Here is a 115,013-nt window from a genome sequence, read left to right as displayed (position 1 = left end):
ATACCGGCCGGCACGGCGCGGCGGCTGCTGAGCCAGGCCAGGACGGCATTGCGCGACGCGCCGGGAGTGTCCGCGCTTCTGAAGGACCGCAACAGCGCGAAGGAGAGACACCGATGACCGACGAGCTCGATCTGGTCGGTGCGTTGGGCAGCGCAGAACCACTACGCCCGGAGGCGTATCAGCGGGCGCGGGCGGTGCTGCGGGCGGCCATGGCCGACCCCGGAGCCGTGCGGCTCGGCGCGATATCAGCGGAGGACACGACTGTGGAGGCACCTTCAACCATGCAAACGACGACAACCACGCGGGACCACGCGTCCAGCCCGGCGCTTCAGCGCCGCCGTCGGATCGGTCTCGCGGGCCGATTGGGTATCGGCGCCGGGGTGGGGGTTGCCGCCGCGGCGGCGGTCGTCGCTGTGGTGCTCAACTCGTCGGCGACCGGGGGCACGGAGGCCAGCAAGGATTCGCCGGCCGCCACCACGGGCTCGACCACCGTCGACAAGTCCGCTGAGCGCGCGCCATTGATGACCCTGGCCGGTTCCATCAAGACGGTCACCCCGCCGGCCGGCGACGCGTGGCTGGTGAAGGCGACACAGGTCAACGGCGCCAAGACCATGCAGGTCGTCTACACGCTGTACACCGACGGTCACGAGATCTATACGGGCAACAGCGTGCGGGACATCAAGCGTGCGATCGCCCGTCATCAGGACCAGATGACGGACGGCGGCTACGCACCGCTGCTCAAGGCAGCCGTCGCCGCGGCGGACAGCAGCCCGGCCGACGGCCGGACCCAGATGCTCAAGGCAGCCGAGGATCCGCTGGTGGGCCTCGACCCCGCGGCGCAGAAGGCGGCGTGGGACAAGCAGCAGGCCCGCGCCCAGGTGATCGTCAAGCAGAAGGGCGGCAACTACAAGCCGAAGCCGTACAGCCCGCAGGCCGTTGAGCGGCACTTCGACAACGCCCTGTGGACGTACAGCACCCAGGCGCTGTCCGCCGGCGACGGCAACACGCAGGTCCGGGCCGGTGTGCTGCGTCTGCTGTCCACCATCCCCGCGGTCAGCGTCGAGAACTCGACCACCCACGGCAAGGCCACGTTGACGATCACCGCCGGCCCCGAGGTGTTCGGCGGCGAGGGCAGCGAGGTGCTGACCATCGACGCCACGACCGGCATGCTGGTCAAGGACGTATCCACCGTGCCGGGTCTACCCCGGGCCTCCACGACGTACGAATCCTCCCGGGTGACGAAGGCCGGCCTGTAGGCCGGGAACTCGCACCCACCAGCATTCCGGCAGACGGGCGTGACGCGTCCAGCGTTCGGTAACGGTGCGGGTCGCCTTCAGGCGGCCCGCACCATCGTTCCGTTGTCGGCACCCGAGTTGGCCACGGCCAGATCTGGATTGCCGTCCTTGTTGTAGTCGGCAACAGCGACCTGACAGGGGCCGAACCCGCGCCCATCGCGAGGTTCGTCGCGGCCCCGAACGAGCCGCCGACGTATGCCACAAAAGACACCAGAGCGCAGTCGGGGCAGCGCGGCGCAGGCGGACCAGCTTTCCCGCCAAACGCGAATATCTGGGTGACCGGGCGGACGAGGACCTGGCGGGGTCAGGCGGGCTGGGCGCGGGCGTAGACGTCGCCCGAGTTGGCTTCGTGGGGGAGCGCCCGCAGGTACGCCGCCACCTCGTGCGCGGGAAGCCAGCCGTTGAGTGCGAACGTCATCTCGTCGCCGAGCGCGACGGTGAACCTGGTGAAGCCCCGGCGGGTGAGCCGGTCCAAGCAGTGCGCGGCCAGGTCCCGTTCGATGGTGGTGAACTCGAAGGAGAGCGCCGGCAGGGGGCGTTTCAGCCCGGCCAGCACGGCGTCCTCGAATCCCTCCACGTCGATCTTGACGAAGTGGGGTACGCCGTGCGCCGCGACCAGGGCGTCGAGTGTGGTGCCGGCCACCTCGATCTCGACGTCCCAGATCTCGTCTTCCCAGCCGGCGGCCCCCTGTGCATATCCCTAATACTTGTAGGCAAATCGGCCGTGAGGTTGACGCTGACGCAACGTTTCGCCTGGTCGTGCGCGCGCTGGCGCTCGGAGACGAGGTTCTCGACTGCCAGAAGGGGGCAGGTGCCGCGCCCTGCCGGCCCTCTGGGCGCTCTGGCTGATCTGGGTCGCAACCGCCTGGAGCGCCAGCCGCAACCAGAGGTGCCGTTTCCGGCTAGCCGGCGGATTCGGTCGACTGGCGCTCGGCGGTGATCCGGAGAAGTCCTTCGACGCCGCGGAGGAAGGTCTCGGACACCAACGCGGGGTCGAAGAGGCATCCGGCTGCCATGGCACCGTCGCGGAGCATGACGAAGTGACGCGCGGCGGACTCTGCCGTCTCCTCCTGGACCTGCGCCATCAGCGTGGTGAGCGTGTCCAGGAACCATTGCCGGTGGGCGATGATCTCCTGACGTACGGGATGTTCCGTGTTCGGATACTCCGCCGCTGCGTTCAGAAACGCGCATCCCCGGAACCCCGGGGACTGGATGCTCTCTGCGATGAAGTTGGCGATGGCCAGGAGTGGGGCGACCGGCCGTGCGTTGGCCGTGATGACCGTGTCGACCGCGCCGCGATCCATCTCATGGATCTCACGCAGGTAGGCGAGGATGAGATCGTCCTTGCTGGGGAAGTGCCGGTAGAAGGTGGCCCGGGTCACCTTCGCCTCGGCGATGATCCGATCTACGCCGACGGAATGGATGCCCTCCGAGTAGAAGATCCTGGTTGCCGTGGCAAGGAGCCGTTGGCGCGCCTCGGAGGGCCGGGCACCGGGTGCGGTGGGCGTCATCTCGTCATCGTACCGGATAGAACGTTCGGTCTAATGGTTTCGGGCGCCCTCCGGCGCGACGGCGCGCTGGTCGATCGCCATGGGTGGCGAGCGCCAGGGCAGTGGATAGAACGTTCGGTCTTGACGATGCGGGTTGAGCATGTCATGCTCGACAAGACAGAACGATCGGTCTCCCAAGCCCCTCCGCTGAAAGGGTCACCCGTGACCACCATTGCTGCATCGCCCGGTATCTCCCAGACGGCCTCCGCCCTGCGGCGGCTGTACTTCGTCCGGTTCGCGTTCGCCATCGTGTGGGCGCTCGTGACGATCGCCACCGCCAAGGAGATCGGTCCGCTCGCGGTGACGCTGTTCGTGCTCTACCCGCTCTTCGACGTGGGCGCCGCCATCTACGACCTCCGTTCGTCGCGGACCACCGGCTCGCCGACCCTGCTGTATGTGAACATCGCGGTAAGCCTGATCGCGGCCGTGGGCCTGGGTGTCGCGGGCGCGTCCGGCATCCCCGCCATGCTGCGGGTGTGGGGTGCCTGGGCGATCGTCGCCGGTCTGGTCCAGTTGATCGTCGGCGTCACCCGTCGGAAGATGGGCGGCCAGTGGCCGATGATCATCAGCGGCGGCATCTCGATCCTGGCTGGTGGGTCCTTCATCGCCGGCGCTGCCGCGGACAACCCGTCGCTGACCAACGCTGCCGGCTACGCCATTCCCGGTGCCATCTTCTTCCTCATCGCGGCCATCCGTCTCGGCCGTACCGCGAAGGGCAACTGACATGACCACCATCGAGTACGACGTCATTGTGATCGGTGCCGGTCCGGTCGGGGAGAACGTGGCCGATCGGGTCGTGCGGGGCGGGCTGACCGCCGCGATCGTCGAGCGGGAGTTGGTCGGCGGTGAATGCTCGTACTGGGCCTGCATGCCGACCAAGGCGTTGCTGCGCAGCGCGTCCGCGTTGCGCGCGGCTCGCCAACTGCCGGGTGCGCGGGAGGCGGTGACGGGAGACCTGGACGCGGCCGCGGTGCTGGGCCGGCGGGACTCCTTCGCGTCGCATTGGCAGGACGACGGTCAGGTTTCCTGGCTGGCGTCGGCGGGCATCGCGCTGCACCGCGGCCAGGGGCGCATCAGCTCCGCCCGCGTCGTCGAGGTGACCGGCGTCGACGGTGCCACGACGACGCTGACCGCGCGGCACGCCGTGGTCGTCGCGACCGGCAGCAGCGCCCTGTTGCCGGACATCCCGGGGCTGCGCGAGGCGACGCCGTGGTCCAGCCGCGAGGCAGCTTCGGCCAGCTCGGTTCCCGGTCGGCTCGCCATCATCGGTGGTGGCGTCGTGGCCGCCGAGATGGCGACCGCGTTCGCCGCCCTGGGGTCTGCGGTGACGATGCTGGCCCGCGACGGCCTGTTGCCGTCGGCGGAGCCGTTCGCCAGCGAACTGGTCACCGAGTCGTTGCGCGAGGCCGGCGTGTCCGTACGCCTCGGCGCGGAGGCCGTCGCCGTCAACCGCGACGACAGCGGAGCCGTCCACATCACGACCGCCTCCGGCGAGCGGATCGAAGCTGACGAGGTGCTGGTGGCGGTCGGTCGTACGCCGAACACTCAGGACATCGGCCTCGACCGGGTCGGGCTGGCGCCGGGCGCCTGGCTGGCGGTCGACGACACCCTGCGTGTCGTCGGCGGCGGTGAGTGGCTCTATGCGGCGGGCGATGTGAACCGGCGGGTGCTGCTGACCCATCAGGGCAAGTACCAGGCGCGGGCGGTGGGCGACGTGATCGTGGCCCGGGCGAAGGGCGAGAAGGTCGACGACGGCCGGTGGGGCCGGCACGTGGCGACGGCTGACGAGCGGGCGGTGCCGCAGGTGGTCTTCACCGACCCGGAGATCGCGTCGGTGGGTCTTACCGCAGCTGCGGCCGAGGCAGCTGGGCTACGGATCCGGGTCGTGGACTACGACCTGGGGGCCGTCGCCGGAGCTTCCCTGCACGCCGATGGCTACCGGGGACACGCCCGCATGGTCGTCGACGAGGACCGGAAGGTGATCGTCGGCTTCACTCTCGCCGGTCCGGACGTCGCGGAACTGATTCACGCCGCGACCATCGCCATCGTCGGCGAGGTCCCGTTGGACCGGCTGTGGCACGCGGTTCCGGCCTACCCGACCGTCAGTGAGGTGTGGCTGCGGCTGTTGGAGACCTACGGCCGCTGAATTCAGATCTGCGGCGTTAGTTATGTCCGAAATAGAACAAACTGAGGAGAGTCCCGTGCCTACCAAGATCACAATCATCATCGACAACCCGGCGAGCCCCGACGACTTCGAGCGGGCCTACGCGGACGTGAAGGCTGCCGCAGCGAAGTTCCCGAAGCTGCGGCGACTCGAGTCCGCGAAGGTGTGGCCGAAGGAGGATGGCACCGCTACCCCCGCGTACCGGACGCTCGACCTTTACTTCGACAGCTACGAAGACGCCTCCGCGGCGGTCGCGACAACCGTTGCCGCTGATGTCTTCGGCACCCTCGTGGGGACGCAGGTCCCGTTCAAGGGGCTGTTCTCGGACATCGAACAGGCCTGAGGATCAGAGCTCACCGGGCGTAGGCGGAAAGACGCCTACGCCCGGTTTCTGCTTCGGGCTGCGGAATTTCAGGGTTGAAGCGTGCGCAGCATCAGTGCGAGATAGCGCTGGGAAGCCGTCGCGGCGTCGGGCCCACCGGCCAGGACGACGCCGTGGTGGGCGGCGATCAGCAGCCGGAAATCGGCGACGGTCAGGTCGGCGCGGACGGTTCCCATCGCCTGTGCCTGCTGCAGCAGCCGGGCGATGACCCGTTCGGTCTCCTGCCGCTCGTGGTCGAGCCCGCGTCCGGTGACCACCGCCTCGACGTAGGCCCTGGTGAAGCCTCTGTCCTGTAACTGGTAGGCGCAGAGCGTGCGAATCAGTTCCCGCAGCGCACGCGCCGGGTCCGGATCGCTGAGGGCTTCGGCGTGCATGGCTGCGCAATCGTTCCACTGATCGCCGTAAGCGTCGGTGACGAGGCTGTCCCGGGTGGGGAAGCGCCGATAGACGGTGGCGACGGACACACCGGCGCTGCGGGCGATCCGAGCCACCGTGACGTCCTCGCCCTTCTCGGCGAATGCGCGCCGTGCCGCGGCCAGGATTCGGCGTCGCTTCTCCTCGGCGTCCCAGCGCATCAAACGAGCGTACGCGCGGACGATTCTCCGGATGAGGAAGTGCGACAACCGTACGCCGCGACACCTCAGTCCGTTGCCGGGCGCACGACGAGGGTCGGACCGTGGGACCTGCTTCGATACGCGACACGAAGGGGAGATCATGGAAACGATGGACGGCGCGACAAGCCTCGTCACCGGCGCGAGCCGGGGCATCGGCGGCGCGATTGCCAAGCGGCTCGCCGCCGCTGGGTCGCTGGTGGTGCTGCACTACGGCACGAGCGAGTCAGCCGCGCAGGAGACCGTCGCGCAGATCACCGAGGCGGGTGGCGCCGCGTTCGCGGTGGGCGCGCAGCTCGGCGTGGCGGGTGACGCCGATCGGCTCTGGGCTGGCGTGGAGGCCGGGCTGGCCGAACGCGGCGCGCCGCGCGGCATCGACGTTCTGGTGAACAACGCGGCGATCGGCGGGGCCACGCCGACGCTGGCCACCGCACGGCCGAATGACTTCGACGAGTTGTTCGCGATCAACGTGAAAGCGCCGTTCTTCGTGGTCCAGCGTGGCCTGGACCTGCTTCGCGACGGTGGCCGGATCGTCAATGTCTCGTCCGTCGCCACCCGCGTCGCGATACCCGGCACTCTTGCGTATGCCATGACGAAGGGCGCGATCAACACGTTCAGCGTCACGCTGGCACAGGAACTGGGCCCTCGGGGTATCACGGTGAACGCGGTGATGCCCGGGACCACCGCCACCGAGAACAACGTGGCCTGGTTCGACGCCCAACCGGCGCTCCGCGAGGTCGTCACCGGGCTCTCGGCCCTCCGTCGGGTCGGCGAGCCGGCGGATGTCGCGGACGTGGTCGCCTTCCTTGCCTCCCCAGCGGGGCGATGGGTGACCGGCCAGGTGATCGACGCCTCCGGTGGGACGTATCTCGGTCTCTCCGTCGACCAGGGGCCGCCGGAGTAGAGGCGACCGGGTTGTGTTTCGGTCCCTGCGGCCCTCAGCGGGCCCGTATCCCGTTCAGCACAATGTCGAGGTAGTGGCGGCCGGCGGCGGCTTGCTGTTGCGCGTCGGTGGCTGGATGCATCTTTGCCGAGAAAGCGACTCCACACATCAGTGGCGTCATGTCGGCGAGCGTGATGCCGGGCGCCAGCAGCCCTGCGGCCCTGACCCGTACGAACAGTGTGTTGAACAGCGAGGACAACTGATCGAGCAGGTCCGCGGTGCCCGGCAGGCTGGCCGGGGGCGTGGACAGGACCGAGGACAGGGCGGCGTCGAGTAGTTGCGCGTCCACGACCCTGACCAGGAGATCACGGAAAGCCGTCCAGGGGTCATCCTGCTGCGCGGCCCGTTCGGCGGCCTGGATCAGCGTCTCAAGTCCGTCCACCGACACCGCCTCGATCAGTGCCTGAGGCGTCGGGAAGTGCCGGTACACCGTGGCGACACCGACGCCGGCCGCGCGGGCCACCTCGTTCAGCTGAATCGGGGTGCCGTCCGCGACCAGCTTCCGGCCAACTTCGATGATCCGCTGGCGGTTGCGTACTGCGTCCTTACGGGGCGGCGAGGCAGTCACTCCTCCAGCATAAGCGGATAACAGCTCCGCTTGCCCCCACCTGGAGCCGTGGCCCCCAACGGGCGGCTCAGACCGGTGAAACGGATGACCCATCCGGTTCGTGCTACCGTTGGCAAACGGATGGTCCATCCGTTTCATCACTCGCTCGGCTCTGGAGAGAACATGCAGATCCTCATCACCGGCGGCACCGGCTACCTGGGCTCGGTGCTCGTCGAACACTTCGTCGCGGCCGGCCACGACGTAGTGGCGCTGACCCGGTCCCCGGAATCGGCAGCCAAGGCGGCCGAGGCGGGTGCGTCTCCTCTGCTCGGCACCCTGACCGACACCGCGCTCCTTGAGCAGGCTTCCGCGGAAGCCGATGCGGTGGTGCACACCGCAGTGGACTATTTCGGTGGCCAGGACGCGATCAGGGCAGAGGCCGCTGCCGTGGAGGCGCTGACCCGTGGGGCGGGCAAGGCCGGCACTGGCAAGCCGTTCCTCTACACCAGCACGAACCTGGTCTACGGGCTCGACCCCAACCATTCCCGCGACGAAGACGCGGAACTGCCGGAGCCGGGCCCGCAGCCCTTCAAGCTCGTCGGCGAGCGACTGGTGCGCGAGGCGGCGGGCCTGAACAGCATCATCATTCGCGCGGGTCTGGTCTACGGCCGGGGCGGATCCCTGCTGTTGACCAGTCTGATCGACGCCGCCACCCGCTCGGGCGCGGCCACCTACATCGACGCCGGCAACAACGAGTGGACCCCGGTGCATGTGGACGATCTCGCCCGCCTGTACCTGACTGCCCTGGAGCGCCCGGTAGCGGGCACCTACAACGCGGCCGGACCGCGACAGTTCACCTTCCGCGAACTCGCCGAGGCGATCGCGGACCTGACCGGAGCCACCGCGACCTCGATCACCGCCGAACAGGCGGAGAGCGCCATGGGGCCGATGGCCGCGTTGCTCCGATCCTCGGCGCGAATCACCTCCGACAAAGCACGCAACACGTTCGGCTGGAGCACCAGCGGTCCCGCCCTGCCGGAGGACGCGCGCTCTGGCTCCTACCAGGTCGCGAACACCTGAGCCCAAGCCTGGACAGCCGAGCCGTTGTCGGTGTGCTGCGCGTGGCAGGCGAGGCGAGGCCTCAGCGAGCGAATTTCTCGATGGCGGCCGGGGTGACCGGAGTGAACAAGTTGACGAGGTTGCCGTCGGGGTCACGGAACAGCAGCGACCGGTTGCCCCAGGGCAGTGTGGTGGGCTCGTTGACGAAGTCTTCGACGACGCTGGTCAGGTTCTGGTGCACGCTGTCCACGTCGTCGACGAGGAACTCGATGATCAGGCTGCGGTTGTCCGCCGGTTGAGCGGACCCAGGCGCGAACAGTGAGACGGTGCGAGTGCTGCCGATCGCGAGAGTGCCGGAGGTGGTTCGCAGCTCAGCGAAGTCCTCGGTGGCCCAGTCCGCCTGCACTCCCGTGACCCGTTCGTAGAAGTTGACGAGGCGTGCGACATCACCAGTGATGATCCGGACTGAGACGAGGTTCATGTGATCTCCAAGCTTGGGTGGAGCCAGGTGGCATGGCCACGCTAGAACCAATACCGGACAGAATCGGTCCAGTATTCGCGGTAAATTCGGCAGGTGGTTCGACCTACCGCTCAGGTCCTTACCCTGTTGGAACTCCTGCAGTCAGGCGGCATCCGGACGGTGGCCGAACTCGCCCACCGTCTGGGCGTCGACGGGCGCACCGTGCGGCGGTACGTCGGTCACCTGATTGACCTCGACGTGCCGGTCGAGTCGGTACGCGGTCGTCACGGCGGGTACCGACTCGGTCCGGGGTACCGCATGCCGCCGCTCATGCTCAGCGACGACGAAGCTCTCGCCGTGCTGCTCGGCCTGGTCGCCGGTCCCCGAACAGGGTTGGCGACGACGTCCGACACGGCGGTTGAGACGGCAGCGGCCAAGATCCGCCGTGTACTGCCCGAGCGCCTCGCCCGCCGACTCGGCACCGTGCTCGACGCCCTCGCCTTCACGGCTCCGCCCGGCGAATCCCACGCCCCGCAGACGGGGGTTTTACTCGCTGTCGCCGATGCGGTGCGCCATCACCAGCCGTTGTCGATCAGATACACCACCGCCGACGGCCGGCGCAGTGCACGGACGCTGCACCCGTACGGGCTCGTCGCCCATTCGGGCCGGTGGTACGTCACAGGTGCGGACCCTGAGATCGCTGAGGACCGGACGTTGCGGCTTGATCGGATCACTGACGCGAGGACCCTTCCTGGCTCCTTCGAGCCACCGGTCGGACTCGATCCGGCGCAGCGCGTTCTTTCGGCGCTCGCCAAGGCGCCGTACCGGTATGAGGTCACCCTGCTGATCCAGGCGACGGTGGAGCAGCTCCGTACCCGGCTTCCCGCCAGCATCGCGATCGTGGAGGAGTTGTCGTCGCCGGCAGACGCCGATCTCAACAGTGAGGGTTGGCTGCGCGTTGAACTGCGGGCGGAGCGGCTCGACTGGCTGCCCCCGGTGCTCGCGTCGCTCGACCGGCCGTTCGTCATCGAGCGGCCGGACGAACTCCGCGGGCTCGTCACCGCGCTCGCCGACCGGCTCACGGCCAGCGCCCGCAGAGTCCGTCCGGTACCTGACCGCGACTCGTGAAGCGGGAGGCTTCCGCTGACCCGGTCGGCACTGGTCTCAGTGCGACTCGGGCAGCGGGAGCATGGCCAGGGGCACATGGTGCTGTCCGGCGTGGATGTCGCGGTCGCGCAGGCTGCCCTGCGCCACCGGGCGCGGGAACGAAATCTTGACGACGTTCAGCGCCGGTATCCGGAAGATGCGGATGGCGTCGGCCGGTACGCCGTAGAGGCGGGCGACCAGCGGCGCGTCCAGGAAGCCCGGGTCGGCTACCAGGGCGTACCCGGCGGTGTCGCGCATGAACAGCTCCATCGTCACCCAGAACGGGCCGGCGTTCTTCGACCGAACCTCCAGCGCGAGGCCGGCGACGGTGCGGGGGTGGGCGTTATCGGACAACGCTGTCCTCCGGGAGGTGGATGCGGAAGAGGCTGGTGGGCGAGTCCACGTCGACGACGTGGTTGAGGACGAACTCGTACGCTGCCCCGCGCTCGGTCTCGGCGGGGGAGTAGGGGAAAGCGAGGCTGGGCAGGTAGTCCATATCGGGCGTGGGCAGGTGCAGCATGAGCGGATTGGCGATCTTCGCGACGGCGGTGGCCGTCTGCTGATCGACGGCGCGGACCAGGAGCATCACGCCGACCTCGCGCGGTGTCCGGGTGTCCGGGTCCGTTGCCTCCAGCACGGCGTCGTAGCCGTACAGGCGAATGTCGAAGGCGTAGTCGTCGGTGCTGAGCCCGAGCGTCTGGGCGACCCGATCCGTGGTGACCTGGCGCAGCAGCTGTGCCCAGGTGGTGATCTGGCCGAGGATGTGCGGGTCGCGGATGGCGGTGAACGACATCGTCTCGTACCCGGTGATCCGGGCCCCCTCAAGCTTGTTCGTGTAGGGGGCCGGCTCGAACCGGGAACCCTCCACCCGTACCCGCCGCTCGTCCAGGGCCCGGTAGGTGGCGTCGGCGACCATCAGCGTGCCGGCCGGTTCCCGCATCGAGAACGGGTCGGCGGTCTCGTAGAGCATGTGCGCCGCGACCGAGGTGGGAGTGCAGGCGACGGTCGGGTCGAGCGGCTCGATGGTGAAGCCGGTGGCGTCGATGGTGGCGAAGACCCCGCTGGAGCGCGGGTTCGTGGTGCACTGCGCGCCGCACTCGATGATCTTGGCGGCGTGCCAGGTCGGGCCGGCCGGCATGCCGGCCATCAGCGGGAAGGCGGCGGCCACGGCGGTGTCGGTGGCACGCCCGGCCAGTACCACGTCGGCTCCGCCCGCCAGCGCCTCAGCGATCGGCTCATGGCCCATCATCGCGACGATGTGCTGGCAGCTGTCCAACGTCGCCGGGTCGAGGTCGCCGGCCGGCGGGAGCGGGTGGATCCGGCCCTTGTCGAGATGGCCCCTGAGGTCGGTGGCCCGCTGCTCGCTGTAGATGGTGGCGACCCGCAGGTCCAGCCCTTCCTCAGCCAGGATGCCGTGGGCGATCCCGGCGACCCAGTCCACACCGGAGTCGGTGCCGCTGGTACCGCACGAGCCGACGATCAGCGGAATACGCGCCTTCGCCGCCGCCCGGAGCAGCAGGCGCAGGTCGCGGGCCACGGCCGCCGCGGTGGTCTTGGCCGTGCCGGTGCCCAGATAGTACGGGCCGGAGTCGGTCGACCCTCCGTCCACGGCGATGACGTCGGCACCGAGTTCCAGCCCACGGTCAACGATCTCGGGCGGGAATCCCGAGCCGAGCATGCCCGAGGGCACGAGAATGCGTACGCGGTCGCGGGTCACGGTTTCCTCATTTCGCGGGTATGAGCCGGTCATCCGACGGTGGCGGCCACGGCGCGGCCGGCCTGGCGGCCGGAGAAGAGACAGCCGCCCAGGAATGTGCCTTCCAGCGCGCGGTAGCCGTGCATGCCACCACCGCCGAACCCACTGGCCTCGCCGGCGGCGTAGAGCCCGGGCACCGGCTGGCCGGTGCCGTCCAGCACCCGACCGTCGAGGTCGGTGTGCAGGCCGCCCAGCGTCTTGCGGGTGAGCACGTGCAGGCGTACGGCGATCAGCGGCCCGGCCTTCGGGTCGAGGAGTCGGTGCGGCGCCGCGGTTCGCATGAGCCGGTCGCCCCGGTAGTTTCGGAAGTTGCGGATGGCGGCAATCTGCATGTCCTTGGTGAAGCTGTTGGCCAACTCCCGGTCGCGCGCCTCGATCGTGCGCTGGATGTCGAGCGGGTCCAGCAGAGGCTCGTCGGTGAGCGCGTTCATGCCCTTCACCAGCTCGTCCAGCCGGTTGGCCACGACGAAGTCGGCGCCCTTCTGTTTGAATGCCTCCACCGGCGCCGGTGCGCCGGCACGGAGGCGGCCGAGTACCTGTTTGACGCTGCGACCGGTCAGGTCCGGGTTCTGCTCGGAGCCGGAGAGCGCGAACTCCTTCTCGATGATCTTCTGCGTGAGGATGAACCAGCTGTGGTCGTGGCCGGTGGTGCGCAGGTGGGCGAGCGTGCCGAGGGTGTCGAACCCGGGATAGAGCGGCACCGGCAGCCGTCGTCCGCGCGCGTCGAGCCAGACGGAGGACGGCCCGGGCAGGATCCGGATGCCGTGCTTGTCCCAGATCGGGTCCCAGTTCTGGATGCCCTCGACGTAGTGCCACATCCGATCCGGGTTGATCACGGCGCCGCCGGCGTCCTGCGTGATGGTCAGCATGCGGCCGTCCACGTGGGCGGGAACGCCGCTGATCATGTGGGTGGGCGGCGTACCGAGCCGTGCCGGCCAGTTGCGGCGGACCAGGTCGTGGTTGCCGCCGATACCGCCGGAGGTGACGATGACGGCCTGCGCGGTGTAGGCGAAGTCGCCGATCTCCTCCCGCGAGCTGGCGGCGCCGCGGGCGGCCTCGCTGGGCTCCAGGACCCGGCCCGTGGCACCCACCACCGCGCCGTCGCTGATGGTCAGCGCGTCGACCCGGTGCCGGAAGGCGAACCGGACGAGGCCGCGTCCGGCCGCCTCCCGCACGATCGCGATGAAGGGTTCGAGCAGGCCCGGTCCGGTACCCCAGGTGACGTGGAAGCGGGGCACCGAGTTGCCGTGCCCGGTGGCGTCGTAGCCCCCGCGTTCGGCCCAGCCGACGATGGGGAACATCTTGACGCCGAGGCCCCGCAGCCACGCGCGTTTCTCACCGGCGGCAAAGTTGACGTACGCCTCGGCCCAGCGCCGTGGCCAGGCGTCCTCGGGGCGGTCGAAACCGGCACTGCCCTGCCAGTCCTGCCAGGCGAGTTCGGTCGAGTCGCGGATGCCCATCCGGCGCTGCTCGGGCGAGTCGACCAGAAACAGCCCGCCGAACGACCAGAACGCCTGGCCGCCGAGGCTCTGCTCGGGCTCCTGGTCGAGCAGCAGGACGGATCGGCCAGCGGCGACGAGTTCGGCGGTGGCCACCAGTCCGGCGAGGCCCGCGCCGATCACCATCACGTCCGCGTCCGCTGTTGTGGTGGTCATGCCGGCTCCTTCGGTTCGGTGAGCGAGTGGGCGGGCCGGCCGTCGAGGGCGGCGACGAGCTCCTTGGCACCCTCCATCCCCGCGGCCAGCCGGGCCTCGGCAGTCTGCCCGGCCATGTGCGAGAAGACAGTGATGCCGGCCACGCCGCGCAGGATGCTGTCGGCGGGCAGCGGCTCCACGTCCACCACGTCGAGGGCTGCGCCCGCCAGCCGGCCGGACCGGACCGCCTCGACCAGGGCGGCCTCGTCGACGAGCGGCCCGCGTGCGGTGTTGATCAGGTGCGCGCCCGGCTTCATCCGGGCCAACGCCGCGCTGTCGATGAGGTGGCGCGTGAGCGGGGTCAGTGCGGTGTGGACCGACACGAAGTCGGCGTCGCGCAGCAACTCGTCGAGCGTGATCCGGGTGACCGGCGCGGGGAGGCTGCCCGTGCACAGCACTGTCATGCCGAAGACGGCGGCCAGCGGCGCCACCCGCTGGGCCACCGCGCCCCGCCCGATCAGGCCGAGCGTCTTGCCGCGCAGCTCGTGGCCGTCGGTGCGGGGCCAGCCGCCGGCGGCCACGCCCGCGGCCATCGGCACCAGGCACCGGGCCTGGGCGAGCAGCAACCCCATGGTGTACTCGGCCACCGCGTTGGCGTTGATCCCGGGCAGGTTGCTCACGCTGATCCCGAGCCGGCCGGCGGCGGCCACGTCGACGGAGTCGTACCCGACTCCGGTACGCACGACCGCGCGCAGGTCCGATGCCTGGCGCAGCACCTCCGCGGTCATCGGCTCGTTGGCGATCAGCGCCCCCTCGACGCCGGCCAGGGCCGCGATCAGCTGCTCCGGCCGGCGTGGTCCGCGCATCGGGTCGTGCCGCGTCGTGAAGCCGAGCCCGGTCAGGTAGGTGTCCACCTCATCACCGGGGGCGAGGTAGTCAGTGGTGATGAGGATGGTCGACATCATTCGCTTCCCGTGAGGGTGTCGGCCCGGTTGGCGCGGTGCACACGCTGCAGGCGTTCGAGGCGTACGACGACGAGCACGGCGAGTAGGGCGAGCACGGCGATGTAGAGCAGCATCCCGTCCCAGCCGACCAGGTCGATCACCACGCCGATCAGGGCGGGGCCGCCGAAGCCGCCCAGGTACCAGGTGACCGCGTACAGGCCGGTGTAGGCGCCGAACACCCGGCTGGACGGCGCCAGGTTCCACAGCGCCACCGCCGCGTTGATCGTGAAGGCGGCGGCGCCGGCCGAGGCCACGCAGAACGCCACGACCGTACCGGTGGCGGTCTGCACGACGGCGCCCGCCGCCAGCGCGACGGCGAAGACGGTCATGCCGAGGGCGATGATCCGCAGCCGTCCGAAGCGCTCGGCCAGCAGCGCGGCCGGATAGGCGGCGGCCACGTAAACGATGCCGCTGGGCAGGGTGAGTCCGCCCGCGTCGCCGCGGCTCAGGCCCAGCGCCTCCATGCCGTACGGGGTGATCAACGACCGGGAGGCGAACCATGCCCCGCCGAAGAGCAGGACGGTCAGCAGCAGCAGGAGCCGGCGGCGGTCCTGGTCGGTGAACAGGCCGGAGACGATCTGCCGCAGCGGTTGGCTGACCGCGGCGGGACCGGCGGAGGCCTCCTCGGCCACCGCGGCCTGGTAGGCCGCCGACCGGCTGTCGCGCACGTTGGCCAGCAGCACGAACGTGGCGGTCAGCATGATCACCGAGGGGATGACGAAGGCCGCCCTCAGATGGTCGTCCACCACGAGAAGGCTGACCAGCGACGCGACGATGATGGTCAGTGCGGTCGCGATCTTCACGGCGGCGTTCGCCCGGCCGCGCCGTTGCGGGGGCAGGAAGTCCGGCACCAACGACTCCGCCAACGGTCGCGTGGTGTTGGCGATCAGCGCGTAACAGAACATCACCACGACCAGCGTGGCCAGCGACGTGGTCCACGGCAGGAGTACGAAGACCAGCGCGGCCAGGGGCATGCCCACCGCGAGGTACGGGATCCGCCGCCCCCACCGGGTCCGGGTGTTGTCGGACCGGTTGCCGATCCAGGGCTGGATGAAGATCCCCAGCAGGTTGTCCATCCCCATCAGCGCGCCCACGAGCGCCGCGCTCGCCACGTGCTCGCGCAGCAGCACGGGCACCTGATTGTCATAGAAGTTCCAGGTCGACTCCTGCGCGAAGAGCGCGAGGGCTATGAAGAACGTGATCCGCCGGTTGGACACACGTCCACCTCCTTGTGTCCCGGGTCACGGTAAGTTGCTGTAGCAAACTCGTCAACAGTTGCAAACAAATTTGCTGTGTCATGCGCTAGAGTGCGGTCATGACGACAGCCGGGACGCTCGCCGATCAGGCGTACCGACACGTTCGCACCGCGATCGCCACCGGCGAGCTCGCGCCGGGAGAGAAGGTCACCGAGCGGGGCATGGCCGAGCGGCTCGCGGTCAGCCCGACACCGGTCCGCGAGGCCCTGCGCCGGCTGGAGCTCGACGGGCTGATCGAGCGGATCGGGCCGCGTACCGTGCTGGTCGCCGCCATCCGCGACGCCGCCATCGACGACCTCGCGGAGGTGGAGGTCGGCCTGCGGGGCCTCGTCGCCCGCTTCGCCGCCCGACACGCCACCGCCGAGCAGCTCGACGCGCTCGACGCCCTTCTCGACCGCGCCGACGACCTGCTGATCCTTCTCAAGGAGCGGTCCGCGCAGGGCGGGCCGGTCGAGCGGCACCTCACCGAGCTGCTCGACACCATGCAGCGGTTCAACGACACGGTGAGCGCCTGCGCGCACAACCCGGTGCTGATCCGGATGCTCGAGCAGAGCCGCGTGTTCTCCCGCCCGCAGCGCCGCGAGCTGCTTCTGCAACGCGTGGCGGAGGACGACACGTTCGGCCTGGAGCGATACAGCAGCCACCGGGCCCTGGTCCGGGCGCTCCGTGCGGGCGACTCCGCCGCCGCCGAACGCATCGCACTGGAGGACTCGCAGGGCGGCCTGGCAGCGCTTCGGGAGACGCCGTGACCACCCACCGGATCGCCGTCATTCCCGGTGACGGCATCGGCAAGGAGGTCGTCCCGGCCGGCCTCGACGCGCTGGACGCCACGGCACGTCGTTTCGGCCTGACGCTCGACTTCGAGAGCTTCGATTTCGCCAGTGCCGACTACTGGCAGCGGCACGGCGCAATGCTGCCGCCCGACTGGGAACAGACGCTGCGTGGCTACGACGCCATCTACTTCGGCGCGGTGGGCTGGCCGGAGGTCGTACCCGACCATGTCTCGCTCTGGGGCAGCCTCCTGCAGTTCCGGCGGGTCTTCGACCAGTACGTGAACCTGCGCCCCTGTCGGCTCATGCCCGGCGTCCGCAGTCCCCTGGCCGGCCGGCTCCCGGGCGACATCGACTTCGTCGTCGTGCGGGAGAACACCGAGGGCGAGTACTCCAGCGTGGGTGGGCGGATCTTCGAGGGCACCGACCGGGAAACCGTCCTACAGGAGACGATCATGACGCGCGTCGGCGTCGACCGTGTCCTGCGCTTCGCCTTCGAGCTGGCCAACCGTCGCCCCAAGCGGCACCTGACGTCCGCCACCAAGAGCAACGGCATCTCCATCTCCATGCCGTACTGGGACGAGCGGGTGGCCGCGATGGGCGAGCGGTTCCCCGACGTTCGCCTCGACAAGTTCCACATCGACGCGCTCGCGGCGCAGTTCGTGCTCCACCCGGAGTGGTTCGACGTGGTTGTGGCCAGCAACCTGTTCGGCGACATCCTCTCCGACCTCGGCCCGGCCTGCACCGGCACCCTCGGCATCGCCCCGAGCGCCAACATCAACCCTGGTGGTGAGCACCCGAGCCTGTTCGAGCCCGTGCACGGCTCCGCACCCGACATCGCAGGCAAGGGCATCGCCAACCCGATCGGCCAGATCTGGTGCGGCTCGATGATGCTGGAGCACCTCGGCCACCCCGAGGCCGCCGCCCACCTGCTCGGCGCGATCGAGGACGTCCTGGCGTACGGGCCCGGACAGGCGCCCTTGACCCCCGACCTACACGGCACCGGCACGACGGCGGAGCTGGGCCGGGCGATCGCCGAGAGGGTCAGCGAACGCCCGTCCGGCACCGCCTGAGGCGGCGGCGGGTCGTCGCCCCGCGCGACTGGCTGAACGTAGTGGCCGGTGGCGTCCGCGCTGGCCGGTCGCCGGGTCCTGAGAGGTCCCTTGAGTTGGCGGTGACGCCGCCGCCAAAGAGGGCGGACGCGCAGAGGCGGCTTCTGCTGAGATGGGCGGCGTGTTCCCGAAACGGATGTGGCAGGAGCTGCGACGGCAGCCTCGGTGGTCCGGTGTTGTACGTCGCCGTGCTGTGTGGGTCCGGTGCGATGCTCGTGTTGTCGGTGGTTCTGATGCTGTTGCGGGGGCGGGGCCGGCGGCGGTAACCGTTGGGGCGCCATCGCAGCCGTGCTCGCAGCCCTGGTCGGCGCCGCGCGTCGACGGCCATCGCGTCGCGCTGACCGAGACGGGCCAGATCACCGCCCGCTACCAGATCCGCAACGACACGATCGCCTACTACGACGCGGCGCCCAACGGCACGAAGGTCTGGAGCATCGACGTTTCCGCCCGGGGCTCGGGATCACGCCAATCCTCGGTGTCGCTGTCATCCGACCGGTACCACTGCGCGGGCGACACTCGTGCAGCAGTACGTCAAATCGCATGAAGTCCCGCAGCCGGGCCGCTTCGTGTACCGGTTGTTCGTAGAGAAGGATCTCGCCCGGTGTTCTGGTCCTGCCGTACAGAACCGATCGGAGGTCGAAGTCCTCGGTCTGCCGCAACTCGATGACGCGTAGCCCGTACCAGGCGAAGGGCCCGACGACCTCCAGCACCTCACGAACGTCACGTCGGCTTGCCGGATGCGCGAATCCCGGTCGCGCCGTTTGTACGTGGATCCGGATCCGGTCCAACCCCGGAGCGCGACGGAGCGCCTGGCGCGCCCGGGGATCTGTACGCAGGCTTCGGCTCACACCGCCCATGCTCGGCGACCCCACGGTGTGCCACAACGGATTTCACCGCGGAACTCACGGCCGCGCGGGCTCAGTATGGCTGGCCGCACACCTTCCAGGCGCCATCCTCCTTCACCAACGTGAAGAGGTGCCGGTCGGTGAAGCCGCTGTCCAGTGTCAGGGCCATGTTCACCGTCGCGGACGTGCGGCCGTTGACGCTCGACACGTTGACGCCGTTGACCTTATGGCCGCGGATCTTCGGCTGCTTGGCGACGCCCTGGACGAAGGCCTCTCTCGTGTACCTGACGCGCGTGTCGCCGCACAACAAGCCGTACGCCGCGTCCGCATCGTCCGCCTCCAGGTCGCTGACGAACGACTCGGCAGCCTGCCGCGCCGGATCCGTTGCCCCCTTGACTTCCTTGTACAGGAAGAAGCCGCCGATGCCGGCGCCACCGCAGCACAGCACGACGACCACGCCAACGACGATCAACACGGTTCGCAACGTCCGCCGCTTCGGCGGTTGGGGCATCTGGTACGGGTGGGTCATAGGTAGGGACGGTAGGGGATGCGAGAAATCCTCGACGCCCCACCCATGCTGCGCGGGAATCGCGTTTCCCGGCCTGATGGCCGTGCCATAGACTCCGCCGGTGCTTGCGGTGTCGGGGGACTTCGAGATCCACATCACGGCTTACGCTCATCACGCCGAGAAGCTGTCGGCGTTCGCCGCCCAACATGGGCTGAAGTTCGTCCATATCGTGCTCGATCGTGGCGCCAACGTCTCTCAACCGATGCTCACCCTGACCGGCCGAGGCACCCTGACCGAGCAGGTTGCCGCGGTGCGGCACTGGCGACGCGAACTGCGCGAGGCAGGGATCCACCCGTGCCGTTCGAAGATCGAGGCGGCGCCGTGGTGCGTCGGCGTACCGCAGTCGGATGAGCAGGCGGCAGTCGAACCCGCTGACCGGTACTTCGAGCACCACGTCAAACTGCTGCTCCCCAGTACGGCGGTGGCGGATCTGATGGCGCTCACCGACCTGGTCGCCCCGCACGGGGCACGGTTGTCCCGTAACGCCCGCCGGGAGCTGGTGGACGGCGCGCAGGAACGGTTCGTCAACCAGCGATGTCACGGTGTCGGGCTCGCCACGGCCGGGCGGCGGCTGGACGAGCTGGTCGCGACCCTCCGGGCCGCCGGCCACGAGCCTATGGCCGTGGAGCAGGAGTACGTCGTCTCCGACAGCGACCTGCACCACGACCACGGTTGGCTGGACTCGCCCGCGCCGAGGGCGGGCGGTTGGGCGCGGGAGCGTGAGAACAGGATGAGGTCGGCGCCGGCTGGTTCACCCGACTACCCCCCGACCTACCGGCCGCTGCCCATCAGCCCGACCGTGCGTCAGAAGGCGGCGTTCGACCCTGCTCTCCGGCAGTACCCGAACGCCTACCACGCCGGAGAGCCCGACTTCGTCGTGGAGGCCACCGGCCAACTGTGGACCACCGCCCGGCGTGCCGCCATGAATCACGTCCTGGCGGCCATCGCCACCACAACCTGGGTTCGGCACCTGGTCCTGCGTGGCAGCGTCACCATGGCGACCTGGGTCGGCGACGCCGCCCGCGAGCCGGGCGACCTCGACTTCGTCGTCACCCCGCACACCATCGCCAGCGACAGCACCGACGCTCGCACGCTGCTCGATGACATCAAGACCGCCGTGCGAACCGCGCCCGGCGCCGGCCTGCAACCGGACCGGATAACCGAGGCCGCCATCTGGACGTACGAACGAGCCGACGGACGCCGCCTCGTGATCCCGTTCCACACACCGGGGGCGCCGGACGGCCACGTACAGGTCGACGTCGTCTTCGGTGAGAAGCTTCCCCTCCCACCAGAGGCGCTGATACTGCCGGACATCGACGAGCCGGTACTCGCCGCGCCCGCCTCGCTGGCGCTGGCGTGGAAGCTGCTGTGGCTGGCCACCGACGGGTACCCGCAGGGCAAGGACCTCTATGACGCGGTCCTACTCGCCGAACACACCACCGTCGACCGAGCCCTCGTCCGCCAGCTCATGCGCCCCGAGCTCGGTGCCGAAGCGGACGACTTCACTGCCGAGACCGCCTTGTCTTGGCAGGTCGACTGGACCAACTTCACCGACGAGTGTCCCGGAATCACGGGCACCGCCGATCAGTGGACCAGGCGGCTGGCGCTGGCCCTCGATCGCGCCTGGACCTGACAACCGTGCCCGGCGTGTAGAACCGGCCTTCCTGGCCGTTGAGAACCCCCTTCGCGCGGTCGTCCGGCTCCCCATGGCGAGGTGCGCGGCTGGTATGGCCACCCCGTCGTCCGCCGGGCGGTGACGCGCGCCATGCCCGGCCGGAGTGCCGGCGTGCTGCCGGTCCGGCCGGACGGGGCGCGGGCCGAACCGCCGCGAACCGCGTGCGTCCGCCCACGCGGGGTCTGATGTGAACGTTCACTACGACCGAAACGGAAGATCCGAGCCGGAGTCGGGAACTTCGCGGAACGGGTTGATTGCACATCGAACACCACCGAGTGTGCCTCCCCGTGATTCTACAGTTGCATTCGGTGAGTGTGCGGGTGAGTGTGCGGGTGCGGGTGCGGGTGCGGGTGCTGGAAGTATCCAGTTCCGCGCGCGATGCGCCAGCCGCCGCGGGAAGCGGTCGAGCTCGATGTTCTCCCTGATCAGCATGGCCACGTGGACGGGCGTGCAGCCGGCGGCGGGCCGCCCGTCGGTCGGCGGCGTCGTCGGGAAATGGCGGAGAATTGACCTGCGGCGGTGCTCTTCGGTTGTCGGCACGGTTGCGTCGACGTCATTTCTGGCAGACGATCGAGTCGTCATCGGCCAACCGTTTAATCGAGATCGAGCGGGTAATTTTCTCGGGGCAATAAATGGCAATCGGGTGGACCTGCCGATCGGCCGGCCTGTTCTGCGTGCGAGGCGTCCAAAACGATTAACATTTTCGAAACAAGTGCGCGGGCTGGGTGCCGTCGGGAGGAGATTCGCGCGGTTTATCCCTTTTCTGGGTGGGATACGCAGCAGATGACCTTCCCATAATGCCAGGGCTGGGACGATATGTCGGGAGGCAAAGGCGGCCCGTTCGGCGCTTTCCCACTTTGCCGTCGTTGATGTGACGGGAACCCGGCGGCGCTGGTCCGTACGCGCTCTTCCAGTGGTATTCGAGCAACGTTCCAGGTCTTGTCGCGACGCTCCTGTCCTAGCTAATCTGGCGAACGGCGCTGACTTCGCTGATCGATTAGTTTGCCGGACAGATGATTGTCCGGGGGAACAAGTGAGTGGCATGCGGAAATCGGGGGAGCGCGCATGATCGAGATCAAGCTGCTCGGTCCGTTGATGGTGCAACGGTCCGGGGTGGACGTCACCCCGTCGGCCCCGAAGCTCAGACGGGTGCTCGCCGCGCTCGTCCTCAACGCGAACATGCTGGTCAGCGTCGATCAACTCTTCGAGGAACTCTGGGAGAACCGGCCGCCGCCGAGTGCGCTGACCACCATGCAGACCTACATCTACCAGTTGCGGCGCCGGCTCGACCTGGGCACCGAACCTCCTCCGGAGCAGCCCACCGAACCGATTCTGATGACCCGGGTCGGCGGGTACGAGCTCCGGCTCGACGACCTACAGGCGGTCGACGTGCACCGGTTCGATCGACTGGTCACCCAGGGGCGCGCCGAGATGGACGGCGGAGAACTGGAGAAGGCCGCTCAGACGCTCGGGGACGCCCTCGCCACCTGGCGGGGACCGGCGCTCGTGGACGTTACCCAAGGACGCCGGCTCTCGGTGTGGACCACCCAGCTCGAGGAACGGCGCAAGGCCGCGCTGGAGCGCCGGTTCAGTGCCCTGCTGCAACTCGGCCACCATCACGGAGTCGTCGACGAACTCGGCGGCGCGATGCACGACTACCCCACCCACGAAGGGTTCGCCGGTCAGCTCATGCTCGCGCTGCACCGGTGTGGACGGCGACCGGAGGCACTCGACGTGTTCCGCCGAATCCGCCGGCAACTCGTCGAGGAACTCGGGCTGGAACCGTCCGCCGCCGTGCAACGGCTGCATCAGGCCATCCTCGCCGACGACCCCCAACTCATCGGGCTGCCCCGGCAACGCGTGACCGCCTCGGTCAGCCGGTCGGTGGCGCCGGCCCAGCTTCCACCGGGCATCCCCGACTTCGTCGGCCGCGACGTACGTCTGAAACAGGTCGCCGACCTACTGCGCGGCGGGCAGTCGCGTACGGGTGCGTCCCCCGTCGTCGAGGTGCACGGGCCGCCAGGCATCGGCAAGAGCACGTTCGCGCTCCAGGCTGCCCACCAGGCCCGGGCCCGGTTCCCCGATGGGCAGTTCTACGTGGACATGTCCGGCTCCGCATCCGGCGACATCCGGCTGGACGAGGTGCTGACCGCGAGCCTGCGCTCCTGCGGGCTGCCGCGGGACGACCTGCCGACCAGCGTCGACGAACTCAGCCGGACCTTCCGAACCTGGACCGCGGACCGTCGCGTGCTGATGGTCGTCGACGACGTCATCGACTCGGAGTGGCTGCAACCGCTCCTGCCCGGCGGTTCGGGGTGCGCGGTCGTCTCCACCAACCGTTACCGGCACTACGGGCTGCCCGGCGCGCACCACATCTCGCTGCCCGCGATGACGATGGACGAGGCGCTGACCTTGCTGGGCAACATCGCCGGCGAGTGGCGGGTCGAGGACGAGGGCGAGGCGGTCAAGGCACTGATCCGCATGTGCGACATGCTGCCCCTGGCCGTACGGGGGGTGGCGGCCCGACTCGCGAGCCGGCCCGGCTGGCCCGCCTCGCGTCTGCTCGACCGGGTATGCCGTGACGAGTCGATGCTCCTCGACCTGACCGCCGGGCCGAGCGACCTGATCGGCACCGTCGACGTGGGCTACCGGAGCCTGCCGGAGCCGTACCGGCGGGCGTTGCGGATCATCGTCACCGAGCACTGGCAGCGGTGGGGGGCGAGTGAGCTGGCGACGCTGCTCGGTGCCCGGGTCCAGGACGCCGAGGTGCTGATCGAGAACCTCGTCGACATGCACCTGCTGGAGGAGGTGCCGTCGGCGCATCCCCGCGGACACCCTCCGTCGGCTCGCCGGCCTGTCGAACCGCGGTACACGGTCCCCCGCCTGAACGCGCTGGCGCTCCGCTCCATAATCGGCGCGGAGGACGACGAGGATTCGTCGGAATCGTCGCTGCCGCACTCCGCGGCGTGGTACTTCCGCCGTCCAATCTCCCCGCTGAGCGCCCACTCGGCCTGACCGCCCGCACGTCACAGTGGCCCACCCGCCCACCCGGGCAGGTGGGCCACTGACGTGCGGGTTGGGCACGGCGCGTCCACCCACCTTCGAGACGGGTTCGAGAACGATTCGAGACCCGGCGACGACGGTGGTCGCACCGACGAAGCCGGGAGGAACCGTGCACCAGACGTTGATCGTGGCGAAGATGCATGTCGCCGACGCAGAGGGGGTCGCGAACGTCTTCGCCGAGTCCGACCGCACCGACCTGCCGGCGATGGTGGGTGTGTCGCGGCGGACCCTCTTCGCATTCCATGACCTCTACTTCCACCTGGTCCAGGCGGACGGGGACATCACCCCGAACCTGTACCGGGCCCGCAGTCACCCGCTCTACCAGGACATCAACACCAAGTTGGGCGCGTTCATCTCGCCGTACGACCCGCAGTGGCGCGAGCCGCGGGACGCGATGGCGGAGGCGTTCTACACCTGGACCCCGGAGACGGGCCCGCGGTTCACCGCCCCGGCCGGGACCGCCCGCCGGACCGCCCCATGACGGCCACCACGCGGCTGAAGGTCGCCGCGTCCGAGGTCGGCGCCAACGTCCGGCGGGGCGGGGACATCCGCGTCACGCTCAGCCCTCGCACGGTCGGTTGCACCTCCGGCTTCGGCGGGGTGCTGACGCTGCAGCCCGGCGAGTACGTGACCGAGCACCAGCACCCGTACTCCGAGGAGTTCCTGCACGTCATCGATGGCACGCTCGACATCACCCTGGACGACGTGCCGGTCTCCCTCGAACCGGGTGACTCGCTGCTGGTTCCGATCGGCGTGCGGCACCGGCTGCGCAACGTGGGTACGTGCGGGGCGCGACTGGTGTTCCACCTGTCACCCCTGGCCCCCCGCCCGGAGCTGGGCCACATCGACACCGAGGCTCCACTGGCGGCGGACGCCGCCGACCCGGACGTCGGCGGTGGGCGGTGAGCCGGCGCGCCGTGATCACCGGCATCGGTGCCGTCGCCCCCGGCGGTATCGGTCGGGAGGCGCTGTGGGAGCTGCTGGCCGCGGGCCGCACCGCCACCCGGACCATCACGCTCTTCGACCCGGCCGGCTTCCGGTCGCGGATCGCGGCGGAGTGCGACTTCGACCCGGTGGCCGCCGGGCTGAGCGCGCAGGAGGTCCGTCGCATGGACCGCGCGGCCCAGTTCGCGGTGGTGTCGATGCGGGAGGCGGTCGCGGACAGCGGCCTCGACGTCGGCCGCCTCGATCCCGCCCGGATCACGGTCAGCATCGGCAGCGCCGTCGGCTGCACGATGAGCCTGGAGGACGAGTACCGGGTCCTCTCGGACGGCGGGCGACGCTGGCTGGTCGACCACACCTACGGTGTGCCGCACCTGTACGGGTACATGGTCCCCAGCACGATCGCCGCGGAGGTGGCCTGGCAGGTGGGCGCCGAGGGACCGGTGGCTCTCGTGTCGACCGGGTGCACCTCCGGGCTGGACGCGGTCGGGCACGCCGTCCAGATCATCGAGGAGGGCGCTGCGGACCTGGCCATCACGGGCGCGACCGACGCGCCGTTGTCTCCGATCACCTCGGCCTGCTTCGACGCGATCAGGGCCACCTCACCCAACAACGACGATCCGGCGCACGCGTCGCGTCCGTTCGACGGGCGTCGGGACGGGTTCGTGCTCGGCGAGGGCGCGGCCGTCCTCGTCCTGGAGGAGGAGTCGGCCGCGCGTCGGCGCGGGGCGCGCATCTACGCCGAGGTGGCCGGGTTCGCCAACCGCAGCAACGCCCACCACATGACGGGTCTCAAGCCCGACGGTCGGGAGATGGCGGAGGCGATCCGTGTCTCTCTGGACCGGGCGCGGCTGGACCCGGGCGCCGTGGACTACGTCAACGCGCACGGCTCCGGCACCAAGCAGAACGACCGCCACGAGACGGCCGCGTTCAAGCGGACGCTCGGGCACCGCGCGTACCAGGTGCCGGTCAGCTCCATCAAGTCGATGATCGGTCACTCGCTCGGCGCGATCGGCTCGCTGGAGGTGGCGGCGTCCGCGCTGGCGCTGCACCACCAGGTCGTGCCGCCGACCGCGAACCTGGCGGTCGCCGACCCGGAGTGCGACCTCGACTACGTCCCGAACGATGCCCGTGACCACCGCATGGACGCCGTGCTGACGGTCGGCAGCGGGTTCGGCGGCTTCCAGAGCGCCATGGTCCTGCGCCGGGCGGACGCCCGGGCGAGGAGGTGACCGCATGACCGCACCCACCGCGGTGGTGACCGGCATCGGTGTTGTCGCACCGACCGGCATCGGTGTCGAGGAGCACTGGGAGTCCGTGCGTGCCGGCAAGAGCGGGCTGGGCCGGATCACCCGGTTCGACCCGACGTCGTACCCGACCCGCATCGCCGGTGAGGTGCCGGCGTTCAACGCGCGGGACCGGGTGCCCGGCAGGCTGGTGCCGCAGACCGACCGCTGGACCCAGTTCGGCCTGGCCGCCGCGGACGCGGCACTCGCGGACGCCCGGGTCGATCCGACGGTCCTGCCCGAGTACGAGATGGCCGTGGTGACGGCCAGCTCCTCCGGCGGCACCGAGTTCGGCCAGCACGAGATGGAGCGGCTCTACACCAAGGGGCCGTCCTGGGTGGGCGCCTACCAGTCAATCGCCTGGTTCTACGCGGCCACCACCGGCCAGGTCTCCATCCGGCACGGCATGCGCGGACCGTGCGGCGTGCTCTGCACCGAGCAGGCCGGCGGTCTCGACGTCCTCGGCCAGGCCCGGCGGTTGCTGGCCACCGGCTCGCGCGTGGTGCTCAGCGGCGGCACCGACGCCTCGCTGTGCCCGTACGGCCTGGTCGCGCAGATGGCCAATGGACAGTTGTCCACCAGCGACGACGCGACCCGGGCCTACCTGCCGTTCGCCGGCGACGCGGCGGGCTACGTGCCCGGCGAGGGCGGCGCGATGTTGGTGGTGGAGAGCGCCGAGAGCGCACGGCGTCGCGGGGTGCGCTCCTACGGCACGGTCGCCGGTTACGCGGCCGGCTTCGATCCTCGGCCCGGATCGTCCCGGCCGCCGGCACTGGCCCGGACGATCCGGGCCGCCCTCGCCGACGCCGGCGTGGCGCCGGCGCAGGTGGGTGTCGTGTTCGCCGACGCGGTGGCGGTACCGGATCGGGACGCCGCCGAGGCGGACGCCCTGGTCGAGGTCTTCGGGCCACGCGGAGTGCCGGTCACCGCCCCGAAGACCCTCACCGGGCGGCTCTACGCGGGCGGCGCGCCGCTGGACGTCGCCACCGCGCTGCTCGCCATGCGGGACGGCGTGCTGCCCGCCACGGCCGGCGGGGGCCGGCCGGCGCCCGGTATCCACCTCGACCTGGTGACCGAACCGCGGGAGGGCCGGGTCCCGACCGCGCTGGTGGTCGCCCGCGGCCACGGCGGCTTCACCGCCGCGCTGGTGCTGACCGCCGGCGACCGCACGCCCCACTGATCGAACCACCGGAAGGGATCTTCGTGAACCACTTCACCGTGCACGACCTCACCCGCATCCTGCGTTCCTGCGGGGACAGCGGAACCGTCGACGATCTCGCCGAAACAGACCTCGACACCCCGGTCGCGGAACTCGGCTTCGACTCCCTGGCGATGCTCGAGGTCGCCAGCGTCGTGCAGCGCGAGTACGGCGTGCCGATGCCGGACGAGGCGCTCGATCACATGATCACGGCCCGCTCCACCGTCGCCTACGTCAACGCCCGGATGACCGAGGCGGGTGTGGCATGACGGCGCGCACCGACAACGCGATCGTCATCGACGCTCCGCTGGACCTGGTCTGGTCGATGACCAACGACGTGGCGTCCTGGCCCCGCCTGTTCAGCGAGTACGCCTCCGCGGAGATCATCGAGGAGCGCGGCGACACGGTTCGGTTCCGGCTCACCCTGCACCCCGACGAGCAGGGGCGGGTGTGGAGCTGGGTGTCCGAGCGCACCACCGACCGCGACGACCTGTCCGTCTCGGCGCACCGGGTAGAAACGGGCGTCTTCGAGTTCATGAACATCCGCTGGACCTACGAACCGGTCGAGGGCGGCGTGCGGATGCGCTGGCAGCAGGAGTTCCGGATGCGGCCGGACGCGCCGCTGGACGACGCCGCGATGACCGCGCGCCTCAACCGCAACACTGCCGAGCAGCAGCGTCTCATCAAGGAGCGGGTCGAGGCGGCCGCCGAGGGGGCCGCCGACGAGCGAGACGTGGCGGCTCGATGACCGGCCTGAGGTACGAAAGAGCGGACGCCCGGTCCGCCGGCCTCGACGGCCGTCGGGTCCTGGTCACCGGTGGCAGCCGGGGTGTGGGCCGGGCCGTCGTGCTGTCGATGGCACGGGCCGGCGCGCACGTGGTCAGCTGCCACCGGCAACCCGGCCCCGCCGTCGACAGCCTGCGCAAGGAGCTCGGGGCCACGCCCGGAGACCACTGCCTCGTCCGTGCCGACGTGCGCCAGGACGATGACGTACGGGACCTGATCGACGAGTGCCGTGGCCGGCTCGGCGGTCTCGACGTGGTGGTGAACAACGTCGGCGCGTTCGCGCCGGCACCGTACGCGGAGCTCAGCCGCGCGGAGTGGGACGCGACCGTCGACGGCAACCTGACGTCCGCCCACCTGGTCACGCAGGGGGCGTTGCCGCTGCTGTCCGCGGGCTCGTCGGTGATCAACGTGGGGTCGACGGTGGCCTCGATCGGCATGAGTGGAGGGGCCCACTACACCGCGGCCAAGGCGGCGCTGGTCGGCTTCACCCGTTCGCTGGCCCGCGAGCTGGGGCCGGCCGGGATCCGGGTCAACGTGATCTCGCCGGGCCGCATCGACACCGAGGCGATGGACGACCTGCCGCCCGAGATCGCGGCGCGCCAGCGCGCGCTCTTCGCGTCGTTCAGCGCGCTCGGGCGGTTGGGCGGCGCCGACGAGGTGGCCCGGGTGGCGCTGTTCCTCGCCAGCCCGGCCGCCGGCTACGTCACCGGCCAGAACATCCACGTGGACGGCTGCGTGTAACCGACACAACTTGGAGGAGGAACTCGTGGAGTTCGGATTGCAAGGCAAGAAGATTCTGGTCACCGGGGGCTCCCGGGGCATCGGCCGGGGCATCGTCCTGGCCGCCGCACGGTCCGGCGCCGACGTCGTCACCTGCTATCGGCAGGAGAGCGCGGCTGTCGACAGCCTCGCCGCGGCGCTCAAGGAGACCGGCGGTGACCACCACGTCGTCCGGGCCGACCTCGCCGTCACGGCGGAGGCGGACCGGCTCGCCGACGAGTGCGCGCAACGGTTCGGTCGCCTCGACGGCGTCATCAACAGCGCCGGCGTGATCAGCCACATCCCGTTCGAGCAGCTGGCCGTCGACGAGTGGCACCGGGTGCTGGACACCAATTTGACGGCGGTCTACCGGCTCGTGCAGCGCACTCTGCCGCTGCTCGGCGAAGGGTCGTCGATTGTCAACGTGGGGTCGCGGGGAGCGGCCGCCGGTATCCCGCTGCGCGCGCACTACACCGCGACGAAGGCCGCGCTGATCGGCCTCACCCGGTCGCTGGCCAAGGAGCTGGGCGGCCGGGGGGTCCGGGTCAACGTGCTGGCCCCGGGCGTGATCGAGACCGAGGCGATGGACGCGATGCCGCCGGAGAGGGCGCAGGGGCTGCGGGACATGTACGCCGGCAAGACCGCGCTGGGGCGCCTCGGCACTGTCGACGAGGTCGCTGCCGTCGCGCTCTTCCTGGTCAGTGACCTGAGCAGCTACGTCACCGGCGAGACGATCAACGTGGACGGGGGGATCTGAGATGGCGGACTCCGGGCCGGAGCGCAGCTTCCGCGTGATGCTGCGCATGGAGATCAGGCCGGGGATGGCCGCCGACTTCGAGCGGGTGTGGCGTGAGGTCGGCGACTCGGTCACCAGCCACCCGGCCAACCTCGGGCAGTGGCTGTCGCGCGGTGCCGAGGAGGAGGACATCTACTACATCGTCAGCGACTGGGTGGGCGAGCGGGAGTTCCGCGAGTTCGAGACGAGCGACCGGCACCTGCGGCACCGGGAGAAGCTGCACCCCTACCGCAGCGGGGGGTCGATGACGACGATGCACGTGGTCGCGCATCTCGACGGTTCCAGGGCGTTGCGGTGATCGGCCAGGTGCAGGTCGTCGTCCACCACCTGACCGACGACGCGGTGGCGGTGCGGGCGGCGTACGAGGAGTCGAGCGCCCGGATGGCGGGCACGCCCGGGTTGCTCTCGAACGAGCTGCACCAGGGGATCTCCGATCCGCGCAGCTTCGCCGTGGTCAGCCGGTGGGCCGGCTGGCCGGACTTCGCGGCGTGGGAGTCCAGCCCCGGGCACCGGGACCAGACCGCCCCGCTCCGGCCGTTCCGCGACCACACCCGGCCGCGCCCGTTCGAGGTGTTCCGGGTGACCGCGAGGCACGGGACGCCCGCGCTGACCGAGGCCGGGTGAGGATATGACGACCATGCTGCTGCGGTCTCCGGTGGAGACCGTCCCATGGGTGCGGTGCGAGCAGTGCCGCACCCTGACCTACGCCAAACGGTTCGTCCGGGAGTTGCGCGTCTGCCCCGAGTGCGGCCGGCACAGTCGGCTCACCGCCGCCGAGCGGATCGCCCAACTGCTGGACGAGGAGAGTGCCCGGCCGGTTGCAGTGTCGCGGGCGGTGCGGGACCCGCTCCGCTTCGTTGACGACCGACCCTACCGGGAGCGGCACCAGGAGGCGGTCGCTCGCACCGGTATGGAGTGCGGGGTCCTGGTGGTGCGCGGACGCATCGAGGGCCACCCGGTCGTGCTGGCCGTGATGGACTTCCGTTTCATGGGCGGCAGTCTCGGCGCCGCCGAGGGGGAGGCCGTGACCACGGCCGCCGAGACGGCGCTCGCCGACCGGGTGCCGCTGGTGGTGGTGACCGCCTCCGGTGGGGCCCGGATGCAGGAGGGCGCGGTGTCGCTGATGCAGATGGCGAAGACCAGCAACGCGTACGCGGCGCTGGACCGGGCCGGCCTGCTGACCGTCACCGTGATCACCGACCCGACGTACGGGGGAGTGGCGGCCTCGTTCGCCACTCTCGGGGACGTGGTGCTGGCCGAACGGGGCGCGCGGATGGGGTTCGCCGGCCGTCGGGTCATCGAGCAGACCATCCGCGAGGAACTTCCGGAGGGCTTCCAGACGGCCGAGCACCTGCTGGCCCGTGGCCTGGTCGACGACGTGCAACCACGGGTCGAACTGCGGCCGGCGCTGCGGCGGCTGCTCGCCGCGACCGGTGGTGTGCGGGCCGGCTGGGACGGGGGCCGGACCGACCCGGTGGAGCGGGACGTGACGCGGCTGGCGGAGCGGCCCGCGTGGGACGTCGTCCAAACGGCCCGTGACGTCGGTCGGCCCACCACCACCGACCATCTGGGGCATCTGCTGGATGGCTTCTGCGAGCTGCGCGGCGACCGCAGCGGCGCGGACTGCCGGGCGGTCGTGGCGGGGATCGGGCTGCTCGACGGGCTCCCGGTGATGGGGATCGGGCACCAGAAGGGGCACACGACCCGGGATCTCGTCGCGCACCAGTTCGGCATGCCGTCACCGGCCGGGTTCCGCAAGGCGGCCCGGGCCATGCGACTCGCCGAGAAGCTCGGCATTCCGGTGGTGACCCTGGTGGACACACCCGGCGCGTATCCCGGCGTGGAGGCCGAGGAGAACGGGCAGGCGGTAGCCATCGCCGAAAACCTCCGGCTGATGGGCGGTCTCCGTACGCCGATCGTCGCGGTGGTCACCGGCGAGGGTGGCAGCGGGGGCGCGCTCGCGCTGGCGGTGGCCGACGTGGTGCTGATGTCGGCGAACGCGGTGTACTCGGTGATCAGCCCGGAGGGGTGCGCGTCGATCCTGTGGCGGGACGCCGCGGCGGCGCCACGAGCCGCCCAGTCCCTGGCGATCGATGCCCGATCGTTGCTCGCCCAGGGGGTGGTCGACGGCGTGGTACCGGAGCCACCGGGCGGCAGCCAACAGGATCCGGTCGCCGCCTCGGAGTTGCTGCACGACGCCGTCACCGCGGCCCTCGCCGGCCTGCTGGGCCGGGACGCCGACGACCTGGTGCGGCAGCGGGTGCGCCGGTTCCGCGGATTCGGCCGCGCCGACGGGGAGGTAACGGCGTCATGACCACCGAACCCGCGCCTGGATCCGTCGGTGCGGTCCCCGGTGACCGCGCGGTCGCGCCGGACGACCTTGAGGTGCTGCAGGAGGTCAGCCGGACCGTCGCCGGGCTGTTGCGGCAGGCGCACCAGCCGCCACGGCGGGTCGCCGCGACCGTCGGCGCGATCAGCATCGAGATGGAGTGGCCGGCCGCCGGGGCCCCGCCGCCCGCCGCAGGCGCGACCGCGCCGCCGGTCGTCAACGGAGTGGCCGCCCCCGCCACGACTCTCAACGGCAGCGCGGCCGAGCAGCCGGCGAACCTCGACGCGGCGGTGCGGTCCCCGCTCGTCGGCACCTTCTACCGGGCGCCCGAGGTGGGGGCCGCGCCGTTCGTATCGGTCGGTGACGTCATCGAGGTCGGCCAACAGGTGGGCATCGTGGAGGCGATGAAGCTGATGAACCCGGTCGAGGCGGACCGCCGCGGCCGGGTGTTGGAAATCCTGGTCGCCGACGCCGAGCCCGTCGAGTACGACCAGCCGCTCATCGTGCTGGGCCCAACCGACAGGGAGAGGTGACGGCGTGTTCGACACCGTACTGGTCGCCAACCGCGGGGAGATCGCGCTGCGGGTGGTCCGGACCTGCCGGGAGATGGGCATCCGCACGGTGGTCGTGCACTCGACCGCCGACCGGGACTCCGCCGCCGTACGGGCCGCCGACGACGCGGTGCAGATCGGGCCGTCGGCGCCGCGGCGCAGCTACCTCTCGGTGCCGGCGATTGTGGAGGCCGCCCTGGCCAAGGGTGCGGACGCCGTGCACCCCGGGTACGGGTTCCTCTCCGAGGACCCGGACTTCGCGGAGGTGTGTACCGAGAACGGGCTGGTCTTCATCGGGCCGCCGGCGGAGGTGATGGCACGGGTCGGCGAGAAGGCCGCCGCCCGGGCCGAGATGGCCGCGTGCGGGCTGCCGATGCTTCCGGGCAGCGCCGGCACGGTCGACTCGGTCGCGGACGCCGTCGACCTGGCGGACCGGATCGGGTATCCGCTGATCATCAAGGCGGTCGCCGGGGGCGGGGGGCGCGGCATGACGGTGGTCCGGGAACGCCGGGACCTCGTCGGGGCGTACCGCGCCACCCGGTCCACCGCACAGGCCGTCTTCGGCGACGGGCGGGTCTACCTGGAGCGGTACTGCGACCAGGCCCGTCATGTCGAGGTACAGATCGTGGCCGACGGTTTCGGCAACGTCCAGCACCTCGGTGAGCGGGACTGTTCGGTGCAGCGCCGCCACCAGAAGCTGGTCGAGGAGGCCCCGGCGCCCAACCTCCCCGAGTCCCTGCGTGCCGAGATGGCGGCCGCGGCGGTCACCGGGGCCCGGCACGTCGGGTACGTCGGCGCCGGCACGTTCGAGTTCGTGGTGTCGGACGGCCGGTTCTACTTCATGGAGATCAACTGCCGGATCCAGGTCGAGCATCCGGTCACCGAGATGGTGACCGGGGTGGACCTCGTCCGGGAACAGATCCGGGTCGCCGCCGGCCTGCCCCTGTCCCACCGGCAGACCGATCTGGCGACCCGGGGCGTCTCGCTCGAGTGTCGGGTCAACGCGGAGGACCCGGAACGGGGATTCGTGCCGACGGCGGGGCTGCTCGACGAGTTCCTGCCGCCGGCGGGTCCGTTCACCCGCGTCGACACACACGCCTTCCCCGGCTGGCGGGTGACCTCGGACTACGACTCGCTGCTGGCGAAGGTCGTCGTCTGGGCGCCCGACCGGGAGCAGGCGATCGCCCGAATGGACCGGGCGTTGGCGGAGTTCCGGGTCGGCGGACGCGGCATCCGCACCACCGTGCCGGTCCTGCGTCGGGTGCTCGCCGAACCACGGTTCGTCGCCGGCGAGCACGACACCGCCCTCATCGCCAATCTCCGCCAACCGTCCGCGGCCGTCTGAGCCGCCCGTCCCGACGAGGAGACGACATGACCATCCCCACCGCAACCCGGCCGCTGTTCGACCCGGCCTTCCTCCGCGATCCGTACCCGATCCTTGCCGCCCTGCGCCGGGACGCCGCCGTCCATCCGGTGGAAACACCGAACGGTCTGCGGACCTGGCTTGTGGTGCGCTACGACGACGCGCGAACGCTGCTGAACGACCCCCGGCTGAGCAAGGACATGAGCGTCGGCCACGGACTCATCCCCGGCAACTTCGTCGACGAGGAGAAGCGGGCGGAGTTCCTTCGAGAGTCGGGCACTCGGCGGCAGTTCGCCGCCGAGCTGAGCCGGCACATGCTGGACAGCGACCCGCCGGACCACACCCGGCTGCGCGGGCTGGTGGGCCGGGCCTTCACCGCCCGGCGGGTGGCGGCGCTGCGCCCACGCGTGGTCGAGCTGGTGGACCAGCTGCTCGACGCGGAGCCCGGACCGGAGGTGGAGCTGATGGCGGCGCTGGCGTTCCCGGTGCCGTTCACGGTCATCTGCTGGCTGCTCGGCGTGCCGCCGGCCGACCGGGAGAACTTCCGTACCTGGTCCAACCTGCTGGTCTCCGGGACCGGCGGGGACGACGTCCTCGACGCCAGCCAGGCCATGGTGGACTATCTGCGCCATCTGATCGCCGCGAAGCGCCGGGAGCACGCCGACGACCTGCTGGGCGCGCTGGTCGAGGCGAGCGACGGCGGCGATCGGCTCACCGAGGACGAGCTGATGGCGATGGCGTTCCTCCTGCTGGTCGCCGGCCACGAGACGACCGTCAACCTGATCGGCAACGGCACGCTCGCCCTGCTGACCCACCCGGAGCAGCGCGCCCGCGTCGTCGCGGACCCGTCGCTCTGGCCGGCGGCGATCGAGGAGTTCCTCCGCTTCGACGGCCCGGTGACCAACGCCACCTGGCGCTTCACCACCACGGACGTCCGGGTCGGCGACGTCACCATCCCGGCGGGCGAGTTCGTCACCATCTGCCTCGGCGCAGCCGGCCGGGACCCGGAGCGGTACAAAGCGCCCGACGTCCTGGACGTCACCCGGCCCCAGTCGGCGAACCTGGCCTTCGGTCATGGCATTCACCACTGTCTCGGCGCGCCGCTCGCCCGGATGGAGGCGGAGATCGTGCTGAGCCGGCTCTTCGAGCGTCATCCGGACCTCCGGCTGGCGGTGCCGGTGGAGAACCTGCGGTGGCGGTTCAGCCTGATGCTTCGGGGCCTGGAGCAGCTTCCCGTGCTGCTGGGCTGAGATCGACGAGGGGAAGGGGCCGCCGGTGGGTGGCCCCTTCCCCTCGTCCACGTGCCGATTGCTGGTGGGTCAGGACGCCGGGACGGCGCCCACGTCGATCACCTGGCCGGACACGGCTGCGGCCGCCGGGCCGACGAGGAGCGTGACCAGCGCCGCCACCCGTTCCGGGTCGCCCGGGTCGCCGGGCGCCGACGTGACGAGGTTCGTGGTGACGCCGAACGGTGCCAGCTCCAGCGCTGCCGTGCGGGTGAAGCCACCCAGCGCCGCGCGGACGGCGCCCTCCGCGCGGGTCACGGTGACCACACGGCCCGCTCCGGCGCGGGTCATCGGTTCCATCGTGGCCCTGGTCATCAGGAACAGGCCTCGCAACTGTCGCTCGACCGACTCGTCCCAGGCTGCGTCCGACAGCTCGCAGAGTGGCCCCGGCGCGGCCGGCCGGACGACGGTGACGAGCACACCGGGGTCACCCAGCGCTGAGCACACCCGCTCCATCGCCGCGGCCACCGCGTCGGGATCGTCGACGTCCGCGTCGATCGCCAGTGACCGCACCGGCAGTTCGGAGAGCCGGCGCATGGCGTCCGCGCACGCTGGCGAGGCGGGGCAGATCAGCGCGACGTCCGATCCGCTCTCCGCCAGCCGCACGGCCACGGCGGCGCCGAGGTCGTCGAGGTCGGTTCCGGACACGATCGTCGTACCCGGCACGTCCGGCCCCCTCACCGCGGTCACGGGTGACCACCGTCGACATGGATGGTCTGGCCGGTGATGTACGACGCGTCGGGCCCAGCCAGGAAGGCGACGACGCCGGCGATGTCGTCCGGGGAACCGACCCTCCGCAGCGGCACCCGCGCCGCCGTGTCGTGGCGGAACGCGTCCGGTTCGAGGCCCATCCGCCGGGCGGTCTCGTCGGTCATGGGGGTGGAGATGAAACCCGGCGCGATGGCGTTGACGGTGATGCCGTGCGGACCGAGTTCGGCGGCGAAGGTGCTGGTCAGCCCCTGCACTGCGGCTTTGGCCGTCGAGTAGTTGGCCTGGCCGAGGTTGCCCCGGGCCGCGATGGAACTCAGGTTGACGATCCGGCCGCCGCCCTCCGGCACCATGTGCCGCTGGGCCGCCCGGGTGCACAGGAACGCGCCCCGCAGATGGACGCGCAGCACCGTGTCCCAGTCCTGTTCGGTCATCATGAAGAGCAGGTTGTCCCGGATCACCCCGGCGTTGTTCACCAGCACGTCGACCCGGCCGAACGCGTCCACCACGCGGGCGAACGCCGCCTCCACCTGGTCGGCGGCGGCGACGTCGCAGGCGATCCCCACCGCGCGCCCGCCCGCCGCCCCGATCGCGTGGACCGTGGCGTGGGTGTCGGAGGCGCTGCGGTCGAGCACCGCCACCGCGGCGCCGTCCGTTGCCAGACGGCGCGCGGTGGCGGCGCCGATGCCTCGTCCCGCGCCGGTGACGACGGCGACGAGGGGTGGTTTCCGGTTCATCTAGCCGGCCGCCGCGTCGACCAGGCTCTTCGGACGCATGTCGGTCCAGTGTCGCTCGATGTGGTCGAGACAGGCAGCCCGCGTCGTCGGGCCCTCGGCAACCCGCCAACCGCCCGGCACCGGGGCTGAGCTGGGCCAGAGTGAGTACTGGTGCTCGTCGTTGAGCAGCACGAGGTAGGTGCCGTCCTCGTTCTCGAAGGGGTGGGGCACAGCGCTCCTTCCTTGCCGCGGTGGGTCCGTCACCCGAGGCGCCGGTCGGCGGCGGCGCCGGCGGTGGCCACGGCCGCGCGGTCGGGTTGCAGGGACACCGGCAGCGAATGCATGCCGTGCAGGATGGTGGAGTAGATCCACTGCTCGGGGCCCGTCTGCGTCATGTCGCCGACCATCCGACGGAGACCGTCCAGGACGGCCTCAACCTCGATCTTGGCAAGGTGGGCGCCGAGGCAGTAGTGCGAGCCGAAGGCGAAGGTCAGGTGCTTGTTCGGCTTGCGGGCCAGGTCGAAGCGGTCCGGGTCGGCGAATATCCGCTCGTCCCGGTTCGCGGAGTAGATCCAGACGCTGACCGGCTCACCGGACCGGATCGGTTGCCCGTTCACCACGACGTCGCCGGTTGTCATGCGACCGCCGTGCAGCGACGGCACCGTCCACCGCAGGACCTCGTCGGCGGCAGTGCCGAGGTCGACCTCGCCGCGCTTGAGTGCCTGCCACTGGTCGGGGTGCTCCATGAGCGCGAGCACGCTGCCGGTGATCGCGTGTCGACCGGTCTCGTCGCCACCGATCATGAGTCCGTAGCAGTTGGCCATCAACTCCGCGTCGTCGAGCCGCTCGCCGTCGACCTGGCTGTTGGCCAGCAGACTGACCACGTCGTTGTGGGCGCTGTCGCGGCGGCTGCGGGCGAGGTCCGAGAAGTACAGCAGGATCTCGTTCTTCGCCGCCCAGCTATCCGCCGGCGGCGCGTCGGCGTAGTCGGAACTCCACGCGTGCGCTGTCAGGCTGAGCAGGTACCGGCGGTCCGAGTGGGGGACGGCGAGAAGGTCGCAGATGGCGCCGAGCGGGATGCTGCCGGCGACGTCGTGCGCGAAGTCGCACTCGTCCCGGCTGAGCGCCTCGGTGAGCAGCTTCTCCACCGTCTGCCGGACGGACTCGCCGATGTCACGCAGCATGCGCGGTGAGAACGCCCTCATCAGGATGTTGCGGATCTGCGCGTGCCGTGCGCCGTCGGTCACGGCGAGCATCGTCCCGGCGGCGGAGTCGCCGTTGGTCAGCAGGCTGCTCAGAGCATTGCCGTCCTCCGTGGTGAAGTGCTCCTTGTCCTTGTAGACGGCCATCGCGTCCTCGTGGCGGGTGATCACCCAGAAGCCCGGCTGGCTGCCACGCTCCGACTGCCAGTAGAACGGCCGTTCGGCGCGCAGGTAGCGCCAGACCTCGTCGAGTTCGTTTTCGGCGTGCAGTCGCGGGTCGGCGAGGTCGATCTCCTCGAGTTCGTCGGGGGAGACCATGCGTCTTCTGGTCACGTCGTTCCTCCTACTGGCCGAGGGGGCGGGCGACCGCCGCCAGCTTCTCGATGGTCGGGTTCTCGATGAGTTGCCTCGGGGTGATCGCCAGGCCGAACTCCCGGGCCTTCTGGATGACCGGAATGGCGAGCAGGCTGTTGCCGCCCAGCTCGAAGAAGTTCCCTTCCACGGGCACCTGCGGGACCTGCAGAATGTCGGCGAAGATCGTGCGGAACGCCTCCTCGGCCGGCGTGCTCGGCTCGCGTCCGGAGGCCGGACCGCGATCCGGCGCGGGCAGCGCCCGGCGGTCGAGCTTGCCGTTCGGCGTCACCGGGAACGAGTCGACCACGGCGTACGCGGTGGGGACCATGTGGTCGGGGAGGAAGCGGCCGGCGAACTCCCGGAGCTCGGCGGCCGCCGGCGCCGCGTGGTCGTTCGTGATCACGTACGCCACGATCTGCTGGGCGCCCGGCTGGTCCTCGCGCACCACGGCGACGGCCCGGTCCACCGCCGGATGCCCGGCCAGCACCGCTTCGATCTCACCTAGCTCGACCCGGAAGCCGCGCACCTTCACCTGGTCGTCGACCCGGCCGTGGAACACCAGGTCGCCGTCCGGCTTCCGGGAGACCAGGTCGCCGGTCCGGTACATCCTCGAGCCGTCGGCGGCGAACGGGTCCGCCACGAACCGCTCGGCGGTCAGCGCGGGTCGCCGCAGGTAACCGCGGGCCAGCAGGGCGCCGCTGACGTACAGCTCACCCGGCGTTCCCGGGGCGACCGGGCGGAGCGCGTCGTCCAGGACGTGCACGGTGGCACCGGGGATGGGGTGGCCGATCGGCGGAGCCACCGCTCCGGACAGCGGTCCGGTCATGGTGGCGCAGACGGTCGTTTCGGTCGGCCCGTAGGCATTGATCATGCGACGGCCGGGGGACCACCGGGCCACCAGGTCACCCGAGCAGGCCTCACCCGCCACGAGCAGGCTACGCAGTCCGGGCAGGCCGCTCGGGGACACGCTGCCCGCGGCCACCGGCGGAAGGACGGCGTGGGTGACCCGGTGTTCGGTGACGACCGTGGCCAGCGCCTCGCCGGCCAGCGTGCCCGGTGGCGGGATCACCAGCGCGGCCCCGGCCGCGAACGTGGCGAGCAACTCGAACACGATCGCGTCGAAGCTGGGCGACGAGAACTGCAGGACGCGGCTCTCCTCGCCGACGGCCATGCGCTCGCTGTTCGCCGCCGCCAACGTCCCCACGCCGCCGTGGGTGACCGCCACGCCCTTCGGTGTGCCGGTCGAGCCCGAGGTGTAGATGACGTAGGCCAGACCGGCGGGGGACGGTGGAGCGAAGGCGTCGGCGAGGCCGGTCCCGGGCAGGTCGTTCAGCGTGGCCGTGGTGTCCGGGTCGTCCAGCATGACGAGCTGTGGCCCGGTGGGCAGCCGAGTCGCCGCCGCCGAGGTGCCGCACACCAGGCTCGGACCGGCGTCCCGGATCATGAACGCGATGCGGTCGGCCGGGTAGTCCGGGTCCACCGGGAGGAACGCGGCGCCAGCCTTGGTGACCGCCAGCATCGCGACGACCATGTCGGCGGAACGGGGCAGGGCGAGCGCGACCAGCCGCTCGGGGCCGGCGCCGAGGCCGACGAGCAGCCGGGCGAGGCGGTTGGCGCGGCGGTCGACCTCGGCATAGGTGAGGAGCGCGTCCGGGAGGACGAGCGCGGTGCCGCCGGGCCGCCGGCGCGCCTGTCGTTCGAAGACGGTCGCCAGCGTCTCCGTTGGCGCCGGCGTCCCGTCCCGTCCGGCGGGTTCCGGCTCGTCCGGGCGCAGGGCGAGGCGGGCGAGTGGGTCGTCGGTGAGACCGCGGCGGAGTTCGGTGTCAGGGGTCATGACGGTTGCTCACTTCCTGATCGAGGGTGAAGGAGGCCGAGCCGGCGCACCTGCCGGCGGTCGACCTTGCCCGAAGCGGCGACGGGGAGCCGGTCGCAGCGCACGAACACCACCGGCGCGTGCTTCGCGGTCATCGCCGTGGCCACGTGCCGGCGGAGGGCGTCGGCGTCCCAGGTGTCGCCCGCGCGCGGTACCACGGCGGCGTGGACCTGCTCGAGGCCGTTGTCGTCGCGGTACGCGTAGACGCAGGCGTCCACCACGTCCGGGTGGTTGGTGAGGACGTGCTCCACCTCAGCCGGGTAGACCTTGACGTCCCCGGCCTTGATCACGTCACCGATCCGGCCGGACAGCCGCAGGTAGCCGTCGGCGTCCAGTCGTCCCAGGTCACCGGTGCGCAGCCAGCCGTCCCGGAGGACCTGCGCGGTGAGGTCCGGATCGTCCAGGTAGCCGGTCATCATGTTGGTGGAGCGCACGCAGACCTCGCCCAGCTCGCCGGGACCGAGCACCTGGGCGGACTCCGGGTCGCAGATCCGGATCGCCACGTCGGGGCTCGGCCGCCCGACGGTGTCGAGGAGGTCCGGCCGGTGGTGATCCGCCGGACTCAGGACCGTGATCCGGCCGGCCTCGGTGGTGCCGTAGTTCTGCGTGAGCGCGTGACCCAGGAACGGCAGCGCCCGGGCGAGTCGGGCCGGTGACGCGGGGCAGCCCACGTACAACAACTGCCGCAGCGACGTCAGGTCGGTGTGCGGCAGGTCCGGGTGGTCGAGTAGGGCATAGAGATTCGGTACGCCGATCATGGTGCCGGTGACCCGGTGCCGCGCGATCTCCCGCAGCACGGTGCCGGCGTCGAAGCCGTCGTGGAGCAGCACCGTCCCGCCGGCCGCGAGCATGATGTCGACGACCAGGCCGACGGAGTGGCTGAGCGGACTCACCGCGAGGAAGGTGATCGCGGCGTCGGTCGGGACGGCGGAGGCCGCCCAGAGGACGGTGGCGTTCCATCCCTCGAAGGGCATGCACACCCCCTTCGGCTGGCCGGTGCTGCCGCTGGTGTAGGTCACGTTCACCGTCCGCGGCCGCCCCGGTGCGACGGCGGGTGCCGGGGCGTCACCGGTCGGCGTCGGGACGTCGGGAACGGTCAGGAGACGCAGCCCGGGCCGCGCCGCACCGAGCCGGGCCGAGTTTTCGGCGTGCTCCCCGTCCGACACCAGCACGGACGCGTTCGTCTCGCGCAGCATCCGGGCCTGCGCCTCGGGGGACAGGCCGGGGCCGCTGGTGCCGGGCGTGACGCCGCTGACGTGGACCACCGACGCGCCGAGGAGATGGGCCGCGTACCGGGTGGTCAACGTCGCCGGCCGGTTGCCACCGATCAGGATCCCGACCATGGCGCCGGGTCCGGTCCCGAGGTCGCGTAGGGCCACCGCGGTGGCGTGCACGGAGGCCGCGAACGACGTCCCGGAGAGGGCCTGGTCCCGCCACCGCAGGACGGGCGCGTCGGCACGGCGGCGGACGACGTCGACTATCCGGGTGACGTAGTGCTCCGCTGAACGGGGTAGGTCGAGATCCGCGTCGGGTTCGGGCACTGTCGCCGACTCCTATCGGGCTGGTGACTCTCTGCGGTGCCGCGCCTCGGCGGCTCGCAGCGAGCATGCGGATCCGGCCTCGACGTTCGCTCGATTACCGCTGGCCTCCCCGGCGGCGGCGGTTTCGAGTCGGGCTCGAGCGGGGTGCGCCACTGTGGGGCACCCCGCGGGGATGCCGCGCGGATGTCGGCGGGTGCCGGCTCGGCCATGTCTGGGAAGGACTTCGCCATGCATCGTCTCCGTGCGGCCCTCGTCGCCGCTCTCGTCGCCGCCCTCGTCATCGACCAGGCTCTCGCCGGCGCGGTGCCGGCACACGCCGGGATCCGGACGACCGCGACACCGGCCCCCGCGCCGGTCACACTCGACGCGGCGCAGATCGAGTTGCGGGCGAGCCGGACCGCAGCGCCGACGGCCACCCGGTGCGCCGACTCGCCGGGCATCATCCAGATCAAGGTTGACCTGGCCGGGCAGGCGGTCAGCCCGGATCCGCGCCTCTCCGGCGCGCTCACCATGCGGACGTCGGTGATCTTCTCGGTGCGGACCGGGATCGGCCGCTCGACGGGTGACGTGGTGATCAAGGATCCGACGTCCGGGCGGGTGAAGGTGCGGGCCACGCTCGTCCAGCTTGAGACGGAGGGCGCGGCGAAGTTCGACGGCGTCCTGGTCGGCGTGGCGCTCGACCAGGACGACACAATCTCGCAGCTGACGGCGCTCTACGCCGGCCGGGTGGACGTCGACGCGGGCACCCTGATCGGCAACGTCGGCGCGGACGCGCCGGTCGCGCCGGTCGCGCCGCACGATTCCGGCGTCTGCTCACCGGGACCTGCCGACCGGTGAGCTGAGCGGCGCGGATCTCAGCCACCGGTGCCCGCCGGCCCGACGGCCGGCGGGCACCGCTGTCGTTTCGTCAACGACCCGGGAGGTACGAGGCACCATGACAACGCAGCACGACATCGACCCGGCCCGGCGCAATCGGAGATCGGAATCGTCGGAGCAGGCGGTGCGCGGGCTCGTCGCGGAGATCCACAATGGTCACCGCCTCGATCGGCTCGACGCCTACTACGACCCTGCCGGCCCGGACCACGATCCGCGGCTGGCCCCGGTGCCCGACGGCCGCCGGGCGTTCTGGCGCGACCTGGTTACCGGCTTTCCCGACCTGAGCGTGACGGTCGAGACGTTGGTTGCCGACCACGACCGGGTGATGGCCTTCCTGACCTGGCGCGGTCGGCAGCACGGTGAGTTCGCCGGGCGTCCCGCCGACGGGCGGCCGCTGGAGCTGCACACCAGCGAGTTGTTCCGCCTCGGAGCGGACGGGCGGGTCGTGGAGCACGCCGCCGTGGTCGACTATTCGATCCTGCGGATGTTCGGCGTGCGGCCGATGCGTGAACCAGGGCCACCGCGACCGGGCCTGTCCGGGCCGCACACCCCGGTGGAGCGCGCCAACGCGGCGCAGATCCTCGCGGCCTACCGCGAGGTGCTCACCGAGCACCGGCTGGACCGCGCCGACACCTACTACGAGGACGACTACCGCCACCACAACGCGCAGGTGCCGGCGGTGCCCAACGGCGTCGAGGCGTTCCGCGCCTACTTCGCCGGCAACTTCGCCGCGTTTCCCGACCTGACCGCGACGGTCGACCACATCCTGGCCGTGGGCGACCGCGTGATGGTGTTCGCGACCTGGCGCGGCCATTTCACCGGACTGTCACGGGGCCGGCAGCCGACCGGCAAGCGGCTGCTGATGTACACCTCGGACGTGTTCCGGATGGTGTCGGGCCGGGTCGCCGAGCACTGGGAGGTCGTCGACTACTCCGGCCTGGAGAACGTCGGCATGACCGTCCGGCGGCCCGCCGGCGGATGACCACGGCACCACCCGCCGACGGGCGGCCCCCGCCGGGGGCCGCCCGTCGGGCGACGGCGGATCAGTCGACGGGGGACGGCGTCTCCGCGAACTGGGCGGCGTACAGGCGGGCGTACGTCCCGCCCGCGTCGAGCAGCTCGTCGTGCGACCCGCGCTCGACGATGCGGCCGCCGTCCATCACCAGGATGATGTCGGCGTCGCGGATCGTCGACAGGCGGTGGGCGATGACGAAGCTGGTCCGTCCCTGCCGCAGCGAGTGCATGGCCTTCTGGATGAGCACCTCGGTACGGGTGTCCACCGAACTGGTGGCCTCGTCGAGGACGAGGATGGAGCGGTCGGCGAGGAATGCCCGGGCGATGGTGATGAGCTGCCGTTCGCCGACGCTGACCGTCCCGTTCTCCTCGTCCAGCACGGTGTCGTACCCCTGCGGCAGCGTCCGGACGAACCGGTCGACGTGGGTCGCGCGGGCGGCCTCGACGATCTGCTCGCGGGACGCTCCCGGCGCGCCGTAGGCGATGTTCTGCGCGATCGTGCCGCCGAGGAGCGTGGACTCCTGCAGGACCATGCCGATGTGGGACCGCAGCTCGTCGCGCCGCATCCGGGCGATGTCCACGCCATCGAGCAGGATCCGGCCCTGGTCCACCTCGTAGAAGCGCATCAGGAGATTGACCAGCGTCGTCTTGCCGGCGCCGGTCGGACCGACGATGGCGATGGACTGCCCGGGATCGACCGGCAGCGTCAACCGCTCGATCAATGGGGCGTCCGGGGTGTAGCTGAACGAGACCTCCTCGAACTCGACCCGGCCACGGACGCGTTGCGGGCGGAGCGGCGGGGTCGGGTCGGGCGCCTGCTCCGGCTCGTCGAGGAGGGCGAAGACGCGTTCGGCGGAGGCGATCCCCGACTGGATCACGTTCGCCATGCTCGACATCTGCCCGAGCGGCGCGCTGAACTGGCGCGAGTACTGCATGAATGCCTGGACGTCGCCGATGGAGAGCGCCCCGGCGGAGACGCGCAACGCGCCAACGACCGCGACCAGGACGTAGTTGAGGTTCCCGACGAACAGCATCACCGGCTGGATCGCACCGGAGACGAACTGTGCCCGGAAGCTGGAACTGGTCAACGCGTCGTTGTGCCGCCGGAACGTCTCCGCCGCCTCCCGCTGCCGACCGAACACGGTGACCAACGCGTGGCCGGTGTACATGTCCTCGATGTGTCCGTTGAGCCGTCCGGTGACCGCCCACTGGCTGCGGAAGTGCGCCTGGGCGCGCCGGCCCACGACGGCGGCGAGGTAGATGGAGGCGGGCAGCGAGACCAGGGCGATCACGGCGAGCAGCGGGGAGATGACGCACATGACGACGAGGACGCCGATCACCGTGATCACGGAGTTGACGATCTGGCTGAACGTCTGCTGGAGACTCTGGTTGACGTTGTCGATGTCGTTGGTCACCCGGCTGAGCACCTCGCCGTGCGGGTGCCGGTCGAAGTAGGCGAGCGGCAGCCGGGCGAGCTTCGTCTCGGCCCGGTCGCGCAGCCGGTGACCGGCCCGCTGCACCACGACGGCGGTAAGCCGGCCCTGCACGAGGATGAGCAGGGCGGCCACCAGGTAGACGGCGGCTGCGAGGAGAAGCACGTCGCGGATGCGGGCGAACTCGACGCCCTGACCGGGCACCGCGTGTGCGGCGCTGATCGCGTCGGCCTGGGCCCGCTGGCCGCGTGCGCGTAGCAGCTCCGCCGCCTCCGCCGTGGTCTGGCCGGCGGGCAGCCGACCCGCGACGAAACCGGCGAAGATCAGGTCGGTGGCGTGCCCGAGCACCTTGGGCCCGATGACCGACAGGGTGACGCTGACCGTGCAGACGACCAGCGAACCGGCCATCAGCCAGCGTTCGGGCAACAGCATGCCGAGCAGCCGCCGGGCGGTGCCGAAGAAGTCGTCGGGGGTGGCCCGGCCGCCGCGCTGCCCACCCCGGCCGGGCGCGGATCCGCCGGCGGGCCTGCCCTGCGGGTGACGGCCCTGGGTCACCGGGTGTGCGGGCCTGGTGTCGGTGCCGGCCATCAGGCGGCCTCCATCTCGGTCTGCTGGGAGAGCACGATCTCCCGGTACGTGGAGCAGGTCCGCATCAGCTCCCGGTGGCCTCCGGAGCCGACGACGCGACCGTCGTCGAGCACCACGATCCGGTCGGCGTCACGGATGGTGCTGATGCGCTGGGCGACGATGACGACCGTCGCGTCCGTGGTCACCTCGGACAGTGCCGCCCGCAGTGCCTTGTCGGTGGCGTAGTCGAGGGCGGAGAACGAGTCGTCGAAGAGGTACACCCGCGGTCGCTGCACCAGGGTGCGGGCGATGGCGAGGCGTTGACGCTGCCCTCCGGAGACGTTCGTGCCGCCCTGGGCGATCTCGGCGTCGAGGCCGCCGGGCATCCGCTCCACGAACTCGCGGGCCTGTGCGATGTCGAGGGCCTGCCACAGGTCCTCGTCGGTGGCGTCCGGCCGGCCGTAGCGCAGGTTGCTGGCGATGGTGCCGGCGAAGAGGTAGGGCCGCTGCGGCACCAGACCCACCAACGTGGACAGCAAACCCCGGTCGAGCGTCCGGACGTCGTGCCCGCCGATCCGGACGCTGCCCGCGGTGACGTCGACGAGACGCGGGACGAGGTTCAGCAGGGTGGTCTTGCCGCTGCCGGTGCTGCCCACGATGGCCGTGGTCCGGCCGGGGCCGGCCTGCAGGTCCACGCCCCCGAGCACCGGTTGCTCGGCGCCGGGGTAGCGGAACTCGACCGCGCGCAGCTCCAGGTCGGCCCGGAGTGGAGGAGCCGTCACCGGCTCGGCCGGCGGCTCGACCTGCGAGCGGGTGTCGAGCACCTCGAGGATGCGCTCGGCGCACACCTCGGCCCTGGGCACCATCATCAGCATGAACGTCGCGGACATGACGGCCATCAGGATCTGGACCAGGTAGGTGAGGAACGCGGTCAGGGAGCCGACCCCGAGACTGCCGTCGGCGACCCGGTGGGCGCCCAGCCACAACACCGCCACGGACGAGCCGTTCATCACCAGCAGCACGGTCGGGTACATCAGTGCCATCAGGCGGCCGACGCGTAGTGAGACCGCCGAGATGTCGGTGTTGATGGCGGTGAAGCGGGCCTGTTCGGCCTCGTCGCGTACGAAGGCCCGGATCACCCGGACGCCGTTGATCTGCTCCCGCAGAACCTTCGTCATCCGGTCGATCAGCTGCTGCATGAGCCGGAACTGCGGGCTCAGTCGGCTGAGGATCGCCGCGACGCCGACCCCGAGCGTGGGCACCGCGACGAGCAGCACGAGCGAGCTGGGCACGTCCTGGCGTAGGGCGAGGATGATGCCGCCGAGGCAGGTGATGGGCGCGACGACGATCAGGGTGAGGGCCATCAGCACGAGCATCTGGACCTGCTGGACGTCGTTCGTGCTGCGGGTGATCAGTGACGGGGCGCCGAACCGGCCCATCTCCCGGGCGGAGAAGGTGAGCACCCGGTTGAAGACGCTCTCCCGGACGTCCCGGCCCACCTGTGCGGCGACCCGGGCGCCGAGGTGGACGGCGATGAGCGAGCCGACGATCTGCAGGGCCGACACGCCGAGCATGATGCCGCCGGTACGCATGATGTAGGCGGTGTCGCCGGGAACGACCCCGCGATTGATCACGTCGGCGTAGAGCGTGGGCAGGTAGAGGGTCGCGGCGGTCTGCGCCAGTTGGAGCAGCAGCACGAGCGCGACGGCTTGGCGGTACGCGGGTAGGTGGATGCGCAGTAGCCGCATCAGCATGGTGACTCCAGTCGGAGTGGCTAGTGCACGTCGGGCTGGGCGCCCGGCAGACCGAGTTCCGTCGAGAAGCGGTCGACGACGGTCAGCAGGAAGCGGCGGATGATCGCCTCATCCGTCGGCACGACGTGGTCGAAGAGTTGGTCGAACTCGGCGGAGAGCTTGGTCGCCGAGAGGGACAGGCGTTGCCGACCGGCGTCGGTGAGGTGCAGGCGGATGACTCTGCGGTCGGTGTCGGAGCGGCGGCGCTCGATCAGGCCGTCGCGCTCCAGGGTGTCCACCACGCCGGTCAGGGTGGATGGGGTCACCATCGACGCCTGGGCGATCTCCTTGGCCGTCCGGCCGTCCTCGGATCCGAGGTGCAGGAGAACGTTGAACGCGGTCCAGCCGATGCCGAGGCGTTCGTTGAGCAGCCGCACCCACATGCTGCCCGACAGCCTGGCCGCGGTGGCGAACAGCTGGCCGACGGACTGCTCGGACAACGGCACGGGACGGCCGGGCACGGGCAGGTCGCGGTTGTTCATGGCCTGATTGTTGGGCCTCGAACTAAATTCGTCAAGTGCGCTTCCTGGTGGAGTCGCTGCGCGGGGTCAGTGCTCGTCGGGACGCGTCTGGAGTCGGGCCAGGCTGTCCACGTACTTGATGAGCAGCCGGGCGAACTCCAGACGGTCGTGGTCCGGCCAGTCCCGCGTGATGTGCTCGTAAGCCGATCGCTGGTGGTGCCGGAAGTCGGTGAGCATCTCCCGGCCGGCGGCGGTGAGCTGGAGGATGGTTCGCCGCCCGTCGACCTGGGAGGCGGTTCGGAGCAGGTATCCCTCGCTGATGCAGTCCGACACCAGCCGGCTGGCGGCGGACGGGTCGATGCCCAGGCGCTCGGCGATCACTCCGACCGTGACCTCTCCACCCTCCCGGGTCGAGCCCTCCTCGGTGACGCCCAGCACGAGGCTGCGGCTGAGGTCCTTGCGGGCGATCGGCTTCTCGGCGTTGAGCGCGGCTCCCCTGCGGAGCCGGGAGAAGGCTGGCCCCACCGCGTCGAGCAGGCCGGACGCCTGTGTCTCATCCTGCTGCGGGCCAGTTTCCATGCGCGATTCCTCGGTGAGCGGCGACGGAAAGATCGGACCCGACCGTACCGCATCGCCCGGTGACGTGTGTAAGCTGTCCAATGAATGCATGACTACATGCATATGTTGGATCGTAGTCCGGAGCTGGCGACGCCGTCCGGCGTGCGCCCATCGCCTCCAGTAGGGGAGAAATCATGCGCATCGTCCGCCACCACGAGCACGGGGGGCCCTCGGTGCTTCGGATCGAAGAGACGGACACGCCCCGGCCCGGCCCGGGTGAGGTGCTGATCCGGGCCGAAGCCATCGGTGTCACGTTCGCGGAGGTCCAGCGGCGGCAGGGCATCCGCATCGGCGGTCACGCCGACCTTCCGGGCAGCCCGGGCGGTGACGTCGCCGGCGTCGTCGAGGCGCTCGGCGAGGGTGTCACCAACGCCCGGATCGGCGACCGGGTCGTGGTGGACGTCCATCACGGCGCGTACGCGGACCACGTCGTCGTGGACGCGTCCTGGCTGATCCGGATCCCGGCGGAACTGGACGCCGCCGAGGCCACCCTGCTGCCTAGTCCGGCGCAGACCGCATACCACGCGATCAAGGAGTCGGGGCAGCTCAAGCCCGGTGAGACGATCCTGATCGACGCGGCGTCCGGCGGTGTCGGACACCTCGCCGTGCAGATCGCCAAGGCGATGGGCGCGGGCAAGGTCATCGCCACCGCCAGCACCCAGGCGAAGCTCGACTTCGTCCGCGACCTCGGCGCCGACGTCACCATCAACTACACCGACGACGACTGGGACCAGCAGGTGCTCGCGGCCACCGACGGCCGCGGCGCGGACGTCGTCCTGGAGACGGTCGGCGGCGACATCCTGACCAAGAGCGTCCAGCTCACCGCCCAGTTCGGCCGGCTGGTCTTCTACGGCTCGGCGAGCGGCAACGTCCAGCCGATCCACCCGCTGACGCTGAGCCGGATGAAGACGGTCGCCGGCTTCGCGCTCTACGCGATGATCTACAACCGGCCCGAGGCGATCGCCGCCGGCCAGCGGGACCTGCTCGACATGGTCACCTCCGGCCGGGTCCGTCCGATCGTGCACACGCGGCTGCCCCTCGACGAGGTGGTCAAGGCGCACGAGCTGATGGAGGCCCGTACGCAGCTCGGAAAGGTCGTGCTCATCCCCTGAGGAGCCCGCCACCCCTGATCGACGGCGCCGGTCGTCGCCCTCCGGGCGCGACCGGCGCTTCGCGTCGTTCCGAGGACCAACGGGTCTCCAGGTGGTCTCGAGCGGGCCTTGAGGGTGGGCGGCGAGGGTGACGGGACGGCCATCCATCGAGGGGACGACCATGACCGAGAACACGCAGCAAACCCTGATCGAGCCGACCGTCACACGCGATGTCGCGGACCGGCTGGTGGGGACGTGGACCACCGAGCTGGACAACGACGGCACCCCGGTCGTCGGACTGTCCTCCTTCGCCGCCGACGGCGGGGTCATCCTCACTCAGCTGAACGCGAAGAACATCGGACTCGGCAACTGGGTCGCCACCGGTCCCGACACCTTCGCCTACAACGCGCACATCCTCGCCGCCGACGAGGCCGGCGGGTTCAAGGGCACCGCGCACATCCGGGTCTCCGGCACGTTCGACTCGGCGACCGGGTGGACCGGCTCCGGTGGCGCCACCTTCCACGATCCGCAGGGCCGGCCGCTGCGGAGCCACGACGGGTCCCGGGTCACGGCCGTCAAGTTCGGTGTCGAGAACTGACGCGCAGGACGCCCGGACCGACCCGTCAGGAGTGACGATGCCAGAACCAGCACGCGGCACGAGTGTTCTGCCCGCCGTCCGGCCGGCCAGGTGGCACGCGTTGAGCGGCCGGCTCGGCGGCGACCTGGTGCTGCCCGCCGACCCGGCGTACCAGGCGGCGCGGCAGTTGCAGCAGATGGAGTTCGACCAGATCGCACCGCTCGCGGTCGCGTACTGCTCCTCCGTGGACGACGTCCGCACCTGCCTGCGCTTCGCCCTGGAACACGAGATTCCGCTGCGGACCCGCAGCGGGGGGCACAGCCACAACGGCTGGTCGACCGGGGAGGCGCTGGTCGTCGACCTGTCCCGGATGAACGCGGTGTCCGTTGGCCCGGATCGTGTGTCGCTCGGGCCGGGTACGCGGTCCGTCGACGCGCTCGACGCGCTGCGGCCCCTGGGACGGCAGATCGTCACCGGGACGTTCCCGACCGTGGCGGCCGGCGGCTTCCTCACCGGCGGCGGGCTGGGCTGGCAGACCCGGCGGTTCGGGGTCGGGAGCGACCGTCTGGTCGCCGCCACGGTTGTGCTCGCGGACGGGCGGGTGGTGCACTGCTCCGCCGACGAGTCGCCCGACCTGTACTGGGCGCTGCGCGGCGGTGGCGGCGGCACCTTCGGGATCGTGGTGGGCTTCGAGATCCGCCCGGTGGACGCTCCGCTGCTCGTCCGCTACGACACCGTCTGGAGCCTGGACCGCGGCGCCGAGCTGGTCGCCGCCTGGCAGCAGTGGTGTGTGGACGGCCCGGACGAGCTGGGTTCCTCCCTGGTGGTGCTGCCGGCGTTCCGCCCCGGTGACGCGCCGACCGTCCGGATCTGGGGGGTCCACCTCGGGGCTCGCGCCGACGTGGAGCGGGGGCTCGCGAGCCTCGCCCACCGGGCGGGCGCCCGACCACTCACCAGCGCGGTCGGGGATCCGGAGCCGTACTCCGACGCGATGCATCGGAGCCTCTGCGGCGAGGCCACGGTGGCGCAGTGCCACCGGACCGGCACCGGGCCGGAGGCCAAGGGCCACCGCCACCCGATGACGCTGCGGACCTACCGACTCACCGACCGGGCCATGACCGGCGACGAGGCGGCGACGGTGCTGGCCGCCTGGGATTCCGGGCTGAACCAGGAGCGGTACCTGCTCTTCATCGCCCTGGGCGGGCAGGCCAACCGGATGTCCCGGACCGAAACCGCCTACGTGCACCGCGAAGCCCGATTCCTCGCCGGCTACCAGTACGCCATCCGCGCGCCCCACCCCGACCGCGACCAGGTCGCGGCGGGGCAGGCGTGGAACGACCGGGCGGCAGCCGCCCTCGCCCCGATGGCCTGCGGTTCGTACGTCAACTTTCCCAGCACCCGCCCGGAGCCGGACTGGCGAACGGCGTTCTTTGGGGAGAACCATCCCCGGCTGGTGGAGGTGAAGCGTCGTTACGACCCCGACAACGTCTTCCGGCACCCACAGAGCGTGGGGGTGTGAGCCGTGACGGGACGACGGTGGAGCTGGAGGGCCGTCGGCCGGAGGCTGGCCGAGGGGATGATCGCGGTCGGCTCGTATCACCTCGGCCTGCCGGCGCCGGGCCTCACCTGGCGGGCCGACGACGAGCTCGAGCGCGCGTTGTGGGCCCAACTGCCGGAGGTGCGGCGGCTGTTGCGGTCGTTCGGTACGGCCGGCTCCGCGCCCGGGGACGGCCGGTCGTGAGCACGGCGGGGGTGACGGCGGAACGCGACGCGGGCGCCATCGCGGCCACCGGGGACAGGGGGCCGCGGGATCGGCAGTTCGCCGCTGTGTTCGCCCTCGACCTGTGGGAACGGTTCAGTTTCTTCGGGCTGGCCACGATTCTCGTGCTCTATCTCGTCGCGCCAGTCGCCGAGGGCGGCGCCGGACTGCCGGCGGTGGACGCGACGGCGGTGTTTGGCGCGTACATGTCGCTGGGTTTTCTTGCCGGCCTGCCCGGCGGGTGGCTGACCGACCGGCTCCTCGGACCCCGGCGGGCCGCGATCGCCGGCGGCGCGCTCGTCGCGGCCGGGCACCTGACGCTGGCGGTGCCGGCCACCGCGGCGACCTACCTGGGGCTGCTCTGCGTGGCCGGTGGCACGGGCCTGGTGAAGCCGGCCACCGCGGCGCTCGCCGCGCTGACCCGCCGCGGGCGGGCGAACACGCAGGCGACGTTCTCCCTCTTCTATCTGGCGATCCAGGTGAGCGCGCTGCTGGCTCCGCTGGTGGTCGGAACCGTCGCCGAACGGGTCGGCTGGCACGCCGGGTTCGCGGTCGCCGGCGCCGGCATGGTCATCGGCCTGGTCTGGTTCGCGGTCGGCACGCGCGGCGGCACGGCGCGACCGCCGGGTCCGTCGGCTCCGGCCGACCGCCGGCGCTCCGCCCGGTACGGCGCCGGCACGGTCGCGGTCGTCGTGACGGTGGCCCTGCTCGCCGCGAACGGGCTGGTGACCGCCCAGCAGGTGCTGGTTCCGCTGGGGCTGGCGACGCTCGCCGCACCCGTGACGTTCGTGGCGTACCTGCTGCGCGGGGAGCGGCTCATTGGACCCGACCGGGGGCGCACCACCGGCCTGGTGGTCCTGCTCGCCGCCTCGTCCTGCTTCTGGATGATCTTCGCTCAGGACGCCTCCGTCCTCGGCGTCTTCGCCCGCGACGACGTCGACCGCGAGGTGGCCGGACGGCTGCTGCCGGCCGCCTGGTTCCAGGCGCTGCATCCGCTGTTCGTCCTGCTGCTGGCTCCCCTGTCGGCCTGGTGGTGGGGCCGGCGGAACCGGCCGCCCCGGGCGTCGGGATTCGCCGTCGCCCTGGCGCTGGCCGGGGGCAGCTTCGTGCTGATGGCGGCGGCCGGGCGTGGCGCGGTGTCGCCGTGGTGGCTGGTGGGTGCCTACCTGCTCCAGGCCGGCGGGGAGATCGTGGTCGGGCCGGTCGGTCTCGCCCTGGCCGTACAGCTCGCGCCACCCGGCCGCCGGGGGCAGTTCCTCGGCCTGTACGGGCTGTTCGCGGCCTTCGGAGTGGTGTTGGGCAACCAGCTGTACCGACTCACCGACGTGCTCCCGCTGCCGCTCTACTTCCTGTCCTGCGGCGCGGCGGTGATGGCCGTCGGCGTCCTGCTCGCGGCCGTGTCGCCCTGGGTCGACCGGCTGATCCGGGTGGGAGGTGCGGCGGCGTGAGCCGGGTACGGTGGGCCCGCTCGGGGCCCGCTCGAGAGCCGCTCGACGGCGGGTGCGTCCCGGACGCCGACCGTGCCTCAATGAGCGGCATGCAGATCCATAGCCTCGACGGGGACGACCCGGCGACCATCGACCTCCTCCTGCCCGGCTTCCGGGAGACGATGCGGCAGGACCTTCCCGACGACCCGCCGGTGTCGGCGGCGCTGCTGTCCCGGCTGCTCCAGCGGCGTCGCGGCGCCGACCGGTTGATCCTCGCCGCCGTCGACTCCGACGGCGTTCCGGCCGGGTACGCGAAACTCGGCCTGGACCTGGGTGCCGACCTCGACCGGGCGCACGGCTCCCTGTGGGTGTTTCCCGCGTACCGCCGCCGGGGTGTCGGCCGCGCGCTGGTCGCCGCGGTCCGGGAGGAGTTGCGCGGGCGGGGCCGCGACATCCTGCTCGTCGACGCCCCCCACACGCCCGCGGCGGAGGCGTTCGCCGCCGCGGTGGGCGGCCGGCGGGTGGCGACGAACCTCCGCAGCCGGCTCAGGCTGACCGACTGGACCGCAGAAGACGCCTTGGCCGCCGACCCGGCCGCCCTCGGGGTACGCCTGGTGCGGTGGACCGACCGTTGCCCGGACGACCTGGTCGAGCAGTACGCGCGCGTCTGGGCCCGCACCGACGCCGCGGTCAACGGCCAGGCCGGCGCGGCCGGGGTCACCGCCGCCGACGTCCGCGTCGCCGAGCGGCAGGCTCTCGGCAGCGGGCACCGCCAGTACGCGGTGGCCGTCGTGGACCTGGCCGGCGCCGGCCTCCTCGGCTACAGCACCCTCTTTGTCCGGGACAGCCCGATGGCCGACTCGGGGCAGATTATGGTGCTGCCCGAGCACCGCCGGCGTGGCCTGGGGACCGTGCTGAAGACCTCGCTCATCGACTGGGCCCGGAGCGAGAACCAGCACGTCGCGTTGCTGCAGGCGTGGAACGCGACGGACAACGACGCGATCCGCGCGCTGAACCGCCGGCTCGGCTTCCGGGTCGACCAGCAGTGGTCCACCTACCGGGTGGCGACGTAGCGCGCCGGTCGATCGAGCGGAACTCCAGCGTCCGACGACCGCCGCGTCCGAGCATTCCTGTGCCGTACCGAGAAGGGGAGACCGTCGATGAACGAGAGCCGGGTGCCGGTGTTGGTGGTCGGGGGCAGCCTCGTGGGCCTGTCCAGCGCGTTGTTCCTCGCCCATCACGGGGTGAGGTGCCTGCTGGTCGAGCGTCACCCGGGCACCTCGGTGCATCCCCGGGCGGTGGGCTACTACCCGCGCACGGTGGAGCTGCTGCGCGGCGTCGGCCTGGAGGAGACGGTGCTGAAGGCGGCGTCCGGCTTCGCCACCCACCGCACCCGGGCGGGCCTGGTGTCGCTGGCGGGCGACGAGCTGTTCAGTCACGAGGAGATGGACGGCGACGACGAACTTGCCGGGGTCACGCCGTGCCGCCTGCTGCTGCTCACGCAGGACCGGCTGGAGCCCCTGCTGCGGGCGCGTGCCGAGCAGCTCGGCGCGGACCTGCGGTTCGGCGCCGAAATGGTGTCGTTCGCGGCCGACGACGACGGCGTGACCGCGGAGGTGGTGGAGGTCGCCACCGGCGTACGACACCGGGTGCGCGCCGACCACCTGGTGGCGGCCGACGGCCCGCGCAGTGCCGTCCGCGAGGCCCTCGGCGTGCCGCGCAGCGGTCGCGGGGTGCTGTCGCGGCACGTGAGCATCGCCTTCACGGCCGACATGGCGGCGGCGCTGCGCGGTCGGCGGTTCAGCGTCGTGCACGTCCAGAACCCGGAGGTGCGCGGCATCCTGGTACACGACGACACGCTCCGGATGGGCACGCTGATCGTCGAGTACGACCCGGCGCGGGGCGAGAGCCTCGACGACTTCACCGATCGGCGGTGCACGGACCTGGTGCGGGCGGCGATCGGCGTGCCGGGCCTGCCGGTCGAGATCCGGTCCCGGTTCCCGTGGGACATGGCCCAGCAGACGGCGAATCGTTACGTCGACGGTCGGGTGCTCCTGGCCGGCGACGCGGCACACGTCATCCCACCCACCGGCGGGTACGGCGCGAACACCGGCATCGCCGACGCGCACAACCTGGCCTGGAAGCTCGCCGCCGTACTGGCCGGGACGGCCCGGCCCGCGCTCGTGGAGACGTACGACGCGGAACGCAGGCCGGTAGGCGAACTCGCCGCCGCGCAGGGGTCGTTGCAGCTCGCCGTCCGCTCCCGCACGGCCACCGAGGCCGAGCAGAAGGCGGTTCTGGACGCCCAGGCGGTCACCATGGGCTACCGGTACGGCGCTCCCGACGATCGGGTGGCCGACCCCGGCACGCGGCATGCGGAGACCGGCACCCGTGCGCCGCACGTGGTGCTGGTCCACGGCGGCCGGACGACGTCCACCCTGGACCTGTTCGGCAACGGGTTCACGCTGTTGGCCGGAGCCGGCGGCGCTGACTGGTGCACGGCCGCCTCGACCGCCGCCGCAGGCCTCGGCGTTCGGCTGGCCGCACACCGGGTCGTTCCGGCGGGCGTCGCGTCCGGACCCGACATCCTGCACGACGCCGAGGGCGCCTTCGGCGCGGCGTACGCGCTCGCGGACGACGGCGCGGTCCTGGTGCGTCCGGACGGCTTCGTCGCCTGGCGCTCGGACGGATCGCAGCCGGGACCCGCCGGGACCGGGGCGGATCGGGTGACGGCGGCCCTGCGCCGGGTCCTCGCCCGCTGACGTCCGCACCTCGACCTGTATGTCATCGGAGAACGAGAGGCTTGGCGTGACTGAGAACTACGACACGGACGTGGTCGTCGTCGGAGGAGGGCCGGTGGGCACGATGCTCGCCGCCGAACTGCGGTTGGCCGGCGCCGGGGTGATCCTGCTGGAACGGCTGCCCGAGCGGTCGCCCCACTCCAAGGCGTTCGGCCTGCACGCCCGCTCGCTGGAGTCCCTGGACCGCCGCGGTCTGGTCGAACGGTTCCGCGACGGGGCGCGCACCTGGAACAACGGCCACTTCGCCGGGCTGGACGTGTGGGTGGACTTCAGCCTGCTCGACAGCAGCCACGGGTACGCCCTGCTGAGCGAGCAGGCGCGTACCGAGGAACTGCTGGAGGCGCACGCGGTCGAGGCTGGCGCGGACATCCGTCGCGGCCGGACGGTGACCGGGCTGACCCAGGACGCCGACGGTGTCACCGTGTCGGTCGACGGCCCGGACGGCGGATCCGTTCTGCGGTGCCGCTACGCGGTCGGCTGCGACGGCGGCGCGAGCGGTGTGCGCAAGGCCGCCGGGATCGGTTTCCCGGGCACGGGCGGGCGGGTGACCGCGCGGCTCGGCGACGTCCGCCTGGCCGACCGGGACACCGCCCCGATGGGCATGGAGCGGACCGATCACGGGCTGCTGTTCTGCGTACCCCTCGACGACCGGTACCACCGGGTGGCCACCTTCGACTTCAACCCGCCGGACAAGGCGGCGGACGAGCCGCTGACGCTCGACGAGTTGACCGCGAGCATGCGACGGATCTGGGGCACCGACCTCGGCGCCCACGACGCCCGGTGGCTCTCCTGGTTCACCGACTCGGCCCGGCAGGCGGACCGGTACCGCGAAGGCCGCGTCCTCCTCGCCGGCGACGCCGCGCACATCCACTTCCCGGTCGGCGGTCAGGGGTTGAACCTGGGCCTTCAGGACGCCTTCAACCTGGGGTGGAAGCTGGGGGCGGAGATCGCGGGGTGGGCGCCGGCGGGCCTGCTCGACACGTACGACGCCGAGCGTCGCCCGCCTGCCCACCAGGTGCTGCAGAACACCCGCGGCCAGATCGCCCTGATGAACCCCGATCCGGACGTGACGCCACTGCGGGAGCTCGTGGAGAACCTGATGCGGATCGACGACGCGAACCGGGTCATCGCGGAGATGCTGTCCGGCGTCGCGGTGCGGTACGGCCTCGGTGGCGAGGGCGCCCACCCCCTGGTCGGCGGATTCGGCCGGGACCTCGTCCTGCGCACCGACGACGGCGAGACCAGGACCGCGGAGCTGCTCCGCGCCGGCGTCGGCGTCCTGCTCGACCTGGCCGACAACCCTGGCGTACGCGACGCCCTGGCCGACTGCCCCGGCGCGGCGGGCCGCGTGCGTCACGTGGTGGCGACCAGCAAGGAGGAGCCGGACCTGGCCGGCCAGCTCATCCGCCCGGACGGTTACACCGCCTGGGCGGCGGACCGGAACGCGGACCCGGACCGGGTCCGGGCGGAGCTGGCGGCGGCGCTGCGGCGCTGGTTCGGCGACAAGTGACCTTGCTGGCCGGTGGATGCCGGCCCTTCGAGAACGGATTCCTGGCATGCGAACCGATCTAGGCGACAAGGTGGTGCTGGTGACCGGCGCCAGCTCGGGCATCGGGCGGGCGACGGCGCGCGCCTACGCCGAGGAGGGCGCGCGCGTCGCGCTGACGTACCACACGAACGCGTCCGGTGCGGAGGAGACGGCCGCCCAGGTGGCGGCGGCCGGTGGCAAACCATTGGTGGTCCGGTACGACCTCGCCGACCCGGAGGTGATCCGGGCAGCGGTCGACCGGGTGGTGGCGGAGTGGGGCGGCGTCGACGTGCTCGTCGCCAACGCCATCTCGTGGGGCGATGCCATTCCCCGGCCGGGTCGCGAGCGCCGGCCGTTCGAGGACGTCCCGGTCGAGGAGTGGCGGGAGGTGCTGCGGTCGACGGTCGAGGCGGTCCACCACACCGTCCAGGCGGTGCTGCCGTCGATGCGTGGCCGCCCCTGGGGTCGCATCGTCACGCTCGGCGCCGGCTTGGCGGATGTGGGCATGGCGGGAGCGGGTCCGTACGGCGCCGGCAAACTGGGCGTCTTCGGCCTGGTCCGTAGCCTCGCCTGGGAGCTGGGCCCGGACGGGATCCTGGTGAACATGGTGGTTCCGGGCCAGACCCTGACCGAGAACGTGCGCCGGCACATGCCACCGCCGGCGTTGGAGCAGAAAGCCCGGTCGCTGCCGTCGGGCCGGATGTCCACACCGGAGGATGTCGCGGGCGTGGTGGTGTTCCTGGGCTCCGCGGCGAACGGCAACGTGACCGGGGAGACCGTGCGGGTCACCGGGGGCACCTGAGATCCGGCCGCGACGACGACGCGAACGGATTGTATGTGTGATAACATACAAGCATCTTCCGTGACTTCACCGGAGGTCCCCGCCCGCACCTACCCCCGTGGTGCACGCGGATGACCGATGCGGCGGCCGGTCGGCCCTCCAGCCGACCGGCCGCTGTGGTGTCCGCCCCCGTCGGGCCGAGGTCCAGCACGGCTCCAGCGGCCCTCCAGGCCAGCACGCGACGCTCGACATCCGGCCGGCGTACGCGGGCCGCTGGGAGGAGATGGCGTGACGACAACGGATTCGGTGGCCCGGACCGACGTGAGCCCCGGCCCCCTCATCAAACTGGCGATCGCCGACTGCGCGGCGAAAGTGCTGCACAGCGCGGTACGGCTGGACGTGTTCACCGCGCTGGCGCAGCAGCCCGCCACCGGGGCGGAGCTGGCCCGGCGGGCCGGCCTGCACCCCCGGCTGGCCGCGGACTTCCTCGACGCGCTCGTCGGTCTCGGGCTGCTCGATCGGCAGCACGAGCACTACCGCAACACGCCGCTCGCGGACGCGTACCTGGTCCGGGACCGGGACGGCTACCTGGGCGGCTTCCTCGACCTGACCAATGAGACGTTGTACGGCACGTGGAGCCGGCTGACCGAGGCGTTACGCAGCGGCGAGGCCCAGCACCTGGATCCGGACAAGGGCGGCTTCGTCGGCGACAAACACAAGGACCCGGCGAAGATGAAGCGGTTCCTGTCCGGGCTCGACGCGTTCAGCAACCGGATGGGCGCGGAGCTGGCGAACGCCGTCGACTGGTCGCGCTACCGCTCGTTCGTCGACCTCGGCGGCGCCCGCGGGAACCTCGCGGCGGTCCTCGCCACCACCCACCCGCACCTCGACGCCGTCTGCTTCGACCTTCCCCGGACCCGGCCGCTGTTCGACGAGCACGTCGCGCGGCTGGGGCTGGCGGAGCGGATCCGCTTCGTCGACGGGGACTTCTTCGCCGACCCGATTCCCTCGGCCGACGTGGTGGTCCTGGGTCACATCCTGCACGGGTTCGACGCGGAGCGGTCCCGGGAACTGCTCCGCCGCGTCCACCGCGCGGTCCGTCCCGGCGGTGCGGTGCTGGTCTACGACCGCATGATCGACGACGCCCGCCGTGATCCGGACCGGCTGCTCAGCAGCCTGCACATGCGCCTGGTGAGCCCGACCGGCGGCGAGTACCGGTTGGCCGACTGCCGCGACTGGCTGCGCGCCGCCGGGTTCACCGACCTCACCGACCAGCCGCTCCTGACCACTCACACCCTGGTCGTCGGCCGCCGCTGAACCGGCCCGTACCGGAAGGACAGAAGTGTACGACGAGAAAGTACCTGTGCTCATCGTCGGCGGCGGGCTGGCCGGCCTGTCGGCCGCCGTGTTCCTGGCCTGGCACGGGGTCACCCCGACCCTGGTCGAACGACACCCCGACACCTCCACCCACCCCAAGGCCCGGGCCATCAACCCGCGGACCATGGAGCTGTACCGCGCCGTCGACATGGAGGCGGCCGTCCGCGCCGGCCGGTCCCCGATCTCCGGCAACACCGACCTGGTGCATGTCGAGACACTGGCCGGACGCGAGCGGGTACGGATGCCGAACGCCTCCCCGGCGGCCATCGACCGGATCAGCCCGACGGGCTGGACGCTGATCGACCAGAACCAGCTGGAGCCCATCCTGCGTCGGCGGGCCGTCGAGGTCGGCGCGGATGTCAGGTTCCACACCGAGGTGACCGCCCTCGCCGAGGTCGACGGCGGCGTGCTGGTCACGCTGGTCGACCGGGGCACCGGCGTCAGCCGGCAGGTCCTCGCCGAGTACGTCGTCGCCGCGGACGGGAGCCGGAGCCCGATGCGTGAGCTGCTCGGCGTCGGGCACCACGGCCGTGGCACGATCACCAACCTGGTCAGCTTCTTCTTCCAGGCCGACCTGGAACCCGCGTTGCGCGACCGCCGGATCATCGCCGCGTACGTCAACAATCCCGAGGTGCGCGGCACCATCATCCCGATCGACAACGAGAAGCGCTGGGTCTTCAACGTCTCGTTCTTCCCGGATCGGGGTGAGCGGGCCGAGGACTTCGACGAGGAGCGGTGCGTCCGGCTGGCCCGGGCGGCCGTCGGCATCCCGGACCTGGCCGTCGGGATCGAGCACACCGGCATGCCCGCGTGGGACATCTCCGCCAAGGTGGCCGACCGGATGTCGGACGGGCGGGTGTTCTTCGCCGGCGACGCGGCGCACGTCATGCCGCCGACGGGGGCGTTCGGCGCCAGCACGGGCATCCAGGACGCCTACAACCTGGCCTGGAAGCTGGCGCTGGTCCACCGCGGCCGGGCCGGAGCGGGGCTGCTCGCCAGCTACGACACCGAGCGCCGGCCGGTCGCCGAGGAGACGGTACGGCAGGCGATGCTGCGCTTCGCCGTCCGCGAGGGCAGCCAACTCTCGGACGTCGCGGCCGAGATGGTCAGCGAGGAGACCATGACGTTCGGCTACCGGTACCCGGCGGGCGCGTTCGTGGGGGAGGGCGCCGCCGGTGCGCTCCTGGAGGATCCGGAGCGGCCCACCGGACGCCCCGGTGCCCGGGCGCCGCACGTCGTCCTCCACGAGGACGGCAGCCCGCGCTCGACGATCGACCTGTTCGGCCGTGGCTTCGTCCTGCTGGCCAGGCCCGGTGGCGGGGACTGGGCGGCGGCGGCCGCGGCGGTCGAGGCCGAACTCGGCGTACCGGTGGAGGTCCACACGGTCGGGGAGCCGGGTACGCTGCGCGACCCCGGTGGGCAGTTCGACGCGCGTTACGGGACGGGTCCCGGCGGCGCCTCGCTGGTCCGTCCGGACGGCTTCGTCGCCTGGCGGACGCCGGACTTCCCGGTCGACCCGGTCGGTGCGCTGGCGCGGGCGCTGCGGACCGTGCTGGCTGTCTGACCCGCGCCTGCCGGCCCCCTCCCGAGTGCGGGAGGGGGCCGACGCCGGTCAGCGGGCGAGTACCTCGTCGAAGACCGCCGCGAGCGTCGCGACCGGGTCCTCGGTCAGCTCGGGCGCCCGCCACGCCACGAAACCGTCCGGCCGGACGAGCACCGCGCCGCTGGCCCCGATCCCGTACCGCTCGGTGAAGGTGCCGCTCGGCTCGGTCAGGGTCGCGTCCGGGCCCGGGTCGACCACGTGCTGGTCTATGGGCAGCCCGAGCCGCGCGCAGACCTGCTCGCCCGCGTCCAGCCAGGCGCGGCCGCTCGGGGTCGTGAGCAGCGCGAAATCCCGGTTCACCAGCTCCGCCACGGTTGTCTCCCGACCCTCGTGGCGGACGGTCAGGTGGGTGGCCCGGGTGCCGGGTCGGCCCGATGCCTGTCGCGGATCCTCCACGGTCCCCGGGTCGTCGTCGGCCCCCACCACCGCCCGGGATCGGTACCGGTGTCCGAACAGCACGGTCGCCTCCGGCTGGTGCCGGGCGGCGGTCTCCGGGTCCAGCCCGCTGCGTTGCAGGTAGCGGATCACCCCCTGTTCCGTGGTGAACTCCGCCACCGGAAGCCGTTCGGCCTCGTAGCTGTCCAACAGGCCGGGGCCGGCGGTGCCGCCCAGCACGAGGGCGAGCTTCCAGGCCAGGTTGTGCGCGTCCTGGATCCCCATGTTGCCGCCGAAGCCGCCGGTCGGCGGCAGCACGTGGGCGGCGTCCCCGACCAGGAACACTGGGCCGGACGTGAACCGGTCGGCCATCCGCGCGGCGATCTCCCAGCTGGAGGCGTCCTCGATGGAAGCGGACAGCGCCGGGTCGCCGACTGCGGCGCGCACCAGGTCCAGGCACCGCTCCGGCGTGTAGTCCAGGTGGGTCTCGTCCGGGCGCAGGCTCGGCGCGAGGCACCAGCGGTCGGTGCCCGAGGCGCCGAGTTGACCGAGCACACCGTGCACCACCGGGTTGCTCACGAAGCACAGGAAGAACTTGCGGCCGTCGACGTACCGTTCGAGGTCCGCGCGGAACAGGATGATCATCTGGCGGCCGAAGGTGCCGCGACCGTGGGTGCCGATCCCCAGCCCGGTGCGGATGGCGCTGCGATTGCCGTCCGCGGCGATCAGGTACCGCGCCCGGACCGTGCGTTCGACGCCGTCCGCGACCCGGCGGATCCGCGCCGTGACACCGTCGGCGTCCTGCCGGTGGTCCAGCAGCTCGGTGCCGAACCGGACGTCCGCGCCCAGCTCCTCGGCGTGCCGGCGCAGCACCGGCTCCAACCGGTCCTGCCCCACCAGGGTCCAACCGGTGTTGCTGACACCGTGCGTGTCGTGCCGGAACGGGCCGTCGAACCGGTTCAACTCGGCCCCGGCCAGGCTCTCCGCCTGCAGCACGTCGCCGTAGCGCGCGTGCGGGGTCTCCACCGCGCGCACCGCGTCGCCGATGCCCAGGCCGTCCAACAGTTCCATCGTGCGCGGGCTGGCCGCCTGTGCCCGGGGATGGGCGGAGATCTGCGCGTGCCGCTCCACGAGAAGCGGCCGGATGCCCTGGTGGGCGAGGAAGAGCGCCGAGGCAAGTCCCACCATGCTGCCGCCCACGATGAGGACGGGCGTCTCGTCGTCGATCAAGGGGTGCTCCTTCGCGTCATGTACCGGTAGGGCGTGCGGAGCCAATCGCGACGGACTCGAGGCTCGGTCGATTCCGGCGGGTAGGTCCAGTCGCCTTCGAGTGCGGCCCGAGTGCCGCCCGAGCCCGGCCTGAGACGTTCGGGACATCGCCGGTCTCCCGACCCGGCGGAGGCCGGGCGAGGAGGAGGACGAATGGAGTTGCTGACAGGTCTGCTGCGCGTCGTCGTGCTGGTGGGCACGGGTCTCGTCGCCGGCGTGCTGTTCGCGGTGGCACTCAGCGTGGTGCCGGCACTGCTCGCGATGCCGGCCGACCGGTACGTGTGGGCGCACACGCTGCTCGGCCGCCGGTACGACCGGGTGATGCCCTGGATCACCGCGGTGGCGGTGCTGTCCGCGGTCGTGCTGGCCGTCCGCGCCCACGACGCGCGGCAGGCGTCGCTCTACGTTGCGGCCGCGATCTGCATGGCAGGTGTCGCCGCCGTCTCGCAGGGCGGTAACGTGCCCATCAACCGGCGGGTCAAGCGGACCCGGCCCGAGGACGTGGGGCCGGGGTGGGACGACCCCCGCCGACAGTGGCGGAGCTGGCACCTGCTCCGTACCGGACTGGCTATGACCGCGTGCCTGCTCGCCGCCGTCGCGGGGGTGTTGCCGTGACCACGCGCGCGACGGCGGTGCGGCGGGCCACCCCGGACCGTGCCGGACAGTCCGACACCGACGACCGGATGCGGGCCCTGCTGTCCCGGCCGGATCCCGGGCCGGTGGGGGAGCGGCTCGTGCTGCTGCACTTCCGCGGCCGCCGCACCGGCCGCCGCTTCGACGTACCCGTCGGATTGCACCGGCTCGGCGACGATCTCGTCGTCGCCACCGGCAGCCCGTGGCGGCACAACTTCGCCGGCGGCACGCCCGCCGAGGTGACCTGGCGCGGTCGCCGCCGGACGGCCCGGCTGCGGCTGGTGACCTCCGCCGAGCGGACCGCAGACGGGTACTGGCGGCTGCTGCGTCGGTACGGCCTCGCGGACGGGCCGCGCCGGCTGGGGATCCTCGTCAGCGTCGACCGGGAACCGACCCTCGATGAGGTACGCCATGCCGTGGACCACTTCGGCCTGTCGCTGGTCGAGGTGGAGCTGGAGGAGGAGGGAACGGAATGAGCGGGATTGCGGGTTGGGTGGCGTTCGATCGCGAGCTGCTCGGTGAGCTGCCGGCGGTGCGTGCCATGGCCGACGCCGTGCGGCACCGGGGCCCCGACGACGTCGGGGAGTGGGCGTCGCGGCACGCGGTGCTGGCGCACCGGCGGCTCGCCGTCGTGGACCGGGCCGGCGGGCGCCAGCCGGCGGTCGCCGAGGGTCAGGCGGTGCTGCTGCTCGACGGCATGGTCTACAACCACCGGGAACTACGCCAGGAACTGCGCGGCCGGGGGCACGAGTTTCGGAGCGCCGGTGATGCCGAGGTCGCGTTGCGGGCCTACCTGGAGTGGGGCGAGGAGTTCGCGACCCGGCTGGAGGGCATGTTCGCGGTCGCGGTCTGGGACGTCCGCCGGGAACGGCTGCTGCTGATCCGGGACCGTCTCGGCGTCAAGCCGCTCTGCTACACGCAGAGCGACGTGGGGATGGTGTTCGGTTCCGAGCCCAAGGCCCTGCTCGCGCACCCGTCGGTCGAGGCGGTGGTGGACACCGACGGGCTGCGTGAGCTGTTCGCACACGGCCGCAAGCCGGGGGCCGCGGTGTTCCGTGGACTCCACGAGGTGCGTCCCGGCCACCTGGTGCGGACGGACCGCTCCGGCACCACGGAGCGCCGGTACTGGGCGCTGGCCGCCAGGCCGCACGAGGACGATCTGACCACCACCGTGGCCCGGGTACGGCAGTTGTTGACCGAGGCGGTCGACTCCCACCTCGCCGGCGACGTGCCCGTCGACGCCATGCTCTCCGGCGGCATCGACTCGAGTGCGCTGACGGCACTGGCCGCAAGTTCGCCGCGCCGGGACGGCGCGGAACCGCTGCGGACGTACTCGGTGAACTTCGTCGGCTACACCGCCACCTTCGAGCCGCACCCGAGCATGCGGGCCACCCCGGACGCCCCGTACGCCCAACTGGTCGCCGAGCACGTCGGGACCCGGCACACCGAGGTGCTGCTGGACACGCCGGCGCTGGCCGACCGGGAGGTGCACCGGGCCGCCATGCTCAGCCAGGACGTGCCGTCGCCGCTGGGCGACATGGACGTCTCGCTGCTGTCGTTCTTCCGGTCGCTGCGCGAGCAGGGCCGGACCGCGGTGCTGTCCGGGGAGACCGCCGACGAGGTGTTCAACGGATATTTCTGGGCCTACGACCCGAATCACAGCAATTCAACCACCTTCCCGTGGGTGTCGTTCGAACGCGGTCACAACGCCGCCGCCGGCGGGCTGGGCTGCTCGTTCATCGACCGCACCCTGCGCAAGGAGCTCGACTTCCTGGGGTACGCGGACGAGCACTACCGGGATGCGCTGCGGGAGGTGCCGCACCTCGACGGAGAGAGCGCCGATCAACGCCGGGCGCGTGAGGTGACCTACCTCGCGCTGACCCGGTGGGCGCCCACCCACCTCGACCGGGCCGACCGGATGAGCATGGCGAGCGCGGTGCAGTTGCGCGCGCCGTTCTGCGACCACCGGCTGGTGGAGTACGTCTACAACGTGCCGGCGGCGTTGAAGCGCGTCGACGGGCAGGAGAAGTCCCTGCTCCGCGCCGCGGTGGCGGACCTGCTGCCGGAGGCGGTGCTGACCCGACGCAAGAGCGCCTATCCGACGACCCAGGACGCCGCCTACGGGGAACTGGTCCGGGCCCGGTTCCGGGAACTGGTCGCCGACCGGTCGGCGGCGGTCACGCCACTGCTCGACGCCGAGGCCGCGGCGGCGGTGTCCGCAGGGGGGAACGCGCCGTCGGGCGCCTTCGCCTGGGTGGAACGCGCCAGTATGGAGATGGTGCTCCAGCTCGACACCTGGCTGACGGAGTACGGGGTGACGGTACGGCTGTAGCGGCCGTCCGGCCGGCGGGCCGACCACCCGGAGGTGGTCGGCCCGCCCGCCCCGACCAGCCTGCGGGCTGGCCGCGTCACTGCCGCTCGCCCTCGGCTGACCGCGGGTGTCCGGGCGCGCCGGGACCGACGGATCGGTCCGTCCTCTCGTGGCAGGGTCACGCCTCTGCTGGCAGGGTCACGCGGAGTTGCGCCACTTGCGGCCATTTCGGCCGATGAGCCGGTCGGCGTCGGTCGGGCCCCAGGAGGCGGCCTCGTAGGTGGGTATCGGAGACTCGTCCTTTGCCCAGTTGTCGATGATCGGGTCGACGATCCTCCAGCACTGCTGCACCTCGTCGCTGCGGATGAACAGCGACGCGTCACCGATCAGCGCGTCCAGGAGTAGCCGCTCGTACGCCTCCGGGGACTCCTCGACGAACGTCTGGTCGTAGGAGAACTCCATGGTGGCGGTGCGGACCCGGAAGGAGTGGCCCGGAACTTTGGCGCCGAAGCGCAGCGAGATGCCCTCGTTCGGCTGGATCCGCAGGATCAGCGCGTCAGCATCGAGGCCGGTGAGCTGATCGGTCGGGATCGGCAGGTGCGGCGGCCGTTGGAACTGCAGTGCCACCTCGGTGAGCCGGGCCGGCAGGCGCTTGCCGGTGCGTACGTAGAACGGCACCCCGGCCCAGCGCCAGTTGTCCACGTTGAGCCGCATGGCGGCGTAGGTCTCGGTCCGGGACAGGGGATCGACGCCGGCCTCCTCGCGGTAGCCGGCCATCAGCTCCTCGCGGGTGCCACCCCGGGTGTACTGACCCCGGACCGCGGCTTCGGCGATGTCCCGGTCGGTGGGGAGGCGGATCGCCTGCAGCAGCTTCACCTTCTCGTTGCGCAGGCCCTCAGCCTCGAATGAGGCCGGCGGCTCCATCAGTGCCAGCGCGAGGACCTGGAGCACGTGGTTCTGCACGATGTCCCGCATCGCGCCGGCGTCCTCGTAGAAGCCGCCGCGGCTGCCGACGCCGAGGGTCTCGGCGACGGTGATCTGCACGTGGTCGACCCAGGAGCGATCCCAGATGGGCTGGAAGATCGAGTTCGCGAAACGCAGCGCCAGCACGTTCTGGACGGTGTCCTTGCCCAGGTAGTGATCGATACGAAAGACCTGGTGCTCGTCGAATGCGCTGTGCACGACGCCATCGAGTTCGCGGGCCGTGACCAGGTCTCGCCCGTACGGCTTCTCGATGACCAGGCGGGAGAATGAGCCTTCGCGTGGCTGGTTGAGCCCGACTCGGGCCAGTCCGTTGATCACCGGCTCGAAGGCCCCGGCCGGGGTCGACAGGTAGAAGAGCCGGTTGCCGGACGTGCCCCGCTGTGCGTCGAGCTCGTCGAGGGTCTCCACGAGCCGCTTGTAGGTATCCGGGTCGTCGTAGCCGCCGGACACATACCGCACGCCGCCCTGGAGTTGGCGTTTGCTGGCGACGGCATGTTCGCCGAGTGCGCTCTCGGCGAACTGCTCGTCGGTCATTGACGTGCGCGCGACACCGACGAGCGCGAACTGGTCCGGGAGTCGCTCGTGCCGAGCCAGGCTCTCTACCGCGGGCAGCAGCTTGCGCCGGGTCAGGTCACCGGAGGCACCGAAGATCACCAGCGTGGCCGGCGGGGCACTCCGCTCCTGGATGAGCGGGGATGCGTGGTCCATGGTCTGCGTTCCTCCGGGCACAAGGGGTGTGGGGTTGGGGATGCAGTGCTGTCATGCCAGGGATTGTGCGGCTATGGCGGGTAGTGTCCGGCGGCCACCCGGCGTGGCCCGTTGGTTGCGGACCTTGAGCGTCGCATGCCGGCCGGCGAGTCGGCGACCCGGTGATGATCGGGTGCGGTCGGTCGACGGAGGAGGCGGTCGTACGACTGAGGCTCAAGTCCCTCTGGCCAGGGTTCCTGTTACCCGCGACTCCCGGCGCGTTACTGAGCAGGTTCGAGTTGGCTCTTCACATCGCGGGGCACGCGCACCCCGCGGGCACGCAGGTCGGCAATGAAGCGGGCCGCGAGCGGGTCGGGCTCTCCCGGAGTCACCGCCACCAGCTCCCGGGTCCAGCGGGGCGAAAAGGAGCGGACCACGCCCGGAAAGCCCGCGCTGACGGCGCTGACGGGGGTTATCGCGACGCCCAGTCCGGCCGCCGCCAGCTGGGGTGCCGCAGAGGTGACGGCGGTTCTCAGTGCCGGCTTCAGGCGGATCCCGGCTGCGCCGAGTGACCGGTCGAGCCAGCCACTCAAGCCGTTTTCCGGCGCGAAGTGCACCAACTCCTCACCGTCCAGCTCGGAAAGCCGCACCGATCCCCGCTCGCCCAGCGGATGATGACGAGGGGCCGTCAGTACGATCTCCTCCGCGCCGAGAACCGTGGACGTGAAACGGTCGTCCACCGGGCCGGCCAGCACCAGTATGTCGACATCCCCGCCGTTGATGGCGCCGAACAGGCCGTCCGACACGACCGCCTCGCGGAGGTCGATCGCCACCTGGGGGTGGTGCCGGTGCCAGGCGCGGATCACCGGCGCGAGCAGCGGCACGGTCAAGCTCTGGGCGCAGACCAGGCGCAGCGACCCTCCCTTCGCCTCGCCCCTGGCCCGGGCCGAGCGGATCGCTGACGCAGCCGCGTCGATCGCTCGGCGGGCGTCCGCGACGGCGGCGCGACCGGCTGGCGTGAGCGAGGTGCCACGTGCCCCCCGTTGCAGCAGAGGCGTACGGGTCTCGCGCTCCAGCACGGCGATCTGCTGGGACACCGCGGGCTGCGAGGAGTGCAGCAACCGGGCCGCCTCGGTGATCGACCCGGTGTCCGCGACCGCGACCAGACACTCCAGGGCACGCAGCGTTGCCATTCGGAAATCTTATCGCGGGCCGTTGAAAGATAAATGGTGCTGAGGGAAGTAGGCCGAGTTGCCGGTTGCTGAATCGAGCAAGGACCACGACCTCCAAGGAGAACGACATGGCACAGACCTTCGTGACAGGCGGTTCCGGTTTCATCGGCCGGAGTCTGATCAGGCGGCTCGTGGCCGACGGACACGCGGTCAAAGCCCTGGTCCGCAGCGCGACGGCGGCCAACGCGGTGGCCGCGCTGGACGCCGAGCCGGTGCGCGGCGAGCTGACCGATCCCGACACCTGGCGCGCCGGCGTCGAGGGCAGCGAGGTGCTCTTCCACCTGGCGGCGGAGACGGACATCACCGCCGATCGGGAGCGTCAGGAACTGGTGACGGTGGGCGGCACGCGTGCCGCCCTGCAGGCGGCTCAGCAGGCCGGGGTGACCCGCTTCGTGCACGCCGGGAGCGAAGCCGCACTCCTGGCCGGTGAGCCGCTCGTCGACATCGACGAGACCGCGCCCCTGCGACCGGACTCGGAAGCCGCGTACAGCGCGACGAAAGCGGAAGCCGAGGCACTGGTTCTGGGCGCGAACGCGCCGAGCTTCGCAACGGTGTCGATCCGGCCGCGGTTCGTCTGGGGCCCCGACAGCTCTCTCGTCGAAGGTCTCGTGCGCTCGGCCCGCAACGGCGAATTCGCCTGGGTCGAGGGTGGCCGTCAGAGCACCGACGTCACGTTCGTCGACAACGCGGTCGAGGGCCTTGTCCTAGGTTGGCTGCGCGGCCGGCCGGGTCAGGCCTACTTCATCACCGATCAGCACCGCGTGGCCCTCCGCGACTTCCTCGAGAGCACCTTCGCGATCTACGGAGTCGACGCCACGATCCCCGACATCGACGCCGGCACCGCGGCCAAGGTGATTCCCGTCCCCGCGCGCTGGTTCCTCGAGCAGACCTGCACGCTACGGACCGACAAGGCCGTCGCCGAACTCGGATACCGCCCGATCGTCACGCAGGCGGACGGACTGAACGCCGTGCGGGAAGCGGTCGCCCGCAGCGCTGCCTGAGATCAACGCCGCACCTCGCTGGATGGCTTGCGTGCGATGCCTCAGCTGTCCCGGCCCGGCAGTCTTTGGACCGGGCCGGGACAGCACTGGGAAAGAATGACGGCTCGGGTCAGGCCGCCGCCGGCAGTTATAGGCTGCTCAATCTATGGGAATTGTAGGTAGCATTCCGCCATGGCCAGCGCGCTGTTCAGCTTCCCCAACCCCGTGAACGAGGTATCCGCCCGACTCGTGGCCGGTGGGGTGGTCATCCTGTCGACGGTGACGATCGTGCTGGACCAGCCCTGGATGTGCGCGCTGATCGCGTACGGGTTCGTCGCGCGGGTGCTCACCGGCCCCACACTCAGCCCGCTCGGCCTGCTCGCCACGCGGGTGATCACGCCGCGGCTACCGGTGCGGGCCAAGCTCGTCGCCGGGCCGCCCAAGCGGTTCGCCCAGGGGATCGGGGCTGTGCTGGCCCTGACCGCCGCTGTGCTGGCGCTCGGGTTCGGGCAGCACCTCGCGGCATACCTCGTCCTCGGCGTGGTGATCGTGGCGGCGACACTCGAATCCGTGTTCGCGTTCTGCGTGGGCTGTGCGGTCTTCGCGGGGCTCATTCGGATCGGATGGATCCCCGAGGCCGTCTGCGCCGAGTGCAACGACATCTGGAGCCGGGTGCCGGCGAACGGATAAGAGACCCGCCTGCACGCGGCCGCCAGTCAGCGGCTGGGGTGCCACCCGAGCGCGGGGCCGAGGCGGGTCGCCATGTCGCTGAGGATCTGCGCGTAGTCGGCTGGCGTGAAGGTGAAGGGCAGGGCGAACGCGACCTCGTCGACCTCGCGGAACGCGACGTTGTCGAGCAGCCGTTCGGCGATCAGCTCCGACGGGCCGACGAGGTCGGGGGCGAACATCATCCGGGCCGGACCCTGGGGTGACGCCGTTCGAGGCGTGCGTTGGTGGGCGTACTCCTCGTAGCGGGCGCGTTGGGTCGGGGTGGCGGTGTCGGTGGGGATGACGACGAGCCCTTGCGAGACGCGGGCCCGTTCGCCGTCCGGGTGGTGGGCGCGGAACGTCCGGATGTGCGAGAGCTGGATCTCGGCGAAATCGGTGGAGTCCTCGGCCTTGACGACGCTGCTGGTGAGCAGGTTCATGCCGTGCTCGCCGGCCCAGCGAGCGGAGCTGAGGCTGCCGGCGCCGTACCACATCCGGGCGGCCAGGCCGGGGGAGTGCGGTTGCACCCGGCGGGAGAACTGCTCGAAACCCTCGAAGCCCTCGACGTCGCTGGCCGGCTCGCCGCGAACGAGGCCGAGCAGCCGTCGTACCCGCGTGTAGCTGAAATCCTCCGCGTCGGCGGTGTCCGGGTAGAGCGAACGGCGGACGCGGTCGTAGTGCATCGGTGGGCCCACGCTCACGCCGGGGTTGAGGCGGCCGCCGGAGAGGATGTCGACCGTGGCCAGGTCCTCGGCCAGCCGGAGTGGATTCTCCCAGCCGAGCGGGATGACCGCGGTGCCGAGTTCGATGTGCCGGGTCCGCTGTGAGGCCGCCGCCAGGACGGCGATCGGTGAGGAGATGCCGTACTGGAGGTGGCGGTGGCGTACCCAGGTGCTGTCGAAGCCGAGTTGCTCGCCCAGCTCGATGAGCTGGAGTGTCGCCTCGTGGCCGGTGCGAGGGTCGGCCTCGTCGAACAGGCCGATGGTCAGGAAGCCGAGCTTTCGCAATGGCGCCGACCGCTTCGACACAGGTGTTTCACTCACCGTCCGCCTCCAGGGATACTCAACCAAGGACTTGAAATCCTACTTTGTTGGTAGGAAAATCGATCCATGCTGCTTGGTCGGCTGTTCACCTCCCGCCGGGTCGTCGACCTGATGCGGGTCGCCGCGCAGCTCTGTCGTGTGGCGATCGTTCCGGCCTGAGCAGGCGATCCCCTGTCGGCCGGTTGTCGTCCCGCCGGCTCGCGTCCGGCACCTCCACCGGCTGCCGGTCGCCAACGAGGCCGGCGAGAAGATCCCGTTCGAGCGGCTGACGGCTGACCTCGCCGCCCGTTCCTAGCGCTCCGTGCCCTCACCCCTCGGGAGGAACGCCATGCCCTCGTCCACCGACGACCCGACCGACGCCGACGTCGACGCGCTGCGCAGCCTGCTGCGCCACCAGGCGAGCAGCGTCACGGTGGTCACCGCCCCCGGCGCGCCGCCGGTGGGCTTCACCGCGACATCGTTCACGTCGGTGTCGCTGACGCCGCCGATCGTCTCGTTCTGCCTGAACCTCGGCTCGTCCACGTGGCCGACGCTGGCGCAGGCACGGCACGTGGCGGTGCACCTGCTCGCCCACGGCCAGCAGGACCTGGCCCAGACCTTCGCCACGAGCGGCATCGACCGCTTCGCCGCTCCGACCCGCTGGCGGCCCGGGCCGAACGGGCTGCCGATCCTCGACGGCACCTTGGCCTGGCTGGTGTGCCGGGTCGTCGACCGGGTGGTCGTCGGCGATCACGTGATCGTGCTGGCCGAGCCGGAACTGCTCCGGCATGCCGACGTTGGCTCTCCGTTGCTCTACCACCGGGGTCGCTACGCGGGTCTCGCGGACGCACCGGACGACACGGACCGTCGCGCCGCCGCCTGACCGCATCAAGTGGGCACCCGGCCCTGAACACCGGAACACCGCTGTTCAGGGCCGGGCGGGATGGTCAGCGGGTTGCTTCGCTCAGTCGGCGCCAAGCGAGGGTGGTGATCGCTGTCATCACTGCGGCGGCGATGCAGAAGGGGGTGGTGATACCCCAGACGCTGGCGAACAGACCGCCGAGGAGAGAGCCCAACGCGGCTACGCCGAGGTCCAGCAGCGCGTACACGCTGCCGACCCGACCGCGCAACTGTTCGGGCACCGCCCGCTGCCGAACTGAGGCGACGGTGATGCCCCAGACCATGGCATGAATGCTGAACACGACCAGGATGACCGCGGCCACCCACGGCGTCGTCGTGGTCGCCAGGGTCACGTGCGTGACGACCTCGATCACCAAGCCGGCACGTAGCACCGCGGCGCTTCCGAAGGCTCGGGTGAGCGTGGCGGCGACTGTCGTACCAAACAGGCCGCCGACCGCGAAGGCGGTCAGCAGGAAGCCGTAACCAACGTCGGACAGGTCCAGCCGTTGCTGGCAGTAGAGAACGAACACCGCGAACGCGGCACCGAACGCGATGTTGCCCACGCCCATGGTGACGGCGAGGGTTCGCAGCAGCCGGTGCCGCCACAGCCACCGCACTCCGGTGGCGATCTCGTCGCGTAACGAGGCCTGCGGCTCGGGTTGCGCCGGTGCGGGAACCGGTCGGATACCGGCTATCAGAGCCGCCGCCACGACGAACGTGAACGCGTCGAGGCCGAACGGTGTGGCGGCGGAGATGACGAACAACCACGCGCCCAACGGCTTGGCGATGAACTGGTTGCCGATGGTGAAGCTTGCGTAGAGCCGGGCGTTGGCGCTGGGCAGCTTCTCGGGTGCGACCACCGACGGGAGCAGGGCGCCCATGGCGGTGTCCGCGAGGGTCTCTCCGGTGCCGAGGAGAAAGAGCGCCAGGTAGATGATGGGCACGGTGACGGTCTCGGTCGCGATGGTGGCCGCCAACCCGGCCAGGGCGACAGCGCGTACCAGGTTGACGGCTACGACCAGCTGACGCCGGTCGAGCCGGTCGACGTAGGCGCCGCTGATCAGGGCGAACAGCAGCCAGGGCAGTTGCTGGGCGAAGGCAGCTCCGGCGATGAGGGCCGGGCTGTCACTGAGGGAGGCGACCAGCAGCGGGCCGGCGGCCATGGTGACGCCGTCGCCGATGTTGGACACCGCCGAGGCGGTCCAGAGTCTGGTGAAGTCCGCGCCAAGGCGCGCGGATACAAGGGAACGCAAAAGAGCTCCTCGAGCCAAGAAAGGGGAGACGGTCTGAAGGACCGCTCCGCGGCGAGGAGCACCGCACCGCCGGCTCTGTCACTCCGGCGGTGAGCGATCAGTGCGCGGTGTGCTCTCGCGGCGAAGCGGGGACCGTGACCATGGCGAGGCGCATTTGCAGCTCCTTAATCGTCAATCAAGGCCCCAGCAGGATAGCGGGGTCTCGTTGCGGCTCAACAGTTGTCAGCATCGCCGGCCAGGCGACGGCGCGCCTGGGAGGCAATGACTCATCGGCACGCCCATCGGCGCCAGCGCACACCAACGAGGTCCCTGTCCCCGTGCTGTCCACCGTTCGATGGACAGTCGCTGACGGTCGAGCGGTCGTTCCGCAGGAAGGGCTGCGACCGGCACCGTCGACGGTATGACAGCCATCGAGGCCATCGGCCTTCGCAAGGCCTATCAGGGACACGACGTGGTGTGGGGCGTCGATCTCACGGTCGCCCGGGGCGAGGCTTTCGCGCTGCTCGGCCCCAACGGAGCGGGCAAGACCACCACAGTGGAGATACTTGAGGGACACCGCCGCCGCGACGCGGGCGATGTCCGTGTTCTCGGCGAGGACCCGGGCGCCGCGGGGCGCGCGTGGCGGGCGAGGATCGGGATCGTCACGCAGAACGCCGACGACGCGGCCGACCTCACGGTCCGCGAACTGGTACGGCACATCGCCGGGCTGTATTCCGACCCACGGCCGGCCGACGAGGTGATTGAGCTGGTCGGTCTGACCGGGAAGCGCGACAGCAGGATCCGTACGCTCTCCGGCGGGCAGCGCCGCCGCGTCGACGTGGCGCTCGGCATCGTGGGACGCCCGGATCTGCTCTTCCTCGACGAGCCCACGACCGGCTTCGACCCGCAGGCGCGCCGGCAGGTCCGGGAGCTGATGCGCTCGCTCGTCGCCGACGGCACCACGATCCTGCTCACCACCCACAATCTCGAGGAGGCCGAGGCCCTGGCCGACCGGCTCGCGGTGCTCGCCGACGGTCGCATCGTCGCCGAGGGCACTCCCGCCACGCTCGGCGGTCGCGGCACGGTCGGCACCGCCACGGTGAGCTGGCGGGAGAACGGCGAGCCGCGCGTGGAGAAGGTGACCGATCCGACCGATCTGGTCCGCAGGCTGGTCGCCGAGGACGCCGACCTGAGCAGCCTCACGGTCACCCGGCCGACCCTCGAAGACGTCTACCTGACCCTGATCGGAGCGGGGGAATGACCGCCGTACTGCCGTCGGCCACCCTTCCGTCCACCCTGGCAAGCGGCCTGAGTCGAGGGCGCGTCGAGCTGCTCATGTTTCTGCGCGACCGCACCGCCGTGGTGTTCACATTCGCGTTTCCGGCCATGATTCTGCTGCTGTTCGGGACCATCTTCGACGACGGCGACGACCGGAGCGGCGTCAGCGCGAGTCAGGTCTATTCCGCCAGCATGATCGCATACGGCGCGTTGTCGACCGCGTTCGTGACAATGGGCTCGGGGCTGGCGATGGACCGCGAGGACGGCACGCTCAAGCGACTACGCGGCACGCCGCTCCCGGCGGCCGCGTATCTGATCGGCAAGCTTGTGCTGGTCCTCGTGCTCAGCATCGCCGAGGTCGTCGTGTTGGTCGGCGTAGGTGCGCTCGTCTTCGGCATACCGCTGCCCGACGCGTCGCACTGGCTCACCTTCGGCTGGCTCTTCCTGCTGTCGACCGCGTCGTGCGGGCTGCTCGGCGTGGCGGTCAGCGCGATGGTCACGCACGCGCGCACGGCGGGCACGATCCTCAACGTGCCGGTGGTCGCGCTGCAATTCATCTCCGGCGTCTTCATCCACCCCATCACGCAGTTGCCGCACTGGCTGATCGTGGTGGCCTCGTTCTTTCCCGTGAAATGGATGAGTCAGGGCTTCCGCTACGTCTTTCTGCCCGACAGCATGAGGGCACTGGAGGCCAACGGCCGGTGGGAGCTCGGCCGCACGGCGTTGGTACTCGGCGCCTGGACTGTGATCGGATTGGTGCTATGCCTGGTGACCTTCCGGTGGAACCAGAGAGATCGCTGAGGCAGGGTGAGGCACACGCCGGTTACCTGTTCTGGTGGGACGCCTACTTCGGCCTGGTCGCGGCAGCAGTGGCCGTCGCGACCGTGGTGATCGACGATCACCTGCTGTGGCGTCGCTGGCTGGCAGTGGCTGCCATCGCCGCCATCGCAATGCTGCACGTGACGGTCGGTCGGCGGCAGATCCGGCGCAACGCGGACGACCGCGCGGCCCTGGCAGTCCTGCTGACGTACCTCTTGTTCTACGTCGTCGCGGTGGCGGCCGCACCCTTCGCGACCTGGCTGTTGTTCGCGGTCATCCCGCTCATCTTCCAGCTCACGGACGTGCGCGCGGGGATCGTGCTGGCGATCCTCGCGAACCTGGTCACCCCGGCGGTCAACCTCGTCGAGGAGCCGCACGCGGTGCCCACCGATCTGCTGATCGCGGTCATCACCGGGGCGGCGAGCATCTGGGTCAGCTTCTGGACGATGCGCGTGATCCGGCAGAACGTGGAGCGCGGCATCCTCATCGACGAGCTCGAGGCGAGCCGGGCCGAAGTGGCCCGCCTCTCGCACGACGCGGGGATCTCCGCCGAGCGGGCCCGTCTCGCCAGCGAGATCCACGACACGCTCGCGCAGGGCTTCACGAGCATCGTCACGCTGCTGCAGGCCTATGACCCGGAGCTGCGCGACGCGCGTCTGGCGTTGGCGGTCCGCACCGCCAAGGAGAACCTGGCCGAGGCAAGGGCCCTGGTGGCGGCGCTCTCGCCCGCCGCGCTCGCGTCGGGGTCGCTGCCCGACGCGGTACGCCGTCGAGCCGCCTACTTCAGCCAGGAAACCGGGGTGACCGCCACCGTCCGGGTGATCGGGGCGCCACGGGAGCTGCCCACACCGGTCGAGGTGGTCCTGCTGCGGGCCGCCCAGGAGGCGTTGACCAACGTACGCCGGCACGCGCACGCCACCGAGGCGCAGGTGGTGCTGGCGTACGACGACCGGGGCGTACGCCTGGTCGTGCGGGATGACGGACGCGGGTTCGCGTCCGACGGCCCTGATGGGTTCGGGCTCGCCGGCATGCGCTCGCACGCCGAGCAGGTGCACGGCATTCTCACCGTGCACGGCGGACCGGCGGGCGGCACGATCGTCGAGCTGGAGGTGCCCGCGTGATCCGCATCGTGCTCGTCGACGACCACCCGGTCGTACGGATGGGGTTGCGCGGCATGCTCGACGCCGAGGAGGACCTGACGGTGGTCGGCGAGGCGTCGTCGGGGCCGGAGGACGTGCGGCTCACCGTCGAGCAGCACCCGGACCTCGTGCTCATGGACCTGCGCATGCCGGGCGGTGACGGAGTCGAGGCGACCGGGCGGATCCGCACACGCGTTCCCGGCGTCCGGGTGGTGGTGCTCACGACGTACGAATCCGACCGGGACATCCTGCGGGCGATCGAGGCTGGCGCCAGCGGCTATCTCCTCAAGGACGCCACACCGGCGGAGCTTGCGGAGGCGGTCCGGGCCGCGGCCCGGGGCGAGACGGTGCTCGCGCCGAGCGTCGCCGCCACGCTCGTGCGGCAGGTGCGGCGCCCCGCGCCGCCGGCCCTCTCGGCCCGGGAGACCGAGGTTGTGCGCCTGGTCGCGCGTGGGTTCACCAACGCCGACATCGGGCGGGAGCTCTACATCAGCGAGGCCACCGTGAAGACCTACCTACTACGCGTCTTCGGCAAGCTGGACGTCGCCGACCGCACGGCCGCGGTCACCACGGCGCTGCACCATGGCCTGATCTGATCCCACAGGTACGCCTCAACAACGCCGAGCGGCGTGTCCGCTGGTCCTCCCGCGATAGGTGATCCGACGGATCTCCGGGACTCGTTCGGGACTGTTCGGAACAGAAACACCGGCCTCGTCGCCTTGAGGTCGATATCGAAAGAGGGCTAGCTTCAGCCTTCATCGATACGTGGTGTGGGACGCGAAATTACCTTTCGCGCCGCCGGGTGCCGCTATTGGTCACGCCGAAGAGTGTCGATGCGACACGTGGCGACCAATATTGCCGATCGGTCCGCTGCGACTGGCAGGCCGATACCCGACGACACGCCATGACAAAGACCTATGCAAGGGAGGATTTGTATGCTCGGCAAAGGACGCTGGTCTGGGCGCGGTCACCGTCTGGGGTTGGCCTCCCTGCTCGTGACTGTGTTGGTGGGGGTGTCGTCCGGGCAACCGGTCTATGCCGCCAACCTCGGCAGCGAGCCGACCCTGCCCTACGCGCAGCCGAACAACGCCAGCCTGCCCAGAGCGGGATGCGACACGACCGCCACCGACCCGACGAATCCGCCGGCCAGCAGTCCGGCGGCGGTGCAGGTGATCTATGCGTGGAACAACTCCACCGGGAACCAGTACGCGACGAACGTCGAGCACGCCGCTCGCGTGATGGATCGCGTTGACTGGCTGCTCGACCAGGCCAGCAACTACGATCAGCACTACAAGGTGAGCTGCCGGTCGACGACCACCAGCACGTACAACCAGTACGCGCAGGCGATGGTGACGCCGGTGAAGATCGACACTACGAGCAACGACTTCTGGTCGATCGCGAACGAGCTTTCGGCCAAGGGGTACGACGACAGCAACCGCTGGTATGTGGTCCTGACGGAGTTCCCCGCGCCGTCCGCGTCGGCGCACTGGTGTCCGAGCAGTGGCGGTAGCGGCTGCGTCTCCATCGTTGAGGCCTGGGACAGTGGGGTCGTCGGGCACGAGATGGCGCACCTGCTCGGTGCCGGTCACGCCTACATGAGCGAGCACGTGTGGCAGGACCCCAACGGCAACTGGCAGGCCGAGCAGTACTGCCCCGACATCATGATGTGCGCCGGCGACTGGTGGGCCTTCGATATGGGCTACCGCCAGAACTACGACCCGAGCGAGACCAGCGCGCGGTTCTATGTGGACAACTATCCGTCGACGACGACGAACAATGCGGCGGTTCACCCGCTGCTCACCTCGCCGGTTTGCTGCGACGTCGGTGCCAACAATGACCTGCTGACCGCGCAGGAACGGACCATCGAGGCGCAGGCGCCGGGCACCTCGAACCCCACCGGGTTCACCACCTCCGGATCGGGGGCAGCCATCTCGGTGACACCGCAGGGCTCGTATGCCGGCGTTTCCGCCCGCTACTTTGACAACCGTCGCTCGTTGCAGTTCGTCAGCTCACCGCAGTCAGCCGAGAAGTCGGTCATCGTGAGCCGTAAGCCGTCGGTGACGGCCGGGCACAACTACAAGTTCTTCGTCCGGCTGCGCGCCGACTCCGGGACGGCCGCGCTGCGGATGCAGTGGTACAACTCGGCGGGCACGCTGCTGTCCACATCGCCCAGCAGCCCGTTCAGCCTGACGTCCAACTGGTGGGAGTGGTCCCACGAGGCGGTCGCACCACCGAACGCGGCCAGCGTGCAGATCTCCGTGGTGGCACCGGCCGGTGGCTCGCAACCGGCGACCCTGACCATGCACGTGGACACCCTGCAGCTGACGGACTGTAGCGCCAACCAGAACTCGCTGTGCCGGCCCACCATCTGATCCCACCTGGGTGATCCGGCCTTTTCCCCACGTCGCCCGAGCGCGACGTGGGGAAAAGGCGAGTCAGCTTCTTCGTACCGTGGCCCCGGCTCGAATCGCCCGCGGCATCTCGGCGACATCGTCGACACGATCCAACAGCATGCTAAGTTCGTCGCCCGGCGCGGGTGAGTTCAACTCGACCTGGTAGGTGATGCCGCTCGATCTGCGTGGTTGGCTGCTCGGCTTGTCGAGACCGGGGAGATCTGCCGGGCGAGGGTGGCGGTGTTGTCGTAGAGATGAGCGTTGCCCAGGGCCCCGGTGGAGTACTGGCGAGGATCGCCGCGATGGGCCGCCGGACGCGACTGTGGGACAATGCCGGCAACGGATGAAACTGGTGAGCGGATGTCGTCGACAGCTGAATCGCAAGATTTTCTCGGGCCGCAGGCTTCTCTTGTGCCAAAGGGTTTCCGTGGCGTCACGAGGAACCTGGGCCTCAAAGACGTTGGTGACGATTTTACGGTCATCGTGTCCGAGGTTCCCGCGACATCGGCGGCGGTGTTCACGCGCTCCCGGTTCGCCGGGCCCAGCGTCGAGCTCAGTCGGCAGTCCGCGGGGGCCGGGAGCTTCCGGGGCATGGTTGTGCTCTCCCGCAATGCCAACGTCGCGACCGGGAAGGTCGGCGCCGAGAACGCCGCCGAGATTCAGCGCATGGTCGCCAGTGCTGCCGGGTTCCCCGCCGGCGAGCTCTTGATCGGCTCGACCGGAGTGATCGGTCGGCCCTATCCGATGACGCAGATCCGGGGAGGGCTCGACGGGTTGTCGTGGCCGTTCCCCGCCGCCGACTTCGACGCCAGTGCGCGCGCGATCATGACGACGGACACGCGCCACAAGGTGGTCCGGCTGCGCTGTGGTGACGCCGTGATCGTCGGCATCGCCAAAGGTGTCGGCATGATCGAGCCGAACATGGCGACGCTGCTGACGTTCTTCTTCACCGACGCGCAGGTCGGCAGGGAGGACCTCGACGCGATTTTCCGCCGGGTGGTCGACCGAACATTCAACGCGCTCAGCATCGACACCGACACCTCGACCAGTGACACCGCCGCGGTCTTCGCGAACGGCGTTGCCGGCCCGATTGACCTCGGAGAGTTCGAGCAGACGCTGCACCGGGCGGCCCTGCACCTGGTCAGAGACATTGCCTCCGACGGCGAGGGCGCGAGCAAGCTCATCGAGGTCCGGGTCAGCGGTGCCCGCGACGACGCGCAGGCGAAGCTGGTCGGCAAGAGCGTCGTGAACTCGCCGCTGGTCAAGACCGCCGTGCACGGCGCCGATCCGAACTGGGGCCGGGTCGCTATGGCGATCGGCAAGCTGGAGGACGAGACCGACATCGACCCCGACCGGGTGACGATCCGTTTCGGCGATCTGCTGATGTTCCCCGAAAGCTCCGCCGACGACCTCTTGGACCGGGCCGCGGAATACATGCGCGGCAAAGAGGTCATGATTGACATCGACCTCGGGATCGCCGCCGGCTCGTTCACCGTCTACGGCTGCGACCTCACCGACGGCTACATCCGCATCAACGCCGACTACACGACCTGATCAGGCCAGGGATCCTGGCCGCCAACGTCTCGGCGCCGTCCGCCCCTTGCGCAGGGCGGGCTTGTCCACCTTTCCGACGGCGGTATGGGGGATGGTGGCGGCGAGCACGATCTCCGCCCGCACACCCAGGTCCTCGAGCACGGCACGGATCGCCGCGCGTACGCGCTCGCCCTCGACTCCGGCCACGGGGGTCGCCACCACGAGCGCCCCACTTTCGGTCTCCCCGGGCAGCGGTGCCAGTACGGCCGCCTCGGTGACCGGGCACGCCGCCGTCAGCGCGGCCTCGACGCCCGGGCTGAACACCGGCCCGGCCGAGCCGCCGAGCAGGTCGGCGACACGGCCGAGGATTCGGTACTCGCCGTCCAACTCGGCGACATCCCCGGTGTGGTACCAGCCGTCGCGGAACGTGGCGGAGGTCGCCCCCAGGTCACCGAAGTAACCGACGCTCGTGTGCGTCGAGCGGGCCAGCACCTCACCGATCGAAGGCCAAGCCTCGTCGAGGGGAGCGAGCCTGATCTCCACACCGGTGACCGGGGTCATGCCGCGGGTGTCCTGCACGACATCGTCCATGTTCCCCAGCATGATGCCGAACTCGGTCGAGCCGTAGATGCGTCGAATGTGGATGCCGAGCACCTCAGCCGCATCGGCGACGACCTGGCCGCTGAGGTACGCACCGCCGCAGAGCGGCATCCGCAACGCGGAAAGGTCGACGGACCGGCCGCGTGCCGCCTGCGTCAGCAACTCGTAGTGCCTCGGCAGCGCGCTGCACACGGTGGCGTCGGTCTCCTCCAGCCACCGCAGCAACTGGTCCGGCGCGGCAGACGGATCGGCCAGCACCAAAAGGGCCCCCGAGAGCAGCGCCGGGAACAGATGAACGTCACAGCCGTGTGCGACGTCCAGGGTGTGGCGGTTGAACAGCACGTCCGCTGCGGTCGTCGCGGTGTAGGCGATCCACTGTCGCCGGTCGTGGAGCAGGTCATCCTGACGCCAGGTCACGAGCCGGGGCTTCCCCGTGGAGCCGGACGTCTCCAGCAGCCGGAACGCGCCCTCGTACGCCGGGAACGGCCGCGCTCCGATCAGCTCGGAGCCGGTCGCCAGCTCTGCGGTCGTCACCTGCTCGACGACTACGTCCGGCAGCGGCTCCGCGCCGACGACGAGTGCCGGCTTCGTCTGCTCGACCAGCCAGGCGATGTGCTCCGGCGCCGCCGACCGGCTGATCGGCACGTGCATAGCGCCGCTGCCCGCCAGGGCGAGCACCAATGCCACGTAGTCGATTCCGTTGTCCAGCCAGGTCGCCACCACCTGGCCCTCGCCGATGCCCCGGGCCCGCAGCCAGCCGAGGGCACGGTCGACCCGCAGCGACAGCTCGCCGTAGGTCAGGCGCTCGCCGTCGGGCACCATCACGGCGAGGGCGTCGGCCCTGCGGGCCACCACGGAACGGAATTCGGTCAGTAGCATCGTCTCTCCTCACGCGGCCGTCGGCAGAGTGACCTGGCCGCGATAGAGCAGCCGCACGCCGTCGGACCCGATCGCGGTGCGGCCGTGCAGCGTCCGCTGGTTGTCGATCACCAGCAGGTCACCGGTCTGCCAACGATGCTGATAGAGGTAGCGCGGCGAATGCAGGTGCGCCGACAGTTCCGCGAAGAATGCGGCAGAGTCGTGGGCACTCACGTCGGCGACGCGCACCTGCCAGCCCTGCGGAACACCCGGCGGGAATCCGAGTGCCAGGTTCAGCGAGCGCACGCGGCCGTAGTCGCGGGTGGTCGAGATCTCGTACCAGTCGGCGGGTACCTGCGGGAAGTAGCCGCGTTCCTCGACGAGGTATTCGAGCCGGCCGTCGGCAAGAACCTTGCCGAGGTGCGGCGGGATCTCACGCCACGCCGTGAGCTGATCGCACACCGTGGTCTCGCCGGAACCGGGCTCGTCGGCGAAGTCCTTGGCGTACAGGACGATCAGGTCGACCTGTTCGCCGACCAATAGTCCGTCGGTGTGCAGCGGGAGGGGGCCGCGGCCGGTGACGACCTTCCCCACGTCCCTTGAGGCGTTGAGCAGCAACAGATCGGCCTGGCCCTCGCCGAACTTGTGATCCACGGTTTGGCCGAGGTGGTGGACGAGCCGCTGGAAGGCATCCTCGGTGAAGTCCAGGCCGCGGGTCAGAGCGACCCCGCTGGTCAGCGCCGCCTCCCGGGACCGCCGGGCCAGCTCCTCGACGGTCTCCCCGGGCGGCGACGTGAACACCGTGCCGAAACCTGATTCGGTCAGTGTGTTCTCGGTCATCATCATCTCCTCGTTCATCGGATTGTGGCGAGCGCGCGTGCGTAGACCTCGTCGGCGTCCCAGTCGTCGAGGTGTCCTTGACCGGCCAGTGCCAGAAGGTCGGCGAAGCATGCTTGGTAGACCCGGGAAGGGTCGCTCTGCCCGGAGTCCGCAGTGAGCCGCCGCCGCACCCCCTCCTGCAGGTTCCCGCCGTGGTGTACGGCGATCTTGCGGCGCCACGCGATAGCGGGGGTGACATGGGCGGCCATCGCGGTCCGCAGATGGAACTTCTCCCGGCCGTCACGGACCTTGCACGCGGGCGTGGTCTCCAGCGCGATGCGCATCACCGGGAGTGTCCAGAACGGGTGGAACGTCTCGACGCCGTACGCCAGCGCCATCCGGTTGGCCAGCTCACCGCTGGTGCGGGTGCGCGCGACCGCCGCGATGCCCTGGCCGATCAACTCGTCGGGGTGCTCGAACGGGGTGAAGAGCCCGGCATTGATGAGGTCGCTGCCGTACCCGGTGAGCAGCACGCGACCCGGTTCGACCACGCCGGACTGGTAGAACGCCGTGGCCGTGAGCGCGACCTCGACCACCTCCGGCGTGGTCACGCCGAGCCAGCGGACGGCGGCGGGGACGGCACGGATGATGCTGTCCTCGTCGAGCAGCAGCGGATGCAACTTGAGGCCGGCGACCTCGCATAGCTCCGCGGCGTCGGAGAACTCGTCTCCCCAGGGCGTTCCGACACTGTACGGCCGCACGTCGAGGTTCCGCGCCGCGGCCAGGTAGGTCACGGTGCCCGAGTCGATCCCGCCGGAGAGGAGTGACGCGTACGCCGCCTCGGGGCGGACGGCGGCGATGCCGGCGATCACCGCATCCAGCTCGGCCAGTTGCGCCTGCCCGGCAGCCAGCGGATCGTCCCGAAACGGCCTGCGGAACTGCTCGAGGAAGTCCTCGGCCTGGGGGGCGGTGCTGGTCAGCCAGCCCGAAGCGGTCCGGGCGCGGCGCTGCCGGACCGAGTGGTCCAACCGTCGGATCCCGTCGACCAGCGTGGCCTCGGCATCGGTGCCCACGGGACCCGAGCGCACCCGGGCGGCGAGGCCCCACGCGGGCAAAATAGCCGCGGCGAGCAGCAGGTCGGTGAAGAAGGCGAAGCCGTCGGTCGCGGGGTCCTCGGCGACATAGATGGCGTCCTCGTTGAACACCGAGGTGAACGCGGTCACGGCGTCCTCGCCCACCTGCAGCACGGTGCGCTGCGCCGGTTGCGTGGGCAGCTCGCCGAGCGCGGGCGTCGCCGTCAGCGTACGGACGTCCACATCGAACGGCGCGGTCGTGGGCAGCCCTGCCACGAGGCCACGGTGGTAGACGAACAGGTCACCGACCTCGACGCACGCGCCCATCGGCTCAAGTCCGGTCAGGCGCCGGTTGGCGACGACCACCCAACCGCCGCTCATGCCTGGCCCCCCACGATCCGGCGCATTTCCCGCTGCGGCCGCCCGGAGGCGAATCCTGCCCGGTGTGATCTCTTCGCGTTGTCCCGCAGGACGTGCAACCCCTGGATGTAGTCGTAGTTCATCTGCGGCTTCGTGTTGCGCACCGCCGCCGGGTTGTAGTCGGCGAAAGCCGCCGCGCGGGCCAGCGCGGTCGGCAGCACCTCGGCCGCGGGCACCGCTTCGTGCAGTAGGCCGTCCCGCAGGGAAGACTCGGCGGACCATTCGTCACACGACAGGAGCATGTGCTGCATCACCGAACGCCCGGCCGAGCGTTCCAGCATGAACGCGCCGAAATTGCATGCGATCCCCACCTTGAACTCGGGCATGCGCAGGATCGACGATTCCGCACCGACGCGGTAGTCACAGGTGAGCAGGAGTTGCAGGCCGATCCCGATGGCGTAACCCTCGACGGCAGCCACGGTGGGTTTGGTGACTTCGAGGCTGGCGACGTACAGCTCGGTGATGTTGTCGATCCACTCGTCCACCTCGTCACCGCCCGAGAAGTGGCTGACCTCGTGAAAATCGCCGCCTACGGCGAAGGAGTTGCCCTCGCCGCCGTGCAGCACCACGGCGGCCACCGCGTCGTCGGCCTCGACCTCGCGGAGGATCCCGGTGAGCGCGCGCATCCGGCCGTTGCTCATCGCGTTCGAGTGATGCGAGCCCTCGAACGTAACCTGCGCGACGCCGTTCTTCGTCACCACGGTGAAGGTGTCGCGGGGCTGTGTTTGGACAGCGTTGTTCATCAAGCTGGTCCTCCATAATTTTCGGGGTGAAAGATGTGCATTTGGTGGGCCGTTCCAGCGCGTCCTGGGTCCTGCGGCACCTCTTTCGCCTCCTGTCGGGCACATCCGATCGGCGCCTTCGCGCCCGCCACGCCGCCGCCGTGGCTCCTTCTCCGTCAGGCGAAGCTTGAGGTTGGGGCCGGTCGGGTCGATCGACCCGCTCGAGTGGCGAGTCCGGGGGAGACGCGCCCGGCGGCGACCTCCTCGACCGGTCCAGTCAGCCGGACCGCGCCGCCGGTGTCGACGGAGACGGTGACGGCACCACCGCGCATCCGGACGTCGACCTCGTCGCCCACCAAACCGAGACGCCGCACCGCCGTCGCCGCCGCGCAGGCCCCGCTCCCGGACGCGAGCACTGGCCCGGCACCGCGTTCCCACACCACGACCTCCAGCGACCGCCGATCGCGCACCACCGCGAACTCCACGTTGACCCGGGTGCGGAACGCAGAGTGCCGGCCGATCAGCGGCCCCAGCTCCCGCGCAGCGGCCTCATCGTCTGCCGGTAGGACGACGACCGCGTGCGGGTTTCCGTTGTGGACGCAGGTCACCCGAAGAGTCCGCCCCGCGACGGACAACGGGTGGTCGACGACCGGGCCGGAACCCCCGACCAGGCCGATGATGTCCGCGTCGAAGTCCGGACGACCCAGGTCGATCGACACCAGCCCGGCGATCCGGTCCAGTACCCGGACTTTGGTGTGGCCGAATCCCGTGTCCAGCACGAACTCCGCGCCGCCGTCTCGGGACAGGTGCAGGGCGAGAATGCGCAACCCGTTCGCGCTCCGCTCGCACGGGCTCCCGTCAGGGTTGAACAACCGGACCGGCATGGGCTGGCCCGCGCCCGCGGGCGGTCCCCGGAAGACGATTCCGTCCGCGCCGACCCCGAAGTGCCGGTCGCACATCGCGACCGCCGTCGCCGGTGCGGCGGGCAGCCCGTCCTCCGGATCCACGACCAGGTAGTCGTTGCCCATCGCTTGGTACTTCGCGAAGCGCGGAAGGCCGGCCCTTCGGGACGAGGTCACCTGCGGCTGCCGTCAGCCCACCGCGGGGCGGTCTCGGCGAGCCGCTCGTCAAGGTAGCGCGCGGACGAGTTGAGTCGCCACAGTGTCCCGCGTGCGATGCCAATGCGCATAGCCTCGGAGATCGCCGCCGGCTTCACCACGTTGTGGAACCACCCGGCTGCGTGCTGGGAGTCGACCGTGATGTGCAGTCTGTGGTAGGTGATCCCGACCTCTGGCAGCCCCAGCCGCTCCCATGCGCGCACGACGCACACGAACCGGTCCGGCACCAGCCACTCGGTCATCCCGAGGTAGCCGACCGCCTCGGCGTACCGGTACCGATAGCGCGACAACATCACGGCGAGGTTCCCGGACAGCAGCGCCGTGCCCGTGAGCCGGTCGGCGACCTCCTCCTCCCGCACGTCGAAGACCTCGAAGATCCGTCGGAAGAGCGTGGTGTGCACCTCCTCCGGCCGGCCGTTGCCCATTTCGTCCCAGTAGTTCGCCGCGATCTCCATTTTGGCGGGACCGTCGGTACCGACCTGCATGAGGGCGAGCAGGTCGTCGAACCTCGCGTCGATGACCGACTCCTGGATCATGTACAGACGCAGGTCCTCGGAGTCCGCGTGGTTGCTGATGAAATCCGTGTAGTAGGGATGCTTGTACACGCGGTGCTGCTTGGCCAGCGCCTTCAACCAGGAGACGTAGGCGGCCGGTTCGCTCGGCATGCCGTCCAGTAGGCCGGCTTGGATGTGGGCGTCCTCCGCGTCGCCGGTGGCGGACTCCACCAGGCGGGCGATCTCGTGAATCACGACCGATCCTTCGGCGCTTGGTCTACCCGGAGTGATCCGCAACCCGAGATCATAGATTCGGGCGAGGATCTGTTGCTGCTGCAGGAATGCGTCGGGGTCACCTGCGGTAGCGCGGTCGTTCAGCTCTCTGACCCGATCCAGAACCTGTTCTCGCAGCGCACCTTGCACCGCGCGGTCAAGCTGATCCGCTGATATCGACAGCCAATTAGAGATGTCGTCGACGACAGACGCCGTACGTTGCACGGAAGCGGTTTGTTGCACGGTTGTACCCCCATGGAAATGATGTGTCATCTGATGTCAGTCCCGCGCCGCGGAGGGTTGCCATTGCTTGACCTCGACGCGGTTGTCGTGGAACACCGCACCGCCGCCCATGTCGGCGTCCCGCTCGTTCACCGTCGCGTTGACGGTCGGGCCGCCGGTGAGCTTCATCCAATGGCCCTTCGTGGTCCCTACGACTCCGCTGCGGACGTGCTCGGAGGCGTACGCGGTGGAGACGAATGAACCGCGGTCGTTGAAGACCGCGACCGGTGTGCCGTCGGTCAGCCCACGAGCGGCCATGTCGTCCGGGTGCAGCTCGACCCGTGGCGGACCAGCCCGGCGCCGTAGCTCCGGCTTGTTGGCGAAGACCGAGTTGAGGAAGAAGTGCGAGGCGCCGGCGATCAGCGAGAGCGGGTACCGCGCGGCCAGTTCCGGGTCGGTCGACTCGCGTGGCGGGGTGTATCCCGCCACTGCCTCGAACCCGGCTTCCAGCGCTCGCTCGGACCGGAATTCCAGTTTCCCGGACGGTGTCGGGAAGCCGTCGGCGAACGGCACGAAATCGGCCGGATAGCTCAGTCTCGCCCACCCGTCTCGGCGCAGGGACTCGACATCGATACCGGCCAGCGATGCATGGTCCGTGGCCAGCAGCTGAGCCGCCATATCTTCGTCCGAATCGTAGAGTCGCGGCTCGGACAACCCCATGTGCCGGGCGATTCGGCGGAAGATCTCCGTTGTGGACAGGCAATCGCCCGGAGGGGCCGTCGCCGGCTCGTTCCACGCGATGTACATGTGGCCGTAGCCGTCGAGAACATCGAGGTGCTCGGTCTGCATGGTCGCGGGCAGCACGATGTCGGCGTAGTCGGCGGTGTCGGTCTGGAAGTGGTCGACGACTACCGTGAAGAGGTCTTCGCGGGCGAGCGCCTGGCGAACGCGATGCTGATCCGGGTTGCTGACCACCGGGTTGGCCCCGTAGACGAACAGCGCCTTGACCGGCGGGGTCAGGTCGAGGAGGTTCTGGCCGAGCCGGGTCATGGAGAGCCGCCGCACCGGCGCCGCCCGCAGGTCGCCGCACAGGAGTGCCTCCCGGTTACCGCCGAAGTACCCGTCGGTCGAGTAGGTGAGGCCGCCGCCCAGCCTGCCCCAGTCACCGGTGACGCCGGGCAGGCAGGCGAGCACGCGAACCGCCGCGCCGCCGCCCGCGTGGCGCTGCATCCCGCTGCCGGCGCGGATGCCGGTGGGCCTCGTGGCGGCGATCCGTTCCCCCAGATGCTCGATCTGGGCGCGGGAGACGCCGGTCAACTCCGCGGCCCGTTCCGGGGGGAACTGCTCGATGCGGGCGCGGAACTCGGGCCACCCCACCGTGTGGTCGGCCAGGTAGGCATGGTCCGCCCCACCGGCGGCGACCACCACGTTGAGCAGGCCCAGCGCGAGGGCGGCGTCGGTACCGGGCCGCGGTGCCAGGTGCTCGTCAGCCTGCTGGGTGGTCCTGGTGGCCACCGGGTCGATCGCAACGACGTGCGCGCCCCGCTCGCGTGCCTTGTTGATGAACCGCCACTGGTGATGACTTGTGGTGAGAGTGTTGACGCCCCACAGCAAGATCAACCGCGAGTGGGCCAGCGACTCCGGATCGATACCCCGGTGGGTGCCGGTGGCAAGGTCCGCGCCGACCAGCCCCGCCACCGAGCAGATCGTCATGTCGTGCTCGGAGGCGCCGAGCACGTTCCACAACCGGGCGCCGGCCTGGCCCTGGAGCCCTTGGAGGTACCCGAGGTTGCCCGTTCCCTGGTACGGCCAGATCGACTCGCCGCCGTACTGGCGACGAACCCGGTCGAACTGTTCGGCGATCTCGTCGAACGCCGCGTCCAGGCTGATCCTCGTGAATCTGCCGCTGCCCTTCGGGCCGGTGCGACGCAGCGCATGACGGAGGCGATCGGGCGACGCCGCGTGGTCGAGGTACTGGTTGACCTTCACGCAGAGAGTGCCGTGGGTGAAGGGGTGCTCGGGGCGACCGCGCAACGTGACGGCGGCACCGTCGCGGACGCCCACTATCCAGCTGCAGGCATCCGGGCAGTCCAACGGGCATCCACCCGCGACCTCACGGTCGACCACAGTGACACGTCTACCCGACGCTCTCATTGCGCCGAGGGTTTGCTGTTGAGCACCGCCTGGTCGTGCTCCTCGCCGTACCAACGCTCCGACCAGCGCGAGAACGCGGCGATGACGATGTCGCGGTGCCCCTCCTCGCCGGAGGTGTCCGGGTGCAGATCTGTGACGTCGTGTGCGACGGCGCGGTCATCGAGCAGCGCAGCATGACCAGGCTGGACGGTGCCACGCCAGAACGGCTCGGAGGAGTCGAGGCCCTTCCACAGCCGCATCTCACCCCCGGTCACGTTGTGCCTGTTGAAGACCAGAATCGCGACGTACTCGTGCCCGTCCTTATGGACGCCCTCCGGGGTGACCAGCCCGGGTTTCGCCTCCGTGGCGCGGCTGCGGTTCTGGTGAACGTTCACCTGCCAGCTCTCGGAACGGTTCAGTGGCAGGTTGTCGGCGACCGCGTGCAGGTAGGGGAGGAAGTCGGCCTCCAACGGCTCGTACTCGCGCATGATGCCGCCCGCCACCGTGTTGTACTCGCGGGACTGGCCGTAGGGGCGGTGCGGAAGCAGCTCGAACGCCCAGGCGTCGGAGATGTAGTCAATCTTGTACTGCGAGAAGCGCTTGTAGCGCGTCTTGTTTCCCATGTAGACGTCGAGCGGGACATTGTCGTAGCTGTTCAACACCTCCTGCGAAACCGGAGGCAGATCGATGATGGCATAACCGTCGATGAGTCTTGACATTCGAGTCTTCCGTTCTGTTGGGCAGTCGCGCTAGGGGGAAAGTATCTATATTGATGCGGGTGAATGCTATCCAGTGATTCTCGTGGGCGTCAAGCCCGTCCGTGCAGGACTCTGCCTACCGAAAATTGCAACAAAAATGGGCACCCCGAAACCCTCGATGCCGCCAGCATCGAGGACCGCCACCGACTAAATCAGAAGTACCTGGTCAACTCTCCCCGGCGCCGAATATCGAGAGAACAGCAATGCAATCCGCCCCCTAGGGAACGGCCGTGCCGGAACCGTACGGGCACCGGCTCCACGCCGGCCTGCTCCAGTTGACGCATGAGGGAAACCTGGTTGGACGGGACGAGCACGCGATCCGGGCCCAGCGCGAGGAGGTTCATCCCGACCCAGCGAGAAGCTCGTGGCCAGTCGAAGGCGAAACCGTCATCCTCGATATCGGTGACCCAGAGCGTCTTCCAGCTCCGCAGCTGGCTCGGAATCATTTCGGGCGTCATTTTCGTTGCATTGGCCAACAGCAAGCCCGGCCGAAGTATGTGCAGTGTCGTGTCCACGTGATCAGCGCAGATGGACATCTCGTGGACCGTGAAATCCGGCCCCAAAATTCGCTGAAGCCAACTCGCACCTCGCCGGTTACCGGTGCTGCTGACGTTGAAGAAAATATCGTAGCCGCATCTCAGGAGGTTTGCGGCATCGAACAAGGGCTCCTCGTCGGCAACTACGGAAGCATTCGACTCGTAGATGTACGTGGAGTCCGGCAGCCTCGGCTTCGGCGCCGACAGCCATCGGGCTCCAGAATCGAAGTACCCGCGCAGCAGGTCGCGGTACGGGAAGACCTCGAAGTACCGGGACCGCATCGGCATCGGGACCTCGATCAGCATGTCACCGATGACCGACAGGCAGTCTCGCGGCATGAGCGCATGCATCGCGACGGACGCCCAGTCCGGCGACGCATAATGCTGTCCCGGCACCAGGGGTTCGGGGCGTCGAACGGCGACACCGTGCGACTCGAGTACCGCGGTGAGATCGCGAAAGTCCTCTTCCGCTTCGTCGATGACTCGATCCAGCATCGCGCTGGGGATCTTCTCGCGTTCCGCCTCGACCGGTTGTTCGAAGAAGTGGCGGAGGGAGGGGTCCACGGGCGGGGGAGTGAAGCCGACGGCGGTGCCCAGCACGACCTCCTCCAGCGGGTCCCAGTCGTTGCTGCTCCACACGGCGTTAACGGTCATCGGCAATCCCCTCGATCGGGTGGCAGGCAGCCGGGCACGTCCACGCCTCTGAGGTCGCGCGCAGCAGGATCAAAGCTGCCGGGCCGCGCAGGTGCGTTGCCGGCCTTGTCCGTCTGACGTCGGTGATCGTCGGGTAGGCAAGTCCGGTTGCCCTGCGGCGCACGGCAGATTGAGGTGAGCGTCGACGTCGATGGCGTGCCGTGCCCGTCGCTGTAGATCGCGACGAGACGGCGGGCTTCAACTCACGCGGACACGGTCGCCGAACCGGACCGGGCCCTCACGGATGACCCTCGCGTACACCCCGAAGTTTGTGTGTCTCTTTTCGGCCAGCACCCGCAGGACGTCCTTGTCGCGGGGCACGCCCGGCTGCGGCAGCGTGACCGTCACGCACCGCTCGGTCTGCTCGGTGATCTCGAGTCTCGTGGTCTCCCCGATGGACACCTCGCGGCCGATCCAGTCGTCCCCGAATCCGGGCCCCCACTCCCCGTCGATGACGATATTGGGCCGGAAGCGGGCCACCGGGACCACGGTGCCTCCCGGCACCTCGGCCGCCAGCGCTTTGAGGGAGGAGCGTGAGATCAGGTGGACCGCGCCGATGTCGAAGTGAGGTGTGCCCGATTCCCGGGCGGCCCGCACCGGCTCACCGGCCAGCGTCGTGAGCGCCGCGTCGAGGTCGGGGTCGCCGGCAGCCAGCACGGCGCCGTTCGGCGTGTGAACCTCGACGCGACCGTGGCGTGTGCGCGCCGCGTAGGCGAGCAGGCCGTCGAGGCGACGGACGTGCTTCCAGGTCTTGCAGCTGCCCACCCGCCCGTCCGGGAAGGTGGCGGCCCACTCGCGGTCGCCGGCAACTCCGCGGCTGTCCAGCCGTACGTCATCGACCGGCTCGCCCTGCATGGACTTGAACGGGTATCGGTAGAGTGCTTCGACTGTCGCCTCGACAGCGGACACGAGAGACTCCTTTGCGCGAGGCCCGGACGGTTGGCTGGGCCGGTCATCGGTCGAACAGCACCAGGCTGGCCAGAGCGATGAGGACGGCGCTCGACAGGTAGTTGAGCGCACGCCCCACCCGGGGACGTCTGGCGATCTTGGAGGCCAGGGTGCCTCCGGTGACCCCGACGGTGACATCGATGGGCAGGGCGGTCAGCGGAACGATCAAGCAGAACCCGATCAGGACCAGCAGGCCCGGGTCGTCGAGACTGACGATGATCTGCGGGACCAGGGCGAGGAAGAAGGTGACCGTCTTCGGATTCGTGCCCTCCACTACGAAGCCCTGCAGGTAGCTGCGCAAGCCGGACACCCTGGCCGGTCTCTCGGTTCGCACCGTGAACGGCTGGTCACGGAGCCCCGAGATGCCCAGATAGAGCAGGTACGCCGCACCGGCGATCCGCAGCATCGTGAAGGCCAGCTCGGACGAGGCGATCAGGGCGGACGCGCCGATCGCCGTCAGGAGCGCCCACATCGCACTCCCGCTGGCCAGCCCGAAGGCCGCGAACACTCCGGCGATCCGTCCGTTGACGACGCTGCGGGACATCACGTAAAGGATCGACGGCCCGGGGCTCAGGTTCAGCAGGAACGCACTGAGAGCGAACGAGGCAAGGATGGTGAGCGTCAACCGGCTGGTCCTTTCTGCTGAGCTCCGGAAAAGCGTCGCCAACGCGACGGAGTCACAGGTACGTCTCGAGTCCGCCGCGCCGGCGTACGTCCAGCGAACAGCAGTGCAGTCCGCCACCGAAGGTGCGGCCGTGCCGGAAGCTGGTGGGGACCGCGGTGATCCCGGCGTTCTCCAGCTGCTTGATCACCCGGGTCTGGTTGGCCGGCACCACGACCGTGTCGGGGCCGATGGCCAGAATGTTCATGCCGACCCAGACGGAGGCGCGCGGCCAGTCGAAGGCATAGCCGTCGTCCTCTGGTGTGTCCACCCAGATGGTCTTCCAGGACTGCAGCGGGGCGGGAATCCGATCCGCGGTGAGGCGTTCCGAGTTGGCCAGCAGCAGCCCCGGCCGCAGGATGTGCAACGTCGTTCCGACGTGATCACTGCAGATGGAGATCTCGTGCACCCGGAAGTCCGAGCCCAGCTGCCGGCGTAGCCAGGCCGCCCCCCGCCGGTTACCGGTGTTGCTCACGTTGAAGAAGATGTCGGTCCCGCACCGGAGCATGTTGGCGGCGTCGAACAACGGCTCACGCTCCGCCACGACCGAGGCGCCAGGTTCGTACACGTAGGTCTCGTCGGGCAGCAGGGGCTTCGGTGCCGAGAACCAGGAGGCGCCCGCATCGGAGTACTCCCGGAGCAGGCCCCGGAACGGGGCGGTCTCGAAGTAGCGGGCACGCATCGGCATCGGCGCCTCGATGATGCGGTCGCCGATCACCAGCAGGCAGTCCCGCGGCATCAGCGCGTGCATGGCGACCGAATCCCACTCCGGAGTGGCGTAGCTCCGGCCCACAGTGGTCGCGTCCGGGCGGCGCACCCGTACGCCGGCACTCGTCAGCGTCTCGGTCAGTTGGGCGAAGTCCTCCTCGGTCTCGTCCACCACGCGTTGCAGCGTGCTGGCGTCGATCCGCTCGTTCCCGGCATCCGCCGGGGGCTCGAAGAAGTGCCTCAGCGAAACGTCCACCGGAGGCGGGGTGAGGCCGGCCGCGGAGCCGAGAATGACCTCCTCCAGCGGATCCCAGTCGTTGACACTCCAGACGGTGTGCGTCATCACTGCTCCTTGGTTCGGCTCGGGCGGAAGCTGAGACCGAATGGCTGGTCCGTGGGCATGAGCTCGATGAGGCTCACGTTGACTCGCTGAGGCTGGGAGATGCACCACTCCACCGCCTCGGCGATGTCCTGCGGGGTGAGCGGGTCGGTGCCGTCGTACAGGGCGTCTGCTCGCTCCTGATCCCCGTCGAACCGGGTCACAGCGAATTCCGTACGGGCCATGCCGGGGGCGATGCAGCTGACGCGGATGCCGCGACCCTCCAGGTCGGTTCGCATGTTGAGACTGAGCTGGTGGACGAATGCCTTGGTGCCGCCGTAGACGTTCCCACCGAGGTAGGGGTACACCGCGGCAATGGAGCCGATGTTCACCACGTGGCCGCGGCCGGCGGCCAGCATGAGGGGCAGGGCCGCGCGGACGCAGTGCAGGAGTCCCAGCACATTCGTGTCGACCATCTCGCGCCAGTGGCGCAGATCGGCGTCCTGAATCGGGCCGAAGCCCTTCGAGAGACCGGCATTGTTGACGAGGATGCCCACATCGGAGAACGGTGCGGGCAGGTTGCCGAGAGCCTGGGCGACGGCGTCTCCGTCCCGTACGTCGACGGTCAGCGGATGCACCAGGTCGTGGCCGAGGCGGTCGGCGAGTTCGGTGAGTCGTTCGGTGCGACGGGCCAGCGCCACGACCGGCCGCCCGGTCTTCACCAGTCGCTCGACGGTGGCCCGGCCGAATCCCGACGAGGCGCCGGTCACTATCGCAGAGGGCAGGTTTGTCACTGTTCTGTACCCTTTCCCGTAGGCCGACGACCGTCAGATCCGGCGGCGGTAGACGACGGAATTGCGCGTGGGATCCAGCTGGCTCACCCAGCGCCGAGGCCCGGCAGGGGGCCCGACCTCAACAAACCCGTGTCCGAGGAACCACGCGTTGGCCGGGCTGGACGCCGCGTACAGTGCACGCGCCGATGATCGGGCCGCCTCCTGGAGGATCCTGTCGAGCAGGAGGCTCCCGGTCCGGCGGCCCTGGAAGCTGCTCTGGACGCACAGGTTGTCCAGGACCCAGTCGCTCCCGAAACGCTGGACGCCGGCGCAGGCCACAATCCGGCTGTCGTCCTCGACGACCAGGAAGTCGGCGTGACGCCGGGCGAACTCACCGACGTCGCGATGGCGCAGCCGACCGAGCGCGACGAACGGAGCGGACAGGTCGTGCAGGGCCTCCGCGTCCGCCCGGCGGGCTCGTCGCAGCGACAGGAGACGAGCCTTACTGACCGCGGTCTTCACCGAGCCATCCCGTCGAACGTCGCCGAGGCGCCCGAGATCGGGCACCGCCACTCTGCCGGCTGCGGCCGTCCTGAGTACTGGAGGGCCTCCGGCTGCTCCCCGAAGTCCGCGAGGTTCGGGTTGATGGACCCCTGAAGCCGCAGCTCGCGGGCCCGGATCTTGTCCTGGAGCGAGGCGTAGAGCCCATCCTGCTTCAACTGGTCGAACTGCTTGTGGGAGTTGAAGACGAGCACCGGGTGCGTGAACCGACGGGAAATCCTCGACGCCTGGGAGTGCAGACCCACGACGAAGAACGGATGTCCGGCGACGCTGTAGGCGAAGTCCAGGGCATGGGGGTCACTGGAGACGCCCGGCGCCCACGCGTATTTCTCCCGATCCACTTGGCGAAGCATGGCGAGCTGCGTCCAGAGGGTGTGCTCGAACTCCACCTCGCTCAGCCGCCGCGGATTCTCGAAAATCGCCGCGAAGGAGCTGAACCTGGTCTCGTGCAGCCGGGTCCGGTCGACGAAGCCGACAATCTCCCGGTGCAGTTCCCGAGTGCTGTCGAGGTCGAGCATCGACTTCAGCTCGACGCAATACAATTGCTTCTGACGTAACGACGCGCGTGCTCCGAGGCAGGAGAAAGCGGTGCCATCAATCCAATCCTCGAATGCTGATGTCGGAGGCCTAGATTTCTGGGCAAAGTCATCCTGTCGAGCCATCGAAATTCCCCGTAACTTGATTGCACCACCGTGATATAGGCACGAACATGACCCCCCCAGCCATCTGTCTTGGTCAAGCATGGCCAGTGATGTAGGCTGATTTCTTGACGGCGAGTTGACAGCGACGTTGACACGATGAGGTGCTACCTGGGCCGCAGGGGTGTTTCGGGCTTAGGTGATCTACGGGGGCATTGTGGGCTTGATCATTCTCGGGCCGGTGGAGGGTCGATCGCAGGGTCGGCCGTCGTCGATGGGAAGACCGCAGCAGTGCACGGTCCTGGCCGCGCTGGCCGTGGAGGTCGGACGGACGGTGCCGGCCGATGTGCTCGTCGAGCGGGTGTGGGGCCAGGAGCCACCCGAGCGGGCGCGGCGCACCTTGCACAGTCACATCACCCGCATCCGGCGATCGCTGGAGACAATCGATACGGGATTCGGGGATCCGGCCCGGCTGGTGCTGGGCTCGGGGGGCTACCGCCTCGACATGGAGCCCGACGACATCGACCTACACCGTTTCCGCAGGCTGGTGAAGCGGGCCGACAGGCGGCTGTGCTCCGAGGCCGACGCGCGGGTACTGCTCCGGCAAGCCGTCGCCTTGTGGCGCGGCGAGCCACTTGCCGGCCTGAACAGCGCCTGGGCCGAACGCACTCGGAACGCGTGGACGCTGGAGCGGCTGGACGCCGTGGTCGCCTGGGCCCGGACGGAGCTGGCGATCGGGGACCCACAGGCGGTCATCGCCGAGCTGAACGCGCTGGCCTACGACTTTCCGCTGGTGGAAAGCCTGGCGGCGACACTGATTCAGGCCCAGTACGCCGCTGACGCACGAGCGAGGCCCTCGACCGCTACGCGGCCGTGCGCCGGCAAATGGTCGATGCGCTCGGCATCGAGCCGGGTCCCGAGCTGCAGCAGGTGCAGCAGGCGATCCTGCAGGGTGACCGGATCGGACCTACCGGCCCGGCGACCAGTCGTGACGCCGTTCTCGCGCCGCAGGTCCGGATCCCGCCGCAGCGTCCGACCCATGCCGTCGCCGGGCCCGCACCGCGCCGGCACCTGGTCGTTCCGGCGCAGCTGCCGATCGACGTCCGGGGGTTCGCCGGCCGCGAATCGGAGATGGCCCAGTTGACGGACATTCTCGAAAGCTCCCAGGCGGAGAAGCAGCCCGCGCTGTGCGTCCTTTGGAGTGCCGCTGGGTCAGGCAAGACCTCACTCGCGGTGCACTGGGCACACCGGGTGGCGCAGCAGTTCCCGGAGGGGCAGCTGTACGCCAACCTGCGAGGCTTCGAGCCGAGCGGCGTGGTGGTGCGGCCGGAAGAGGTCATTCGCATGTTCCTGGACACGTTCCAGGTGCCGCCGCAGAGCATCCCGGTCAGCCTGGAGGCACAGGCGGCGTTGTACCGCAGCTACGTCGCTGGTCGCCGAATGCTCGTGGTTCTGGACAACGCGCGTGACGTCGACCAGGTCCGGCCCCTGTTGCCCGGCACCGCCGACTGCCTGGTCCTGGTCACCAGTCGCCGTGCGCTGCCCAGCCTCGTGGCGAGCGAGGGCGCTCATCCGATCGCGGTGGGCCCATTGCCGTACGACGAGGCCAGGCGGGTGCTCTCCAACCGGCTGGGCGCCGCTCGGGTCGCGGCGGACAGTGCGGCCGTCGACCGGCTCGTCGCCCGGTGTGCCGGGTTGCCGCTCGCCCTGGCCCTCGTCGCCGCACGCGTCGCGACCCACCCTGACCTGGACCTTCGTACGCTCGCCGACGAGCTCGACGTGGCTGTTGGATCGACCGAGGCGCCGGCCGAGGCCGGGAGGGGCGTCCACGTCGTATTCGTGTGGACCTACCGGACGCTGAGCCCGGCCGCGGCGAGACTGTTCCGCCTGCTGGGACTCTCGCCCGGTCCGGACATCGACGAACTGGCCGTGGCCCACCTCGCGGCGCTGGACCTGCCCACGACGAGGGCGTTGCTCAATGAGCTGCAGGACGCCCAGATGGTCAGCGAGCACAAGCTGGCCCGGCTGTCCTTGCACGAGTTGCTCCGGGGCTATGCGATGGACCTGGTCCGCGCGGTGGAAACCGCGGAGGAGCGGTCCGCCGCTGTTCGCCGGCTGCTCACCCACTACGTGACCTCGTCACGCCGCGCCGCCGTACTGCTCGAGCGGCATCTGTCCCAGGACCCTGTGGAGGGCCCGGACGCCGGATCTTCCCGTCTCACGACGGCCCGGGAATCGGTGGAGTGGTTTACCGCCGAGCACGCGATGCTGCTCGACATCGTTCGCCGGGCCGCGGATGAGGGTCATGACGCGAGCCTGTGCAGCCTCGCTCGATCGCTGATGGAGTACTTCAACCGCCAGGGCCATTGGCGGGACCAGATCAACACGCAGCGGCTCGCCCTGGACGCGGCCCGGCGGCTCGGCGACCGGCGCGCCATGGGTCAGGCGCACCGCGGCATCGGGGTGGCCCATGCCTGGCTGGGCCAGTACGACGACGCTTACACGCACAGCCGGAGTGCGCTCGACCTCGCCTGCGAGGTCGGTTCGACGAGTGATCAGGCCCAGGCGCATCTGGCCCTGGCGCGCGTCTTCGAGCGGCAGGGCCGCCACCGCGAAGCGCTCGACCACGATCAGGCCGCCCTCATGCTGGCCGAGATCGCGAACGACCGGCTGGCGCACGCGGTCTCGCTCAACAATGTCGGTTGGTCGCTGGCCATGTTGGAGCAGTACGAGGCCGCCAAGGACTACTGCGGCCGGGCCCTGATGGTGCTGCGGGAGGTCGGCGATCCCTCTGGGCAGGCGGCGACCTGGGACAGCCTGGGCTACATCAACCACCAGCTGCACTATTCGGCCGAGGCGCTCGAGTGCTACCGCGAGGCGATCAGATTGAACCGGGAGGCCGGGAACCGTTACGCCGAGGCCGACAGCCAGCACCACCTCGGCAACACTCTGATGACACTGGGCGACTTCGCGGGTGCCAAGGGATGCTGGCAGCAGGCCGTGGTCATCCTCGACGAGTTGAATCACCCCGACGCCGAGACGGTGCGGGAAAGGCTGACCGGTCTCGAGCAGGCGCAATCCGGGATCGGCTGGGGGCGCTGATCGCCCGGCCGGCCCGGCATGGGCCGGCCGGCCGAGCTCGCGGCAGATAGTCCTGGCTCAGGAATCGTGACTGGTGGCCGCCCCTACCCGGACGGCGACGGGGGCCACCAGGAGGGCTCGCCCTCTCGGTAATGCGGTGACGGCGGCGATAAGCACGGCCGCAGCGGACGCCGAGATGAGCACCGCTGGGGCAATGAAGTTCCCGACAGCGGCCAGTGTGAGTCCGGCGAGCGGCATCGGCACAATCAGCAGCATCCCAAAGAGCCCCACGGTCGCCGCGTAGTTCTCCAGTGGCACCCGACGCGCTCTAACGACCCGGATGTACACGCTGAAGAATGCGTCGAGCAACAGGAACGCACCGAGGCATCCAGCGAAAACCCAGAGCCGGGCCCCCAGCGCGACGCCCAACGCGGCCAGGCACATCCCCACCGCGACCGCGATCCCGATCGTCGACAGCGGCACACGCGAGGTCAGCCGGTGGAAGGTCAACAGGCCGACGATGGCCGGCACGCTGCTCGCCGCGTACATCAGGCCCAGCTCACTGCTGCTTGTCCCGAACGTTCCGAACGCGATCTGGGGCGCAGCCCCGTTGATCAGCGCGAGCACGTAATTCAGGCCCATGGTGACCAGGACGATCCGTCGCAGGACGGGGTCCTCGAGCGCACCGCGTACGGTCGCGCGCAGGGTGCGCTTCGCTGTCGAGGTGGGCGCCGTACCGTCCGAGGGGACCGATATCGACATCCGCAGCGAGACTCCGAACAGACCCGCCGCCACGAACATCAGCACCGGCGGTGGGAACGACAGCACCACGCCCGCCGCCGCCGGCCCCAGGACTATCGCCGCCTGCTCGAAGGCGGTCAGCTGCGATTGGAATCGCTCCTGCCCCTCGGGGCGGACCAAGGACAGTCCGATCTTCTCGCCACCGACGAAAGTCAATTCGAAGCAGAGGCCCACGACCATCGCAAATATCATCAGCACCGGCAGCACTGCACCGGGATATACCGCCATCATCAGCCCAGCCACGAGCGCCGTCGCAGTCCTGGTCAGATCCGCAACGACCATCAAGGTCCGCTGCCGTATATTGTCGAGCCGCAGGATCGCTGCCGACAGTCCCAGGAGCCTCGGTCCCCATTGGAAAAAAACCGCCGCGCCCGACCAGCGCACATCGGCGGTCAAGCTGTAGGCGAGCACTGGTACGGCGAACAGGACCAAATAGTCGCACAGCCAGCTGGCGAACCGCATCACATAATATCTCGCGATACTCACGACGAATACGCTGCAACTGGTCGCAGTTCCCGGCCCAGTCGCTCGTTGATAGTCAAAGCGGTGTCTGGATCGGAAGCGCGATAGCGGATATAGGCCACACGCCGAAGGGCCTCATAGGTCGAGGGAATCTGCTCGCCGGCGGGGACCAGCACCTTTCGCTCCACGACATCGGCGTAGCGCGGCACGTCGTCCCATCCCTCGATACGCGTATACGCGGTGATGCTGCCGGGGTCCACAAAGCGAATGCCCGCAGCCCTACCGGATGCCGCGTGTTCGTCGAGGCAGGTCTCCGGGTTCGCGCCGACCGCCATCAACAGGGCGGCGTCCGCCATCGACACACCTGTGACGTCGGCTACCAGGTGCACGATCTGGTCTCCCGGCAGCCGTGCGGCGATCTCCATGAGTACCGGTCCGTTCGTGGACAGGCGTACCTCGCAATGGAACACGCTGTTGTCCAGCCCGACCGCCCGGACCACCTGGCCGACGTACCGCTCGATCGCACCCAGATCGTTCGGTCCCAGAGGGGCGGGTGTGATGTGACCGAACTCGACAAAGGTCGGCTCGGGGCCGAGGAGCTTCCTGGTCACTGCGGCGATGCGCACGGCGCCGCGCCAAACATATCCGTCGGCGCTGTACTCGTCGCCGGAGACGTACTCCTCGATGACGACCTCGTCACCGAGCGGCCTGCCGAGGTCGATCATGCCATCGGCTTCGATGGCGGCGTACGCCCGTACAGCCTCAGCCGTGTCGCTCGCCTTCAAGACGTGGATGCTGCTTGACGACTCAACCGGTTTGACCACCACCGGGAACGTGAGCTCCGCGCACGCGAGCTCCGCCTCGGCGCGGGAGGCCACCTTCCGATGCCGGGGCGACCGGACGCCGGCGCGCTGCAGCGCCTCACGCATCTCGGCCTTGTTCCGAACGAGCGCGACATCGGCGGTGTTCAGGCCCGGCAGGCCGAGCTTCTCCGCAACCAGCGCCGCGATCTCGACGTGAAACTCCGAACCGGCAACGACACCATCGAGTCCCGCCCCGACTGGCGAGCGACTCACCGCTTCAACGATGGCGTGGGCGTCATTCGTATCTACCCGTACGACGGTGGATGCCAGGTCCTTGGTCGCCGCCGTCAGGGTTCGGTCGTCGGCATCGAAGCTGGCAACCACGGTGTTCCAACCCATGGCAGCGGCTCGGACGACGAGCTCGTTGCCGGAAGATACCGGTTCAACGATGAGTACTGATGTCATCGTTCCTCTTGAGTCGTGTACTGCACATCGACTGTCATACGACGACGGCGGTGGCGGGACAGATGGACACGATCGATCAAGCTAGCACCATCCACAACGGACACTCACATCGGCTGGAAGGCTTATTCCGTAACGATTTGTCGTGGGCCCGGGCGGCGACCGGCAGCGTTGCGACCGTCGCGTCCGGATACAACAGCGCTATCCGGACGCGACCGCGCCCTGGCGGTGAGCAGGGCCGCCCGCACGGGCGCAGCGAGGGCTCCAACCAGGGCCACGGCTCCGGCTACCGCCCCAATGACGCCTTGTTCGGTGGACATGACTGCGTCCTCTCGTGACCGATGCCTGCTATCTAGACATTGCACGCCCGGCGTTGCACAAAGCTTGACAGTTTCTTGACAAGGCAGCGTGGACGCGATCGCATCACCTCCCTTGCGGACGAAGGAGAGATGACTGCCGGTGCGGCTCGCCGTCACGCGCAGGCCCCCACCCGCCCGTCGGCGGCAGCCGGGCATCGTCCTCAGTGAGGATGGCCTGGCGCAGGTCCCGCAGCCGCCGGCTCGGCTCCAGGCCGAGTTCACGGCGCAGCGACGAGCGCAGCCGGTCGAAGGAGGCCAGCGCGTCGGCACCCCGCCCGCTGCCGTACAGCGCGACCATGAATGCCGCCTGCAGGCGGTCACGCCCCGGATGAGTTCGGGCCAGCGCGGTGAGTTCCGGTACGGCTCGCGCGTGCCGGCCCAGACTCAGCTCGACCTCCAGCCGATCCTCGATCACCTGCAGCCGCGACTCCTCCAGACTCATGGCCTCGGGCTCCAGCACGCCATCGGCGAGACCGGCGATGGCCGGCCCGCGCCACAGGTTCTCCGCCCGCAGGAAATACCCGACGGCCTCCGCCGCGCGACCCGCAGCCAGCAACCGCCGAGCCCGGTGGGCCTCGTCGTCGAACCGGGTCCGGTCCAGCTCGCCGGGCTCCACATCCAGCAGGTAACCGCCCGGCCGCCGTACGAGCGAGCGCTCGGGCAGGCCGCCGGCGATGAGCAGGCGGCGCAGGGCCGCGGCGCAGTTGCGGATCTGACTGGCCGCGGTGGCCGGCGGCCGCAGCGGCCACAGGCAGTCGACCAGCCTGTCGGCCGGGACCACCCGGCCGGCCCGCAGCAGCAGCACGGCCAGAATCCGTTGCTGCCGGCGTCCGCCGAGCGACAGGGGCGTTCCTTCGACGGACGCTTCCAGCGGACCGAGGATCCGGAAATCCATGCAATGACCTCCATGCCGACCGCACCCCTCGCACGGCCCGGTCACCAGGTTGCCCAGCACGGGTTGGCGTTTCCTTGGCAGCGTCGTACGGCGTTGCCAACCAACCGGAGCGCCCCCGACGTCAGTCCGCCCTCACCGTCGCGTCGCCCGGACGCCGCTCCCGCCCGGAGCACCATCGGCTATCCGGTCGGGACGCCGACCGGACGGCCGTCGTGCCGTTCCAGCAGGGCCCGGACGACGTCCGCCTCGGAACTACCGAGCGCTTCCAGGATGCCCAGCGCCTCCGGCCAGGCCCGCGAGGAGTCCTCCAGGTGACCCAGGGTGATCAGCGCGCGGGCGCGTACCAGGGGTGCCCCGATCGCCTCCGCGCGATGTGCCGCCTCGCCGGCGAGCCGGGCCGCCTGCACGGCGTCGCCGTCCTTCCGGGCGACCTCGCCCAACGCCGCCAGCGCGTCGATCTCGATCACCGCGGCGCCGGACTGTCGGGCCAGCGTGACCGCCCGCTCCAACGAGGAGCTGGCCAACAGCGGCGTCCCCTCGGCGACGGACGCGGCGAGGCCGACCAGGGCCTCGGCCTCCGTCGCCAACGTGCGCGCCGACCTGGCCCACTCGGCGGCCCGGGTGTACCGGGCCGCCGCGCCGGTGAGGTCGCCGGTCAGCCGGAGCAGGCCCCCCTCGGCGATGTCGATCGACGCCTTGCAGTGCCAGTCGTCGGTACGGTCGGCGAGACGCTGCGCGGCTGCGAGCGCCGACCTCGCCTCCGGCACGTCGCCACGTAGCGTGTGGATCTGGCCGATCCCCGCCAGTGCGTTCGCCTCGATCGAGGCCATGTCGACCTCGTGGGCCGTCCGCACCGCTGCGTGGAGATCGCCCAGGGCGGCCGGGTACTCACCCCGGACGGTGCGCACCAGGCCGAGGTTGGTGAGGATGACCGCCTCGTTGGGTCGTCCGCCGTCCTCCCGGTGGATGACGATGGCGGCGGTGAGTCGCTCGACCGCCAGCCGCAGTCGACCCGCCATGGCGTAGATCGTCCCGAGGTTGCTCGCCATCACCGCGATGCCGTAACGGTGGCGGATCCGCTCGTTGAGCCGCAACGCGTGCTCGAAGCAGGCCGCCGCCGTCGCCAGTTGCCCGAGATCACCGAAGACCGCGCCGAGCGAGCCGGCCGCGGCGGCCTGGCCCTGCGCGTGCCGGGCGCTGCGGAACAGGTGACCCGCCCGTCGTAGGTGCGCGATCGCGACCAGTTGGTTGCCCGTGAGGTGGTACACGTTGCCCAGACTCATGTGTGCCGACGCTCGCAGAGAGGGGTGCGCGTCCCCATTTGACGCGTGCAGCGCCGCCTGCGCCACGAGCAGCCAGTTCAGTGAATTGCGGGTGACCCAAAAGTACGTTCGTAGCTGGTCGGCGAGCAGGGCGGCAGCGGCCCTCGACGTGCCGTCGGCGGCGGCCCTGATCAGCGCCACCATGTTTGACTCCTCGGCCTCGAGCCAGGCCAGTGCCGCGTCACGGTCACCGATGCCGGCGTCACCGGTGGCCAGGCCCGTCGGCAGCTCCAGGCGGACCCGACCCGGCGCCAACAGGTCACCGGCAGCCTGGGCGCGGACCAGGTACCACGCGAACAGGCGCGCGAGGACGGCAGGCGCCTCGGGCCGGCCGGCCTGCTGCGCACTGCGTTGGCCTGCGTAGCGACCCAGCAGGTCGTGCAGCGTGACGCGATCGTCGTCGAAGTCCACCAGGTGCGCCGCGAAAAGTCGGGCCAGCGTCCTGCGGGCCGCGTCCGGGGTTGTCCGCGCCAGGTGTGCGACCGCGTCGACCGACAGACTGAGCCCCGGAACCGTGCCGAGGAGGCGGAACATCCGCTGGGCCTCGCCGGGGAGCCGGGTGTAGGAGAGGTCGAACGCCATCTGCACCGCGACGCTCGGGTCATCGTCGATCGCCAGGGCGGCGACGCTGCGCTGCCGCAACTGCCCCACGTACGCCGACACCGCGAGGTCCGGCTCGTCGTGCAGCAGCGCCGCCGCGATCCGTAGCGCCAGTGGGAGCCGACCGCAGACCTGGGCGAGGTCCCGGATCGCGTCACGATCGGCGGCCCGGGGGTCGGCGCCGAGCAGGACGGTGAGCAGCTCGATCGCGTCCGGTTCCGGGAGCAGTCCGATGGTCAGGCGGTGGGCGTCCTGCTGGGCCACGAGCCCGGTCAGGCGGTCCCGGCTGGTGACCACCACCAGGCTGTCCGCAGACCCGGGCAGCAGCGGCCGCACCTGCTCGGCGTCGAGGGCATTGTCCAGAACGATCAGCAGCCGGCGATCGGCGACGACGGTGCGGTAGAGCGCCGACGCCTCCTCGGGGTCGGCCGGGATGCGTCCCGCCGGCACCCCCAGACCCCGCAGCAGCGCGCCGAGCGCCTCCGCCGACCGCATGGGCCGGCCGGGGGAGTAACCCCGCAGGTTGAGGAAGAGCTGCCCGTCCGGGAAGCGGTCACGGACGCTGTGCGCCCACCGGATGGCGGTCGCCGTCTTTCCGACACCCGCCGTGCCGACGACCGCGGAGAGGATCAGGACCTGCGGCGCTGCCGCGTCGGCGAGCAGGCGGTCGAGCTGACGCGACTCGGCGTCGCGGCCGACGAAGTGTCCCGGCGGCAGCGGTAGCTGCGCCGGCCCGCCGGAAGACGTGGGCGTGGCGTCCGAGGGTGCGGTGGCGCGCGACAGCTTGCGGTACGTCGCCTGGATCTGCTCTCCGGGCGCGACACCGAGGTCGGTGGCGAGCCGATCTGTGAGGGCGTCGTAGGCCGCGATGGCCTCGCCGCGACGACCGATCCCGTGCAGGGCCAGCATCAGCAGCTCGACCGGGCGCTCGCGGGTCGGCGCCTCACTGATCAGCTCGTGCAGCGGCGCCAGTATCTCCCGGTGCTGGCCGGCGTCGAGGCGGGCGCCGAGCAGCTCTTCCTGCGCGGTCAGTCGTGCCTCGTCGAGATCCGGGAAGAGACGGCCCCGCTGGGCGTCGTCGAAGACGTCGGCCAGGGCGGCGCCCCGCCACAGACCGAGCGCGCTACTGAGCATCGCGATGCGCTGATCGGCATCGGTGACGCCCCTGCTTTGCGTCACCAGGGCGGTGAACCGGTGCACGTCGACCCGCTCTGCCTGGATTTCCAGCGCGTAGCTGTTGGGCCGGGCGAGCAACGCGGGCTCCGTCGACCGGCCCAGCTCCAGCGTGGACCGCAGGTGCGAGATCATGGCCTGCAGGCCCGCTCGTGCCTGGGCCGGAGGCCGATCTTCCCAGAGCAGGTCGATGAGTCGCTCCGCCGAATGGAACTGGCCCGGTCGTATCGCGAGGATGGCGAGCAGCCGTCGCTCCTGACGGCGTCGGACGGGCACCACCCGTCCGTCGATGACCGCCTCGACGGGGCCAAGCAGTCGCAGCTCCACAGCCGCAGGCTAACAAGGCACACTGACGTCGACGGAGGGCTATATGTCTATGTGGGACGCACCCGGCGGCCAGCTCCCCGGGTGGCGCAAGCCGACGCGGATGACGGATCTCAGGGCCCCCGCGCCGCCGGGGGACCCAGACGTCCGCCTGCCGTTCAGCTGATCCAGGGGGTGCACGTCCAGGCGCCGCCGTTGAGGTTGAAGCAGGCCTGGTGCTCGTCGGAGGAGTCGAGATCCTCCAGCATGTTGGTCCACACCCCGCCGTTGGTGGAGAGGAACTGCTTGCTGAGGCTGCCCGTGTACCAGTAGCCGTAGGACGACCACACCCGGCGCTCGATGCGAACGGTGAACGTGGCACCCGCGTAGCGGACGTACTGGTCGTTCTGCAGGCGTGCCCAGGCCGCTCTGCAGCCGGGCGACTTCACCACGACGATGCCGAGTCCGCTGTCGTAGCCGCCGCCGGTCCAGCCGTACCGGGTGCCGCTGCATTGACCGTTGGGATCGACGTTGTGACAGCCGGTGCCCGAACACGCGGCCAGCGCCGGCGACACCGGTACCGCGGCGGCGACCATGCCGAATCCCATGAACGCCACCAGGGCGATCAGCGTTCGTGCCAGGCGATGCGTCCGGACCTTCGCTACCTTCATGCTGTTCTCCTCAATCGTGCTGCATGTCGTGGAGGTGATCCTTCGGCGTCGCCGCATCGTGGCCGCATCGTCAGGTCATCCGCGTCGCGTCGCGTCGCGCCGCCATCGCCGTCTGCGGCGGGCACCGCGGAGCCTCAGGAGAGGAACGAGGGGCTCGCGGTACCGCCGGTTTCGCCGGGGGTACGCCGTGCCGTGACGCCGGAGCGGCACGTCCACGATGACCTCGTGATGCGCCGACGGTGTGCGCGGTTCCGACACTGCATCGATCCCGAGCATCCTGGAGGATCCGCAGTGTCAACATCACCGTCCCGCCCCGCGCTGCCGCGCGGGCTCAGCCCCGGCGCCGCCCGTCGCGGCCTCACTGCCGCGCTCGCCGCCGCGTCGCTCGTCGCCAGCGGTCTCGTGGCGCTTCCCGCGCCGGCCGCCGCGGCGCCGGACCCGCCCCCGAAGGATGCGGCGTTCACCGCGGTACCGCCCGGCCAGCGGGACTCGACCCTCAAGCAGGGCTGGCGGACGTCGCAGGATCGGGCGTGGACCCTCTCCGGCGACATGACCGGTCTGCATGTGCTCGTGGCGTCGGCGGCCTCCGGTTACAGCTGGACGACCGCGGCGACGCTGAGCGAGCCGGGGCTGGAGACCGACCAGTGGATCGGCAACGGCTGCCTCACCGAGTCGGGCCGGCGGCTGGTCGTCACGTACGCGCCGCGCGCCTACACCAACAAGCCCGACCTGTTCGACCGCGGCGCCTTCGTGGCGGTCGTGGACCTCAAGAACCAGTCCGTCCGGAAGGTGGCCGCGCACGCGTCTCTCGCGTACTTCAGCCCCGGCTGCGGTACCGGTGAGAACGTCGTGTTGAGCACCTTCACCGGCGGCGACACCGGCTCCGGCAAGACCCGCCTGACGCAGCTCGATGCCGCGACCGGCTCCGTGGCACCGCCGATCCAGGTCGCGGGCCAGCTCACCTCGGCGCTACCGGTCGCGGGCAGGGTCATCGCCGCCGACAACGGCGCGCTGGTCAAGGTCGACGGCAAGGGCCGCCGGTCGGCTGTCGCGAGGACCACCGGCGTACCGTTCCGGCTGGCGGCCAACGGCGACGGCGTCGTGTACATGGATGCCGACAGCAAGGCCGGCCGGGTGAAGCGGACCGTCGTGCGGTCCGGCGCGACGGCCACGCTGGCCGAGGGCGGCACGACCGACATGAACGTGGTCAAGGGCGCGGGCGGTCGGGTCGGCATCACCGGTACCCCCGGCAGGACGCACAAACTGCCCACGGGTGTCGCGAAGCTCGACGCGACCGTGCAGGCGGAGATGTCCAGTCAGGGTGACCTGCTGCTGGACGACATCAAGTGGACGACCGACCCGCGGGCGGCGCAGGCCGCGGACGACCGCCGCGGACGGTCGCTCCTCATGAAGGCCAAGGTGCCGGCGACCGGTCGCAGCGTGAACTTCGCGGTCGCGCCGACCACGCCGACGTCGGGCGACGCCGGCGCTCGGGCGAACCCGAGGACGCCGGAGCGGGCCCGGTCGACACCGGGTGCCACGACGCTGGCGACACCGCTGCACGACCCGGTCGACACGGCCGCCTGGTGCGCGATCCCCCGCAACGACGTGCGGGTACAGGTGTACCAGCCGCGCGCCCGGGAGATCGAGTGGGTCGTCGACATGGCGGTGCAGGACTCGCTGATCCTCAACCGGGGCAACAACTTCAACCAGTCCGGCCTGCCCGGCTACAACGTCGCACAGTGGTTCCCGATGCGGCCGCTCAACGGCGGCGGCCACGTGCCCGCGCAGATCATGCTCGGCATCCTCGCCCAGGAGTCGAACCTGTGGCAGGCATCGCCGCACGTGCTGCCGGGCGAGTTCGGCAACCCGCTCATCGGCAACTACTACGGGCTCGACATCTACGACGCCGACACGAGCGACGACTGGGCGATTCGCTGGGACAAGTCCGACTGCGGCTACGGCGTCGGGCAGGTCACCGACGGTATGCGCAAGGCCGGGTTTCAGAAGCCGAACGAGGTCCCGCTGCCGTACAACCAGCAGTTGGCCATCGCCGTGGACTTCGCCGCGAACATCTCCCAGTCGTTGCGGATCCTGCAGGACAAGTGGAACCAGGTCCACGCGTACAACATGAAGGTCAACGGCGGCGACCCGAAGTACATCGAGAGCTGGTTCTTCGCGGTGTGGGCCTACAACACCGGGTTCTACGAGCCGCAGGGAAGCACGGACGGGCCGTGGGGCGTCGGCTGGGCAAACAACCCGGTCAATCCGCGGTACCCGGCGAACCGCAAGGCGTTCCTGGAGGAGACCTACGACGACGCGCGGCACCCGAGCCAATGGCCGTACCCGGAAAAGATCATGGGTTGGGCCGGACACCCGCTCAACGCGATCGAGAAGCCGGACACCTACACCGACGGCTACCGGTACGCGTGGTGGAGCACGAACGACGGGCGGGCGCGGGTGAAGCCGCACCTTCAGACGTTCTGCGACCAGTCCAACGACTGCTACTACGGCAACAACCTCCCGCCGACGGCGCCGGACGTGATCGACGAGCCGGCCGGCCCGTGCCACCACGTGAACGTCATCGGCGAACGGGACCTCAAGTGCTGGTACAACCGGTCGGCGGACTGGAAACCGGGCTGTCTGGACTGTGGGAACGCCGCCATCAGGTACGACCCCGGCTGGGCGTATCCGGCCGCCGGGGTGAGTTACTACCCGAGCTGCGGCACCGAACTGCCGGCGAACGCGCTCGTGGTCGACGATGTGATCAACGAAGTCGTCAGCCCTCGTCGTGACGAGGCCGGTTGGCTCTGCTCCAGACGAACGAACAGCGGCACGTTCACGCACGGGTTCGCCGGCGAGACGCAGAACGGCACGCTCCAGTACCCGGGCAAGATCGACCTGCATCAGGTCGGCGGCGGGTACGGCGCGCACTACTGGTTCACACACACCCGCGAGCCGGGCAGCAACCTCTACGTCAGCGGAACGTGGGCGCTGGACCGGACGGTGAACGGCTGGATGCGGGTCATGGTCCACATTCCCGATCACCTCGGTACCACGCAGCAGGCGGCGTACAAGATCACGACAAAGAACGGCGTGGTCAAGACCCGCATGGTCCAGCAGCGCGGGTACGCGAACCGGTGGGTCGCGCTCGGCGTGTTCGAGTTCAACAACGCCCCGACGGTGGAGCTGACCAACACGGTGGCGGACCTGACTCCCGAGGAGCTGGCGCAGTTGCGTGACGATGTGCCGGCCAGCGGGCAGGGCGACCTGGCGCTGGGTCGGCCGCAGGAGAACGTGGCCTTCGACGCGGCGGCGTTCATCCCGCTGCCGGGCAAGCCGCAGCACCAGGTGGTGGCGCTCGGCGACTCGTTCTCGTCGGGCGAGGGCGCCTCGCCAACGAACGGATCGGACTACTACCGCGAGTCGGACAACAACAGCAAGAACGCCTACCGCAACGGCTGCCACCGCTCGAAGAACGCGTGGTCACGCAAGGCGGTGCTACCCGGGTCGTCCACGCCGATCGGGCTGCGGGCGGACATCACGAGCCAACAGCACGACGTCAACATGGACTATCACCTGATCGCCTGCTCGGGCGCGGAGACGGAGAACATCCTGCCCCTGCGTACCGTCAGCAACGAGCCCCGCAACGCCGACGGTCAACGGGGCATGGGCCAGTACCTGGAGACGTCCCAGCTCGACAAGGGCTACCTGGACGAGAACACCACGCTCGTCACGATCTCGATCGGCGGCAACGACGCGAGGTTCGGCCCGGTGGTCAAGGAGTGCCTCGTCATGGCCGGCCCACTGGACTGCTTCAAGGCGAAACTGTCGGGCGAGACGGACACCGTGGACGTGTCGACCCGGCGCCGCATCGCCGACGCGGTTCCGCGGTCGAACACGAAGGTGCTGGAGGAAATTCACAAGAAGGCGCCGAACGCCAAGATCATGCTCATGGGATACCCGAAGCTCGTCGAGATCGGCGGCGACCCGACCTGCAGCCTCAAGCTCGTCCTCAGCGACGAGGAGCGGGTGTGGCTCACCGAGATGAGCGTGCTGCTGCGTGACGAGCAGCTGGACGTCGTCGACGACTTCAACACCGCGCACGGCGCGACGATCACGTACTACTCCGACCCGATTGACGAGTTCGCGGGCAAGTCGGTCTGCGGCTCGCCGGCCGGCATCCACGGGGTCGTGACGGAAAAGTCGCCGGGTGACACCCCGGACGGCCCGACATCGACGCAGTCCTTCCACCCCAACAGCCCGACCGGTGTCAGCCTCTTCGCGCAGTCGATGAACTTCACGGTCGCGCAGATGTATCCGTGACGAAAGCTTCACGATCCCGGAGCCCGGGCAGCCGTCGGCTGCCCGGGCTCCGGCTCCGCTCGTGCTCCGCGCCGATGACGGACCGTCCCGCCCGCTGTTCCTGCTCATTTGGCCGGCGCGCGGGTCAGCTCCTTCGTACCGTGGCGCCGGCTCGAATCGCCCGCGGTATCTCGGCGACGTCGTCGACACGATCCAACAGCGTGGCAAGTTCGTCCTCGGACGCGGGTGAGCTCACTTCGACCCGGTAGGTGATGCCGCTCGATATCCACGTCTGGGTGTCGAAACCTCCCTCGGCCGATACCCGTACCCCGTCGATCCGGATGCCGAGTACGCCTGCCTCCCGATAGATGTCGTTCAGGACGCAGCCAGCCGCAGCGAGGTGCAACAGGTGCGCCCCGGTGAAGTCCGCCTCGACCGTGACGCCCTCAGGTGTCCAGCGATGAGGGAACCCGACCGCACCACCGTCATCAGATCTGAACGAACCGGCGCCGACCACGACCGCGAATCTCTCCACCGGTTGCTCCCGTCCGCCGTGCCTGAACCGACCGGCTCATTGTTGCCCGTCACCAGCGCCGCCACCAGATACCGCGACATTCGCCTCTGCCGCTGACAAGGGGCGGCGGGCCGGCTAGGGACCGGGAGGACGCCGTTTCGAGCCCGGTCGGCGGAGGCGGTAGGGCCGCGTCTCTTCATGTCGAAGTAGGGGGGGTTCGTATCCCTAGCCGGTTCAGCGGACCATCCCGGTTGGCTACTGTGCCTGGCGCCGTTTTCCTGTCGCCTTGTGTTGATCGTGACGGGTATCGTGGCCGGGCCGGCCGCGGGACTTCGGTGCGACTTCCGGAACCGACGGGCCAGCGAGAGTTCCAGTCCGGAGCCGCGGCGCAGCGACTGTCGTTGGCGTTCCTGCACGAGTACGTATTGAGCAATTATCGCGACCTGTATGCCGCGACCCTGGCCATGGACATCAACCACCTCAATACCGCGATGGTGGTGGCGAACCTGCTCCGCACCGTCGCGGGAGGCCAGCGACCAGCAGCGCGCCGTGGAGGGGCGACTGGTCGCGGCGCGACTGCGGTCGCTGCCGCCACAGCGGGTGTACGGAGTGTTCCGCGAGCTACGCCGACTGGGGATCAACAACCGGCGTACCCGCGCGATCGTACGTGACTGGGTGGCGGCCCGCCCGGATCCGGCTTTCGACGCGGTCAAGTACCGCCGGTCGTTCTCGGTCGCGGCCCAGCACGCCCATCTGCCACTTCCCGGCGAGGTCGGTACGGTCCTGTTCGACTGGCGTGGCCCGAGGCGTTACGAGACACCGATCCTGGAGGCGTGGCGACGTTCCCACTACGAGCAGCGGGCCTTGTACGAACTGCCGTACACGGTCGCGGAGGGACTGGCCGCCCAGCACGGCATCAACCGGTCCCGGTTCCTGTCCGGCATCGGCCGAAGCTCACCGACGGCGAACGGCTCCGGCTGCAGGCGACCGGGGTACGGCACAACGTCGAGGCGCTCGCCGTGGACCTCGCCACCGCACCCCTGACGCGTCGACGGCACCCGGATCGCCACCGTCGCCGACCTGCGTGCCCAGCTGGCCCAGGCGGACGCCGAGTGGACGGCCCTGCACACGGACATGGCCGAAGGCCTGCTCGCCGCCGCGCGTCTCACGTTCACTCCAGTGCAACGGATGGGCCGCTTCACCCTGGCCCGTTTCCTGCCCGCCTTCGACCCCGACATCATCGTCGTCCACCGTCGGCGCACCTGTGCGGCCAATGGGTGATGTTGGTCTGGCGGAGACCTCTCTTCTGCTCGTCGGCGATCGGAGAGCAAAGGACCTGATTGCGGCCCACCGCCCTTGAGACCACTCCTATGACCGCCCCTGATTCAGTAGACTCGTGGTCCGACCAGACTAGGTGGCGATTTGACAACGTCTATGGGTCATCCTGGAGGCGGCAGGCGTGGCTGAGTCAGCGCAGACCGCTCGCCGTGACGGCGATGAGCTGCGAGCCCAGGTCGGTCCACTGCGTATACAGATCCTTGGCTCGTTGCGGCTGTGGCGCGACGGCGTCGAACTGAACGCCGGGCCCAGACAGCAGGCGCAGATGCTGGCCCTCTTGGCGGCTTGTGTGGACCAACCGGTCAGTACGGGAGATCTGATCGATCTGATCTGGGCTGGCGACGCCCCCGCCAGCGCGCTCAACGTGATCCAGAAGTATGTCGGTGCACTGCGGCGGTTGCTCGAACCCGCTGTGCCGGTGCGGTCACCCGGCAGTTATCTGCACCGCCACGGTAACGGGTACGTGTTCACCGCCGGGCCTGATGTGCTGGACCTTGCGGCGTTCCGGAAGCTCATCGATGCCGCTCACGCCGCGCTCGCCCGACAAACTCCCGACCTGGCGCTCGACTGTTATGTCGAGGCGCTCGATCTGTGGAAGGGCCGGGCGGGGGGTGGGCTTGCCACGGGTCCGGCAACTCCGGTGCTGGCCGCTCTCGACGACGAATTTCACAGGGTGTGCACGACGGCCGTCGAACTGGCCGTGTCATTGCGCCAGCCGGAGCGGGTCCTCCTGCCGCTTCGGTTGGCCGCGTCGATGGCATTGTTCCATGAGCCGGTTCAGGCCAGTCTCATTACCGCGCTTGGCGCGGCTGGGCGACAGGCGGAAGCGCTGTCGACATTTCACGCGGTCCGTGACCGCCTCGCCGAGGAGCTCGGCATCGACCCCAGTGCGCTGCTACAGGCCGCGTACCTGCAAGTACTGTCCGGCCCCCCGACCAGTGCGAGCGTCGGGCAGGAAGGCGATTCTGCGCTCGCGGCGCAGGCCGGGGTGGCTGAGCCAGGCGAGGGCACGCCCGAGGAGGACGACATATCGCCGCACGCCCCTCGCCCCGACATCATGGAGCCCGCGGTGCCGCGCGTGATGGCAGCCCGAGCCCGTCCCGGCAGAGTGCCACGTCAGTTGCCGACCGATGTCAGTCGGTTCGTGGGTCGCGCGCTCCCGCTCAAGCGGCTGGATCACCTGCTCTCCGATGGCACGGACGCTTCGGCGTTGATGGCGGCGGCGACCATTGTCGGAATGGCGGGCGTGGGCAAGACCTCGCTGGCAGTGCATTGGGCCCATTCGGTGGCGGGGAGGTTCCCGGACGGCCAGCTCTACGTCAATCTGCGGGGCTTCGACCCGACTGGAGCGGTCGCACGGCCCGACGAGGTCCTACGAGGGTTCCTGACTGCCCTGGGCGCGCCCGCGCCGGGTCAGTCCGCGACATTGGAGAGCCTCGTCGCCCAGTTTCGCAGCGAAATGACCGGCCGCCGGGTACTCGTCGTCCTCGACAATGCTCGGGACGCCAGCCAGGTCCGGCCGTTGTTGCCGAACACCTCAGACAGCTTCGTCGTGGTGACCAGCCGTGACCAGCTCACCGGACTTGTCGCCCTGGACGGCGCTGAACCGATAGCCATTGATGTGCTCGATCCGGGTGAGGCTCACGAGCTGCTCACACGCCGGCTCGGATCTGCGCGGCTCTCGGCGGAGCCGGACGCCGTCACGGAGCTCATCACCCGTTGTGGGCGTCTCCCGCTCGCGCTCGCGGTCACTGCGGCTCGGGCAGCGGTGCAGTCCAAACTCCCCCTGTGGGCCTGCCCCGTTTTGACGGACATCCGAGATCAGGGGACCTGGGGTCTCCGGGAGGATGTCCAGCATCATGGAGA

Annotated in this window: 104 protein-coding genes and 3 pseudogenes (1 of these 107 running past the window's edge); 59 read left to right on the top strand and 48 right to left on the bottom strand. The window is 70.2% G+C overall.

From position 1 onward, the window contains the following. Both ACLQ25_RS12195 and ACLQ25_RS12190 read left to right on the top strand, forming a co-directional pair. Positions 1–117: the 3' end of an RNA polymerase sigma factor gene (locus tag ACLQ25_RS12195; protein ID WP_425730991.1), read on the top strand. 456 nt of this gene lie to the left of the window's left edge; 117 of the gene's 573 nt are visible here — the last part of the coding sequence; its start codon lies beyond the left edge, outside the window; the stop codon is at positions 115–117. Continuing rightward, positions 114–1,256 carry a hypothetical protein gene (locus ACLQ25_RS12190; RefSeq protein WP_425730990.1) on the top strand — a complete coding sequence of 381 codons (1,143 nt, stop codon included), beginning with the start codon at positions 114–116 and terminating at the stop codon, positions 1,254–1,256. The genes ACLQ25_RS12195 and ACLQ25_RS12190 overlap by 4 nt, the downstream gene beginning before the upstream one ends. Before the next feature lie 77 nt (positions 1,257–1,333). Here ACLQ25_RS12190 and ACLQ25_RS12185 read toward each other — a convergent pair whose 3' ends face one another. The 3 genes and pseudogenes from ACLQ25_RS12185 to ACLQ25_RS12175 form a co-directional block, all read right to left on the bottom strand. After that, a complete protein-coding gene (locus ACLQ25_RS12185; protein ID WP_425730996.1) occupies positions 1,334–1,492 on the bottom strand; it encodes an FG-GAP repeat protein in 159 nt (52 codons plus the stop codon). A 107-nt stretch (positions 1,493–1,599) separates the two neighbouring features. After that, positions 1,600–1,989, bottom strand: a pseudogene (locus ACLQ25_RS12180) (FkbM family methyltransferase); the annotation flags it as partial. Between the two features lie 208 nt (positions 1,990–2,197). Beyond that, entirely contained in the window at positions 2,198–2,806 is a 609-nt protein-coding gene (locus tag ACLQ25_RS12175; RefSeq protein WP_425730989.1) for a TetR/AcrR family transcriptional regulator, read from the bottom strand. A 201-nt stretch (positions 2,807–3,007) separates the two neighbouring features. On the opposite strand from ACLQ25_RS12175, the gene ACLQ25_RS12170 reads away from it, so the two are divergent. From ACLQ25_RS12170 to ACLQ25_RS12160, 3 genes are read left to right on the top strand one after another with little or no spacing between them, the layout of a single operon-like run. Continuing rightward, complete coding sequence (locus tag ACLQ25_RS12170) at positions 3,008–3,568, top strand: hypothetical protein (RefSeq protein ID WP_425730988.1); 561 nt, start codon at positions 3,008–3,010, stop codon at positions 3,566–3,568. Between the two features lies 1 nt (position 3,569). Next, positions 3,570–4,991 carry a dihydrolipoyl dehydrogenase family protein gene (locus ACLQ25_RS12165; RefSeq protein ID WP_425730987.1) on the top strand — a complete coding sequence of 474 codons (1,422 nt, stop codon included), beginning with the start codon at positions 3,570–3,572 and terminating at the stop codon, positions 4,989–4,991. A 55-nt stretch (positions 4,992–5,046) separates the two neighbouring features. Next, complete coding sequence (locus tag ACLQ25_RS12160; RefSeq protein ID WP_425730986.1) at positions 5,047–5,352, top strand: hypothetical protein; 306 nt, start codon at positions 5,047–5,049, stop codon at positions 5,350–5,352. Between the two features lie 68 nt (positions 5,353–5,420). On the opposite strand, the gene ACLQ25_RS12155 is transcribed toward ACLQ25_RS12160, so the two are convergent. Further along, a complete protein-coding gene (locus ACLQ25_RS12155; protein WP_425730985.1) occupies positions 5,421–5,966 on the bottom strand; it encodes a TetR/AcrR family transcriptional regulator in 546 nt (181 codons plus the stop codon). Between the two features lie 139 nt (positions 5,967–6,105). Here ACLQ25_RS12155 and ACLQ25_RS12150 point away from each other — a divergent pair, with 139 nt between their 5' ends. Then, complete coding sequence (locus ACLQ25_RS12150; protein ID WP_425730984.1) at positions 6,106–6,906, top strand: SDR family NAD(P)-dependent oxidoreductase; 801 nt, start codon at positions 6,106–6,108, stop codon at positions 6,904–6,906. A 34-nt stretch (positions 6,907–6,940) separates the two neighbouring features. Here ACLQ25_RS12150 and ACLQ25_RS12145 read toward each other — a convergent pair whose 3' ends face one another. Beyond that, complete coding sequence (locus ACLQ25_RS12145; protein WP_425730983.1) at positions 6,941–7,513, bottom strand: TetR/AcrR family transcriptional regulator; 573 nt, start codon at positions 7,511–7,513, stop codon at positions 6,941–6,943. A 162-nt stretch (positions 7,514–7,675) separates the two neighbouring features. Between ACLQ25_RS12145 and ACLQ25_RS12140 the strand changes: the two genes are divergently transcribed. Then, positions 7,676–8,572, top strand: coding sequence for an NAD-dependent epimerase/dehydratase family protein (locus ACLQ25_RS12140; protein ID WP_425730982.1), 897 nt, complete (start codon positions 7,676–7,678; stop codon positions 8,570–8,572). Between the two features lie 61 nt (positions 8,573–8,633). Here ACLQ25_RS12140 and ACLQ25_RS12135 read toward each other — a convergent pair whose 3' ends face one another. Then, entirely contained in the window at positions 8,634–9,032 is a 399-nt protein-coding gene (locus ACLQ25_RS12135) for a VOC family protein (RefSeq protein WP_425730981.1), read from the bottom strand. A 93-nt stretch (positions 9,033–9,125) separates the two neighbouring features. On the opposite strand from ACLQ25_RS12135, the pseudogene ACLQ25_RS12130 reads away from it, so the two are divergent. Beyond that, positions 9,126–9,251, top strand: a pseudogene (locus tag ACLQ25_RS12130) (helix-turn-helix transcriptional regulator); the annotation flags it as partial. A 117-nt stretch (positions 9,252–9,368) separates the two neighbouring features. Continuing rightward, positions 9,369–10,139, top strand: a complete 771-nt coding sequence (locus tag ACLQ25_RS12125) for a helix-turn-helix transcriptional regulator (RefSeq protein ID WP_425730995.1) — start codon at positions 9,369–9,371, stop codon at positions 10,137–10,139. A gap of 36 nt (positions 10,140–10,175) precedes the next feature. Here the strand turns inward: ACLQ25_RS12125 and ACLQ25_RS12120 are convergent, their stop codons facing one another. From ACLQ25_RS12120 to ACLQ25_RS12100, 5 genes are read right to left on the bottom strand one after another with little or no spacing between them, the layout of a single operon-like run. Continuing rightward, on the bottom strand, positions 10,176–10,511 hold the full coding sequence (locus ACLQ25_RS12120; protein WP_425730980.1) for a DUF4387 domain-containing protein: 336 nt from the start codon (positions 10,509–10,511) through the stop codon (positions 10,176–10,178). Continuing rightward, the gene (locus ACLQ25_RS12115) at positions 10,501–11,874 is read right to left on the bottom strand and encodes an acyclic terpene utilization AtuA family protein (protein WP_425730979.1); all 1,374 of its coding nucleotides are present in this window, start codon (positions 11,872–11,874) and stop codon (positions 10,501–10,503) included. The genes ACLQ25_RS12120 and ACLQ25_RS12115 overlap by 11 nt, the downstream gene beginning before the upstream one ends. A 29-nt stretch (positions 11,875–11,903) precedes the next feature. Beyond that, complete coding sequence (locus ACLQ25_RS12110) at positions 11,904–13,568, bottom strand: FAD-binding dehydrogenase (protein ID WP_425730978.1); 1,665 nt, start codon at positions 13,566–13,568, stop codon at positions 11,904–11,906. Next, the gene (locus tag ACLQ25_RS12105; RefSeq protein ID WP_425730977.1) at positions 13,565–14,509 is read right to left on the bottom strand and encodes an NAD(P)-dependent oxidoreductase; all 945 of its coding nucleotides are present in this window, start codon (positions 14,507–14,509) and stop codon (positions 13,565–13,567) included. Before ACLQ25_RS12105 ends, ACLQ25_RS12110 begins: the two co-directional genes overlap by 4 nt. Continuing rightward, positions 14,509–15,768: an MFS transporter gene (locus tag ACLQ25_RS12100; protein ID WP_425730976.1), complete on the bottom strand. Its 1,260-nt coding sequence runs from the start codon at positions 15,766–15,768 to the stop codon at positions 14,509–14,511. The genes ACLQ25_RS12105 and ACLQ25_RS12100 overlap by 1 nt, the downstream gene beginning before the upstream one ends. 98 nt (positions 15,769–15,866) lie before the next feature. On the opposite strand from ACLQ25_RS12100, the gene ACLQ25_RS12095 reads away from it, so the two are divergent. From ACLQ25_RS12095 to ACLQ25_RS12085, 3 genes are all read left to right on the top strand, one after another. Further along, positions 15,867–16,556 (top strand): GntR family transcriptional regulator, encoded by a 690-nt coding sequence (locus ACLQ25_RS12095; protein ID WP_425730975.1) that lies wholly within the window; start codon positions 15,867–15,869, stop codon positions 16,554–16,556. Next, a complete protein-coding gene (locus ACLQ25_RS12090; protein ID WP_425730974.1) occupies positions 16,553–17,650 on the top strand; it encodes a tartrate dehydrogenase in 1,098 nt (365 codons plus the stop codon). Before ACLQ25_RS12095 ends, ACLQ25_RS12090 begins: the two co-directional genes overlap by 4 nt. A gap of 151 nt (positions 17,651–17,801) precedes the next feature. Then, positions 17,802–18,233, top strand: a complete 432-nt coding sequence (locus tag ACLQ25_RS12085) for a hypothetical protein (protein ID WP_425730973.1) — start codon at positions 17,802–17,804, stop codon at positions 18,231–18,233. A gap of 374 nt (positions 18,234–18,607) precedes the next feature. Here the strand turns inward: ACLQ25_RS12085 and ACLQ25_RS12080 are convergent, their stop codons facing one another. Next, positions 18,608–19,063 carry a hypothetical protein gene (locus ACLQ25_RS12080; RefSeq protein ID WP_425730972.1) on the bottom strand — a complete coding sequence of 152 codons (456 nt, stop codon included), beginning with the start codon at positions 19,061–19,063 and terminating at the stop codon, positions 18,608–18,610. A gap of 100 nt (positions 19,064–19,163) precedes the next feature. On the opposite strand from ACLQ25_RS12080, the gene ACLQ25_RS12075 reads away from it, so the two are divergent. From ACLQ25_RS12075 to ACLQ25_RS12000, 16 genes are all read left to right on the top strand, one after another. Beyond that, positions 19,164–20,735 (top strand): nucleotidyl transferase AbiEii/AbiGii toxin family protein, encoded by a 1,572-nt coding sequence (locus ACLQ25_RS12075; RefSeq protein WP_425730971.1) that lies wholly within the window; start codon positions 19,164–19,166, stop codon positions 20,733–20,735. A 1,107-nt stretch (positions 20,736–21,842) separates the two neighbouring features. Continuing rightward, positions 21,843–23,792 (top strand): BTAD domain-containing putative transcriptional regulator, encoded by a 1,950-nt coding sequence (locus ACLQ25_RS12070; protein ID WP_425730970.1) that lies wholly within the window; start codon positions 21,843–21,845, stop codon positions 23,790–23,792. A gap of 157 nt (positions 23,793–23,949) precedes the next feature. After that, positions 23,950–24,321 carry a TcmI family type II polyketide cyclase gene (locus ACLQ25_RS12065; RefSeq protein WP_425730969.1) on the top strand — a complete coding sequence of 124 codons (372 nt, stop codon included), beginning with the start codon at positions 23,950–23,952 and terminating at the stop codon, positions 24,319–24,321. Then, positions 24,318–24,746, top strand: a complete 429-nt coding sequence (locus ACLQ25_RS12060; protein ID WP_425730968.1) for a cupin domain-containing protein — start codon at positions 24,318–24,320, stop codon at positions 24,744–24,746. Before ACLQ25_RS12065 ends, ACLQ25_RS12060 begins: the two co-directional genes overlap by 4 nt. Next, positions 24,743–26,014 (top strand): beta-ketoacyl-[acyl-carrier-protein] synthase family protein, encoded by a 1,272-nt coding sequence (locus ACLQ25_RS12055; protein ID WP_425730967.1) that lies wholly within the window; start codon positions 24,743–24,745, stop codon positions 26,012–26,014. The genes ACLQ25_RS12060 and ACLQ25_RS12055 overlap by 4 nt, the downstream gene beginning before the upstream one ends. A 4-nt stretch (positions 26,015–26,018) precedes the next feature. Beyond that, on the top strand, positions 26,019–27,248 hold the full coding sequence (locus ACLQ25_RS12050; RefSeq protein WP_425730966.1) for a ketosynthase chain-length factor: 1,230 nt from the start codon (positions 26,019–26,021) through the stop codon (positions 27,246–27,248). A 23-nt stretch (positions 27,249–27,271) separates the two neighbouring features. After that, positions 27,272–27,535: an acyl carrier protein gene (locus ACLQ25_RS12045; RefSeq protein WP_425730965.1), complete on the top strand. Its 264-nt coding sequence runs from the start codon at positions 27,272–27,274 to the stop codon at positions 27,533–27,535. Further along, complete coding sequence (locus ACLQ25_RS12040; RefSeq protein ID WP_425730964.1) at positions 27,532–28,014, top strand: SRPBCC family protein; 483 nt, start codon at positions 27,532–27,534, stop codon at positions 28,012–28,014. Before ACLQ25_RS12045 ends, ACLQ25_RS12040 begins: the two co-directional genes overlap by 4 nt. Beyond that, on the top strand, positions 28,011–28,793 hold the full coding sequence (locus ACLQ25_RS12035) for an SDR family NAD(P)-dependent oxidoreductase (protein WP_425730963.1): 783 nt from the start codon (positions 28,011–28,013) through the stop codon (positions 28,791–28,793). Before ACLQ25_RS12040 ends, ACLQ25_RS12035 begins: the two co-directional genes overlap by 4 nt. 25 nt (positions 28,794–28,818) lie before the next feature. Continuing rightward, a complete protein-coding gene (locus ACLQ25_RS12030; protein WP_425730962.1) occupies positions 28,819–29,568 on the top strand; it encodes an SDR family NAD(P)-dependent oxidoreductase in 750 nt (249 codons plus the stop codon). A 1-nt stretch (position 29,569) separates the two neighbouring features. Beyond that, entirely contained in the window at positions 29,570–29,905 is a 336-nt protein-coding gene (locus ACLQ25_RS12025; protein ID WP_425730961.1) for an antibiotic biosynthesis monooxygenase family protein, read from the top strand. Then, positions 29,902–30,231 (top strand): antibiotic biosynthesis monooxygenase family protein, encoded by a 330-nt coding sequence (locus ACLQ25_RS12020; RefSeq protein WP_425730960.1) that lies wholly within the window; start codon positions 29,902–29,904, stop codon positions 30,229–30,231. Before ACLQ25_RS12025 ends, ACLQ25_RS12020 begins: the two co-directional genes overlap by 4 nt. 13 nt (positions 30,232–30,244) lie before the next feature. Further along, entirely contained in the window at positions 30,245–31,921 is a 1,677-nt protein-coding gene (accD, locus tag ACLQ25_RS12015) for an acetyl-CoA carboxylase, carboxyltransferase subunit beta (RefSeq protein ID WP_425730994.1), read from the top strand. After that, a complete protein-coding gene (gene accB, locus ACLQ25_RS12010; RefSeq protein WP_425730959.1) occupies positions 31,918–32,469 on the top strand; it encodes an acetyl-CoA carboxylase biotin carboxyl carrier protein in 552 nt (183 codons plus the stop codon). The genes accD and accB overlap by 4 nt, the downstream gene beginning before the upstream one ends. Before the next feature lie 4 nt (positions 32,470–32,473). Then, positions 32,474–33,832: an acetyl-CoA carboxylase biotin carboxylase subunit gene (locus tag ACLQ25_RS12005; protein WP_425730958.1), complete on the top strand. Its 1,359-nt coding sequence runs from the start codon at positions 32,474–32,476 to the stop codon at positions 33,830–33,832. Positions 33,833–33,858: 26 nt separating this feature from the next. Beyond that, positions 33,859–35,100, top strand: a complete 1,242-nt coding sequence (locus ACLQ25_RS12000; protein ID WP_425730957.1) for a cytochrome P450 family protein — start codon at positions 33,859–33,861, stop codon at positions 35,098–35,100. Between the two features lie 69 nt (positions 35,101–35,169). Here ACLQ25_RS12000 and ACLQ25_RS11995 read toward each other — a convergent pair whose 3' ends face one another. Genes ACLQ25_RS11995 through ACLQ25_RS11970 form a run of 6 tightly spaced genes read right to left on the bottom strand, consistent with a single transcriptional unit; the run spans position 35,170 to position 41,530 of the window. Then, positions 35,170–35,826 (bottom strand): SDR family oxidoreductase, encoded by a 657-nt coding sequence (locus tag ACLQ25_RS11995; RefSeq protein ID WP_425730956.1) that lies wholly within the window; start codon positions 35,824–35,826, stop codon positions 35,170–35,172. After that, a complete protein-coding gene (gene fabG, locus ACLQ25_RS11990; protein WP_425730955.1) occupies positions 35,823–36,581 on the bottom strand; it encodes a 3-oxoacyl-ACP reductase FabG in 759 nt (252 codons plus the stop codon). The genes ACLQ25_RS11995 and fabG overlap by 4 nt, the downstream gene beginning before the upstream one ends. Then, complete coding sequence (locus ACLQ25_RS11985; protein WP_425730954.1) at positions 36,582–36,791, bottom strand: MbtH family protein; 210 nt, start codon at positions 36,789–36,791, stop codon at positions 36,582–36,584. A gap of 29 nt (positions 36,792–36,820) precedes the next feature. Then, positions 36,821–38,095: a cytochrome P450 gene (locus ACLQ25_RS11980; protein WP_425730953.1), complete on the bottom strand. Its 1,275-nt coding sequence runs from the start codon at positions 38,093–38,095 to the stop codon at positions 36,821–36,823. 10 nt (positions 38,096–38,105) lie between these two features. Beyond that, positions 38,106–39,950: an amino acid adenylation domain-containing protein gene (locus ACLQ25_RS11975; RefSeq protein ID WP_425730952.1), complete on the bottom strand. Its 1,845-nt coding sequence runs from the start codon at positions 39,948–39,950 to the stop codon at positions 38,106–38,108. Next, complete coding sequence (locus tag ACLQ25_RS11970) at positions 39,947–41,530, bottom strand: class I adenylate-forming enzyme family protein (protein ID WP_425730951.1); 1,584 nt, start codon at positions 41,528–41,530, stop codon at positions 39,947–39,949. Before ACLQ25_RS11970 ends, ACLQ25_RS11975 begins: the two co-directional genes overlap by 4 nt. 228 nt (positions 41,531–41,758) lie before the next feature. Here ACLQ25_RS11970 and ACLQ25_RS11965 point away from each other — a divergent pair, with 228 nt between their 5' ends. Together ACLQ25_RS11965 and ACLQ25_RS11960 are read left to right on the top strand one after the other, a co-directional pair. Next, positions 41,759–42,367 carry a hypothetical protein gene (locus ACLQ25_RS11965; RefSeq protein WP_425730950.1) on the top strand — a complete coding sequence of 203 codons (609 nt, stop codon included), beginning with the start codon at positions 41,759–41,761 and terminating at the stop codon, positions 42,365–42,367. 97 nt (positions 42,368–42,464) lie between these two features. Next, entirely contained in the window at positions 42,465–43,388 is a 924-nt protein-coding gene (locus ACLQ25_RS11960) for an ester cyclase (RefSeq protein ID WP_425730949.1), read from the top strand. Positions 43,389–43,449: 61 nt separating this feature from the next. On the opposite strand, the gene ACLQ25_RS11955 is transcribed toward ACLQ25_RS11960, so the two are convergent. The 4 genes from ACLQ25_RS11955 to ACLQ25_RS11940 form a co-directional block, all read right to left on the bottom strand. Then, positions 43,450–45,441, bottom strand: a complete 1,992-nt coding sequence (locus ACLQ25_RS11955; RefSeq protein ID WP_425730948.1) for an ABC transporter ATP-binding protein — start codon at positions 45,439–45,441, stop codon at positions 43,450–43,452. After that, positions 45,441–47,174 carry an ABC transporter ATP-binding protein gene (locus tag ACLQ25_RS11950; RefSeq protein ID WP_425730947.1) on the bottom strand — a complete coding sequence of 578 codons (1,734 nt, stop codon included), beginning with the start codon at positions 47,172–47,174 and terminating at the stop codon, positions 45,441–45,443. Before ACLQ25_RS11950 ends, ACLQ25_RS11955 begins: the two co-directional genes overlap by 1 nt. 20 nt (positions 47,175–47,194) lie before the next feature. Next, entirely contained in the window at positions 47,195–47,695 is a 501-nt protein-coding gene (locus tag ACLQ25_RS11945) for a MarR family winged helix-turn-helix transcriptional regulator (RefSeq protein ID WP_425730946.1), read from the bottom strand. A 66-nt stretch (positions 47,696–47,761) separates the two neighbouring features. Beyond that, the gene (locus ACLQ25_RS11940) at positions 47,762–48,253 is read right to left on the bottom strand and encodes a MarR family winged helix-turn-helix transcriptional regulator (RefSeq protein ID WP_425730945.1); all 492 of its coding nucleotides are present in this window, start codon (positions 48,251–48,253) and stop codon (positions 47,762–47,764) included. A 173-nt stretch (positions 48,254–48,426) separates the two neighbouring features. Between ACLQ25_RS11940 and ACLQ25_RS11935 the strand changes: the two genes are divergently transcribed. From ACLQ25_RS11935 to ACLQ25_RS11885, 11 genes are all read left to right on the top strand, one after another. Further along, on the top strand, positions 48,427–49,404 hold the full coding sequence (locus ACLQ25_RS11935) for a quinone oxidoreductase family protein (RefSeq protein ID WP_425730944.1): 978 nt from the start codon (positions 48,427–48,429) through the stop codon (positions 49,402–49,404). Positions 49,405–49,564: 160 nt separating this feature from the next. Next, positions 49,565–49,981 carry a hypothetical protein gene (locus ACLQ25_RS11930; RefSeq protein WP_425730943.1) on the top strand — a complete coding sequence of 139 codons (417 nt, stop codon included), beginning with the start codon at positions 49,565–49,567 and terminating at the stop codon, positions 49,979–49,981. A gap of 37 nt (positions 49,982–50,018) precedes the next feature. Further along, on the top strand, positions 50,019–51,479 hold the full coding sequence (locus ACLQ25_RS11925; protein WP_425730942.1) for an FAD-binding oxidoreductase: 1,461 nt from the start codon (positions 50,019–50,021) through the stop codon (positions 51,477–51,479). Between the two features lie 3 nt (positions 51,480–51,482). Continuing rightward, the gene (locus ACLQ25_RS11920; RefSeq protein ID WP_425730941.1) at positions 51,483–51,701 is read left to right on the top strand and encodes a hypothetical protein; all 219 of its coding nucleotides are present in this window, start codon (positions 51,483–51,485) and stop codon (positions 51,699–51,701) included. After that, the gene (locus tag ACLQ25_RS11915) at positions 51,698–53,167 is read left to right on the top strand and encodes a peptide MFS transporter (RefSeq protein ID WP_425730940.1); all 1,470 of its coding nucleotides are present in this window, start codon (positions 51,698–51,700) and stop codon (positions 53,165–53,167) included. Before ACLQ25_RS11920 ends, ACLQ25_RS11915 begins: the two co-directional genes overlap by 4 nt. A gap of 89 nt (positions 53,168–53,256) precedes the next feature. After that, positions 53,257–54,219 (top strand): GNAT family N-acetyltransferase, encoded by a 963-nt coding sequence (locus tag ACLQ25_RS11910; protein WP_425730939.1) that lies wholly within the window; start codon positions 53,257–53,259, stop codon positions 54,217–54,219. Positions 54,220–54,306: 87 nt separating this feature from the next. After that, a complete protein-coding gene (locus tag ACLQ25_RS11905) occupies positions 54,307–55,908 on the top strand; it encodes an FAD-dependent monooxygenase (protein ID WP_425730938.1) in 1,602 nt (533 codons plus the stop codon). A 46-nt stretch (positions 55,909–55,954) separates the two neighbouring features. Next, positions 55,955–57,457 (top strand): FAD-dependent monooxygenase, encoded by a 1,503-nt coding sequence (locus ACLQ25_RS11900; RefSeq protein WP_425730937.1) that lies wholly within the window; start codon positions 55,955–55,957, stop codon positions 57,455–57,457. A gap of 46 nt (positions 57,458–57,503) precedes the next feature. Then, positions 57,504–58,277, top strand: coding sequence for an SDR family NAD(P)-dependent oxidoreductase (locus ACLQ25_RS11895; RefSeq protein WP_425730936.1), 774 nt, complete (start codon positions 57,504–57,506; stop codon positions 58,275–58,277). 267 nt (positions 58,278–58,544) lie between these two features. After that, complete coding sequence (locus tag ACLQ25_RS11890) at positions 58,545–59,573, top strand: methyltransferase (protein WP_425730935.1); 1,029 nt, start codon at positions 58,545–58,547, stop codon at positions 59,571–59,573. A gap of 25 nt (positions 59,574–59,598) precedes the next feature. After that, positions 59,599–61,197 (top strand): FAD-dependent monooxygenase, encoded by a 1,599-nt coding sequence (locus ACLQ25_RS11885; RefSeq protein WP_425730934.1) that lies wholly within the window; start codon positions 59,599–59,601, stop codon positions 61,195–61,197. Positions 61,198–61,245: 48 nt separating this feature from the next. Here ACLQ25_RS11885 and ACLQ25_RS11880 read toward each other — a convergent pair whose 3' ends face one another. Further along, complete coding sequence (locus tag ACLQ25_RS11880; protein ID WP_425730933.1) at positions 61,246–62,841, bottom strand: FAD-dependent monooxygenase; 1,596 nt, start codon at positions 62,839–62,841, stop codon at positions 61,246–61,248. Positions 62,842–63,033: 192 nt separating this feature from the next. Between ACLQ25_RS11880 and ACLQ25_RS11875 the strand changes: the two genes are divergently transcribed. The 3 genes from ACLQ25_RS11875 to asnB are packed head-to-tail and all read left to right on the top strand — an operon-like array spanning position 63,034 to position 65,845. Next, positions 63,034–63,495, top strand: coding sequence for an anthrone oxygenase family protein (locus ACLQ25_RS11875; RefSeq protein WP_425730932.1), 462 nt, complete (start codon positions 63,034–63,036; stop codon positions 63,493–63,495). Further along, positions 63,492–63,989, top strand: a complete 498-nt coding sequence (locus ACLQ25_RS11870; protein ID WP_425730931.1) for a hypothetical protein — start codon at positions 63,492–63,494, stop codon at positions 63,987–63,989. The genes ACLQ25_RS11875 and ACLQ25_RS11870 overlap by 4 nt, the downstream gene beginning before the upstream one ends. Further along, complete coding sequence (gene asnB / locus ACLQ25_RS11865) at positions 63,986–65,845, top strand: asparagine synthase (glutamine-hydrolyzing) (RefSeq protein ID WP_425730930.1); 1,860 nt, start codon at positions 63,986–63,988, stop codon at positions 65,843–65,845. Before ACLQ25_RS11870 ends, asnB begins: the two co-directional genes overlap by 4 nt. Before the next feature lie 177 nt (positions 65,846–66,022). Here asnB and zwf read toward each other — a convergent pair whose 3' ends face one another. Both zwf and ACLQ25_RS11855 read right to left on the bottom strand, forming a co-directional pair. Beyond that, the gene (gene zwf, locus ACLQ25_RS11860; RefSeq protein WP_425730929.1) at positions 66,023–67,516 is read right to left on the bottom strand and encodes a glucose-6-phosphate dehydrogenase; all 1,494 of its coding nucleotides are present in this window, start codon (positions 67,514–67,516) and stop codon (positions 66,023–66,025) included. Between the two features lie 260 nt (positions 67,517–67,776). Then, positions 67,777–68,688, bottom strand: a complete 912-nt coding sequence (locus ACLQ25_RS11855) for a LysR family transcriptional regulator (protein ID WP_425730928.1) — start codon at positions 68,686–68,688, stop codon at positions 67,777–67,779. Positions 68,689–68,795: 107 nt separating this feature from the next. On the opposite strand from ACLQ25_RS11855, the gene ACLQ25_RS11850 reads away from it, so the two are divergent. Further along, entirely contained in the window at positions 68,796–69,728 is a 933-nt protein-coding gene (locus tag ACLQ25_RS11850; protein ID WP_425730927.1) for an NAD-dependent epimerase/dehydratase family protein, read from the top strand. 171 nt (positions 69,729–69,899) lie between these two features. After that, complete coding sequence (locus ACLQ25_RS11845) at positions 69,900–70,397, top strand: DUF4395 domain-containing protein (RefSeq protein WP_425730926.1); 498 nt, start codon at positions 69,900–69,902, stop codon at positions 70,395–70,397. Positions 70,398–70,423: 26 nt separating this feature from the next. Here ACLQ25_RS11845 and ACLQ25_RS11840 read toward each other — a convergent pair whose 3' ends face one another. Continuing rightward, positions 70,424–71,458: an LLM class flavin-dependent oxidoreductase gene (locus ACLQ25_RS11840; RefSeq protein ID WP_425730925.1), complete on the bottom strand. Its 1,035-nt coding sequence runs from the start codon at positions 71,456–71,458 to the stop codon at positions 70,424–70,426. A 328-nt stretch (positions 71,459–71,786) separates the two neighbouring features. Here ACLQ25_RS11840 and ACLQ25_RS11835 point away from each other — a divergent pair, with 328 nt between their 5' ends. Next, the gene (locus ACLQ25_RS11835) at positions 71,787–72,320 is read left to right on the top strand and encodes a flavin reductase family protein (protein WP_425730924.1); all 534 of its coding nucleotides are present in this window, start codon (positions 71,787–71,789) and stop codon (positions 72,318–72,320) included. A 64-nt stretch (positions 72,321–72,384) separates the two neighbouring features. On the opposite strand, the gene ACLQ25_RS11830 is transcribed toward ACLQ25_RS11835, so the two are convergent. Beyond that, positions 72,385–73,590 carry an MFS transporter gene (locus ACLQ25_RS11830; protein ID WP_425730923.1) on the bottom strand — a complete coding sequence of 402 codons (1,206 nt, stop codon included), beginning with the start codon at positions 73,588–73,590 and terminating at the stop codon, positions 72,385–72,387. A gap of 400 nt (positions 73,591–73,990) precedes the next feature. On the opposite strand from ACLQ25_RS11830, the gene ACLQ25_RS11825 reads away from it, so the two are divergent. From ACLQ25_RS11825 to argJ, 6 genes are all read left to right on the top strand, one after another. Beyond that, the gene (locus ACLQ25_RS11825) at positions 73,991–74,830 is read left to right on the top strand and encodes an ABC transporter ATP-binding protein (RefSeq protein WP_425730922.1); all 840 of its coding nucleotides are present in this window, start codon (positions 73,991–73,993) and stop codon (positions 74,828–74,830) included. Further along, on the top strand, positions 74,827–75,648 hold the full coding sequence (locus ACLQ25_RS11820; protein ID WP_425730921.1) for an ABC transporter permease: 822 nt from the start codon (positions 74,827–74,829) through the stop codon (positions 75,646–75,648). Before ACLQ25_RS11825 ends, ACLQ25_RS11820 begins: the two co-directional genes overlap by 4 nt. After that, positions 75,627–76,787, top strand: a complete 1,161-nt coding sequence (locus ACLQ25_RS11815) for a sensor histidine kinase (RefSeq protein ID WP_425730920.1) — start codon at positions 75,627–75,629, stop codon at positions 76,785–76,787. The genes ACLQ25_RS11820 and ACLQ25_RS11815 overlap by 22 nt, the downstream gene beginning before the upstream one ends. Then, entirely contained in the window at positions 76,784–77,401 is a 618-nt protein-coding gene (locus tag ACLQ25_RS11810; RefSeq protein ID WP_425730919.1) for a response regulator, read from the top strand. The genes ACLQ25_RS11815 and ACLQ25_RS11810 overlap by 4 nt, the downstream gene beginning before the upstream one ends. Positions 77,402–77,800: 399 nt before the next feature. After that, a complete protein-coding gene (locus tag ACLQ25_RS11805) occupies positions 77,801–79,177 on the top strand; it encodes a hypothetical protein (RefSeq protein ID WP_425730918.1) in 1,377 nt (458 codons plus the stop codon). A gap of 351 nt (positions 79,178–79,528) precedes the next feature. Then, positions 79,529–80,752, top strand: a complete 1,224-nt coding sequence (gene argJ / locus ACLQ25_RS11800) for a bifunctional glutamate N-acetyltransferase/amino-acid acetyltransferase ArgJ (protein WP_425730917.1) — start codon at positions 79,529–79,531, stop codon at positions 80,750–80,752. Here argJ and ACLQ25_RS11795 read toward each other — a convergent pair whose 3' ends face one another. From ACLQ25_RS11795 to gntA, 15 genes are all read right to left on the bottom strand, one after another. Further along, on the bottom strand, positions 80,753–82,210 hold the full coding sequence (locus ACLQ25_RS11795) for a class I adenylate-forming enzyme family protein (RefSeq protein ID WP_425730916.1): 1,458 nt from the start codon (positions 82,208–82,210) through the stop codon (positions 80,753–80,755). It abuts the gene before it with no gap. A 9-nt stretch (positions 82,211–82,219) separates the two neighbouring features. After that, a complete protein-coding gene (locus ACLQ25_RS11790) occupies positions 82,220–83,029 on the bottom strand; it encodes a TauD/TfdA dioxygenase family protein (protein ID WP_425730915.1) in 810 nt (269 codons plus the stop codon). Positions 83,030–83,043: 14 nt separating this feature from the next. Continuing rightward, entirely contained in the window at positions 83,044–84,462 is a 1,419-nt protein-coding gene (locus ACLQ25_RS11785) for an asparagine synthase-related protein (protein WP_425730914.1), read from the bottom strand. After that, positions 84,459–85,244, bottom strand: a complete 786-nt coding sequence (locus tag ACLQ25_RS11780; RefSeq protein ID WP_425730913.1) for an enoyl-CoA hydratase/isomerase family protein — start codon at positions 85,242–85,244, stop codon at positions 84,459–84,461. Before ACLQ25_RS11780 ends, ACLQ25_RS11785 begins: the two co-directional genes overlap by 4 nt. Positions 85,245–85,399: 155 nt before the next feature. Further along, on the bottom strand, positions 85,400–86,302 hold the full coding sequence (dapF, locus tag ACLQ25_RS11775) for a diaminopimelate epimerase (protein WP_425730912.1): 903 nt from the start codon (positions 86,300–86,302) through the stop codon (positions 85,400–85,402). After that, entirely contained in the window at positions 86,299–87,351 is a 1,053-nt protein-coding gene (locus ACLQ25_RS11770; protein WP_425730911.1) for an iron-containing redox enzyme family protein, read from the bottom strand. The genes dapF and ACLQ25_RS11770 overlap by 4 nt, the downstream gene beginning before the upstream one ends. 36 nt (positions 87,352–87,387) lie before the next feature. Beyond that, entirely contained in the window at positions 87,388–89,484 is a 2,097-nt protein-coding gene (locus ACLQ25_RS11765; protein ID WP_425730910.1) for a molybdopterin-containing oxidoreductase family protein, read from the bottom strand. After that, complete coding sequence (locus ACLQ25_RS11760) at positions 89,481–90,182, bottom strand: 2OG-Fe dioxygenase family protein (RefSeq protein WP_425730909.1); 702 nt, start codon at positions 90,180–90,182, stop codon at positions 89,481–89,483. Before ACLQ25_RS11760 ends, ACLQ25_RS11765 begins: the two co-directional genes overlap by 4 nt. A gap of 191 nt (positions 90,183–90,373) precedes the next feature. Continuing rightward, the gene (locus tag ACLQ25_RS11755) at positions 90,374–91,411 is read right to left on the bottom strand and encodes a hypothetical protein (protein WP_425730908.1); all 1,038 of its coding nucleotides are present in this window, start codon (positions 91,409–91,411) and stop codon (positions 90,374–90,376) included. A 237-nt stretch (positions 91,412–91,648) separates the two neighbouring features. Next, the gene (locus ACLQ25_RS11750; protein ID WP_425730907.1) at positions 91,649–92,359 is read right to left on the bottom strand and encodes an MOSC domain-containing protein; all 711 of its coding nucleotides are present in this window, start codon (positions 92,357–92,359) and stop codon (positions 91,649–91,651) included. Between the two features lie 43 nt (positions 92,360–92,402). Further along, positions 92,403–93,023: a LysE family translocator gene (locus tag ACLQ25_RS11745; RefSeq protein ID WP_425730906.1), complete on the bottom strand. Its 621-nt coding sequence runs from the start codon at positions 93,021–93,023 to the stop codon at positions 92,403–92,405. A 52-nt stretch (positions 93,024–93,075) separates the two neighbouring features. Then, positions 93,076–94,110 (bottom strand): hypothetical protein, encoded by a 1,035-nt coding sequence (locus ACLQ25_RS11740; RefSeq protein WP_425730905.1) that lies wholly within the window; start codon positions 94,108–94,110, stop codon positions 93,076–93,078. Further along, positions 94,110–94,856, bottom strand: a complete 747-nt coding sequence (locus tag ACLQ25_RS11735) for an SDR family NAD(P)-dependent oxidoreductase (RefSeq protein WP_425730904.1) — start codon at positions 94,854–94,856, stop codon at positions 94,110–94,112. The genes ACLQ25_RS11740 and ACLQ25_RS11735 overlap by 1 nt, the downstream gene beginning before the upstream one ends. Before the next feature lie 57 nt (positions 94,857–94,913). Beyond that, positions 94,914–95,381 (bottom strand): GNAT family N-acetyltransferase, encoded by a 468-nt coding sequence (locus tag ACLQ25_RS11730; RefSeq protein ID WP_425730903.1) that lies wholly within the window; start codon positions 95,379–95,381, stop codon positions 94,914–94,916. Further along, positions 95,378–96,082: a guanitoxin biosynthesis heme-dependent pre-guanitoxin N-hydroxylase GntA gene (gene gntA, locus ACLQ25_RS11725; protein WP_425730902.1), complete on the bottom strand. Its 705-nt coding sequence runs from the start codon at positions 96,080–96,082 to the stop codon at positions 95,378–95,380. Before gntA ends, ACLQ25_RS11730 begins: the two co-directional genes overlap by 4 nt. Positions 96,083–96,332: 250 nt before the next feature. On the opposite strand from gntA, the pseudogene ACLQ25_RS11720 reads away from it, so the two are divergent. Further along, positions 96,333–96,946 (top strand): annotated as a pseudogene (locus tag ACLQ25_RS11720) (AfsR/SARP family transcriptional regulator); the annotation flags it as partial. Continuing rightward, on the top strand, positions 96,944–99,160 hold the full coding sequence (locus tag ACLQ25_RS11715) for a tetratricopeptide repeat protein (protein WP_425730993.1): 2,217 nt from the start codon (positions 96,944–96,946) through the stop codon (positions 99,158–99,160). The pseudogene ACLQ25_RS11720 and the gene ACLQ25_RS11715, both read left to right, overlap by 3 nt. Positions 99,161–99,217: 57 nt before the next feature. On the opposite strand, the gene ACLQ25_RS11710 is transcribed toward ACLQ25_RS11715, so the two are convergent. From ACLQ25_RS11710 to ACLQ25_RS11690, 5 genes are all read right to left on the bottom strand, one after another. Further along, complete coding sequence (locus ACLQ25_RS11710; RefSeq protein WP_425730901.1) at positions 99,218–100,426, bottom strand: hypothetical protein; 1,209 nt, start codon at positions 100,424–100,426, stop codon at positions 99,218–99,220. Beyond that, complete coding sequence (locus ACLQ25_RS11705; protein WP_425730900.1) at positions 100,423–101,670, bottom strand: ATP-grasp domain-containing protein; 1,248 nt, start codon at positions 101,668–101,670, stop codon at positions 100,423–100,425. Before ACLQ25_RS11705 ends, ACLQ25_RS11710 begins: the two co-directional genes overlap by 4 nt. Positions 101,671–102,090: 420 nt before the next feature. Continuing rightward, a complete protein-coding gene (locus ACLQ25_RS11700) occupies positions 102,091–102,921 on the bottom strand; it encodes an AfsR/SARP family transcriptional regulator (protein ID WP_425730899.1) in 831 nt (276 codons plus the stop codon). A gap of 179 nt (positions 102,922–103,100) precedes the next feature. Further along, entirely contained in the window at positions 103,101–106,343 is a 3,243-nt protein-coding gene (locus tag ACLQ25_RS11695; RefSeq protein ID WP_425730898.1) for a BTAD domain-containing putative transcriptional regulator, read from the bottom strand. A gap of 155 nt (positions 106,344–106,498) precedes the next feature. Beyond that, the gene (locus tag ACLQ25_RS11690; RefSeq protein ID WP_425730897.1) at positions 106,499–106,990 is read right to left on the bottom strand and encodes a hypothetical protein; all 492 of its coding nucleotides are present in this window, start codon (positions 106,988–106,990) and stop codon (positions 106,499–106,501) included. Positions 106,991–107,281: 291 nt separating this feature from the next. Here ACLQ25_RS11690 and ACLQ25_RS11685 point away from each other — a divergent pair, with 291 nt between their 5' ends. After that, a complete protein-coding gene (locus tag ACLQ25_RS11685; RefSeq protein WP_425730896.1) occupies positions 107,282–111,316 on the top strand; it encodes a hypothetical protein in 4,035 nt (1,344 codons plus the stop codon). Positions 111,317–111,440: 124 nt separating this feature from the next. Here the strand turns inward: ACLQ25_RS11685 and ACLQ25_RS11680 are convergent, their stop codons facing one another. Beyond that, entirely contained in the window at positions 111,441–111,812 is a 372-nt protein-coding gene (locus tag ACLQ25_RS11680) for an OsmC family protein (protein WP_425730895.1), read from the bottom strand. A gap of 546 nt (positions 111,813–112,358) precedes the next feature. Between ACLQ25_RS11680 and ACLQ25_RS11675 the strand changes: the two genes are divergently transcribed. From ACLQ25_RS11675 to ACLQ25_RS11665, 3 genes are all read left to right on the top strand, one after another. Beyond that, positions 112,359–112,853, top strand: a complete 495-nt coding sequence (locus tag ACLQ25_RS11675; RefSeq protein ID WP_425730894.1) for a hypothetical protein — start codon at positions 112,359–112,361, stop codon at positions 112,851–112,853. Between the two features lie 90 nt (positions 112,854–112,943). Further along, positions 112,944–113,090, top strand: a complete 147-nt coding sequence (locus tag ACLQ25_RS11670) for a hypothetical protein (protein ID WP_425730893.1) — start codon at positions 112,944–112,946, stop codon at positions 113,088–113,090. A 178-nt stretch (positions 113,091–113,268) separates the two neighbouring features. Further along, positions 113,269–115,013: BTAD domain-containing putative transcriptional regulator (locus ACLQ25_RS11665; RefSeq protein WP_425730892.1), on the top strand; the 1,745-nt coding region annotated here is incomplete at its 3' end.

Source organism: Micromonospora sp. DT44 (assembly GCF_049841635.1).
Taxonomy (GTDB): domain Bacteria; phylum Actinomycetota; class Actinomycetes; order Mycobacteriales; family Micromonosporaceae; genus Micromonospora.
Note: the sequence above shows the minus strand (reverse complement) of the source record. Positions and strands in the feature narration are given on the sequence as shown.

What these genes read in the sequence shown, in the direction of transcription:
- ACLQ25_RS11825 (WP_425730922.1), top strand. Translation starts at nt 73,991, where the DNA reads ATGACAGCCATCGAGGCCATCGGCCTTCGCAAGGCCTATCAGGGACAC.
- ACLQ25_RS11935 (WP_425730944.1), top strand. Translation starts at nt 48,427, where the DNA reads ATGCGCATCGTCCGCCACCACGAGCACGGGGGGCCCTCGGTGCTTCGG.
- ACLQ25_RS12155 (WP_425730985.1), bottom strand. Translation starts at nt 5,966, where the DNA reads ATGCGCTGGGACGCCGAGGAGAAGCGACGCCGAATCCTGGCCGCGGCA.
- fabG (WP_425730955.1), bottom strand. Translation starts at nt 36,581, where the DNA reads ATGAACCGGAAACCACCCCTCGTCGCCGTCGTCACCGGCGCGGGACGA.
- ACLQ25_RS12070 (WP_425730970.1), top strand. Translation starts at nt 21,843, where the DNA reads ATGATCGAGATCAAGCTGCTCGGTCCGTTGATGGTGCAACGGTCCGGG.
- ACLQ25_RS11950 (WP_425730947.1), bottom strand. Translation starts at nt 47,174, where the DNA reads ATGCTGATGCGGCTACTGCGCATCCACCTACCCGCGTACCGCCAAGCC.
- ACLQ25_RS12175 (WP_425730989.1), bottom strand. Translation starts at nt 2,806, where the DNA reads ATGACGCCCACCGCACCCGGTGCCCGGCCCTCCGAGGCGCGCCAACGG.
- ACLQ25_RS12095 (WP_425730975.1), top strand. Translation starts at nt 15,867, where the DNA reads ATGACGACAGCCGGGACGCTCGCCGATCAGGCGTACCGACACGTTCGC.
- ACLQ25_RS12085 (WP_425730973.1), top strand. Translation starts at nt 17,802, where the DNA reads ATGGGCGGCGTGTTCCCGAAACGGATGTGGCAGGAGCTGCGACGGCAG.
- ACLQ25_RS12000 (WP_425730957.1), top strand. Translation starts at nt 33,859, where the DNA reads ATGACCATCCCCACCGCAACCCGGCCGCTGTTCGACCCGGCCTTCCTC.
- ACLQ25_RS11850 (WP_425730927.1), top strand. Translation starts at nt 68,796, where the DNA reads ATGGCACAGACCTTCGTGACAGGCGGTTCCGGTTTCATCGGCCGGAGT.
- ACLQ25_RS12060 (WP_425730968.1), top strand. Translation starts at nt 24,318, where the DNA reads ATGACGGCCACCACGCGGCTGAAGGTCGCCGCGTCCGAGGTCGGCGCC.
- ACLQ25_RS11780 (WP_425730913.1), bottom strand. Translation starts at nt 85,244, where the DNA reads ATGAACAACGCTGTCCAAACACAGCCCCGCGACACCTTCACCGTGGTG.
- ACLQ25_RS11740 (WP_425730905.1), bottom strand. Translation starts at nt 94,110, where the DNA reads ATGACGCACACCGTCTGGAGTGTCAACGACTGGGATCCGCTGGAGGAG.
- ACLQ25_RS11910 (WP_425730939.1), top strand. Translation starts at nt 53,257, where the DNA reads ATGCAGATCCATAGCCTCGACGGGGACGACCCGGCGACCATCGACCTC.
- gntA (WP_425730902.1), bottom strand. Translation starts at nt 96,082, where the DNA reads ATGGCTCGACAGGATGACTTTGCCCAGAAATCTAGGCCTCCGACATCA.
- ACLQ25_RS11855 (WP_425730928.1), bottom strand. Translation starts at nt 68,688, where the DNA reads ATGGCAACGCTGCGTGCCCTGGAGTGTCTGGTCGCGGTCGCGGACACC.
- ACLQ25_RS11785 (WP_425730914.1), bottom strand. Translation starts at nt 84,462, where the DNA reads ATGAGCGGCGGTTGGGTGGTCGTCGCCAACCGGCGCCTGACCGGACTT.
- ACLQ25_RS12135 (WP_425730981.1), bottom strand. Translation starts at nt 9,032, where the DNA reads ATGAACCTCGTCTCAGTCCGGATCATCACTGGTGATGTCGCACGCCTC.
- ACLQ25_RS12110 (WP_425730978.1), bottom strand. Translation starts at nt 13,568, where the DNA reads ATGACCACCACAACAGCGGACGCGGACGTGATGGTGATCGGCGCGGGC.
- ACLQ25_RS11700 (WP_425730899.1), bottom strand. Translation starts at nt 102,921, where the DNA reads ATGGATTTCCGGATCCTCGGTCCGCTGGAAGCGTCCGTCGAAGGAACG.
- accB (WP_425730959.1), top strand. Translation starts at nt 31,918, where the DNA reads ATGACCACCGAACCCGCGCCTGGATCCGTCGGTGCGGTCCCCGGTGAC.
- ACLQ25_RS11820 (WP_425730921.1), top strand. Translation starts at nt 74,827, where the DNA reads ATGACCGCCGTACTGCCGTCGGCCACCCTTCCGTCCACCCTGGCAAGC.
- ACLQ25_RS12025 (WP_425730961.1), top strand. Translation starts at nt 29,570, where the DNA reads ATGGCGGACTCCGGGCCGGAGCGCAGCTTCCGCGTGATGCTGCGCATG.
- ACLQ25_RS11845 (WP_425730926.1), top strand. Translation starts at nt 69,900, where the DNA reads ATGGCCAGCGCGCTGTTCAGCTTCCCCAACCCCGTGAACGAGGTATCC.
- ACLQ25_RS12040 (WP_425730964.1), top strand. Translation starts at nt 27,532, where the DNA reads ATGACGGCGCGCACCGACAACGCGATCGTCATCGACGCTCCGCTGGAC.
- ACLQ25_RS11795 (WP_425730916.1), bottom strand. Translation starts at nt 82,210, where the DNA reads ATGCTACTGACCGAATTCCGTTCCGTGGTGGCCCGCAGGGCCGACGCC.
- ACLQ25_RS12150 (WP_425730984.1), top strand. Translation starts at nt 6,106, where the DNA reads ATGGAAACGATGGACGGCGCGACAAGCCTCGTCACCGGCGCGAGCCGG.
- ACLQ25_RS12140 (WP_425730982.1), top strand. Translation starts at nt 7,676, where the DNA reads ATGCAGATCCTCATCACCGGCGGCACCGGCTACCTGGGCTCGGTGCTC.
- ACLQ25_RS12050 (WP_425730966.1), top strand. Translation starts at nt 26,019, where the DNA reads ATGACCGCACCCACCGCGGTGGTGACCGGCATCGGTGTTGTCGCACCG.
- ACLQ25_RS11760 (WP_425730909.1), bottom strand. Translation starts at nt 90,182, where the DNA reads ATGTCAAGACTCATCGACGGTTATGCCATCATCGATCTGCCTCCGGTT.
- asnB (WP_425730930.1), top strand. Translation starts at nt 63,986, where the DNA reads ATGAGCGGGATTGCGGGTTGGGTGGCGTTCGATCGCGAGCTGCTCGGT.
- ACLQ25_RS11945 (WP_425730946.1), bottom strand. Translation starts at nt 47,695, where the DNA reads ATGAACAACCGCGACCTGCCCGTGCCCGGCCGTCCCGTGCCGTTGTCC.
- ACLQ25_RS12035 (WP_425730963.1), top strand. Translation starts at nt 28,011, where the DNA reads ATGACCGGCCTGAGGTACGAAAGAGCGGACGCCCGGTCCGCCGGCCTC.
- ACLQ25_RS11875 (WP_425730932.1), top strand. Translation starts at nt 63,034, where the DNA reads ATGGAGTTGCTGACAGGTCTGCTGCGCGTCGTCGTGCTGGTGGGCACG.
- ACLQ25_RS11790 (WP_425730915.1), bottom strand. Translation starts at nt 83,029, where the DNA reads ATGACCGAGAACACACTGACCGAATCAGGTTTCGGCACGGTGTTCACG.
- zwf (WP_425730929.1), bottom strand. Translation starts at nt 67,516, where the DNA reads ATGGACCACGCATCCCCGCTCATCCAGGAGCGGAGTGCCCCGCCGGCC.
- ACLQ25_RS11705 (WP_425730900.1), bottom strand. Translation starts at nt 101,670, where the DNA reads ATGACATCAGTACTCATCGTTGAACCGGTATCTTCCGGCAACGAGCTC.
- ACLQ25_RS11930 (WP_425730943.1), top strand. Translation starts at nt 49,565, where the DNA reads ATGACCGAGAACACGCAGCAAACCCTGATCGAGCCGACCGTCACACGC.
- ACLQ25_RS12190 (WP_425730990.1), top strand. Translation starts at nt 114, where the DNA reads ATGACCGACGAGCTCGATCTGGTCGGTGCGTTGGGCAGCGCAGAACCA.
- ACLQ25_RS11965 (WP_425730950.1), top strand. Translation starts at nt 41,759, where the DNA reads ATGCATCGTCTCCGTGCGGCCCTCGTCGCCGCTCTCGTCGCCGCCCTC.
- argJ (WP_425730917.1), top strand. Translation starts at nt 79,529, where the DNA reads ATGCCGGCAACGGATGAAACTGGTGAGCGGATGTCGTCGACAGCTGAA.
- ACLQ25_RS11955 (WP_425730948.1), bottom strand. Translation starts at nt 45,441, where the DNA reads ATGGCCGGCACCGACACCAGGCCCGCACACCCGGTGACCCAGGGCCGT.
- ACLQ25_RS12080 (WP_425730972.1), bottom strand. Translation starts at nt 19,063, where the DNA reads ATGACCCACCCGTACCAGATGCCCCAACCGCCGAAGCGGCGGACGTTG.
- accD (WP_425730994.1), top strand. Translation starts at nt 30,245, where the DNA reads ATGCTGCTGCGGTCTCCGGTGGAGACCGTCCCATGGGTGCGGTGCGAG.
- ACLQ25_RS11715 (WP_425730993.1), top strand. Translation starts at nt 96,944, where the DNA reads ATGGTCGATGCGCTCGGCATCGAGCCGGGTCCCGAGCTGCAGCAGGTG.
- ACLQ25_RS11670 (WP_425730893.1), top strand. Translation starts at nt 112,944, where the DNA reads ATGGCCGAAGGCCTGCTCGCCGCCGCGCGTCTCACGTTCACTCCAGTG.
- ACLQ25_RS11925 (WP_425730942.1), top strand. Translation starts at nt 50,019, where the DNA reads ATGCCAGAACCAGCACGCGGCACGAGTGTTCTGCCCGCCGTCCGGCCG.
- ACLQ25_RS11895 (WP_425730936.1), top strand. Translation starts at nt 57,504, where the DNA reads ATGCGAACCGATCTAGGCGACAAGGTGGTGCTGGTGACCGGCGCCAGC.
- ACLQ25_RS12165 (WP_425730987.1), top strand. Translation starts at nt 3,570, where the DNA reads ATGACCACCATCGAGTACGACGTCATTGTGATCGGTGCCGGTCCGGTC.
- ACLQ25_RS11975 (WP_425730952.1), bottom strand. Translation starts at nt 39,950, where the DNA reads ATGACCCCTGACACCGAACTCCGCCGCGGTCTCACCGACGACCCACTC.
- ACLQ25_RS11835 (WP_425730924.1), top strand. Translation starts at nt 71,787, where the DNA reads ATGCCCTCGTCCACCGACGACCCGACCGACGCCGACGTCGACGCGCTG.
- ACLQ25_RS11940 (WP_425730945.1), bottom strand. Translation starts at nt 48,253, where the DNA reads ATGGAAACTGGCCCGCAGCAGGATGAGACACAGGCGTCCGGCCTGCTC.
- ACLQ25_RS11905 (WP_425730938.1), top strand. Translation starts at nt 54,307, where the DNA reads ATGAACGAGAGCCGGGTGCCGGTGTTGGTGGTCGGGGGCAGCCTCGTG.
- ACLQ25_RS11755 (WP_425730908.1), bottom strand. Translation starts at nt 91,411, where the DNA reads ATGACCGTTAACGCCGTGTGGAGCAGCAACGACTGGGACCCGCTGGAG.
- ACLQ25_RS12105 (WP_425730977.1), bottom strand. Translation starts at nt 14,509, where the DNA reads ATGTCGACCATCCTCATCACCACTGACTACCTCGCCCCCGGTGATGAG.
- ACLQ25_RS11765 (WP_425730910.1), bottom strand. Translation starts at nt 89,484, where the DNA reads ATGAGAGCGTCGGGTAGACGTGTCACTGTGGTCGACCGTGAGGTCGCG.
- ACLQ25_RS11690 (WP_425730897.1), bottom strand. Translation starts at nt 106,990, where the DNA reads ATGAAGGTAGCGAAGGTCCGGACGCATCGCCTGGCACGAACGCTGATC.
- ACLQ25_RS11960 (WP_425730949.1), top strand. Translation starts at nt 42,465, where the DNA reads ATGACAACGCAGCACGACATCGACCCGGCCCGGCGCAATCGGAGATCG.